This is a genomic window from Citrobacter sp. wls706 (assembly GCF_005281305.1).
GTDB classification, from domain to species: domain Bacteria; phylum Pseudomonadota; class Gammaproteobacteria; order Enterobacterales; family Enterobacteriaceae; genus Citrobacter; species Citrobacter werkmanii.
In genome coordinates this window covers 94,189-209,531 of the sequence record NZ_SZXG01000037.1, presented here as the reverse complement: position 1 = coordinate 209,531, position 115,343 = coordinate 94,189, and the positions used below count along the sequence as shown (strand labels likewise).

Annotated in this window: 97 protein-coding genes and 1 pseudogene (2 of these 98 only partly in view); 47 read left to right on the top strand and 51 right to left on the bottom strand. The window is 51.5% G+C overall.

Annotated elements, in window-relative coordinates; all coding sequences use genetic code 11:
• The 5 genes from adrA to FDW92_RS17535 form a co-directional block, all read right to left on the bottom strand.
• Positions 1–817, bottom strand: the 5' portion of a protein-coding gene (gene adrA / locus FDW92_RS17555) for a diguanylate cyclase AdrA (protein WP_052511195.1). 299 nt of this gene lie to the left of the window's left edge; 817 of the gene's 1,116 nt are visible here — the first part of the coding sequence; it begins with the start codon at positions 815–817; its stop codon lies off the left edge, out of view.
• A gap of 91 nt (positions 818–908) precedes the next feature.
• Complete coding sequence (gene psiF, locus FDW92_RS17550) at positions 909–1,229, bottom strand: phosphate starvation-inducible protein PsiF (RefSeq protein ID WP_038638114.1); 321 nt, start codon at positions 1,227–1,229, stop codon at positions 909–911.
• 97 nt (positions 1,230–1,326) lie between these two features.
• Positions 1,327–2,742, bottom strand: coding sequence for an alkaline phosphatase (gene phoA / locus FDW92_RS17545; protein ID WP_042310198.1), 1,416 nt, complete (start codon positions 2,740–2,742; stop codon positions 1,327–1,329).
• Between the two features lie 102 nt (positions 2,743–2,844).
• Positions 2,845–3,087 (bottom strand): sigma-S stabilization anti-adapter protein IraP, encoded by a 243-nt coding sequence (locus tag FDW92_RS17540; RefSeq protein ID WP_042310200.1) that lies wholly within the window; start codon positions 3,085–3,087, stop codon positions 2,845–2,847.
• Between the two features lie 249 nt (positions 3,088–3,336).
• Entirely contained in the window at positions 3,337–4,533 is a 1,197-nt protein-coding gene (locus FDW92_RS17535; RefSeq protein ID WP_042310202.1) for a multidrug efflux MFS transporter, read from the bottom strand.
• Between the two features lie 301 nt (positions 4,534–4,834).
• On the opposite strand from FDW92_RS17535, the gene ddlA reads away from it, so the two are divergent.
• Positions 4,835–5,929 (top strand): D-alanine--D-alanine ligase, encoded by a 1,095-nt coding sequence (gene ddlA / locus FDW92_RS17530; RefSeq protein WP_042310511.1) that lies wholly within the window; start codon positions 4,835–4,837, stop codon positions 5,927–5,929.
• 21 nt (positions 5,930–5,950) lie between these two features.
• Here the strand turns inward: ddlA and FDW92_RS17525 are convergent, their stop codons facing one another.
• Entirely contained in the window at positions 5,951–6,175 is a 225-nt protein-coding gene (locus tag FDW92_RS17525) for a DUF2754 domain-containing protein (protein WP_038638102.1), read from the bottom strand.
• Between the two features lie 262 nt (positions 6,176–6,437).
• On the opposite strand from FDW92_RS17525, the gene FDW92_RS17520 reads away from it, so the two are divergent.
• Positions 6,438–6,761: a YaiY family protein gene (locus FDW92_RS17520; RefSeq protein WP_042310204.1), complete on the top strand. Its 324-nt coding sequence runs from the start codon at positions 6,438–6,440 to the stop codon at positions 6,759–6,761.
• On the opposite strand, the gene FDW92_RS17515 is transcribed toward FDW92_RS17520, so the two are convergent.
• Positions 6,746–7,849 carry a DUF1615 domain-containing protein gene (locus tag FDW92_RS17515; protein ID WP_042310206.1) on the bottom strand — a complete coding sequence of 368 codons (1,104 nt, stop codon included), beginning with the start codon at positions 7,847–7,849 and terminating at the stop codon, positions 6,746–6,748. The genes FDW92_RS17520 and FDW92_RS17515 overlap by 16 nt on opposite strands.
• A 14-nt stretch (positions 7,850–7,863) precedes the next feature.
• The gene (gene sbmA, locus FDW92_RS17510) at positions 7,864–9,084 is read right to left on the bottom strand and encodes a peptide antibiotic transporter SbmA (protein ID WP_042310208.1); all 1,221 of its coding nucleotides are present in this window, start codon (positions 9,082–9,084) and stop codon (positions 7,864–7,866) included.
• A 384-nt stretch (positions 9,085–9,468) separates the two neighbouring features.
• Between sbmA and ampH the strand changes: the two genes are divergently transcribed.
• Entirely contained in the window at positions 9,469–10,626 is a 1,158-nt protein-coding gene (gene ampH, locus FDW92_RS17505; RefSeq protein ID WP_042310210.1) for a D-alanyl-D-alanine-carboxypeptidase/endopeptidase AmpH, read from the top strand.
• Between the two features lies 1 nt (position 10,627).
• Here the strand turns inward: ampH and iprA are convergent, their stop codons facing one another.
• Positions 10,628–11,251 (bottom strand): hydrogen peroxide resistance inhibitor IprA, encoded by a 624-nt coding sequence (iprA, locus tag FDW92_RS17500; RefSeq protein ID WP_042310211.1) that lies wholly within the window; start codon positions 11,249–11,251, stop codon positions 10,628–10,630.
• An 87-nt stretch (positions 11,252–11,338) separates the two neighbouring features.
• Positions 11,339–14,260: pseudogene (gene ehaB / locus FDW92_RS17495) on the bottom strand (autotransporter adhesin EhaB).
• A gap of 505 nt (positions 14,261–14,765) precedes the next feature.
• Here ehaB and hemB point away from each other — a divergent pair.
• A complete protein-coding gene (hemB, locus tag FDW92_RS17490; RefSeq protein ID WP_042310217.1) occupies positions 14,766–15,740 on the top strand; it encodes a porphobilinogen synthase in 975 nt (324 codons plus the stop codon).
• A 79-nt stretch (positions 15,741–15,819) separates the two neighbouring features.
• Here the strand turns inward: hemB and tauD are convergent, their stop codons facing one another.
• The 4 genes from tauD to tauA are packed head-to-tail and all read right to left on the bottom strand — an operon-like array spanning position 15,820 to position 19,236.
• Entirely contained in the window at positions 15,820–16,671 is an 852-nt protein-coding gene (gene tauD / locus FDW92_RS17485) for a taurine dioxygenase (protein WP_042310219.1), read from the bottom strand.
• A complete protein-coding gene (tauC, locus tag FDW92_RS17480) occupies positions 16,668–17,498 on the bottom strand; it encodes a taurine ABC transporter permease TauC (RefSeq protein ID WP_042310221.1) in 831 nt (276 codons plus the stop codon). Before tauC ends, tauD begins: the two co-directional genes overlap by 4 nt.
• Entirely contained in the window at positions 17,495–18,262 is a 768-nt protein-coding gene (tauB, locus tag FDW92_RS17475) for a taurine ABC transporter ATP-binding subunit (RefSeq protein ID WP_042310223.1), read from the bottom strand. The genes tauC and tauB overlap by 4 nt, the downstream gene beginning before the upstream one ends.
• Before the next feature lie 11 nt (positions 18,263–18,273).
• Positions 18,274–19,236, bottom strand: coding sequence for a taurine ABC transporter substrate-binding protein (tauA, locus tag FDW92_RS17470; RefSeq protein WP_042310224.1), 963 nt, complete (start codon positions 19,234–19,236; stop codon positions 18,274–18,276).
• Positions 19,237–19,580: 344 nt separating this feature from the next.
• Here tauA and FDW92_RS17465 point away from each other — a divergent pair, with 344 nt between their 5' ends.
• The 6 genes from FDW92_RS17465 to fbpC all read left to right on the top strand — a co-directional run bounded on the left by FDW92_RS17465 (position 19,581) and on the right by fbpC (position 27,364).
• The gene (locus FDW92_RS17465; protein WP_042310514.1) at positions 19,581–20,210 is read left to right on the top strand and encodes a response regulator transcription factor; all 630 of its coding nucleotides are present in this window, start codon (positions 19,581–19,583) and stop codon (positions 20,208–20,210) included.
• Positions 20,210–21,751, top strand: a complete 1,542-nt coding sequence (locus FDW92_RS17460; protein WP_042310225.1) for an MASE1 domain-containing protein — start codon at positions 20,210–20,212, stop codon at positions 21,749–21,751. The genes FDW92_RS17465 and FDW92_RS17460 overlap by 1 nt, the downstream gene beginning before the upstream one ends.
• 85 nt (positions 21,752–21,836) lie before the next feature.
• Positions 21,837–23,132, top strand: a complete 1,296-nt coding sequence (gene uhpC, locus FDW92_RS17455) for an MFS transporter family glucose-6-phosphate receptor UhpC (protein ID WP_042310226.1) — start codon at positions 21,837–21,839, stop codon at positions 23,130–23,132.
• On the top strand, positions 23,129–24,160 hold the full coding sequence (locus FDW92_RS17450) for an ABC transporter substrate-binding protein (RefSeq protein ID WP_042310227.1): 1,032 nt from the start codon (positions 23,129–23,131) through the stop codon (positions 24,158–24,160). Before uhpC ends, FDW92_RS17450 begins: the two co-directional genes overlap by 4 nt.
• 67 nt (positions 24,161–24,227) lie before the next feature.
• Positions 24,228–26,306, top strand: coding sequence for an iron ABC transporter permease (locus FDW92_RS17445; protein WP_042310228.1), 2,079 nt, complete (start codon positions 24,228–24,230; stop codon positions 26,304–26,306).
• An 11-nt stretch (positions 26,307–26,317) separates the two neighbouring features.
• Complete coding sequence (gene fbpC / locus FDW92_RS17440; RefSeq protein ID WP_042310230.1) at positions 26,318–27,364, top strand: ferric ABC transporter ATP-binding protein; 1,047 nt, start codon at positions 26,318–26,320, stop codon at positions 27,362–27,364.
• 108 nt (positions 27,365–27,472) lie between these two features.
• Here the strand turns inward: fbpC and mmuM are convergent, their stop codons facing one another.
• The 8 genes from mmuM to FDW92_RS17400 form a co-directional block, all read right to left on the bottom strand.
• Positions 27,473–28,405 carry a homocysteine S-methyltransferase gene (gene mmuM / locus FDW92_RS17435; protein ID WP_042310232.1) on the bottom strand — a complete coding sequence of 311 codons (933 nt, stop codon included), beginning with the start codon at positions 28,403–28,405 and terminating at the stop codon, positions 27,473–27,475.
• 152 nt (positions 28,406–28,557) lie between these two features.
• Positions 28,558–29,769, bottom strand: coding sequence for a 3-(3-hydroxy-phenyl)propionate transporter MhpT (gene mhpT, locus FDW92_RS17430; RefSeq protein WP_042310515.1), 1,212 nt, complete (start codon positions 29,767–29,769; stop codon positions 28,558–28,560).
• Between the two features lie 68 nt (positions 29,770–29,837).
• Positions 29,838–30,851 (bottom strand): 4-hydroxy-2-oxovalerate aldolase, encoded by a 1,014-nt coding sequence (gene mhpE / locus FDW92_RS17425; protein WP_042310234.1) that lies wholly within the window; start codon positions 30,849–30,851, stop codon positions 29,838–29,840.
• Positions 30,848–31,798 (bottom strand): acetaldehyde dehydrogenase, encoded by a 951-nt coding sequence (gene mhpF / locus FDW92_RS17420; protein WP_042310236.1) that lies wholly within the window; start codon positions 31,796–31,798, stop codon positions 30,848–30,850. The genes mhpE and mhpF overlap by 4 nt, the downstream gene beginning before the upstream one ends.
• Positions 31,795–32,604, bottom strand: coding sequence for a 2-keto-4-pentenoate hydratase (gene mhpD, locus FDW92_RS17415; protein WP_042310238.1), 810 nt, complete (start codon positions 32,602–32,604; stop codon positions 31,795–31,797). The genes mhpF and mhpD overlap by 4 nt, the downstream gene beginning before the upstream one ends.
• Positions 32,605–32,613: 9 nt before the next feature.
• Positions 32,614–33,480, bottom strand: coding sequence for a 2-hydroxy-6-oxonona-2,4-dienedioate hydrolase (mhpC, locus tag FDW92_RS17410; protein WP_042310240.1), 867 nt, complete (start codon positions 33,478–33,480; stop codon positions 32,614–32,616).
• A gap of 28 nt (positions 33,481–33,508) precedes the next feature.
• Positions 33,509–34,453, bottom strand: a complete 945-nt coding sequence (gene mhpB / locus FDW92_RS17405) for a 2,3-dihydroxyphenylpropionate/2,3-dihydroxicinnamic acid 1,2-dioxygenase (RefSeq protein WP_042310243.1) — start codon at positions 34,451–34,453, stop codon at positions 33,509–33,511.
• 1 nt (position 34,454) lies between these two features.
• Complete coding sequence (locus tag FDW92_RS17400; protein ID WP_042310246.1) at positions 34,455–36,119, bottom strand: bifunctional 3-(3-hydroxy-phenyl)propionate/3-hydroxycinnamic acid hydroxylase; 1,665 nt, start codon at positions 36,117–36,119, stop codon at positions 34,455–34,457.
• A gap of 190 nt (positions 36,120–36,309) precedes the next feature.
• Here FDW92_RS17400 and FDW92_RS17395 point away from each other — a divergent pair, with 190 nt between their 5' ends.
• Positions 36,310–37,122: a DNA-binding transcriptional regulator gene (locus tag FDW92_RS17395; protein ID WP_042310517.1), complete on the top strand. Its 813-nt coding sequence runs from the start codon at positions 36,310–36,312 to the stop codon at positions 37,120–37,122.
• A 166-nt stretch (positions 37,123–37,288) separates the two neighbouring features.
• On the opposite strand, the gene FDW92_RS17390 is transcribed toward FDW92_RS17395, so the two are convergent.
• Positions 37,289–38,305 (bottom strand): hypothetical protein, encoded by a 1,017-nt coding sequence (locus FDW92_RS17390; RefSeq protein WP_042310248.1) that lies wholly within the window; start codon positions 38,303–38,305, stop codon positions 37,289–37,291.
• Positions 38,306–38,426: 121 nt separating this feature from the next.
• Positions 38,427–39,149 (bottom strand): hypothetical protein, encoded by a 723-nt coding sequence (locus FDW92_RS17385; RefSeq protein ID WP_042310251.1) that lies wholly within the window; start codon positions 39,147–39,149, stop codon positions 38,427–38,429.
• A gap of 527 nt (positions 39,150–39,676) precedes the next feature.
• On the opposite strand from FDW92_RS17385, the gene FDW92_RS17380 reads away from it, so the two are divergent.
• A complete protein-coding gene (locus FDW92_RS17380) occupies positions 39,677–40,534 on the top strand; it encodes an alpha/beta fold hydrolase (RefSeq protein ID WP_042310253.1) in 858 nt (285 codons plus the stop codon).
• Positions 40,535–40,645: 111 nt separating this feature from the next.
• On the opposite strand, the gene FDW92_RS17375 is transcribed toward FDW92_RS17380, so the two are convergent.
• From FDW92_RS17375 to FDW92_RS17365, 3 genes are all read right to left on the bottom strand, one after another.
• A complete protein-coding gene (locus FDW92_RS17375; RefSeq protein WP_042310255.1) occupies positions 40,646–41,362 on the bottom strand; it encodes a YebC/PmpR family DNA-binding transcriptional regulator in 717 nt (238 codons plus the stop codon).
• A gap of 382 nt (positions 41,363–41,744) precedes the next feature.
• Complete coding sequence (locus FDW92_RS17370; protein WP_042310257.1) at positions 41,745–42,221, bottom strand: cold shock domain-containing protein; 477 nt, start codon at positions 42,219–42,221, stop codon at positions 41,745–41,747.
• 86 nt (positions 42,222–42,307) lie between these two features.
• Positions 42,308–42,553 (bottom strand): YmjA family protein, encoded by a 246-nt coding sequence (locus FDW92_RS17365; protein WP_042310259.1) that lies wholly within the window; start codon positions 42,551–42,553, stop codon positions 42,308–42,310.
• Between the two features lie 495 nt (positions 42,554–43,048).
• Between FDW92_RS17365 and FDW92_RS17360 the strand changes: the two genes are divergently transcribed.
• Complete coding sequence (locus FDW92_RS17360) at positions 43,049–43,825, top strand: MBL fold metallo-hydrolase (protein WP_042310261.1); 777 nt, start codon at positions 43,049–43,051, stop codon at positions 43,823–43,825.
• A gap of 18 nt (positions 43,826–43,843) precedes the next feature.
• Positions 43,844–44,794: a helix-turn-helix domain-containing protein gene (locus tag FDW92_RS17355; protein WP_042310263.1), complete on the top strand. Its 951-nt coding sequence runs from the start codon at positions 43,844–43,846 to the stop codon at positions 44,792–44,794.
• On the opposite strand, the gene FDW92_RS17350 is transcribed toward FDW92_RS17355, so the two are convergent.
• Positions 44,791–45,396, bottom strand: coding sequence for a class I SAM-dependent methyltransferase (locus FDW92_RS17350; protein ID WP_042310519.1), 606 nt, complete (start codon positions 45,394–45,396; stop codon positions 44,791–44,793). The genes FDW92_RS17355 and FDW92_RS17350 overlap by 4 nt on opposite strands.
• A gap of 155 nt (positions 45,397–45,551) precedes the next feature.
• Here FDW92_RS17350 and FDW92_RS17345 point away from each other — a divergent pair, with 155 nt between their 5' ends.
• From FDW92_RS17345 to FDW92_RS17335, 3 genes are all read left to right on the top strand, one after another.
• A complete protein-coding gene (locus FDW92_RS17345; RefSeq protein ID WP_137400682.1) occupies positions 45,552–46,643 on the top strand; it encodes a LacI family DNA-binding transcriptional regulator in 1,092 nt (363 codons plus the stop codon).
• A gap of 121 nt (positions 46,644–46,764) precedes the next feature.
• Complete coding sequence (locus FDW92_RS17340; RefSeq protein WP_042310266.1) at positions 46,765–49,854, top strand: beta-galactosidase; 3,090 nt, start codon at positions 46,765–46,767, stop codon at positions 49,852–49,854.
• 231 nt (positions 49,855–50,085) lie between these two features.
• Positions 50,086–50,358: a YceK/YidQ family lipoprotein gene (locus FDW92_RS17335; protein ID WP_042310268.1), complete on the top strand. Its 273-nt coding sequence runs from the start codon at positions 50,086–50,088 to the stop codon at positions 50,356–50,358.
• Between the two features lie 46 nt (positions 50,359–50,404).
• Here the strand turns inward: FDW92_RS17335 and prpE are convergent, their stop codons facing one another.
• The 4 genes from prpE to prpB form a co-directional block, all read right to left on the bottom strand.
• Positions 50,405–52,291, bottom strand: a complete 1,887-nt coding sequence (prpE, locus tag FDW92_RS17330) for a propionate--CoA ligase (RefSeq protein ID WP_042310270.1) — start codon at positions 52,289–52,291, stop codon at positions 50,405–50,407.
• Positions 52,292–52,331: 40 nt separating this feature from the next.
• Complete coding sequence (locus FDW92_RS17325) at positions 52,332–53,783, bottom strand: bifunctional 2-methylcitrate dehydratase/aconitate hydratase (protein WP_042310272.1); 1,452 nt, start codon at positions 53,781–53,783, stop codon at positions 52,332–52,334.
• 37 nt (positions 53,784–53,820) lie between these two features.
• A complete protein-coding gene (gene prpC, locus FDW92_RS17320) occupies positions 53,821–54,990 on the bottom strand; it encodes a 2-methylcitrate synthase (RefSeq protein ID WP_042310274.1) in 1,170 nt (389 codons plus the stop codon).
• 124 nt (positions 54,991–55,114) lie between these two features.
• Positions 55,115–55,996: a methylisocitrate lyase gene (gene prpB / locus FDW92_RS17315; protein ID WP_038637980.1), complete on the bottom strand. Its 882-nt coding sequence runs from the start codon at positions 55,994–55,996 to the stop codon at positions 55,115–55,117.
• A gap of 252 nt (positions 55,997–56,248) precedes the next feature.
• Between prpB and prpR the strand changes: the two genes are divergently transcribed.
• A complete protein-coding gene (gene prpR / locus FDW92_RS17310) occupies positions 56,249–57,859 on the top strand; it encodes a propionate catabolism operon regulatory protein PrpR (protein ID WP_042310276.1) in 1,611 nt (536 codons plus the stop codon).
• A 134-nt stretch (positions 57,860–57,993) separates the two neighbouring features.
• Here the strand turns inward: prpR and yahO are convergent, their stop codons facing one another.
• Positions 57,994–58,269 (bottom strand): DUF1471 family periplasmic protein YahO, encoded by a 276-nt coding sequence (gene yahO, locus FDW92_RS17305; protein WP_042310520.1) that lies wholly within the window; start codon positions 58,267–58,269, stop codon positions 57,994–57,996.
• Between the two features lie 338 nt (positions 58,270–58,607).
• Here yahO and FDW92_RS17300 point away from each other — a divergent pair, with 338 nt between their 5' ends.
• The 4 genes from FDW92_RS17300 (at position 58,608) to FDW92_RS17285 (ending at position 62,705) form a co-directional block, all read left to right on the top strand.
• Entirely contained in the window at positions 58,608–59,240 is a 633-nt protein-coding gene (locus FDW92_RS17300; protein ID WP_042310278.1) for a LysE family transporter, read from the top strand.
• A gap of 80 nt (positions 59,241–59,320) precedes the next feature.
• Complete coding sequence (locus FDW92_RS17295) at positions 59,321–60,709, top strand: diguanylate cyclase (RefSeq protein WP_038637972.1); 1,389 nt, start codon at positions 59,321–59,323, stop codon at positions 60,707–60,709.
• A 220-nt stretch (positions 60,710–60,929) separates the two neighbouring features.
• Positions 60,930–62,024, top strand: coding sequence for a 4Fe-4S binding protein (locus FDW92_RS17290; RefSeq protein ID WP_042310280.1), 1,095 nt, complete (start codon positions 60,930–60,932; stop codon positions 62,022–62,024).
• A 171-nt stretch (positions 62,025–62,195) separates the two neighbouring features.
• On the top strand, positions 62,196–62,705 hold the full coding sequence (locus FDW92_RS17285; protein ID WP_042310281.1) for a hypothetical protein: 510 nt from the start codon (positions 62,196–62,198) through the stop codon (positions 62,703–62,705).
• Positions 62,706–62,799: 94 nt separating this feature from the next.
• On the opposite strand, the gene foxA is transcribed toward FDW92_RS17285, so the two are convergent.
• The 7 genes from foxA to pepT all read right to left on the bottom strand — a co-directional run bounded on the left by foxA (position 62,800) and on the right by pepT (position 71,890).
• The gene (foxA, locus tag FDW92_RS17280) at positions 62,800–64,908 is read right to left on the bottom strand and encodes a ferrioxamine B receptor FoxA (RefSeq protein ID WP_137400667.1); all 2,109 of its coding nucleotides are present in this window, start codon (positions 64,906–64,908) and stop codon (positions 62,800–62,802) included.
• A 121-nt stretch (positions 64,909–65,029) separates the two neighbouring features.
• Entirely contained in the window at positions 65,030–66,010 is a 981-nt protein-coding gene (locus FDW92_RS17275) for an AraC family transcriptional regulator (RefSeq protein ID WP_042310285.1), read from the bottom strand.
• 172 nt (positions 66,011–66,182) lie between these two features.
• Positions 66,183–67,766 carry a methyl-accepting chemotaxis protein gene (locus FDW92_RS17270; RefSeq protein WP_042310287.1) on the bottom strand — a complete coding sequence of 528 codons (1,584 nt, stop codon included), beginning with the start codon at positions 67,764–67,766 and terminating at the stop codon, positions 66,183–66,185.
• Positions 67,767–68,082: 316 nt separating this feature from the next.
• Positions 68,083–68,331, bottom strand: coding sequence for a hypothetical protein (locus FDW92_RS17265; protein WP_072014777.1), 249 nt, complete (start codon positions 68,329–68,331; stop codon positions 68,083–68,085).
• A gap of 15 nt (positions 68,332–68,346) precedes the next feature.
• Entirely contained in the window at positions 68,347–68,955 is a 609-nt protein-coding gene (locus FDW92_RS17260) for a DUF2913 family protein (RefSeq protein WP_283205082.1), read from the bottom strand.
• Positions 68,956–69,275: 320 nt separating this feature from the next.
• Positions 69,276–70,637 (bottom strand): C4-dicarboxylate transporter DcuC, encoded by a 1,362-nt coding sequence (dcuC, locus tag FDW92_RS17255; RefSeq protein WP_042310292.1) that lies wholly within the window; start codon positions 70,635–70,637, stop codon positions 69,276–69,278.
• On the bottom strand, positions 70,634–71,890 hold the full coding sequence (pepT, locus tag FDW92_RS17250; RefSeq protein ID WP_042310294.1) for a peptidase T: 1,257 nt from the start codon (positions 71,888–71,890) through the stop codon (positions 70,634–70,636). Before pepT ends, dcuC begins: the two co-directional genes overlap by 4 nt.
• A gap of 1,268 nt (positions 71,891–73,158) precedes the next feature.
• Here pepT and FDW92_RS17245 point away from each other — a divergent pair.
• Together FDW92_RS17245 and FDW92_RS17240 are read left to right on the top strand one after the other, a co-directional pair.
• Entirely contained in the window at positions 73,159–73,416 is a 258-nt protein-coding gene (locus FDW92_RS17245) for a YjhX family toxin (RefSeq protein WP_042310296.1), read from the top strand.
• A gap of 10 nt (positions 73,417–73,426) precedes the next feature.
• Positions 73,427–74,173 carry a class I SAM-dependent methyltransferase gene (locus FDW92_RS17240; RefSeq protein ID WP_042310298.1) on the top strand — a complete coding sequence of 249 codons (747 nt, stop codon included), beginning with the start codon at positions 73,427–73,429 and terminating at the stop codon, positions 74,171–74,173.
• A 43-nt stretch (positions 74,174–74,216) separates the two neighbouring features.
• Here the strand turns inward: FDW92_RS17240 and FDW92_RS17235 are convergent, their stop codons facing one another.
• Positions 74,217–74,792, bottom strand: a complete 576-nt coding sequence (locus tag FDW92_RS17235) for a DJ-1/PfpI family protein (RefSeq protein WP_042310300.1) — start codon at positions 74,790–74,792, stop codon at positions 74,217–74,219.
• A gap of 618 nt (positions 74,793–75,410) precedes the next feature.
• Here FDW92_RS17235 and FDW92_RS17230 point away from each other — a divergent pair.
• Genes FDW92_RS17230 through FDW92_RS17210 form a run of 4 tightly spaced genes read left to right on the top strand, consistent with a single transcriptional unit; the run spans position 75,411 to position 82,999 of the window.
• Complete coding sequence (locus FDW92_RS17230) at positions 75,411–77,102, top strand: dynamin family protein (RefSeq protein WP_042310301.1); 1,692 nt, start codon at positions 75,411–75,413, stop codon at positions 77,100–77,102.
• A gap of 21 nt (positions 77,103–77,123) precedes the next feature.
• Positions 77,124–79,298, top strand: coding sequence for a dynamin family protein (locus FDW92_RS17220; protein WP_042310304.1), 2,175 nt, complete (start codon positions 77,124–77,126; stop codon positions 79,296–79,298).
• 1 nt (position 79,299) lies between these two features.
• Complete coding sequence (locus FDW92_RS17215; protein ID WP_042310305.1) at positions 79,300–80,517, top strand: dynamin family protein; 1,218 nt, start codon at positions 79,300–79,302, stop codon at positions 80,515–80,517.
• Positions 80,510–82,999 carry a CFI-box-CTERM domain-containing protein gene (locus tag FDW92_RS17210; protein ID WP_042310307.1) on the top strand — a complete coding sequence of 830 codons (2,490 nt, stop codon included), beginning with the start codon at positions 80,510–80,512 and terminating at the stop codon, positions 82,997–82,999. Before FDW92_RS17215 ends, FDW92_RS17210 begins: the two co-directional genes overlap by 8 nt.
• Positions 83,000–83,118: 119 nt before the next feature.
• Here FDW92_RS17210 and FDW92_RS17205 read toward each other — a convergent pair whose 3' ends face one another.
• The gene (locus tag FDW92_RS17205; RefSeq protein WP_137400666.1) at positions 83,119–84,507 is read right to left on the bottom strand and encodes an APC family permease; all 1,389 of its coding nucleotides are present in this window, start codon (positions 84,505–84,507) and stop codon (positions 83,119–83,121) included.
• Between the two features lie 343 nt (positions 84,508–84,850).
• A complete protein-coding gene (locus FDW92_RS17200) occupies positions 84,851–86,269 on the bottom strand; it encodes a glutamine synthetase family protein (protein ID WP_042310310.1) in 1,419 nt (472 codons plus the stop codon).
• A 211-nt stretch (positions 86,270–86,480) separates the two neighbouring features.
• Between FDW92_RS17200 and puuD the strand changes: the two genes are divergently transcribed.
• From puuD to cbdX, 13 genes are all read left to right on the top strand, one after another.
• Positions 86,481–87,245: a gamma-glutamyl-gamma-aminobutyrate hydrolase gene (puuD, locus tag FDW92_RS17195; RefSeq protein WP_003838709.1), complete on the top strand. Its 765-nt coding sequence runs from the start codon at positions 86,481–86,483 to the stop codon at positions 87,243–87,245.
• Positions 87,246–87,270: 25 nt separating this feature from the next.
• Positions 87,271–87,828 carry an HTH-type transcriptional regulator PuuR gene (gene puuR, locus FDW92_RS17190; RefSeq protein ID WP_042310314.1) on the top strand — a complete coding sequence of 186 codons (558 nt, stop codon included), beginning with the start codon at positions 87,271–87,273 and terminating at the stop codon, positions 87,826–87,828.
• 138 nt (positions 87,829–87,966) lie between these two features.
• The gene (gene puuC / locus FDW92_RS17185) at positions 87,967–89,454 is read left to right on the top strand and encodes an aldehyde dehydrogenase PuuC (protein ID WP_061383031.1); all 1,488 of its coding nucleotides are present in this window, start codon (positions 87,967–87,969) and stop codon (positions 89,452–89,454) included.
• A gap of 2 nt (positions 89,455–89,456) precedes the next feature.
• Positions 89,457–90,737 carry an FAD-binding oxidoreductase gene (locus FDW92_RS17180; protein WP_038637921.1) on the top strand — a complete coding sequence of 427 codons (1,281 nt, stop codon included), beginning with the start codon at positions 89,457–89,459 and terminating at the stop codon, positions 90,735–90,737.
• A gap of 208 nt (positions 90,738–90,945) precedes the next feature.
• Positions 90,946–92,073, top strand: coding sequence for a hydrogenase 1 small subunit (gene hyaA / locus FDW92_RS17175; protein ID WP_072014778.1), 1,128 nt, complete (start codon positions 90,946–90,948; stop codon positions 92,071–92,073).
• A complete protein-coding gene (gene hyaB, locus FDW92_RS17170; protein ID WP_042310320.1) occupies positions 92,070–93,863 on the top strand; it encodes a Ni/Fe-hydrogenase large subunit in 1,794 nt (597 codons plus the stop codon). Before hyaA ends, hyaB begins: the two co-directional genes overlap by 4 nt.
• A 19-nt stretch (positions 93,864–93,882) precedes the next feature.
• Positions 93,883–94,617: a Ni/Fe-hydrogenase b-type cytochrome subunit gene (gene hyaC, locus FDW92_RS17165; protein WP_042310323.1), complete on the top strand. Its 735-nt coding sequence runs from the start codon at positions 93,883–93,885 to the stop codon at positions 94,615–94,617.
• Positions 94,614–95,195 (top strand): hydrogenase 1 maturation protease, encoded by a 582-nt coding sequence (hyaD, locus tag FDW92_RS17160; RefSeq protein WP_042310325.1) that lies wholly within the window; start codon positions 94,614–94,616, stop codon positions 95,193–95,195. The genes hyaC and hyaD overlap by 4 nt, the downstream gene beginning before the upstream one ends.
• A gap of 5 nt (positions 95,196–95,200) precedes the next feature.
• A complete protein-coding gene (gene hyaE / locus FDW92_RS17155; RefSeq protein ID WP_042310328.1) occupies positions 95,201–95,602 on the top strand; it encodes a hydrogenase-1 operon protein HyaE in 402 nt (133 codons plus the stop codon).
• The gene (locus FDW92_RS17150) at positions 95,602–96,459 is read left to right on the top strand and encodes a hydrogenase expression/formation protein (protein WP_042310522.1); all 858 of its coding nucleotides are present in this window, start codon (positions 95,602–95,604) and stop codon (positions 96,457–96,459) included. The genes hyaE and FDW92_RS17150 overlap by 1 nt, the downstream gene beginning before the upstream one ends.
• Positions 96,460–96,548: 89 nt before the next feature.
• A complete protein-coding gene (appC, locus tag FDW92_RS17145) occupies positions 96,549–98,093 on the top strand; it encodes a cytochrome bd-II oxidase subunit 1 (protein WP_042310330.1) in 1,545 nt (514 codons plus the stop codon).
• Between the two features lie 11 nt (positions 98,094–98,104).
• On the top strand, positions 98,105–99,253 hold the full coding sequence (appB, locus tag FDW92_RS17140; RefSeq protein WP_137400665.1) for a cytochrome d ubiquinol oxidase subunit II: 1,149 nt from the start codon (positions 98,105–98,107) through the stop codon (positions 99,251–99,253).
• Position 99,254: 1 nt separating this feature from the next.
• A complete protein-coding gene (gene cbdX / locus FDW92_RS17135) occupies positions 99,255–99,344 on the top strand; it encodes a cytochrome bd-II oxidase subunit CbdX (RefSeq protein WP_072014779.1) in 90 nt (29 codons plus the stop codon).
• Between the two features lie 52 nt (positions 99,345–99,396).
• Here the strand turns inward: cbdX and FDW92_RS17130 are convergent, their stop codons facing one another.
• Both FDW92_RS17130 and FDW92_RS17125 read right to left on the bottom strand, forming a co-directional pair.
• Entirely contained in the window at positions 99,397–100,110 is a 714-nt protein-coding gene (locus FDW92_RS17130; protein ID WP_042310334.1) for a GNAT family protein, read from the bottom strand.
• 188 nt (positions 100,111–100,298) lie between these two features.
• Positions 100,299–101,768: a PLP-dependent aminotransferase family protein gene (locus tag FDW92_RS17125; protein WP_042310336.1), complete on the bottom strand. Its 1,470-nt coding sequence runs from the start codon at positions 101,766–101,768 to the stop codon at positions 100,299–100,301.
• 124 nt (positions 101,769–101,892) lie between these two features.
• Here FDW92_RS17125 and FDW92_RS17120 point away from each other — a divergent pair, with 124 nt between their 5' ends.
• The 6 genes from FDW92_RS17120 (at position 101,893) to FDW92_RS17095 (ending at position 108,004) form a co-directional block, all read left to right on the top strand.
• Complete coding sequence (locus FDW92_RS17120; RefSeq protein WP_042310338.1) at positions 101,893–102,342, top strand: GNAT family N-acetyltransferase; 450 nt, start codon at positions 101,893–101,895, stop codon at positions 102,340–102,342.
• A 118-nt stretch (positions 102,343–102,460) separates the two neighbouring features.
• Entirely contained in the window at positions 102,461–103,267 is an 807-nt protein-coding gene (locus FDW92_RS17115) for an AraC family transcriptional regulator (RefSeq protein WP_042310339.1), read from the top strand.
• 236 nt (positions 103,268–103,503) lie between these two features.
• Complete coding sequence (locus FDW92_RS17110) at positions 103,504–104,115, top strand: LysE family translocator (RefSeq protein WP_042310341.1); 612 nt, start codon at positions 103,504–103,506, stop codon at positions 104,113–104,115.
• A gap of 101 nt (positions 104,116–104,216) precedes the next feature.
• A complete protein-coding gene (locus FDW92_RS17105; RefSeq protein ID WP_042310343.1) occupies positions 104,217–105,227 on the top strand; it encodes a LacI family DNA-binding transcriptional regulator in 1,011 nt (336 codons plus the stop codon).
• Between the two features lie 140 nt (positions 105,228–105,367).
• Positions 105,368–106,819, top strand: a complete 1,452-nt coding sequence (gene nhaC / locus FDW92_RS17100) for a Na+/H+ antiporter NhaC (RefSeq protein WP_042310346.1) — start codon at positions 105,368–105,370, stop codon at positions 106,817–106,819.
• A gap of 12 nt (positions 106,820–106,831) precedes the next feature.
• Positions 106,832–108,004 (top strand): MalY/PatB family protein, encoded by a 1,173-nt coding sequence (locus FDW92_RS17095; protein ID WP_042310347.1) that lies wholly within the window; start codon positions 106,832–106,834, stop codon positions 108,002–108,004.
• Between the two features lie 104 nt (positions 108,005–108,108).
• Here FDW92_RS17095 and FDW92_RS17090 read toward each other — a convergent pair whose 3' ends face one another.
• From FDW92_RS17090 to FDW92_RS17065, 6 genes are all read right to left on the bottom strand, one after another.
• Positions 108,109–109,059 (bottom strand): aminoimidazole riboside kinase, encoded by a 951-nt coding sequence (locus FDW92_RS17090; protein WP_042310349.1) that lies wholly within the window; start codon positions 109,057–109,059, stop codon positions 108,109–108,111.
• Between the two features lie 45 nt (positions 109,060–109,104).
• On the bottom strand, positions 109,105–110,118 hold the full coding sequence (locus FDW92_RS17085) for an OmpG porin family protein (RefSeq protein WP_042310351.1): 1,014 nt from the start codon (positions 110,116–110,118) through the stop codon (positions 109,105–109,107).
• Between the two features lie 12 nt (positions 110,119–110,130).
• Positions 110,131–111,624 (bottom strand): glycoside hydrolase family 32 protein, encoded by a 1,494-nt coding sequence (locus FDW92_RS17080; RefSeq protein WP_042310353.1) that lies wholly within the window; start codon positions 111,622–111,624, stop codon positions 110,131–110,133.
• 14 nt (positions 111,625–111,638) lie between these two features.
• Positions 111,639–112,928 carry an OmpG porin family protein gene (locus FDW92_RS17075; protein ID WP_042310355.1) on the bottom strand — a complete coding sequence of 430 codons (1,290 nt, stop codon included), beginning with the start codon at positions 112,926–112,928 and terminating at the stop codon, positions 111,639–111,641.
• 98 nt (positions 112,929–113,026) lie between these two features.
• The gene (locus FDW92_RS17070; RefSeq protein ID WP_042310357.1) at positions 113,027–114,460 is read right to left on the bottom strand and encodes a glycoside hydrolase family 32 protein; all 1,434 of its coding nucleotides are present in this window, start codon (positions 114,458–114,460) and stop codon (positions 113,027–113,029) included.
• 19 nt (positions 114,461–114,479) lie between these two features.
• On the bottom strand, positions 114,480–115,343 hold the 3' portion of the coding sequence (locus FDW92_RS17065; RefSeq protein WP_042310359.1) for an MFS transporter. It continues 375 nt past the right edge of the window; 864 of the gene's 1,239 nt are visible here — the last part of the coding sequence; the start codon falls outside the window, past its right edge; it ends in the stop codon at positions 114,480–114,482.

Below are 115,343 nucleotides of genomic sequence, written 5' to 3'. Positions count from 1 at the left end.
GGGTCAGCGCGACAATGGCCTGATCCCCGACGTCATGACCCCAGGTATCATTGATGCTCTTAAAATGGTCGATATCAATAATAAGCAACGTGGCGTCACGCTGGTAGCGGCGGCAATTATCAAATTCATTACGTAGCAACAGCTCCCAGTGACGTCGGTTATAAACGCCGGTCATCCCATCTCTCGTACTCATCACCTGTAAGCGGCGTTTATGTTCCGCCAGCTTGATGACCGTCTGATAGCTGACCCAGGCAAACAGCAGCGGATACATCACCAGTACCGGCAGTGATAACACCACGCTCAGTTGACCGCTGCTAACAGCGACGGGAATATCGGTTAACTGTAACGTCACCAGACATGACACCGCCATCAACACGACGCCCGCGAGGAATACTCGCATTCCCCCAGCGCCCATCAGGTTGATGCAAGTAATCATGAGCAGCGCCGTGGACGGCAACAGGTTTGCCCCCATAATTCCCAGCCACATCCCGGCGAGGATGGCATCGGCTTTTAAATTGGTAAATTCACTATGCAGAGGATCGTCTGCTTTACTTGCCAACTGCCAGGCCAGATGTGGCCAGACGAATGCCCATCCCACCAGCAACAGCCACCAGCCTCCGGTAATGGGCTGGGAAACTAATACCGACGCGATAGGGAAAAACATTCCCCCCAATCCCACCGCTCGCGGCAGCCTGATCCGTCGGGCAAATCGCAGACCGGAACGTTGGTGGTCGTTTTGATGAAGTGATATAAACGCTTCATCCGCGACGCCCTTCTTTTGGAAAAAGTTTTCATCATTCATCGTATTTGGGAACATTCTGAAACAAATTTCCCAAATTATAGGTAGGGGTCTGCTGGCGGGAGTATGAAATTTCGGGTGAGCGTTTTTACCTGCTCACCCGTAAGTGCTACGCAGCTTTTTTCAGGCAAGCGCTCATAAACTTGTTACGATCATCGCCTTTCAGTGACTGCTCCGTCGCCTTGACGTTGCATTCACGCATCTTCTGCTGCTGTGGGGTTAAACTCTTTTCCTCAGGCGCAGATTTGCTGTTTTTCAGGCAATCACTCATATACGTCTTACGCGCATCCCCTTTTAAGGCCTGCGCCGTTGCCTGCTGATTGCAGGTGGTCATACGCTGTTGTTGCGGGGTTAACGTCTTCTCGGCAGCACCGACGGTAGTTAAAAAAACCAGTCCAAAGAGCAGCGTCATTAATAATGTAATTTTCATAGCACCATCCTTTTCTGAACGACGACACACAGGTAAGTTTGGCTGCTAACAATAAAAATACCACCCGGCGGCAAAACTATTGTCACCGGGGGCAGGGTTACTTCAGACCTAACGCCGCTTTCATAGTGTAAAACAGGTCAGTTTGATCGGTCAGGCCGACTACATTCGCCGCATGCGGGCCATAAGCGGCGATGCGCAACTGGCTACCGGTGTGCTCCTGAGATTCCTCTTCAGAATTGCCGTAGCTGATGACCATCACCGCGCCATCTTTGGTGTTCAACGCCTGAGTCAGACCAGGTGCTTTGGTATCAGGTGCGACAATCTGGCTGGCATGTGCGTGGTCAGCGGTTACCACCACCAGGGTGTTGCCATCTTGCTTCGCAAAGGCAAGCGCACGCTGCACCGCTTCGTCCAGATCAACCGTTTCGCCAATCTGTCCACACGGGTTGGCGGCGTGATCCTGTTTATCGATGGATGCTCCTTCCACTTGCAGGAAGAAACCTTTCTCATTTTTGCTTAATAGCTCAATCGCTTTATCCGTCATCTGCGCCAGCGTCGGCACGGTGTCATCACGCTTTGGATTTGGCGTACAGGTCACCACCGGTTTATCCAGATTGCCATGATAGGACGCTTTCGGACCTTCCCAGCGCACCGGCATATTGCCGTCGGAGAACAGGCCCAGCAACGGCTTATCCTGGTTAGCTTCGGTAATCGCTGCCAGCGTCTCGGCATCACTTACTATCTGATAACCGCGCGCCTGGGCTTGTTCACGCAACGTTTTACCCTGCCACTCCCCTGCCGCAGCGGTTTCAGCAAACGTTTTTGCCCCACCGCCCAACGTGACGTCAGGCCGGGCATTCAGCAACTGTTCTGTAATTGACCCTTTGCCGCCTTTTTCCAGCGCATTGGTTGGGCATTTTTCACGGGTCACGCCTGGACCATAGCACTTACGCGAAGTGACATGAGCAACCAGCGCTGCTGGGGTAGCATCCTGCAATTCAGCGGTAGAAACGTTGCCCGTCGCCAGACCTGCCGCTTTTGCCATTTCCAAAATTGTTGCATGATCTTTTTCATGGATATCAACGCCCAGGGCGCCGTTATAGGTTTTAACCCCGGTGGTCCATGCCGTCGCTGAGGCCGCAGAGTCCGTCACATAATCCGGTTTGCCCGTTTTCTTATCTAACGCATAGTGCGTGTATTGCCCGGTCAACGGTAAAGCATCAATACCTTTAAAAAAACCGCCCGCGCCTTCGGCATAATTTCGTGCGGCCGTTATTTCTGAATCACCCATGCCATCGCCAATCAATAAAATTATATTTTTAGCAGGCTTATCGTTCAGAGATTCACGCAGCGCTGCCGTTTGATCGGCTGACAATCGGCGGGCACCGCCTGGCGTGGTGATATCACCCTGAGCGGCACGATTATCCATAACCGCTACGGTAGATGTTTCTGCATTAATAATCGGGGTAAACAGCAAAGGTAACAGGGCAATCGCGAGTGCGCTTTGTTTCACTTTATTTTCTCCATGTATAAATACGGTAAAATTAAAACAAAGCGACTATAAGTATTTGATGTGACACTTTTATGATAATTTGTGGGCGCACCCTCGGATTACTCAAAACGCTTTTGGCACGCTCTCGCCAGCGTTATGGAGGGTCGTCATAAACGTTGGCACACGGTTTACGCCTGCCAGAGCACCTTCAATTTGACGCAGCACTATTTGCCGATCGCTCCACGCCATATTGCACAGCATTTCGGTGATTACCTGCTCTAACGTTTCGACCTGCGCCGCCAGGTTTTGTGACTCTTCTTCTTTTTGGGCGAGCTTAAGCAACAACTCAGTGACGAGATTTTTCATTTGCGTATTCCCTTAACAAAATATAAGCCACGTTAACATTAAGGCTCACTACTGCCTAGGTGATAAAAGTTTTATTTTTAGAAGAAATTAAACTATTTGCGAAAACAATCACATCACAAAATAAGGGAGAGATGAGCCTTAAAACAAAATCCTTCAATATAAAAAGGTAAAATGATGAATAATCACATAGAGATATAATGCAAAATTATAGATAAACAACGCCGACGGGCAGCGTTGTTTATCAGGAAGTCAGCGCGCGTGACGCCGACGTCGCAATGCGATGGCCAACTGCCAGATGTTAATCAGTACAATACTCGCCGTAGCGATGAAGACCCAGCGGAACCCCGCCATGGCTGATACCGTTGCTCCCATTAATGGCCCGGCGACGTTGCCAAGGTACATAAATGATTGGTTATAACCAAAGATACGCCCGGTTATCTGATCGCTGGAGTATTTCACCAGCAGCGTCTGTACCGCCGGCAACATCGCGCCGTCGGCAAAGCCGAGCAGGAAACGTAATATCCCCAACTGCAATGGCGTGGTGACCCACGACATAGCGAAAAACAGCACGACGGCAAAGATTAACGTCGCCATTAAAATCCGCTCAGTACCAATACGGTCACCTAATTTGCCAAGCCGCGGCGCGGAAATCAGGGCCGAGATGCCAGGTACTGAGGCAATCAACCCGCTGAGAAAGGCAATATTGCTGCTGTCTGGCACCATTGATTTGATAAATAACGCCAGAATAGGACCGATAGAGCCGTTACACAGTTGAATTACCATCGTCGTAAAAAACAGGCTGATCACCAGCGCCGGATAAGGCAAGGAGGCAAAGACGGCCTTCCCGCTCAGTCGTTCGCTTTTTTTGGTCGTCGGGCGCACGCCCTCTTTGATCAAAAACAGCGTGACAAGGAAACTAACCACCAACAAAGCCGCGGTAATACAGAATACCGCCCGTAACCCAATATGGTCGGCAATAAAGCCTCCCATTAACGGTCCGCCAATAACGCCACTAATTTGCGCCGTAGAAAGCGTGCTCAATGCCCATCCGCTGCGTTCACGCGGAACCTGTGACGCTACCAACGCCATTGCGTTCGGAATATAGCCTGAGGTTAACCCCATCACCCCGCGCAGCAGAAAAAGCTGCCAGACGTTAGTGGCAAATGCCTGCAGTAAAATCGCAATCGCCATCCCCAGCGAGGCTCGTAACAGCATCAGTTTGCGTCCTTTACGATCGGCTAAACTGCCCCACATCGGAGAAACAATAGCTGAAATAAGGAAGGTGACGCTGAACGTTAATCCGGACCACATTGAGAGAGCTTCATGCGAGGTGACGCCCAATTGGGAGATGTAGAGCGGTAAAAAAGGCAGGATTTGGCTAATCGCCAGCCCGGTAAAAAAGCATCCGAACCAGACGGAAATAAGGTTTACTCTCCAGGATTCCATAGGGACTCATAACGATAAGTAGCTGAAAACTGCGAGCAGCTTAACAAATTACTTAGCCAAATAAGGGTCAACAGGTGCGATGTATCACAGTTTAGAGTTTTATCTTCCCGCTCATCATATTTGTGATACGCCTCACACCAAACCCACAATACAAGCAGGGAATTATGCTTGATGCGAGATCTGCGCGTTTGCGCTTATCTATTCCCCTGTTGCCCAGCAAAACAATCTGCCAGAAGCCGAGGAAACCTGCGTTTTGTCGTGGTAATGTATGTGCTTTGCATTCAAGGAATGGGTTTTTAAGATGGCAAAGTTGCGGGTAGGAATCGTATTTGGTGGTAAATCAGCGGAACATGAAGTGTCATTGCAATCGGCAAAAAATATTGTCGATGCCATCGACAAGACTCGCTTTGACGTTGTGCTGTTAGGTATTGATAAACAAGGGCAATGGCACGTTAGCGATGCCAGTAACTATCTGCTCAATTCAGACGATCCGGCGCACATTGCGCTGCGTCCTTCCACAACCAGCCTGGCTCAGGTTCCGGGTAAACAAGAGCACCAGTTGATCGATGCGCAAAACGGTCAGCCGCTGCCAACGGTCGATGTTATTTTTCCGATCGTACACGGTACGCTGGGTGAAGATGGCTCTTTGCAGGGTATGCTGCGCGTGGCGAATCTGCCGTTCGTCGGTTCTGATGTCCTGGGATCTGCGGCCTGTATGGATAAAGACGTGACCAAACGTCTGTTGCGCGATGCCGGATTAAATATCGCGCCATTTATTACACTTACTCGCGCCAATCGTAACAACATTAGCTTTGCTGAGGTGGAATCCCGCCTGGGCCTGCCGCTGTTTGTAAAACCCGCCAACCAGGGGTCGTCCGTTGGCGTTAGCAAAGTGACCAGTGAAGCGCAATACAACCAGGCCGTCGCGCTGGCATTTGAATTCGATCATAAAGTCGTGGTGGAGCAAGGGATCAAAGGTCGCGAGATCGAATGTGCAGTACTGGGCAACGATCATCCGCAGGCCAGTACCTGTGGTGAGATCGTTTTGAACAGTGATTTTTACGCTTACGACACCAAATACATTGACGATAACGGTGCCAAAGTAGTTGTTCCGGCAGCGATCGCACCAGAAATTAACGACAAGATCCGCGAGATCGCCATTCAAGCGTACCAGACGTTAGGATGTGCTGGCATGGCGCGCGTAGATGTATTCCTAACCGCAGAAAACGACGTTGTGATCAATGAGATCAACACGCTGCCGGGCTTCACTAACATCAGTATGTATCCAAAACTGTGGCAGGCGAGCGGCTTAGGCTACACCGATTTGATCACTCGCCTGATCGAACTGGCGTTGGAACGCCACGCTGCGGATAGCGCGCTGAAAACCAGTATGTAAACCCGCAAGGATGCCTGATAACTATTGGGCATCCTTCGCTTCATCATCTTCATTTTCCACGCGGCGACGGATAATTAATCCGGCCAGCCAAAAGCTAATTATCCAGGTAACCAGCCCCACCGCATAGGTTTGCCATCCCTGCGCTTCAAAACCTAATAACCCCACCACGCCATTCAGAATAAAGATAAGCCCAATAGCGAAGGCATAGTAGTGCCAGTCTCGGCGGATTTTTACAGGCAGGTTCATAACGGCTCCGGTGGATATACAACATGAAAAAGCATCCTCGCACATTTCCCCGTGGTCGTCTGTGGCATATGCGGAATTTCTGAAATGTAACTTAATTTCACTTAAGGTTAAATAATTGTGACGCACCACAAATAACCGAAATCCAGGAATAATCTCCACCTGAAATTACCAACATTCTGATATTGACAATCCTAATCACCTGTCAGACTCACAGTCAGTTACAGGCATTACGCCAAAAAGCAGGTTATTTCCGGAGGTCTTTATGGCTGATTTTACGCTCTCAAAATCCCTGTTTAAGGGCAAGCATCGGGATACCTCCTCCCTGCCCGGCAACATTGCGTATGCCGTATTTGTGCTGTTTTGCTTTTGGGCAGGCGCGCAGATTTTAAATCTGCTGGCCCACGCACCCGGCATCTATGAGCAGTTGATGCAGTTGCAAATGCAAGAGACAGGGCGCCCACGGGTTGAAATTGGTTTAGGCGTCGGTACCCTGTTTGGGCTGATCCCCTTCCTGGTCGGGAGCCTGATTCTTGGCGCCGTCGCGATAATTATCCGCTGGCGCAGCCGTCATCATAACGATGACTGAGCCATACACTTCGCCCGACGATCGTCCACGCGTTTAGCAAACCACGCGGTCGTCAGATTACGCGTGATCTTCGGGCTTTCCAACTGAATACCAGGCAGCATTTCACGCGGTAGTGATTTACCGCTCTTCGCTTCCGCCAGCTTATAGACCTTCTCGTACAGCGCAGTCTCTTCAAAGGCCAGGCTATCGCCCTTTTGCAGTTGCCGGTGGATCTCACTCTCGCTCATCTCCAGCTTCCCGGCCAGCTTGCGTACCGCCAGCTCCGTTTTGCCCGGCTCGCTGCTGCCGTAGAGAATCAAATCCCCGTCCAGCGCCAGCTTCACTCCGCTGGCTTTACTGACTGCATTCTGAAAAGCCGCATTGCGGCTGGCGTACCAGCCGGCATTAAAATCTGCAAAGCGGAAAATTGGCGCACTGTAATTCGCCGGATAATTGAGCAGATGATAAGTGCCAAACCACAGTCCGCCGCGTCGGCTGAACACTTCCTGACGGACCGTCCCTGCCATTTTCCATGGATAGCCGCTGGCGTGCTGCTCGGCAAACGCAATGCTGACCTGCATCGGTCCGCCGGTATGCACCGGATTCAGTGAACCAAACAGCGTCTGCCCCATCGGTACCATATTGATGAAATCATCAAAGATGGCACTAAGCTGTTTTTCCGTCTTCACCGTATCCAGACGCTCACTGTAGCTTTTCCCCGTTGGGGAGTTAATCTTCAGCGCAGTGTGCACCACAAACAGCGGAATATGCATGCGCTCGGCGCGACGGTCGATCTCTTTCCAGGCGATTTTACTTAAGCCAGGAACCGCCGGATCGGCCTGGTAGTTTGACTCCTGTTGCGCGACCGCCAGCACCGAACAGATGTTTTCAACCGTCGGCGCCAGCTTCTGACTTTCAAACGTCTTCGCCAGATCCTGCGCCCACGCATCCCGGTCTTTCACGCTGGCGGGCATTTTCTGGCGCACCACGCTCGCCACATCGACGGCTTTCTCCCCTTTTTTTAACGGCTGCGCGGGTGGGCTACTACATCCCACCAACACCAATGCGGCCAGCCCAGACAAGGGGTAAAGACGGGAAACCGTCGACATAACATCTCCTTTTGTTAACTAAGAGTATGGGTCACTTGCTGAATATCCTGGCCATCAAGCTCGCGTTCAAAGCTGCGCAGACGCTTATAAATAGACATCAGTTCAACTAACGTTGTCCAGGAGTTAATCAGATACTGGAACGAGCCGCGCACCTGGCCAAATACGTTGGTAATTTGCGTCATCAAACCGAGCGTTATCGTACCGGCAACAATCGACGGAAACAGCAGGAACAAACCGAAAACGTTATCAACCTGCAGGTACAGAATACGGGCGATGTTAAAATACATATAGTGGAAATAGAGACGGAAATAGTTTTGCCGTACTGCATGGAACAGTTCACGCACCGTCGGCGGCGTCGCACGACTGGCATCATCTTCACCGTATACCAGTTCCTTACGGTAAGCCGCCTCCACGCGCTGGTTTTTAAATTCCAGGCCCGGAAGTTTGATCCCGACTACCGCCAGCAAGCCGGTTCCCATCAGCGACCAGACAATCGCGGCAATCACCAGCCCATAAGGGACATGTCCGATAATCGGCAGATCAGGAACATGCGCCGACAGCGTAACCAGCACCGGTAAGAAGGCAATCAGCGTCATAATCGCGTTGATAAAGCTAACGCCCATATTCTCCAGCGTGGAGGCAAAACGCATGGTGTCTTCCTGCACACGCTGTGCTGCGCCTTCGATATGTCGCAGATGCTGCCAGTGCGCCATATAGTGTTCGTTCATCGCTGTGCGCCAGCGAAACACATAGTGGCTGACGAAGAAATTGTTCATCACGCCAATGACCACGGCAATCAGCGCAATACCGAGAAAGATACCCACTTCATTATAGAACTGCTCAATTTTCACCTTATGCGGTGCGCTGAGCGCGGTTTGAATGAGATCGTAGAATGGCGCATACCAGGCGTTGACGGCAACGCCAACCTCAACCAGAAACCAGGTTACAAAAATTATCAGTGAGGTACCCAGAATGGACCAATACTGCCAACGGTGCGGGCTGTAGAGAAACCAGAATAGCGCGAACATCCCGACACAAAGAATGTAGTAAGCATAAAAAATCAGGTAATCCAGCGACCAGAAACGCGCTGCGCTAATCGGTACATCCCCCGACGCGCCGGTAATGCGTGCAACCCAGGCTCCCCCACCTGCTTGCCAGAATACAACAGCGACCAGTGCCCAAATAAATGCCGAAATAAAGAATGGTCCCGGCTTTGGGAAAAAAGACTTAAACATAATGCTCTCCTGCTAACTTCTTATCGTTATGACGACTGCTGTGCATTTGCCTCCGTGAAGTGCGGTGGCGAGACGGCTTACGCCCAAAAACACAAGCTGAAACCGACAATTGTGACCAGAACCGCGGCACATAGTTCGCCCCCCGGTGATGAAGAATTGTTTCTGTGGTTTTCACACTCGATAACGTTCCAGCATGTGCAGATTATCACAGCGTGAGATCACAAAAGCGAACATCCACAATCCGGGAAACGCTCACGTTTACTCATCGTTACGTTTTTCACACTATCATTGGCTGATAAGCGCTTTGCAATACGCCGTTGAGTAGTATAAATACGCATACGCACGACATCCTTTTTCATTTTTTCTAACTCATGGACACCACCGTTGAAACGTAGTCTGCTTTTTTCTGCCGCGCTGTGTGCGGCGTCATTGACATCTGTCCAGGCGGCACAGCCTATAACCGATCCGGTCTTCGCCTCTGATATCGTCGATCGTTATGCCGACCATATATTTTACGGCAGTGGTGCTACGGGGATGGCGCTCGTGGTGATTGATGGTAATCAACGCGTATTTCGAAGCTTCGGCGAAACGCGCCCCGGCAATAATGTTCATCCACAACTGGATTCCGTGATTCGCATTGCCTCTATCACCAAATTAATGACCAGCGAAGTGCTGGTGAAATTACTCGATCAGGGCACAGTTAAACTCAACGATCCATTGAGTAAATATGCACCACCTGGCGCACGCGTGCCGACTTATCAGGGAACGCCAATCACGCTGGTGAATCTGGCGACGCATACCAGCGCGCTGCCGCGCGAACAGCCTGGCGGCGCGGCAAAGCGCCCGGTGTTTGTCTGGCCAACCCGCGAGCAGCGCTGGAACTATCTCTCAACCGCTACGCTTAAAGCAGCTCCAGGATCGCAAGCTTCTTATTCAAATCTGGCATTCGACCTGCTGGCCGATGCGCTGGGAGCTGCTGCCGGTAAGCCTTATCCGCAACTCTTTGAAGAAAAAATTACCCGACCGCTGGGGATGAAAGACACCACCTTTACCCCATCCCCCGATCAGTGCAGACGCCTGATGGTCGCGGAAAAAGGCGCCAGCCCTTGTAACAATACCCTGGCGGCGATGGGCAGCGGCGGCGTCTATTCAACGCCTGGCGATATGATGCGCTGGATGCAGCAGTATCTCTCTTCTGATTTTTATCATCGTAGCCAGCAAGCCGACCGTATGCAGACGCTGATTTATCAGCGTACACAGTTAACCAAAGTGATAGGGATGGACGTTCCGGGCAAAGCCGATGCGCTTGGTTTGGGCTGGGTGTATATGGCACCGAAGAATGGTCGTCCGGGAATTATTCAAAAAACCGGTGGTGGTGGCGGTTTCATTACCTATATGGCGATGATCCCGCAGCAAAATGTCGGGGCGTTTGTCGTGGTGACCCGTTCTCCGCTGACCCGCTTTACCAATATGAGCGACGGTATCAACGATTTGGTCGCAGAGTTGAGCGGGAACAAACCGCAGGTTATTCCCGCATCCTGATTCAATACTCAAAAGGCAAACGGTTAATGCTCACCAGTTTGCCTTTATTCATTTCAATGTAACCACCTTTACGCAATGCCGCGAGGACCTCAGCGACTACTGAGCGTGAAATTCGTGTGCGCTGGTGAATATAGTTCATCACACCGACACGCGAGCGCAGGACGTCGTCCCATTTCGTCATGGATATCAACGTCGCGCGAATCTGATCATAGGAGTTATTGCCGATCAACTGGAGATCGCGCATTTCAAGCATGCAGTTCTGCCAAGCCAACCAGCAAAAAGCTTCGCGCCAAAGTTGGCATTGTTCAATTAAATTAATCGTTTGTGAGGCAGGAAGATGATATCCCGTACAATTACTTTCGGTTATTAATCTGTATTGTACATCGGTTTTCATCACACCATCTGAAAGCCCCATAATAAATGGTGCCTGCGCGATGCCGACCAGTACATTCTCCCCGCGTCTCAGGGAAACTATACCGCTTAAAATAATAAAGGTGTCATCGCTATTTATATCACTGGAATATATAATTTCTTTATCTTTATCACATTCAAAGTGTTTACCATATTTTGATAAACATTTATCCAGCTTACTAAATTCAGGAAGAGGTTTATTAGTAGATAACATTGCGCGTTCCTTGCAATAAATGCCCGTCAAATCCGTGACGGGCATTTTCCAGATTAAATTACCTTTACTTTCTTTGCGAGAAAATTATTACCAGGTATATTTAACACCCACGTTTGCAGACCAGTCTTGATCGACATCACCACCACCGAGATAATTAGCATCGGTGTACGCGCTGAAGTTTTTGGTAAAGCTGAACTGAGTACCCAGTCCAACACGTACCGCAGAACCTTCTACGCCATTGTCGATAGAATCGCCGTTTACGTTAGAATCGTTGTTAGAGTCATCGTAAACGTAGGCCAGTTTGAAGTAAGGAGTCAGAGCCTGGTCATCGCTGTACGCGAAGGTATAACCTGCATCTACACCCAGTTCATAACGCATGCTGTCATAAGACTGACCGTCAACTTTCATGTCGTTGCTCAGCTTATAGTCATCACCAGACTGGAACAGACCGGATACGCTGCCGTAAGGCGTTACGTAACCTGCGTCACCCAGCTTCAGGTCATAACCCAGTTTCAAGCCAAAGCCCCAGGCATCAGAAGAGGTGCTACCATCAACATACTGACCGTTGCTCATGTTGGCAGACAGATCGTTGTTGAAGTGAGAGTAGCTTAAGTTGCCGTCAACAAAGATGTTGTTGGCAAAGTGAGCAGAAGAGTAGATGTAGGCAGTCTGGCTGTCTTGATCCACCTGACCGGTACGGTCGCTCATATCGCCTTTCGCGAAGCCTGCTGCGGCACCGACAATCCACTTAGCGTTGTTACCATCAATTTTGGAATCAACACCGACCATAATGCCGTTAACATCCTGATCATAGTTAATAGTGCCGTTATCCGCATCGAAGCTACCACCGAAGTAGCTTACCCATGCACCACCGTTATCAACCAGACCATGACGTGCGTTAGTCAGACGAGTACCAACGGTATCTTGTTCCAGGTTCCAGATATTGGTGTTAGCAGACGGGATGCTCAGCGCCATGTTCGCGTAGTCAGTCAGCTCCATCTGCTGCAGAACAACAGTGTTACCCTGCTGCTGCGCCTGATAGGTGTATGCGCCGAGGTCCGCTTTGTTAGCTGCAGAGAAGGTCGCATTGCTGTTGGTATCGTTAACGTAGATCAGCTCGTTGCCTTTGTAATCAGCAACAGAACCTGCGCCAGTGGCGTTATCAATACGAACTTTATAGTTACCGGTTGCAGCAGCTACATGGTCGCCATAGTTGTCAACTTCAGACTGATCGCCGGAGGTGTCAGCATCGCCATTACCGTTGATAGTCAGGTGACCATCAGAGTTCATTGCGATTACGCCATAACCGTAGTTAGCCTGGGTTTTGTCGTTAGTGCGGTCGTTAGTCAGGTCAGCATTCAGCACATAGTTGCTGCTGTTGATGTCGAAAACGCCTGCATTAACATTGTTGTATGCATCGGTGTAGCTGGTCAGATTCAGGGTATCAACCTGCAGCGCATTACCGGTACTGTTGCCAACATCCAGAACACCGTTGTTAGTAACGTTAATGGTGTTTGCATACAGCGCAGCATCCAGCACATTCCAACCAGCAGATACGTCGTCAGCAATCGTTACAGTACTGTTGTCGATAGACAGAGTATCAGTTGCAACATGACCATCTTCGTTGATGTTCAGTGCAGAAGCACCGGTCAGAGAGATAGAGTCAGCAACCAGCTCAGAATCACCCACGTTGACGACGGAACCGCTGTTGATGCTCAGGGTATCAATCAGAGACGTTTTAGTGGTATCCCACTGTGACGCGCCGTTCAGCGTGACGTTGAACAGACCGCTCTGATAGACCGCATTACCCACTACGTGGCCATTTTCGTCATAAGAGGTCGTGTCGCTATCGATGCCGTAGGTTGAATCAGGCCACAGGCTGTTAGCGGCGATATCGATCAGCGTTGCGGTGGCTTCAGTGCCCGCAGCGTAGCTGTCGTAAACACCGTCACCATCGGTGTCAACCTGATGCACAGACATTGCCGCACCAACCCACTTACTACCATTGTTCAGGGTCAGATCCAGACGGTCAGTACCGTCCCAACCGTTGGTATCCAGATCGGCATCGGTATCACGATAAGAGTCAGCACCGTTCGGGAAGAAGTTCTCATCGAAGTTGCTGGAGAACAGCACGTCACCCATCAGCGTGGAATTGTTAAACGTTGCGGTGGTCTGCATCGCGTTATCTGCATTTGGATTTGCAATAGCTGCTAATGCAATATCGTCTGCAGTGTAAGTGCCGCTGTAGTCGCTTGCATTGCTGGTGTTACCAAACCAGCCGGTAGTGCCTTCGTCAGTCCATGAACCAGAGGTCAGAGTAGAGTCAGTAACAGCGATGGTGTTGTTAAATACTTCACTGCTGTTTACGCCGGTGCTGACGGTATTATCGTCAATATCTGCCCACTCGTAACCCTGCGTCAGGGTAATGCCAGCGACGTGAGAGTTGGCGGAGATAGACAGATCAACTTATTGATCCAGAGTGATAGCAGTGCCCAGGTTATAAACGTCTACAACGTGCGTATCGGCTGCGTCATTATAGGTACCGTTGTAGGTATAATGCTCGTAGTTGTCATCGATAGTTGAATTAATAACGTTCATCGCCAGGCGATCGTAGTAATAGTCTGTACCCGTACGGTTAGTACAATCCGTTGTCATGCACTCGGATGTCACCATACCATGAATGGTACTGTTTTTGATCGTCAGGCTGTTGTTATTGGTGTTAGTAGAGAGTCCATCGTCCAGATAATAAGTTGAAATCACGCCGTTGACAGTGGCGTTATTAATTACCGGATAAATATCACCGTTATAAATACTATCAGTGTCGTAGTTGTTCCAACCCACATATCCATCGTAGTAAACGCCATCAGAATAGGAGGCGTCATTATAATGGGTAAAAGTGGTATAGGTGGTCCCAGAGATATCAGTTGAAGCATTCGCCTGAGAAGTGATTGCCAAAGTGCAGGCTAATGCTAATTGTGATACTACAAGTTTCTTTTTCCAAGTGTGCATTTGTCATCCCTCCTCAGGGACGTAATATAGTTGATCCATCAATTATCAATGCATAGAAAACATTTTATGTTTCGCAGGGAGGATTATGCGATGTCATAGCCGAAAGGTTCAATTATTCTTTGTCTTAAGTCCGAATCCGGACGGGCAATAAAAACTTCGAAACAAAAACGCCAGTAATTTATAAAATCACTTTATTTTTTAATCAATTAACATTAATAAAACCGCATAATAAATACGTTCTAATTATAAATAAAAACAAAACAGATACGAGAGAAATAAATAGCTAACCAATACCTTTTAGTTAAAATAAAATTAAATAAAACTAAATCCACGTTGAAATTTATCAATATAAAAAATAATTACAATCACAAAAATGCAAATAATAGATAGGTTAAGAGGTAGCAAAGAGAGCCCACCATCCCCACATAACGCCAACTTTCGTAAACCACCCGCCATCAGGTTCGGGTATACTACGGCCTTCGATTCCACAAACATCAGGCATACCATGACAGACCTAATCCAACGCCCTCGCCGCCTGCGCAAATCTCCTGCGCTACGCGCTATGTTTGAAGAGACAACACTCAGCTTAAATGACCTGGTGTTGCCGATCTTTGTTGAAGAAGAACTCGACGATTACAAAGCTATCGACGCCATGCCAGGCGTGATGCGCATTCCAGAGAAACACCTGGCCCGCGAGATTGAACGCATTGCCAATGCAGGTATCCGTTCGGTCATGACCTTCGGTATTTCCCACCACACCGACGACACCGGCAGCGACGCATGGAAAGAAGATGGTCTGGTGGCGCGCATGTCGCGTATCTGTAAGCAGACCGTACCGGAAATGATCGTCATGTCCGACACTTGCTTCTGTGAATACACCTCGCATGGTCACTGCGGTGTGTTGTGCGATCATGGCGTTGATAATGATTTAACCCTTGCCAACCTCGGCAAACAGGCAGTCGTTGCTGCCGCTGCGGGTGCAGATTTTATCGCGCCTTCCGCCGCAATGGACGGTCAGGTGCAGGCGATTCGCCAGGCGCTGGATGCTGCGGGCTTCACCGATACCGCGATCATGTCCTACTCCACTAAGTTTGCCTCTTCTTTCTATGGCCCGTTCCGTGAAGCAGCAGGTACGGCGCTGAAGGGCGATCGTAAAACCTATCAGATGAACCCGATGAACCGCCGCGAGGCGATTCGCGAATCACTGCTGGATGAAGCCCAGGGCGCAGACTGCCTGATGGTGAAACCGGCCGGCGCGTACCTCGATATTCTGCGCGATATCCGCGAACGCACCGAACTGCCAATTGGCGCTTATCAGGTCAGCGGTGAATACGCGATGATCAAGTTCGCAGCGATGGCGGGTGCTATCGATGAAGAGAAAGTGGTGCTGGAAAGCTTAGGGTCGATCAAACGCGCGGGCGCGGATCTGATCTTCAGCTACTTTGCGCTGGATCTGGCTGAGAAAAAAATTCTGCGTTAATTTACCTTGTGCCGGATGGCGGCTTCGCCTTATCGGGCCTGCTCTACTGTAGGTCCGGTCAGCGAAGCGCCAGCGCCATTTATCCCGCCCGATAAAAAGGTTTGTCCCCCAGAATCGTCGCCCGGTGCATAATGCGCCTCTGCGGCAGATAATCCGCATTGGCGTAGTGCTGCGTCACGCGATTATCCCAAATCGCCACATCGTTAGGCTGCCAGCGCCAGCGCACCTGGAACTCCGGTTTGGTGATGTGTGCAAACAGGAATCCCAGCAGCGCCTCGCTCTCTTTTTCCGTTACATCGACAATTCGTGTGGTAAATCCTTCATTCACAAACAGCGCCTGCTTACCCGTTACCGGATGGGTACGCACCACCGGGTGCAGCAACGGCGGATGTTTGGCGACCGCCTCCAGCCAGCGCTGATGCTCCTCTGGCGTCTGGCGATATTTATATTCCTGAAACGATTTACGAAAATCATGCTCTGCCCGCAGGCCGCTCAGCAGCTGGCGAAACGGCTGTGAGAGAGCATCATAAGCAGCAATCCCGCTGGTCCACAGCGTATCTCCCCCGGTCGATGGCAACTCTTTTGCCGCCAGAATCGCGCCCGCTGGCGGCGTGTCGATAAACGTCACATCAGTGTGCCAGTTGTCGTTATCGGGCGGATTATCGTTGTGGGTATCCAGCACGATTATTTCGTCCACCCCTTCGGCGTGTGGGTAGACCGGATGAATATGCAGGTCGCCAAAACGTAGCGCCAGCGCGCGCTGCTGCTGTGGCGTAATAATCTGCTCACGCAGGAACACCACCTGGTGGCGCAATACAGCATGATAAAGCTGTTCAAACTGGTTATCACTTAATGGACGCGTTAAATCCGCGCCGGTAATTTGTGCACCAATGTACGGCCCCAGCGGGGTAATGCTCAAACGTTCACTCATTGTACTTCTCCATGCCAGGGCGTCAGACGGCGCTGAAGCGCGCGCAGACCCAGCTCTAAAATAAACGCGATAACGGCAATCACCGCGATCCCTGCCAGCACCACATCCGTTGCCAGAAACTCACCGGCTGATTGCACCATGAATCCTAAACCTCGCGTCGCGGCAATCAGCTCCGCCGCCACCAGGGTCGACCACCCCACGCCCAGTCCAATGCGCAGTCCGGTCAAAATCTCCGGCAAGGCACCTGGTAAAATCACAAACCACAGCACCTGCGCACGGCTGGCCCCCAGCGACTGCGCGGCCCGGATTCTCACCTGCTGCGCACTTTTTACGCCCGCCAGCGCCGACATCGCCACAGGGGCGAAAATCGCCAGGTAAATCAGCAGGATCTTGGAGGTTTCACCAATACCAAACCAGATAACCATCAGCGGCAAATAGGCCAATGGCGGAACCGGACGATACAATTCAATGATTGGATCGAGAATGCCGCGAATCGTCGGACTCAGCCCCATGGCGATACCGACCGGAATCCCCAACAGCACCGCCGCCAGCAGCGCGATAACAATACGCGTCAAACTGGCCGCCAGATGCTGCCACAGCGTGGCATCCATAAACCCCTGCGGCCCGGCAATACTGATGAGTTTTTGCAAAACCTGGCCCGGCGGCGGCAGAAACAACGGGCTGATTAACTGCAGCGCCGCCACCGTCCACCACAGCGCCAAAATGGCGGCCAGCGTACCGAGGCTTAAAGTCATCTGGCGCGAGAACGGCCAGCGCCAGTTCAGCGCCCGCGGGCGGCGAGGTTTGTCATTAATCACCACGCTCATGAGAAGGCCTCCCGTTGTTCAAAGACACGACTTAACACATACTCGCGCATGGCGATAAACTGCGGATCGGACTTAATGCTGCGACTCGCCTCTCCGGCCACAAAACGCCGGGCGAAATTAAGCGGCAGTCGTTCCAGCACCCGGCCAGGGCCTGGCGACAGCAATACCAGTTCCGTGGCCATAAACACCGCTTCTTCGATATCATGGGTAATCAACAGCACCTGTTTCCCCGTTTCATGCCAAAGTTTCAGCAGCAGGGTTTGCATCTGCTCGCGGGTAAAGGCGTCGAGCGCGCCAAACGGCTCATCGAGTAGCAACAACTGCGGGTTGGCCGCCAGCGCCCGGGCAATGCCGACGCGCTGACGCTGCCCACCGGAAAGCTGCCAGATAAAGCGTTTTTCCGCGCCCTCCAGCCCCACTTTCTGCAACATTTCCTGAGCAATACGCTGACGCTGCGGCTTCTCCATGCCCGTCAGTTGCAGACCGAAGGTGACGTTGTCCTGCACGTTGCGCCAGGGCAACAGACCTTCATTCTGAAACACCACTCCACGTTCTGCGCCAGGTCCTTCGACCTTACTGCCCGTCAGCATAATGCTGCCGTGTTGATACGGTACAAATCCGGCAATCAGATTTAACAATGTGGTTTTCCCACAACCGGAAGGTCCCAGCACCACCAGCAGTTCACCGCTATCGAGCGTCAGGTTGATATCCTCAAGCACCGGTTTGCCGCCGTAACTGGCATTAAGATGAGAGATTTGCAGCATCAGCGTCCCCTTTATTGCACGAAACGATCGGTCACGTACTGGCTATAATCCGTCGCTACGGCGGGCACTTTGCCCTGCTCTTTAAGGAACTGCGCGGTGTCGATAATCGCTTTGTTCACCGGCCCGGTTAACTCGGCGGTTTGCTGCTGCGGAGTCAGATAGGTGTTACCTTTCACCAGCCCCGGCACATCCGCCTCTGGCACACCGCTTAAGCGCGCCAGCTTGCTGATATTCTCCGGTTGTTTGAGCCAGGCATCCGGGTTGGCGATATAGGGCTGCTGCGCATCGATGGCGCTTTTCGCAAATGCTTTCACTACCTCAGGGTATTTCTCGGCAAAATCTTTGCGTACCACCCACACGTCCAGCGTTGGCGCCCCCCATTCACCGACTTTTTCCGAGTCAGTCAGTACCTTGCCGTCTTTTTCCAGCGCATTGACTGCAGGCGCCCAGACGTACGCGCCGTCAATATCTCCGCGCTGCCAGGCGGCAATAATCGCCGGCGGCTGAAGGTTCACAATCTCTACCTGGCCGGGTTTAATCCCCCAATGTTTCAGCGCTGCCAGCAGGCTGTAATGGGTGGTGGAAATAAACGGCACGGCAATGCGCTTACCAATCAAATCTTCCGGTTTACTGATGTTTTTCTTCACCACCAGCGCTTCAGAATTGCCAAGCTTTGACGCCAGCAGGAAAACCTCAATCGGCACCTGCTGGCTGGCCGCTACCGCCAGCGGACTGGAGCCGAGGTTACCTATTTGTACGTCGCCGGATGCCAACGCGCGGACGATGCTCGCGCCGCTGTCGAACTTGCGCCAGTCAACGGTGGCTCCACTCTCTTTAGCAAAGGTGTTATCCGCCTGCGCCACTTTGGCGGGTTCGGCGGAAGTTTGATACGCGACGGTGACGTTCACCGCCTGCGCCTGAAATGCGATGAATGCCAGTGCGGCAAGAAGTGTGTTACGCGATGAATTAGCCATGATTGTCTGCTCCCCAGTCTTGTTATAGGAGGCAGTATTTCGTTGCGGCACACTTTGATAAAGGAATTAAAAATTCTGGCTAAGAACAAAGCGTTTTTAGAAAAAAACCGGCAATGCTTATACACAAAATCATTCAAGATGCGTCGAGGCGGCAAGGGAAGAAATCCCCAGGAGCATAGATAACTATGTGACTGGGGTTTCTGAGTGCAGCCAACAAAGAGGCAGCTTGAAGGATGAAGTGTATTGCGATTTTGTTACATTCGTTACATAACTGCGCCTGGATGATTGCCAGCGCTGCGCTGGCAGGCATCATAGACGCTATTGTCAGGCAAGAGAGCAATATCATGATTCATGTTGTGCTGGTGGATGACCATGTGGTGGTGCGTTCCGGCTTTGCGCAATTACTCAGTCTCGAAGATGATCTCAACGTCATCGGCCAGTTCAGCAGCGCGGCCCAGGCCTGGCCTGCATTACTGCATGACGACGTCAGCGTTGCGGTGATGGACATCGCCATGCCGGATGAAAATGGCCTGAGCCTGCTAAAACGACTGCGGGCGCAGAAGCCCGGTTTTCGCGCCATTATTCTTAGCATTTATGACTCGCCAACGTTTGTACAAAGCGCACTGGATGCTGGCGCCAGCGGCTATCTGACCAAGCGCTGCGGACCGGAAGAACTGGTGCAGGCGGTACGTTCGGTAGGTATGGGCGGGCATTATCTGTGCGCCGATGCGCTGCGAGCCTTACGCGGCGGCGAACAGCCCGCGCAGGTCCTGGAGGTACTGACCCCGCGCGAGCGCGAAGTGTTTGATCTATTGGTCAAAGGCGACAGCGTGAAAGAAATTGCCTTTAAGCTCGACCTTAGCCACAAAACAGTACACGTCCACCGCGCGAACGTGCTGGGCAAACTGCAATGCCACAGCACTATCGAGCTGGTGCATTTTGCCCTCGACCACCAGCTACTGACGGGGCATTAATGTCGCGTAACCTTCGTCATTGGGTAATCTCCCTGTTTATTCTGCTGGCCTGGGGATCGGGCTGGTTGATGCTGTGGACGCTGGGATTTTACCTGACCCACAACGGTCAACAGGCGGCATTATTCCTGCCACACGGGGTCTATCTTGCACTGTTGATTCTGCTTTCTCGCCGCTACTGGCCCGCGTTGGTGCTGCCGCCGGTACTGATGCTGTTCTGGCTGCACAGCGAGCAATTATTGAATGGCTATATTTTGCTGGTAGCCCCATTCATAAGCCTTCTTCCAGCGAGCATCGGTCAGTCATACTGGCACCGCTTCCCACTGTACTGGCAACGCTTGACGCTGTTGCTGACCGCCGTCACCGTCACGTCATTGCTTAATACCGCCCTGCTGTCACCGTTTATCGCAAGCCCGGCAACGTTAATTGGCCTAGCGTCGTTTACCGGCGGCGTGCTGCTGACGCCATTTGTCTATCTGATCTATGAATTTCTGCGCCAGCAGCACCGTTATCATTTGCTCGGGTTGGATACTACCAATCCCCCACTGCGCACCTCGCTTATCATCTGGTGCAGCCTGTTTTTTATTATTGGCATTGGCACACAGATGGTGCTGTCGCCGGATATCGAGCGCCTGCTGCTGATCGTGGTGTTTTTACCAAACGTGGTGATGGCATGGAAATTTGGCTGGCAGGGCGGCGTGTTGTCCGGATTGCTCGGCAGTATGATGATCACCATCGCCCGGCAGATAGGCGTGGGGTTCAGCAATCTGCTTGAACTGGAGATTTTCCTCGCCACCCAGGCGCTACTGGGTATAGGGCTGGGGATCGCCATCAGCCGCCAGCAGCATCTGGCGCAAAACTTGCACCATTATCGCCAGCGTCTGGAAGCCGAACTGACGGCACGCCGTGCGCTGACCGAACAACTGATTCGTACCGAGGAAGACACGCGAAAAAGTTTAGCGCGCGAACTACATGACGAAATAGGCCAGAACATCACCGCCATCCAGATTCAGACGCAACTGGTCAAACGTGCGCCAGGTCGCGAGCAAACGCTTGAGGCGGCGAATCAGATCAACGATCTTGCCCGGCGCATTCACCACTCCACCCGTCAGCTTCTGCGCCAGCTGCGCCCGCCCGCGCTCGATGAACTGTCTTTCAAAGATGCGCTGCATCATCTGGTGAATGAATTTGCCTTTGCCGAACGGGGAATCCGCTGCCGATTTAATTACCATCTGGAAAATACGCCAGAAAATGAAACGGTGCGCTTCACGCTGTACCGCCTGATGCAGGAACTGCTCAATAACATCTGTAAGCATGCCGATGCCAGCGAGGTATCGATTACGCTACGCCAGCGGGAACACCGCCTGTCTCTGGAGGTCGATGACAACGGCGTGGGTATCCTCCCGGAAAAAATCCCCGGTTTCGGTATCCAGGGGATGCGTGAGCGGGTAAGCGCCCTCGGTGGCGAACTCACGCTGGAATCGAACCACGGCACGCGGGTAATTGTTAACCTGCCCACAAATTTGCAACAAACCAGCCGCTAACCAGGAAAAAGTCTTAGTCACTGCGGACTTTCTCTCATCCCCTTTTGCTTTCACTTTCCTATAGTCAGCACAAACGGAGACCGCCATGCACGCACGCGAAACAGACCAACAATACCGGACGCTACGTCCCCGCCTGCTGATGTGTATGGTGATTGGCTACGCCGCGTTTTATCTGACGCGCAAAAGCGTCAACTATGTACTCCCGGCGCTGCAAACAGATCTGGGGCTGGATAAAGGCGATATCGGTCTGCTGGGATCGCTGTTTTATCTGACCTACGGCCTGTCGAAATTCGCCGCCGGATTGTGGCACGACAGCCATGGGCAGCGTGCATTCATGGGGATCGGCCTGTTTGCCACTGGTGTTTTGAACGTGGTGTTCGCCTTTGGTGAATCGCTGACGCTGCTGCTGGCGGTCTGGACGCTGAACGGATTTTTTCAGGGCTGGGGCTGGCCGCCCTGCGCCCGCCTGCTGACCCACTGGTACTCGCGCAACGAACGCGGCTTCTGGTGGGGCTGCTGGAATATGTCGATCAACATCGGCGGGGCCATCATCCCGCTGATTAGCGCCTTTGCCGCCCTCTGGTGGGGCTGGCAGGCAGCGATGCTGGCACCAGGGATAATCAGCATGGCGTTAGGCATCTGGCTCACCCTGCAACTGAAAGGCACGCCCCAGGAAGAGGGATTACCGACGGTTGGAGAGTGGCGGCACGATCCGCTGGAGCTACGTCAGGAGCAGCAAAGCCCGCCGATGGGGCTGTGGCAAATGTTACGCACCACCATGCTGAAGAACCCGATGATCTGGCTGCTTGGCGTGTCGTATGTACTGGTCTATTTGATCCGCATTGCGCTCAATGACTGGGGCAACATCTGGCTGACGGAAAGCCACGGCGTGAATCTGCTCAGCGCCAATGCCACAGTGATGTTGTTTGAAGTCGGCGGCTTGCTCGGCGCGCTGTTTGCCGGATGGGGCTCGGATCTGCTGTTCAGCGGTCAGCGCGCGCCAATGATACTGCTGTTCACGCTGGGGCTGATGGTTTCCGTCGCCGCGCTGTGGCTGGCCCCGGTGCACCACTATGCGCTGCTGGCAGTCTGTTTCTTTACCGTGGGCTTTTTTGTGTTTGGCCCGCAGATGTTGATTGGTCTGGCTGCTGTCGAATGCGGACACAAAGCTGCGGCAGGTTCAATCACCGGTTTTCTCGGGCTGTTCGCCTATCTGGGGGCCGCGCTGGCGGGTTGGCCGCTGTCGCTGGTCATAGAACACTACGGCTGGTCGGGAATGTTCAGTTTGCTCTCGGTTGCCGCTGTTTTTATGGGTTTATTGCTGATGCCATTGCTCATTGCGGGCATTACCCCTTCTCTCAGTCAAAGGATAAAACAATGAAACTGACGCTTACCTCTACCCTGATTGCCTCTGCTCTGACGCTGGCGGCCTTCAGCAATGCGGCACAAGCCCAGGGTCGTCTGGTGGTGTATTGCAGCGCCACCAACGAGATGTGCGAAACCGAAACCAAAGCCTTCGGCGACAAATATGATGTGAAAACCTCATTTATTCGTAACGGCTCCGGCAGCACGCTGGCGAAGGTCGATGCCGAGAAGAAAAACCCGCAGGCGGATGTGTGGTACGGCGGTACGCTGGATCCACAATCCCAGGCCGGTGAAATGGGCCTGCTGCAGCCGTACAAATCGCCTAACCTCGCGCAGATCATGGAGAAGTTCCGCGATCCGGCGAAAGTAAAAGGTAACCTCTCCTCGGCGGTGTATGTCGGTATTCTGGGCTTTGGCGTTAATACTCAGCGCCTGAAAGAGAAAAACCTGCCAGTGCCGAAATGCTGGAAGGATCTGACCAAACCAGAATACAAAGGGGAAATCCAGATTGCTGACCCACAGAGTTCAGGCACCGCCTACACTGCGCTGGCGACCTTCGCCCAGCTGTGGGGTGAGGATCAGGCTTTTGATTACCTGAAACATCTCAACGCCAACGTCTCCCAGTACACCAAATCCGGCATTGCTCCGGCGCGTAATGCCGCCCGTGGCGAAACGGCGATCGGCATTGGCTTCCTGCACGACTATTCGCTGGAAAAAGAACAGGGCGCACCGCTGGAGCTGATCTCCCCGTGCGAAGGCACCGGCTATGAGATCGGCGGCGTCAGCATCCTGAAAGGCGCGCGTAACCTCGACAACGCCAAACTGTTCGTTGACTGGGTGCTGTCGAAAGACGCCCAGGAGCTGGCATGGAAGAAAGGTAAATCCTATCAGATCCTGACCAACACCACCGCCGAGACCTCGCCGAACTCGCTGAAGCTCGACGACCTGAAGCTTATCAATTACGACATGGATAAGTACGGCTCGACCGACGTACGTAAAGCCCTGATCAATAAGTGGGTTAGCGAAGTTAAGATGGGTAAATAAGCCCACGTTGCGTTCATTTGCCGGGCGCGGCGTAAGCGCCCGCCCGGCCTGAAATACCGGAACCGCTATGTCACACACACTTGCACTCCATCCCGTGAAAAAACGGGATGCGATATTTCTTTGGGTTTTGCTCGGCTGGCTGGCGTTTGCCCTGCTGCCAAGCTGGAGCCTGGACTACGGTCTGCTGGAGTCGACGGGCGAGGAAATACTCGCCGCCTACGGCTGGTCACAATTCAATATCAGTTGGTTATGGTATCTGCTACCGAGCCTGCTGCTGGTGCGCCCGTTCCATGAAGCCAGACGCGAACAGCGCGGCCGCCATTATCTTGACGCAGGCTGGGCATTCTTCTGCATGGCCTTTATCGTCGCCAGCGCCACGCTTGAAGGTCGCGGCTTAGGCTATGCCACCATCGTGCTTTTTGTGGCGCTGGGCGCAATTATGACCCTGGCGCTTACCCGTCTGGAATGGCTGGGCGGCGACCGTTTCGTCATCGGCTCGCTGACCGCAATTGTCGCGCTGATCGGTATTTTTATCGTCTGGCCGAGCATCGCCATTTTCATTCCGATGTTCACCAACGATGCCGGGGAATTTGCTCCGCTGGCGTTTATGAATGTGCTGTCACAGGCGCATATCATTCAGGTGATCCTCAACTCGATTATGCTGTCGATTGCCGTCGGCGTCGGCTGTACCTTCTTCGGCCTGGTACTGGCTATCTACACGACCCGTATCGCCAGACGTAGCGCCATCATCGGACGTATCTTCTCGATTCTGCCGATCGTCACCCCGCCGTTTGTCGTCGGTTTAGGCGTTACGCTGATGATGGGTCGCTCCGGTTACATCACCGAATTTATGGTCGACTGGTTCGGCTTAACCAACACCAACTGGCTGTACGGTTTTACCGGCATCTGGCTGGCGCAGGTGCTGGCCTTTACGCCGATGGCGTTTATGATCCTCGACGGGGCGATCAAGACCATTCATCCATCTTTGGAAGAAGCGTCATACACCCTGCGCGCCAGCCGCTGGCAGACCTTTAACGGCGTGTTTGTCCCGCTACTGAAACCGGCGCTGGCGAACGCCTTTTTGATTGTGGTGGTACAGTCGCTGGCCGACTTCAGTAACCCGCTGGTGCTAGGCGGTAACTTCGACGTGCTGGCAACGCAAATTTACTTCTACATCACCGGCTCGCAGCTCGATTATCAGGCCGCCAGCACGCTGGGCGCGTTCCTGCTGTTGTTCTCGCTACTGGTATTCTGTGTGCAGTACATGTGGATCGGCAAGCGCTCCTACGTGACTGTCTCCGGTAAATCCTACCGGGGCGACGTCCAGCCGCTGCCAGTGACGCTGGTGTGGAGCGTGGTTGCGCTGCTGGCGGTGTGGATTGCCTTTAACGCCCTGCTCTACGGCAGCATTTTCTACGGCAGTTTCACCGTTAACTGGGGCGTGGACTACACCCTGACGCTGGCGAACTTTATCAAACTGTTCGGTCAGGGGATGAGCGACGGCGCGTGGCCTTCACTGCTCGACACTCTGCTCTACGCCGGGATTGCCGCGCCGATCACCGCCATCTTTGGTCTGCTGATCGCGTGGATTGTGGTGCGCCAGCAGTTTAAAGGTAAAAAAACCATCGAGTTCACCACCATGCTGTGCTTTGCCGTTCCTGGCACCGTGGCGGGCGTGTCGTACATTCTGGCCTTTAACAGCGCCCCGGTGTACCTCACCGGCACCGCCGCCATCGTCATTATCTCAATGGTGATGCGTAACGTGCCGGTCGGAATTCGGGCGGGCATCGCGGGCTTAGGCCAAATCGATAAATCGCTGGATGAAGCCTCGCTTAGCCTGCGTGCCGGTTCCCTGCGGACCATTACGCATATCCTGCTACCGCTGCTGCGCCCGGCGATCCTCTCGGCGCTGATCTATAGCTTTGTGCGCGCCATTACCACCGTCAGCGCCATTGTGTTCCTTGTGACGCCGGATACCCGCGTGGCGACGGCCTACATCCTCAACCGCGTGGAAGACGGTGAGTACGGGGTGGCGATTGCCTACGGTTCGATTCTGATCGTGGTGATGCTGGCGATTATTTTCATCTTTGACTGGCTGATCGGCGAATCACGTACCTCCCGTTCAAAAGCTAAAAACCAGGCGTAATGGAGCGCACTATGACTCAGAAAAATTTCGTTGAACTGCGCAACGTCACTAAACGATTTGGCAGCAACACAGTTATCGACAACATCAACCTCACCATTCCGCAGGGGCAAATGGTGACGCTGCTCGGCCCCTCCGGCTGTGGCAAAACCACCATTTTGCGCCTGGTCGCCGGGCTGGAAAAACCGAGTGAAGGCCAGATTTTTATTGATGGCGAAGACGTCACCCATCGTTCCATTCAGCAGCGCGATATCTGCATGGTGTTTCAGTCGTATGCTCTGTTTCCGCACATGTCGCTGGGGGAGAACGTCGGCTATGGCCTGAAGATGCTCGGCGTGTCGCGCAGCGAAGTGAAGGCACGGGTGAAAGAAGCGCTGGCGATGGTGGATCTGGAGGGTTTCGAAGATCGCTATGTCGATCAGATCTCCGGCGGTCAGCAGCAGCGCGTGGCGCTGGCCCGCGCGTTAATCCTCAAACCGAAGGTGCTGCTGTTTGATGAGCCGCTGAGCAACCTGGATGCCAACCTGCGTCGCAGCATGCGCGACAAGATCCGCGAGCTACAAAAGCAGTTTGATATCACCTCGCTGTACGTTACCCACGATCAGAGCGAAGCCTTTGCGGTTTCCGATACCGTCCTGGTGATGAATAAAGGACACATCATGCAGATCGGTACGCCGCAGGATCTTTATCGTCAGCCGGCCTCACGTTTTATGGCGAGCTTTATGGGCGATGCCAACTTGTTCCCAGCCACCTTCAGCGCAGGATACGTTGATATCTACGGCTATCGTTTGCCGCGCCCGCCGCACTTTAACGATCATGGGGAAGGGATGGTCGGCGTACGTCCCGAAGCGATCACGCTCAGCGATCGCGGCGAGGAGAGCCAGCGCTGCGCGATCCGCCACGTCGCCTATATGGGGCCGCAGTATGAGGTCACGGTGGAGTGGCACGGGCAGGAGATTTTATTGCAGGTCAACGCCACCCGCCTGCAGCCAGACATCGGCGAGCAATATTACCTTGAAATCCACCCGTACGGCATGTTTGTGCTGGCGGATGCGGCATAACGTTTTGTTGCTTTGTAGGCCGGATAAGGCGCTTGTACCGCCATCCGGCAATGCCTGATGCGCTGAGCTTATCAGGCCTACAGTGAACGATGTAGGCCCGATAAACTCTCAGCGCTGCGCGTTCAGCTCAGCAATATCCTTCGGCGTGGTGCGACAGCACCCGCCGATCAACCGTGCGCCAGCGGCCTGCCACTGCGGCAAATAATCCGCCAACTGCGCACAATGTTCACCGTGATGATGCCAGGTTTTGCTTGCCGCATCATAATGCTCGCCTGAGTTTGGATACACCGCCAGCGGCAGCGCCGTTAAGCCGTGCAGATGCTGCAATGCGGCAGTGGTCTTTTCCAGCGCAATACAGTTAATGCCTAACGCCACCACCTGCGGATAACCCGCCAGCAACGCCACCACGTCGCGCAGCGGGGTACCGTCGCTCAGGTGCTCGCTGTCGCGCAGGGTAAATGAGAACCACGCCCGGGCACGCGGATACGCGGTCAACAGCTCAGCCAGCGCACCAATCTCGGTAAAATTCGGCAGGGTTTCACAGGCCAGCAGATCGGCCCCGGCATCCAGCAACGCTTCCACGCGCGGACGGTGAAATGCCTGAAATTCCTCAACGCTACGTTGGTAATCGCCACGATACTCTGATCCATCCGCCAGATACGCGCCATAAGGCCCGACGGATCCTGCCACCAGCAGCGTACCCGCCTGCGGGTTCTCAGCCAGCCAGGCTTCACGCGCTTTACGTGCCAACTCCACGCTTTTGCCAATCAGCGCTTTCGACTGCGCTTCATCCAGGCCGCGCGCGGCAAAACCTGCTGGCGTGGCCTGATAGCTGGCGGTGATCGCGCATTGCGCCCCCGCCCGGTAATAATCAAGATGTACTTCGCGGATAAGCTGCGGGTTTTCGACCAGCACTTTGGCTGACCACAGGCTGTCAGCTAAATCACAACCGCGCGCTTCCAGCTCCGTCGCCATCGCACCATCCAGTAACAGGAAATCCTGTTTGTCGAGGATGGCGCTTAACGGATTATTCTGCGACATGTTCTGTTCTGGCTCCTGTTTTGACGGAAATAAGCCCTCACACTATCACAGACATACCCGCAAGGCTCCGCGCTCACCCGCAATTATGGCGATGTGTCTACCCTGCTCCAGACGCAGATGCCCGCGTCGGGCACTCCACTCCGGACGATCGCTTAAGCACCGTTAGCCGGGATCGGCATCTGCGATTTACGGCTCATCAGAATAAATACCGCCAGGCCCGCCAGCAAAATCCCCGGCGCAGACGCCGCCATCACGCCCACCGTTCCGGTGCCCAGCGCTAACATTTTCCCGGCCAGCAGCGGGCCGCTCATCGCTCCCAAACGTCCGACGGCGACGGCGGTGCCCACGCCGGTGGCGCGGATCTGCGTGTTGTAAAATAACGGCGCCAGCGCATACAGCACGCTTTGCCCACCGGTGGCAAACATCCCCGCGACAAATCCCGCCATCAGCATGCCGCTGAATGTCGACACCGTCCCCAGCGCCAGTAGCGAAGCCAACATCCCGGTGTAGATCAGCAGCGACATCACCACCGGACGCAGTTTGTCCATCAACGCCCCGAGAATTAACGTCCCGCTGGCCGCGCCGATTTGCAGAGCAAACATCACGCCTGCTGCCTGCGAGGGCTGAAATCCCTGCTCCACCAGCAGCATCGGTAGCCAGTTGATCAGCATATACACCACCAGCAGGGTGAAGAAATAGCACAGCCAAAGCAGCAGCGTAGCGCTCGCCGTCGCTGGCGCAAACAGGGCGCGCAACGGCGCGGCAGCCACCTGCGTTTGTTGGGTATAAACCTGCGATTCCGGCAGCCAGCGCATCAACAACGGAACCAGCAGCAGCGGGATCACCCCGCCAACCCAGAACACCGTTTGCCAGGCGGAGGCGAGCCCGCTAAACCCAAGCGCCGCCGCCAGCGCCGCGCCAATCGGTACGCCGCAATACATCAGACTCACCGCCGTGCCGCGAAAACGTGGACCCGCCGCTTCGGAGGTCAGCGCGATCAGATTCGGCAATGCCGCGCCCAGCCCCACGCCGGTCATCAGACGGGCAACGACCAGCGACGAGAAATCCCAGGAAATCGCCGTCGCCAGCGAGAACAGGCCGAACAGCGCCACGGAGGCAATGAGAATACGCTTGCGGCCATAGCGATCGGCCAGCATACCGCCGACCAACGCGCCGGGCAGCAGGCCGAGAATGCCCGCGCTGAAGATCCAGCCCATCTGCATTTTATCCAGCGCAAACGCATGAGCGATACCGACGGCAGCGATCCCGGCGGCCTGGAGATCCAGCCCTTCCATCAGGGCGACTAAAAAACACAGCCCGACGGTCAACGTCAGGCGCCAGGATGCGGGGGTACGGGTAGTCATAAGATGTACCTCTGAGGTCACGATGCAGGTGAATCGCGGCTGATACATTGCCAGCCGCGTAATCATTTTTATTTGCTGTTACGCAGATCCAGCGCCACGTCGACGATCATATCTTCCTGGCCGCCCACCATTCGGCGCTTGCCCAGTTCAACCAGAATATCGACCGCGCTCAGGCCATAACGCGCCGCCGCCACTTCGCAATGACGCAGGAAGCTGGAGTACACCCCGGCATAGCCCAGCGCCAGCGTTTCGCGATCCACTCGCACCGGGCGGTCCTGCAGCGGACGCACCAGATCGTCGGCAGCATCCATCAGCGCATACAGATCGGTGCCGTGCTGCCAACCGAGCTTATCCGCAGCAGCGATAAACACTTCCAGCGGCGCATTACCCGCGCCTGCGCCCATCCCCGCCAGGCTGGCGTCGATACGGTCGCAGCCCTCTTCCACCGCAGCAATCGAGTTCGCCACACCGAGACTGAGGTTGTGGTGCGCATGCATTCCGGTTTCCGTCTCCGGATTCAGTACCGCTTTCAGGGTGCGGAAGCGGGCGCGAATATCGCTCATGTTCATCGCCCCGCCGGAATCGACCACGTAGATACAAGTCGCGCCGTAGTTTTCCATCAGCTTCGCCTGCTGCGCCAGATTTTCCGGCGTGGTCATGTGGCTCATCATCAGAAAGCCGACGGTATCCATACCCAGTTCGCGTGCATATTGAATATGCTGGGCCGACACGTCCGCTTCGGTGCAGTGGGTCGCCACGCGTACCACCCGCGCCCCGGCCTGATACGCATTTTTCAGGTCGTGAATAGTACCGATCCCCGGCAGTAACAGCGTGGCGATCTTAGCGTGCTGCACCACGTCCGCCGCCGCTTCAATCCACTCGAGATCGCTGTGCGCGCCAAAGCCGTAGTTAAAGCTGGAACCTTGTAAACCATCACCATGCGCCACTTCAATAGAATCGACCCGCGCATCATCCAGCGCTTTCGCAATCTGGCGCACGTTTTCCAGCGAATACTGGTGACGAATGGCGTGCATACCGTCACGCAGGGTCACGTCAGAGATATAGAGTTTTTTACCGTTCATGCTGCTTCTCCTGCCTGACGGGTGAGTGACTGCGCCATCTTCTCAGCGGTCGCCAGCGCGCTGGAGGTCATAATGTCGAGGTTGCCCGCATAAGCTGGCAGGTAGTGCGCCGCACCTTCGACTTCCAGATACACTGCGGTTTTCAGCCCGGAGAACTGGCCGATACCCGGCAGATTCACCGGTTTATCCTGTGGAATGACTTCAAACTGTACGCGCTGTTTCAGGCGATAACCCGGCACATAGGCCTGTACCGCCGCCGCCATCTCGTTGATAGACGCTTCAACTTCAATCTCGGAGGCCGCTTCGCTTAGCACATACACTGTGTCACGCATCATCAGCGGCGGTTCGGCCGGGTTGAGCACAATGATGGCTTTACCTTTTTCGGCGCCGCCGACCACTTCAATCGCCTTTGAGGTGGTTTCGGTGAACTCATCAATATTGGCGCGAGTGCCCGGCCCCGCAGATTTACTGGCGATCGAGGCAATAATTTCGGCGTAATGGACTTTTGCCACGCGAGAGACTGCCGCCACCATCGGGATGGTCGCCTGCCCGCCGCAGGTCACCATATTGACGTTCTGCTGGTCAACGTTGGCTGCCAGATTCACCACCGGCACGCAGTATGGACCGATCGCCGCGGGCGTCAGGTCGATCAGGCGGATCCCCGGTTTAACGGCGCGAAGCAGGGCGTCGTTCTTCACATGTGCGCCCGCGCTGGTGGCGTCAAACACTATGTCGATATCGGCAAATTCCGGCATGGCGATAAGCCCGGTCACCCCTTCATGGGTGGTGGCAACGCCCATACGTCTGGCGCGCGCCAGACCATCGGATTGCGGGTCAATCCCCACCATCACCGCCATCTCCAGATGCACGCCGTGGCGCAGAATTTTAATCATCAAATCGGTGCCGATATTACCGGAGCCGATAATGGCGACTTTACGCTTACTCATGACTGACTTCCTTTTGTAACCGCCGCTGAAAAAGTGGCGGCAACTGAACCAATACCGTCGATATGGGCTTCAAAACGATCGCCCGCATTCACTGATACCATCGGGCCTAACGCCCCGGTGAGAATGATGTCCCCCGCACGCAGCGGCTCGCCGAGGCTGGCCATTTTGCGCGCCAGCCATACGGCGGCGTTGATCGGATGCCCCAGACATTCGCTGCCGCGCCCGCTGGAGACCTCTTCGTGATTGCGCGTCATTTTCATCGCGCAGTTTTTCAGATCTAACCCTGCCGGACGCTGCGCTGGGCCGCCGACCACATACACGCCGCAGGAGGCGTTATCCGCCACGGTATCGACAAACTTTATTGACCAGTCGCGGATACGGCTGCCAACCACTTCCAGCGCGGGCAGCACCCACTCGATGGCGTTATACAGCTCATCAAAAGTGGTGTCGGCATTGGGCAGATCGCGGTTCAGCACCAGCGCAATTTCCGCTTCAATACGCGGTTGCAGTACACGCGAAAACGGAATGGTGTCGTTATCGCCGTAGCACATGTCGGCAAACAGCGTGCCGAAGTCTGGCTGATCGACACCCAATTGCTGTTGCACTTTCGGGTGCGTAAGCCCCACTTTTCGCCCAACCACGCGCCGCCCGCGCGCCACGCTGTCCTGCACGTTGATGCGCTGAATGGCATAGGCCGCGTCGGCATTGTCCACGCCAATCAATTCGCGCAGCGGGGCGATAGCTTCCCCTTTTTCCTCTGCCTGGCGTAAATCAGCAGCTAACTGCTCAAGATTAAGATTCGTCATGTCCGTTCCTTAAGAGCGTGCGAGGAAGTTCAGCACCAGTTGGTTAAATGCATCCGCATGTTCCCATTGCGCCCAGTGCCCGCAGTCGCGGTAGATGTGCAGTTCAGAACCGGCAATCCCGGAGAGCAGGCGCAGACCGGCGTCCATCGGCACGAACCGGTCGTTGCGGCCCCAGACAATCAGGGTCTGCGCCTTGATTTCACCCAGCCGCGGACTGAAATCCGGGAACTGTTTCGGATTGGCTTCCAGGCTCTGGACAAAGTTTTCCAGGTGATCGCGGCGCGACAGCATGTTATTCAGACGCGCCTCAAACAGCGCTTCAGTCAGGTCACTGGTGTCGAAGACAAAGATCTCCATCATCAGCTTCAGGTTTTCGATGGTCGGCTCACGATACAGCTGATTCAGACGCTTGATGCCTTCGGTCGGCATCGGGGTAAACAGGCTCATGCCGCCCGTTCCACCGCCCATCAGCACCAACTTGCCCACGCGCTCCGGCCAGCTCAAAGTAAACGCCACTGCACTGTGGCCACCCATTGAGTTGCCCAGCAAGTGGATTTTCTGAATATCCAACTGATCGACTACGCTTTTCAGAATGCGGGCGTTGAGATCGGATCGCGAACCGCGGTTAACGATCCCATCGCTTTTCCCCCAGCCAGGGCAATCCAGCAGGATCACCCGGTATCCGGCCTCAACCAGCGGATCGATGTTGCGGCTGAAGTTCGCCCAGCCCGTCGCGCCAGGACCTGAGCCGTGCAGTAGCACCACGGTCTCTTCGCCCTGCCCACAGTCATTGAAATGTACGCGCAGGGTTTCGCCTGCCTCCTGCACCTCCAGAAAACGGCTGGTGGCGGCTTCGGTTTGCGGTTGGTAAGTCATGATTTTCTCCTGCATATTCAGTTCTGTTTCAGTTCTGTGTGGTGGCGCTCAGGGAGCCGAATCCGGCGATCCACTCCGGGATCGGGCGATAGTAACGACCTTCGCTGCGCCAGTTGCCAAAGACAGAAATGGCAGCGAAGGCGGCAACCCAGGTTTTCACTTCGTGCGTTGATTTGCCCGCCATCGCGGATAGCTCTTCATTGCTGACCGTGTCCAGTTCCTGCAAACGTCCCTGCTCAAGCAGGGTCATAAAGCGGTTATCCCAGACGGGGTTAAGCGGATGCAGTGTGTGCTGGTCTTGCACAAATTTTTCGGCGGCGCTGATCACTCGCTGCTGGCGCAATTCACGCTCGTTCTCGGGTAACTGTTTGCCGCTGCCAAGCAGACGGTCGCGCATATGGGCATCGGCCTTCGCCAGCTCCGGCACCGGTGGCTGATGCGACAGTCCACCAGAACCTAAAAACAGCACGCGTTTATTCAGCGAACTGGCGAAACGACCAATGGCTTCACCGAGCATGCGGGTACGCTGAAAGCCCGGCAGCGGCGTGGCGACGCCGTTAATAAACACCGGTAACACCGGGACCTTATCCAGGCCACCGAGCAAAAACTCCAGCGGCTGCGCAAAGCCGTGATCGACCTGCATGTTGTAGGACACGGCAAGATCGATACCGCTTTTCATCACCGCATGGGCGCAGGCTTCAGCGAGATCGGTCGGCACCGGCAGTTCCCCAGCAGCGCTGCCGAAATCGCCGATTGCGGTAGCTCCTACGCCTAAACAGAACGGCGGCATCACATCGTAGAAAAAACCGTTGTAGTGATCGGGGGCAAACAGCACCACCAGCTCAGGGTCGAACGCCGCAATACGTGCGCGGGCGCTGGCGATCACGCCGTTAACTTCATCAAGCACGGCCTGCGTCGGGTCGACATAGCCCACCAGCGGCGAGTGGGAAAGACAGTGAAGATAAGCGTGCATATCAGGCTACCTTTTCAACATGAAGATCGGTATTTACGCGGGTAAGCGTCATCACCGACGCCAGTTTATTCAGGGTATTGCCCAAGGTTTGCGGAATAGCGATGGCGGCCACGAAGCGGTCCGGGCGCATCACCACCAGCGCGGCATTGTGTTGGGCAAACCACGCGCGCAGACGGTTTTGCGTATCGCCAATGCGGATAACGCCGTCATGGTTATCCTGATCGGTATGTATCTGCGTATCCGGCACCACCTGGATAAACCGCGTCCCCAGCGCCTGCCACTGTTGGATCTGCACTTCACTCATGCCCCACAGCGGATTACAGCCCCAGCCAATCACCGCGAAATTCGGGCCGATGACGTTGTCGAGCAACGTCACTTCGCCGGTTTCCAGCGTGACCTTCGGCTGGATAAACATCTTGCCGACTGGCGAGGTTTTCGCGTCACCTCCACGCACCAACGCCCCGATGTGATACTGCGGCATCGGCTTAAAGCGCATTTCAAGGAAGTAACGTTTTACCGGTGGGATGTAGTTCAGCAGCCAGGAAACTCCGTCGCGTACCGCGCCGTGCCAGCGTTTTGGCGGCGCCAGCACGTTGCCTGCGGTAACCGACAAATCAATCATCGCTTTGGCGTGATCGCGGCGCTCCTGCTGGTAGGTATCCAGCAGCGCATCACCGGCTTTGCCATTAATCACCAGCGCCAGTTTCCACGCCAGATTGAAGGCATCGCGCATACCGCTGTTGTACCCCTGCCCCTGCCAGACCGGCATAATGTGCGCCGCGTCGCCCGCCAGCAACACACGGTCAATACGAAAGCGTTCGGCCAGCCGGGCGTTATGGGTGTACACGCGCTGGCGGATCAGCTCGACGTTATCCGGGTTCGGCAGCACTTTGCTCAAGAGTTGGCGCATATTCTGCGGCTCGCTAAGCTGGGCTTCGGTTTCTCCCGGCATCACCATAAATTCAAAGCGGCGCACCGCATGCGGCAGCGCGGCAGAAACATACGGGCGCACCGGATCGCAACACAGGTACACATGCGGCGTACTCAGCGGATCGTTGGCGATATCCACTACAATCCACTGATTCGGTGCGGTTTTACCTTCAAATGGCACATTCAGCGAGCGCCTGACGTTGCTGGCGCCACCGTCGCAGGCCACCAGCCACTGGGCCTTCACCGTTTCCCGCTGACCGTCCGGCGCTTTCAGGTTCAGCGTCACTTCGCCATTTTGCTGGCTGAAGGCTTCCAGTTCGCGAGAAAACAGGCAACGCACGTTGGGGAAACGTGACAGCCCTTCAAGCATCACCGCATCTACCTGCGGCTGAATGAACGCATTGCGGCGCGACCAGCCAAATTCGTCGGTCATCGGCTGGATATCGGCAAAGCAGCGGCCTTTCGGGGTAAGAAAGCGCATCGCGTGCCACGGCGTGGTGTGTGGCAAAACGTTCTCGACCAGACCAACGGACTGCATGGTGCGCAGCGCTTCATCGTCAATACCGATGGCGCGGGGATAGTCGATCAGCGTGTCGAGCTTCTCTACCACCAGCACCTCAATACCCATCTGACCAAGATAATTCGCCATCATCAGCCCTACCGGGCCGGCTCCAGCAATCGCTACCTGCACGGTGTGCTGCACTGCGGGTTGGATATCAGGATTTATAGTTGTCATTTCAGAACCTCACTACTCGGACAAAACGCAATTGCAGGCCCTGGTGAGGCGCAATTTGTTTTGTTAAAAATATGTGAATAATTTTTATTGTGCGGTCAGTATAGAAGTGAGTTTTTGCGCTACAATCAAAACATGCCTGGATGTGCACTAAGTGCACAACGTTGTTTTATCTGTAGATTTGTCAATGAATATGAAAAGTGACGACGGTACTGAATACAAAACCGTGCGCGGATTAACGCGCGGGTTAATGTTATTAAATATGTTAAATCGGCTTGACGGTGGGGCCAGCGTTGCCCTGCTTGCCGAGCTAAGCGGCCTGCACCGCACCACGGTCAGACGTCTGCTGGAAACGTTGCAGGATGAGGGGTACGTCCGGCGCAGCCTGTCCGATGACAGCTTTCGCTTAACCATTAAAGTCCGTCAGCTCAGCGAGGGATTTCGTGACGAGCAGTGGATTTCTGCGCTCGCCGCCCCGCTGTTGGGGGATTTGCTGCGCGAAGTCATCTGGCCGACCGACGTGTCCACACTGGACGTTGACGCGATGGTAGTACGTGAAACCACCCACCGCTTCAGCCGTCTGTCATTTCACCGGGCGATGGTCGGACGTCGATTACCGCTGCTGAAAACCGCCTCCGGCCTGACCTGGCTGGCATTTTGCCCAGAGAATGAACGTCAGCAACTGATTGAAATGCTGGCCTCAAGACCGGGAGAAGAGTTCCAGTTAGCCCGCGAACCGCTGAAACTCGACGCTATTCTGGCCCGCGCACGTAAAGACGGCTTTGGACAGAACTATCGCGGGTGGGATCAGGAAGAAAAAATCGCCTCCATCGCCGTTCCCATCCGCAGCGAACAGCGGGTTATCGGTTGTCTGAACCTGGTGTATATAGCCAGCGCCATGACCATTGAACAGGCAGCGGAAAAGCATCTTCCGGCCTTACAAAAAGTGGCGAAACAGATAGAGGACGGCGTTGAGTCACAGGAGATTTTGGTTGCCGGGAGGTGAAGTAGATCACATTTGTTAGGTATCGGAGCGTCAGGCTTGAGGATGGCAGGGGCAAATAGCGACTTCATGTCATTTAGGTTAGTTTACACTATATTGTCGCACATAAATGGCAATCATCGATTAAGCAATCGACAATTGCCAACAAGATTGAAATTAAAATGGCATATTACACTGGCTGATTAAACTCAACATAAACAGTATAGTTCTCATCTTGCTCTCGATTGAGATCCACGCTTGCGCCTACTGAACCTGTGAACGCATTCATGCCAAATCCTAAGCGTCCCTCTTTAGTCGATGAGAATACGCTCTTCTTTTTTAATTCCAGTTCTGCACTAAGGCAACCACCCTTTTCCCTTGCAAATACAATGCTTTCCCATGATGGTTCATACGGTAACCAACTAAATGCTGACCTATCAAGTTCCCTACCTTTTTTCCATTCACAACCAGCTAAAGTAATAACTCGTTTAGCGCTGCCGATATCCGTGGTCGCTGAATTTAATTTCATGCTAGTCTCAGCTGAACTAACAGGTAATGCAGCATCAATTTCTACTTTGGCATCACTTAATAAATTCGATTTATTTTCTTTGCGAAATTCTATTTTCGTCGCCCCCAAACTTACAAATACTCTTATCATCTCAGCCTCTCGTTCCTGAAGCAGGATATCATCTAAGCTGTCACTGAGAATATAAAGATCCTTTTTAGAGTCATTTTCCTCTGACAGAGGGTGTCTGATGTAAGCTTGATTTATCTGAGGATGACCAGGTTGAAAACGGTAATTTTCCTTTGAGGTCATATCGACAGTCATACTTATACGCTTTAAATATTTATCAAAAGAACTTGCAGATTGCTTCAAGCTGGCAACAGAAACATCTTCTTCATTTTTCTTTGAAAACAATTGATATAAAGAATAAGCGGCAGGTGCTGCGTTCACAAGAACTGCGACAGGTAATGGTAACAATCTCGCAGCCATTTCAAGCGCAATATTGGCCACTAAAGGATTTATCATTTTACGATCACTATTTTCTGTCTCGCAGTTTCCTTTAGAAGAGGCAAATGGCTTTCCTTTTTTTACTGTATTTTCGAGAGGTATTTCTTCGCCATCAGAAATTAGCGTCGTGATTATTTCTTCGGTCGAGGGTTCATCTTGAAGATCTTCATCTACAATAAATATTAAATTTTTCATCTTACCTCCAGGCTTGAAAATTTCCTATTTTTTGATGTCACTTTAATACATACATATAATATACAGAGACCAGAAGTTCAGAGTAACAACCACCAAACCCTTCTCACAAAAAAACAAAAAATCAATTATTAATATATTTTTTACATTCTTCCGTTTTTGCAAAGACGTCATCATCTCGGCAAGCGATTTTTACTGCATCGATAAAATTGCTATTGCTTATTGGAGTCCAGAAATTATTAACAATTAAATATTTTTGACGTTTAACACCATCTCTAAGCTTTAGTTTTATTAACGCAGATTCAAGTTTTGCCATGTATTTATTATTTGACTTCGTTCTATATTCAGCAAATACTACAACATACTCCGGCTCTACATAATTCCTCGCAACCAAAGGTGGAACAAAGAAATTCACATCAGACTTCGCTGCCAATACATAGCCATTCATCTCTTTATACTCATACGCAGGCATAGAAGATATATTTCCACCAGGAATTGACACACCATCCTTAGTAAAAACACCGGTGATATCTTTTGTTATTTTATATATTACCTTTTGTTCAAAATCAGGAACTATTCTGAAAGTCTCAATAATCTGGTCGGTAGAACTTTTATTCGTCAAGTTAAATTCATAACTTCTTCCAGAAGATTTAACGTACCTGACCTCTACATCTCCAGTCAAAAAATCGAAAACATAGGTAACAGCAAATGTAAGTCCACCAGTAGCGGAGAGCCATAAAATAAAACTACTAAATTTTTTGAGAAAAGGTTTAGGCACATTCTTATCCTTTGGCTTTTTTTTTGACGGATTAGATTGCGGAGCCTTTCGTTTATTATTTCTACCCATTTTTTATTTATTCATCCCGGCATTATAGTTTTGATGGATGAATGCTTGTATTTTTCCACTGCAGAGTAACAGACATGATCATCCTCTTTGATTAGTCATATGTTACTTTACTATTATTTTTTTACAACAGTTTGTTGTATTCAAGTGGATATGGATGGCTACTAAATATGGTTAATATTTGGAGTTATTTGGAATCATTTGGCGATTAACGAAACGCATTTACATAATATAACTACATATTCTGTAAAATTAACAGGATTATCCTGATTATTAGATTTTAGATAGATCACCAATAGCTCAGGAACCTGGTTTATCGACATCTCGGAGATATCGTTGAATGAGACGAATGTGCAGAAAGCGGTTGAGGTCTATGAAGCTCTGAGAGGAAAGCTAAAATAGCCTTACACTATTCACGGTCTCCTTTAACGAGGCCGGGATACAGAACAAAAAAAATCGCTAAATTTGGTAGTTAAAGCTACATTGAATTCAGAACTAACTGGTATGACCACAAAGATAAGGCTCTACGAATGAATTCAATATTAATACCCGTCAATGAAGGCGGATTTCTGTCTGCCACGATCTGGGAAAGAAGCGATGCCAAAGCGATCGTTATTCTCCACCCAGCCACGGCGGTGGTACAGGCGTTTTATAAGGGATTCGCAGAGTACCTTTTTAATCAGGGATTCAGTGTCATCACTTACGACTACCGTGGAACGGGCCGCTCAAAATCCGGGAAGCTCCGTAGCTACAGCATCTCAATGTCAGACTGGATCGAGCAGGACGTGGGCTGCATTACTGCCTGGGCTAAAACGCGTTTCCCCGGACTTAACCTGCTGGCGGTAGGACACAGTGTCGGCGGACATGCTGTTCTGCTTTCCACGGCCACCTCCGCCCTGCACGCGGCCGTCATTGTGGCCTCCCATGCCGGGGTGACGAGCACAATAAAACAGACGGCAGAGAAGGTGCGGGTCTGGTGCTTGCTGCGTGTTCTGGCCCCGGTTCTTTGCCGTATCTTCGGGTATATGCCTGCCAGGCACCTTGGACTGGGCGAAGATTTGCCTGCTCCCGTGATGCTTCAGTGGGGACGCTGGAGCGCAATGCCGGGTTATTTCTACGACGATCCAGACTGGGATGCACGCCAACGGGCAAGTAAGATAACCTTACCTTTACTGGTGATGGGTTTTGATGACGATCCGTGGGCTAACCCTGAAGCCATTGCATCCCTGATGGAGCCAGTGCAAAACGCAAAAATCGAACATCGCGAAATTCGGCACGCAGATTTTGGTCTTTCTTCCGTGGGACACATGGGCTTTTTTCGGACGCGAAGTGCGGAGAAATTATGGCCTATCGTCGGTCAGTGGCTGGCGAGACAGAGCCAAAATTGAGCCAGCAGATATTTACTTTTTTCTGCCGTACTGTCTGGCCAGATATACTTTTTATAACAAATCTATTCGTTAAAAAAATCTGCCACAATGACAGATTTCTTTAATTTAGAATTAGAGATTTGCAACGTTATGATATACTTTTTGAACATCATCGTCATCTTCAAGGGCATCAACAAGCCCTGCAAAGATTTCTAAATCTTCTGCCGACAGTTCAATTTCTGATTGAGCAATCATTTCTAATTCTGTTGTTGAGAACTCTGTAATTCCCGCTGCTTTTAACGCTGCAATGCCTTTATGAAGGTCGGTAGACTCAGTATAAATAATGATATTGCCTTCATCTTCGGTGACATCACGAACATCGACTTCAGCTTCAAGCAAAGTTTCAAAAATGTGGTCAGGATCAGTGCCTTTAAATACGATCACACCAGTATTGTCAAACATGTAGCTGACAGAACCTGCCGCCCCGATATTCCCGCCTTTTTTATTGAAGATTGAACGAATATTAGCAATTGTGCGGTTAACGTTTGAAGTCAGGGTTTCAGCGATAATCATGGAACCACTTGGACCAAAGCCTTCATAACGCCCTTGCATGAACGTTTCGTCGCTGCCACCTTTGGCTTTATCAATCGCTTTATCAATAACGTGCTTGGGAACCTGGGCTTGTTTCGCACGTTCAATAACGAATTTTAAAGCAGTGTTTAATTCTGGGTCTGGATCACCTTGTTTAGCAGCAGCATAGATTTCCACACCGAATTTTGAATATACTTTAGACGTTGCACCGTCTTTAGCCGTTTTTTTACCAACAATATTGGCCCATTTACGTCCCACTGGAATGCACTCCCCGAAAATTTATTTACATTACGCGCAGATTAATAAACCGCGAGTTTTCTCCACCATATTATATCATGATGTGTAAATTCTCGTCTATGAGAAATAAAAATACCCCAACTTCATGAGATGCTACTTTTATTTAATCAATAATTAACATTATGAATAGATTATTACCAGACTCCGTCATGCTTCTTTTGTTTTTATCCTAACTAATTGGACCTCAACAATAATAAGGACGCGGAGCCAGCAACGGCTTCAGCAATTGAATAACGTTTTCTGCTCTGAGCGAGCGGTTTCTAACATCCTCAGCGCTCAGAGCAACAACATCCGCATGGGGCAATGGATAGCAGAGTTGCGGCACTTATCAGTCTGAAGAGCTTCAGACCTTAAGCAGTTTCACTGTCGCCTCGATGTCGATTTCATCTTCGGAGAAAATCAGCGTCGTGCCCTGGAAAGTGGTGATAGCCAGTTTTTTCAGCTTACGCATTTCACCTGGCTTCACCTCTGATTTCGGCCGGATACTGTTCATCAGCACGCCGACAGACAGCACCGCATTTTCTTTATCAATACGGGTCTCGACAGGGACTTCTTCGCTGTATACCAGGTACGACTTGATCGCCGTGAGCTTCAGACGTTCGCCAGCGATATAGATGTATTTACTGTCTGGTATGACCTTCACCGCATAGGCAGACAGACCTTTGTTGTTGGTGGTCGGTTCAAAGGTTACCGCCGCGTCTTTCTTGATCAGCTCAGGATTAGCAACCTTAATCACATGAAAATAGCGGTTTTCGCCATTTTCATCTTTGATAAATCCAAAGCCTTTATCTTTAAACCACGTTGTGATTGTTCCGTTCATTGCTGTTTCCACCTGATTAAATCTAATACTCGCAGAGTATATCTACTGAATTTGCGCGCAGTGTAAAACACAGACCACGTCTTTGGCTACTCGTTACCCCAGCGATTGAGGAACTCTGCGATATCGTCGATACGCTGCGCGTCGACACCGGCCACGGTTGCCATCTCCTGCTGCGCTTCTTCGCTAATTTCTTCATTGTTCATTAAACGGGTGATCAGTTGCTGAAAGTAGTGCGCCAGCGCGTCGCGTTCGGCATCGCTTACCGGCTTTGCGGCTTCGGTCGCGTACTCGTCGGCGATATCATAATATTTTAGCGGAATGTCGTTGTTCATGATGTGCTCCGGGGTGAATGCCTGTGCCAGCAGTTGTCTGCCGCGTCTGATGTGAATGATAGCATTCTTATTTCATAGTTCGCGATCTGTTTTATTGGCTGCAATATATTGCATTTAACCAATATACTTTTTGAAGCCGCTTCGCATTTAATTAATCTTTATTTATATACCCTAAATAATTCGAGTTGCAGGAAGGCGGCGACGCAGAGAATCCCCAGGAGCTTACTCAAGTAAGTGACTGGGGTGAGCGAGGAAAGCCAACGAGCATGCAACTTGAAGTATGACGGGTATATATTTGTATTTTATTCAGGTCGGTACAATAGCAACGAATTAACCCGAGAGCTATAAAGTAAATATTCAATTACGTTAAATCTAATTACATTATCGGCCTCTGTAATTGGCCCGATCCCATCGCTACTCGCCCATTTGCCCACATTCAACTTATGCACAACACTCTACGATGACACCACTGACCCAACACGTGGAGCAATCACCATGAACATCACGCAAATCCGCAACGCCACGCAGTGCATCACCTTTGGTGGCAAAACCTTTCTAATCGATCCAATGCTGGCGGCAAAAGGTGCTTATCCGGGCTTTGCCGGAACGGCACGTGCGGAGATCCGCAATCCGACCGTCGATCTGCCTGTTAATATTGATAATCTGCTTAACGTCGATGCGCTGATCGTGACGCATCTGCATGAAGATCACTGGGATGAGGTTGCAGCACGGGTCGTGCCGAAAGACAAACCGATTTACGTGCAAAATGAGCAGGATGCGCAGGTGCTGCGAGATCAGGGTTTCACCCAACTTAATGTACTGACACACAATACCACGCTGGGCGACATCACCCTGCGTAAAACCGGCGGCCAGCATGGCTCAGATCGCGCTTACGCCATCCCGCAAATGGCGGAACGTTTAGGCGATGCCTGCGGGGTTATCTTTCAGCATCCGGCGGAAAAAACGCTGTATCTGGTTGGGGACACTATCTGGCGTGACGAAGTGGAAGCCAACATGCTGACTTTCCAGCCGGATGTGGTGATTTTGAACGCAGGTTTTGCCCACGTCATCGGTTTTGGCCCAATTATTATGGGCGCAGAAGATGTACTAAAAACCCACTTCACGCTTCCCAATGCACAAATTGTGGCCACGCATATGGAGGCGATAAACCACTGTTTGTTGACCCGCGCCGCGCTGAAAGCATACGCCAGCGACAACCAGATTGCGCAATGCGTCAACGTGCCGGAAGATGGTGAAACCCTGACGTTTTAATATCCGCAGAGGAATCGTATGCAGCCACTTACCGTCGCTATTGTCGCCGTGGAAGATTTCAGCCCGTTTCACTTCTCGGTGCCGTGCATCATTTTCAGTGACAAAGTGGCGGCGAAAAAGCGCTTCGACGTGCAATTGTGCGCCGAACAGCCCGGTATCGTTTCCTCGCAGGACGGTTTCTCGATTAACGCAGCTTATGGCTATGAAGCGGTGGAGGCAGCCGACATCGTGGTGATCCCATACTGGGGCACGACCGCACATCGCCCGCCGCAGGGGTTGCTTGATACGCTCAACCGTGCGCGGCAAAACGGCGCGCAAATGGTCGGGCTGTGTCTGGGCGCATTTGTCCTCGGCTATGCCGGTCTGCTGGATGGCAAACGGGCGGCCACGCACTGGGAGTTCGAGCAGGATTTCCAGGCCCGCTTCCCGGCGGCGCGTCTGGATATCAACGCTCTGTATGTGGATGACGACGGTATTATTACCTCCGCAGGCACTGCCGCCGCGCTGGATTGCTGTTTGTACGTGATCCGCCAACGTTTTGGCAGCACGGTAGCGAATCAGATTGCGCGGCGGATGATTGTGCCGCCGCATCGCGAAGGTGGTCAGGCCCAATTTATCGAACAGCCGGTGGCGAAAAACACCCAGGATCAGCGTATTAATGCGCTGCTTGATTATTTACGCCTGCATATCCACGAGCAGCATAGTCTCGATGCGCTGGCGCAGCGGGTGATGATGAGCCGTCGCACGTTAACCCGTCACTTTATGAAAGCCACCGGGTCGAGCGTGGCAGAGTGGTTGATTGTCGAGCGTCTTCGCCGCAGCCAGGCGCTACTGGAGTCCAGTCAGTTGCCTGTTGAACGCATCGCCGAACAGGTCGGTTTTCAGTCGCCTGTAACCTGGCGTCAGCATTTTAAATCTCATTTCGGCGTCAGCCCCGCCGAATGGCGCAAAACCTTTCGCGGCGTTTAGCTTTTTTTCGCCAGCCACACCGTGTGCCCTGCGCATTCCGGATCTTCCATCACCATTTCAATCACCGTAAAGCCGTGCGCTGAGAGCAATGCGCGATACTCATCAGGTGCAAGGCTGGCGTGAAATAGCGGCTCGCCTTCAAATTGCCCCATAGCAATGCCATTCCCGGTACCGCTGGTAAACATCAGCGCGCTGCCGGGATGGCTAAGCCGGTCAAAAATCGGGAACATCTTTCGTTGGTCTTGCTGGGTTAAATGGAAAAAACTGTCCCACGCAATCAGGCCGGCAAAGGTTTCGTCGAGTGCCAGTTCACGCATATCCTGCTCCAGCCAGCGCTGCGCGGGAAAGGATTGCCGGGCCCGCGCCAGCATCGCTGCGGAACCATCAATCCCTGTGAGCTGAAAACCTTGCTGGATAAAATACCCGGCAATCGGCTGACCATTCCCGCAGCCAATATCCACAATGCTGCCCTGCCCGCCCATAACTGAGATGAACTTGTCCAGCCAGCTTTTTTCAAACAGTGCACGAGAGCGCTGGCTGGCAAAGGCATCCGCATGACGCCTGTAGATGGACAGAATGTTATTTGCCGCAACGTCGCTCACCATGTCCTCACTTTTTTATTCTGTTAATAATCACGACGATAAATCCTCCGGCGCCAGAGACGCCCCCCTGGAATGTGCCTCGCAGAACCAATGCGCAAATCCCCCAAAACCGTCCCGCTGTGGCATCATAGCGCGTAGAAAACATCATGACAGGGGTGATAAACGTGAAACCGGTAACGCTATACGATGTGGCAGACCATGCAGGAGTCTCTTACCAGACCGTCTCGCGCGTCGTAAATCAGGCCAGCCACGTTTCTGCAAAAACCCGACAGAAAGTTGAGGCCGCGATGGCGGAACTCAACTACATCCCTAACCGCGTCGCACAGCAGCTGGCAGGTAAACAGACGTCGCTGATTGGCGTCGTGACGGCCAATCTTGCCCTGCACGCCCCTTCACAAATCGTTGCCGCCATAAAATCCCGCGCCGACCAGTCCGGTGCCAGCGTGGTGATCGCCATGGTCGAGCGCAGCGGCGTTGAAGCATGCAAAGCCGCGGTCCACAACCTGCTTTCCCAACGCGTTACCGGGCTGATCATTAACTATCCGCTGGATGAAGAAGACGCCATTGCCGTGGCTGCCGCCTGCGGTACGGTGCCGGTGCTGTTTCTCGATGTCTCTGACCAGACGCCAATTAACAGCGTGATTTTCTCCCATGACGACGGCGCACGCCTCGGCGTTGAACATCTGGTACAGCACAGACATCAGCGTATCGCCCTGCTGAGCGGGCCGCGCACTTCGGTTTCGGCAAGGCTTCGCCATGCGGGGTGGCATAAATATCTGGCGCACTACCAGTTGCAACCCGTCGCGGAGCTGGAAGGCGACTGGAGCGCCATGTCCGGTTTTCAACAAACACTGCATATGCTCAATAGCGGTAATCTCCCCACCGCTATGCTGGTTGCTAACGATCAAATGGCGCTGGGCGCGATGCGGGCAATCAGCGAGTTCGGCCTGCGGGTGGCGATTGATATCTCGGTGATCGGCTACGATGACACCGAAGACAGCGCCTGCTATATTCCACCGCTGACTACCATCAGGCAGGATTTTCCGTTATTAGGTGAAACCAGCGTCGACAGGCTGCTGCAACTTCCCCATGGCAAATCAACCGTAGGCAACCAACTGCTGCCCGTAACTCTAGTTAAGCGCAAAACGGTTCTGCCTCCCGATACGCAAACCACCTCTCCCCAGGCGCTGGCGGATTCACTCATCCAGCTGGCACGGCAAGTTTCTCAGCTCACACCAAAATTGTGAACGCATAACAATTGTGTGAGTCAGTTCACTCATTGAACGCCCTATCCTTTACAGTTGGGAACGCTTATCCGTATTTTGATTGAAATTGTGAGCGAATAACAAATTCAAACAGGATACCGTTATGAACCTGAACCCAGATTCACTCTCCGCTGTTCTGAAACGTCGCGACTGGGAAAATCCCGGTGTCACGCAGCTCAACCGCCTGGAGGCGCACCCACCTTTCTGTAGCTGGCGCTCAGCAGACGATGCGCGAACTAATCAGCGCTCAGCCCAGTTACGTTCGCTGAATGGCCAGTGGCAATTCGCGTGGTTTCCCGCGCCGGAGGCTGTGCCGGAGGCTGTGCCGGAAAGCTGGCTGACAAGCGATCTGCCACAGGCTGACACTATCAACGTCCCCTCTAACTGGCAGATGGACGGTTACGACGCGCCAATTTATACCAACGTCACCTACCCGATTCCGGTTAATCCGCCGTACGTTCCGGCACAGAATCCAACGGGATGTTACTCGCTCACATTTAATATCGAAGACGCGTGGTTAGATGAAGGTCAGACGCGCATTATTTTTGACGGCGTCAATTCCGCCTTTCATCTGTGGTGCAACGGTCGCTGGGTCGGCTACGGTCAGGACAGCCGCCTGCCATCGGAGTTCAATCTTAGCGATTATCTGTTACGCGGCGAAAACCGTCTGGCCGTGATGGTGCTGCGCTGGAGCGACGGCAGTTATCTGGAAGACCAGGACATGTGGCGCATGAGCGGGATCTTTCGCGACGTATCTTTGCTGCATAAGCCCACCACGCAAATCAGCGACCTGCGCATTAACACCCGTTTTAACGATGACTTCAGCCGCGCCGTGCTGGAAGCGGAAGTCAAAGTGGCAGGCAACGCGAGCGAAGATTTACGCGTTTCCCTGCAATTGTGGGGAGGTGAAACGCTCACTGACGAAACGACCTCCCCACTCGGCAGCGAGATTATTGATGAGCGCGGCGCTTATCATGACCGGGTTACCCTGCGGCTGAACGTCGAAAAGCCAGCGCTATGGAGTGCCGAAACGCCCAATCTGTACCGTGCCGTTGTGCAGTTACATACCGCGGATGGAGTGCTGATTGAAGCAGAAGCCTGTGACGTCGGCTTTCGTCAGATTGATATCAAAAACGGCCTGCTACTGTTAAACGGTAAACCGCTGTTGATTCGCGGCACCAACCGTCATGAGCACCATCCGGTCAACGGTCAGGTGATGGATGAGGCGACGATGGTGCAGGATATTCTGCTGATGAAGCAGAACAACTTTAACGCCGTGCGTTGCTCCCATTACCCGAACCATCCGTTGTGGTACACCTTGTGCGATCGCTACGGCCTGTACGTGGTCGACGAAGCCAATATCGAAACCCACGGCATGGTGCCAATGAATCGCCTGAGCGACGATCCCACATGGTTGCCTGCCATGAGCCAGCGCGTGACGCGCATGGTGCTGCGCGATCGCAACCATCCGAGCATTATCATCTGGTCGCTGGGCAATGAATCCGGTCATGGCGTCAATCACGACGCGCTGTATCGCTGGATAAAATCAGAAGACCCGTCACGCCCGGTACAGTACGAAGGCGGCGGCGCGAATACCGCGGCGACCGACATTATTTGCCCGATGTACGCCCGCGTCGATCAGGATCAGCCCTTCCCGGCGGTACCTAAATGGTCGATTAAAAAGTGGCTGTCGATGCCCGGTGAGCAGCGTCCACTCATTCTCTGTGAATATGCCCATGCGATGGGCAATAGTTTCGGCGGCTTCGCCAAATACTGGCAGGCATTTCGTCAGTATCCGCGCCTGCAGGGCGGGTTTGTCTGGGACTGGGTGGATCAGTCGCTGATTAAATATGATGAGAACGGTAAGGCATGGTCAGCCTACGGTGGCGACTTTGGCGACACGCCTAACGATCGTCAGTTCTGCATGAACGGACTGGTGTTCGCCGATCGCACCCCGCATCCGGCGTTATACGAGGCCAAACATGAACAGCAGTTTTTCCAGTTTACGTTACTGCCGGGCGCTGAACGCCAGATTGAAGTGACCAGCGAATATCTGTTCCGCCGCAGCGATAACGAAGTTCTGCACTGGTCGATTGCCCAGGACGGCAACCTGCTGGCCGCCGGACAAATCGTTCTGGATATTGCCCCGCAGGGCCGCCAGGTGATTACCCTGCCAAATTGCCCGATGCCGGAAACCGCAGGCCAACTGTGGCTGACGGTGCGCGTGGAACAGCCTCGTGCCACCGCCTGGTCAGACGCCGGACATATCAGCGCCTGGCAGCAGTGGAAGCTGGAAGAGAAACTCAGCCTGGTGCGGCAGCCAACTGTCCGCAACGCACCACAGCTCAACGTTAGCGAAAACAGCTTTACTGCTGAGAACGACAACAAGCGTTGGCAATTCGACCGTCGGTCTGGCCTGCTGACACAATACTGGCTTGATGATACCGCCCAGTTGTTATCCCCACTGACCGACCAGTTCACCCGCGCGCCGCTGGACAACGATATCGGCGTCAGCGAGTCATCCCGCATCGATCCTAATGCCTGGGTTGAACGTTGGAAGGCCGCAGGCCATTACCGCGTAGAGCCGCTGCTGTTGTTATGCGAAGCCGAAACGCTGGCAAACAGTGTGCTGATCACCACCGCGCATGCCTGGCAGTATCAGGATGAAACACTGTTTATCAGCCGTAAATCGTATCGTATCAACGGTCATGGCGAGATGCAGATAACGGTGGATGTCGACGTCGCCAGCGGCACGCCGCATCCGGCGCGTATTGGCCTGAGCTGCCAGCTGTCGCAGGTCGCCGAGCGAGTGAATTGGTTAGGTCTCGGTCCACATGAGAACTACCCGGATCGCCTGAGCGCCGCCTGTTTTGACCGTTGGGATCTGTCACTCGATGAGATGTACACCCCGTATGTTTTCCCGAGCGAAAACGGTCTGCGCTGCGGCACGCGCGAACTGCACTACGGCACGCATCAATGGCGTGGCGACTTCCTGTTCAGCATCAGCCGCTTTAGCCAACAGCAACTGATGGAAACCAGCCACCGTCACCTGCTGCAACCGGAGGCGGGTACCTGGCTCAATATTGATGGCTTCCATATGGGTGTCGGCGGCGATGATTCATGGAGTCCTTCCGTGTCGCCGGAGTTTTTGCTGAGTGCCGGACGTTATCACTACCAGGTTATCTGGGGTTAAACATAATAATAATGGGCAGGTTATGACCTGCCCTTATTTTTCCTGCTGCGTCGTCGCGAAAGCGTCGCGCTGTAAAAGCCTCTTTGCCGGATGCACCACTCACGTGGTTTATCCGGCCTACAACGTGCAATCCTCACTCTATGAGTCCTGACCTGGGGGTTTAAGTTCTGCGGACAAAAAGCCGCTTTTAACCTGCTATGGTAAACGAGACGGTAAAACCCAGGTCACAGGATGAGCAGAAAGACGGTTGCGGTAGTGACGTTGTTGGTCAGCGCATTACTTTCAGGATGTGGCAGCATTAATGCACGCACGGAAGGCGAGGATTCGAATACCTATTATGTGGGTACGCACCACGACATTGATAAACTAAAAAATCCAGGCGCTTATGATTATAACTATTTCGATTTAGCGCTGTTATTTATCGATGTACCACTGTCTTTTGTGGCAGATACGGTCTATGCGCCGTTTGATTACTATCATGGACCGTATAAGAAAGTCGATTAAAATTCAGGCCCGGTAAGCATCGCGCCACCGGGCCAATTAATAACGGCTACTCCTCGATCGCCTGGCGAATTTGCTGCAGCGACGCCGGATCGTCAATGGTCGTCAGATCGCCGGGATCGCGGCCTTCACAGATTGCCTGAATCGTCCGCCTGAGCATTTTACCGGAGCGCGTTTTCGGCAACTGTGACACAAACCAGACGTGTGCCGGACGGCCAAAGTTACCAATCTGACTGTCCACCAGCGCCATAATCGCCTTCTCTTCCGAATGCGCGATGTCGCGATCTTCAAGGCTGTCGCTCTGTTTCGGAATAACAAATGCAACCGCCACCTGCCCTTTCAAAGCATCTTTCACGCCGACCACCGCCACTTCTGCGACGTTTGGATAGCTGGAAATACTCTCCTCTATCTCACGCGTACCCAGTCGGTGTCCGGCGACGTTAATGACGTCATCCGTCCGACCGAGGATGAAGTAATAGCCGTCGGCATCGCGAATGCCCCAGTCAAAAGTGGCGTATACCTGACGAGAAAACAGCGACCAGTAGGTATTTACGAACCGTGTGTCATCGCCCCAGATGGTCTGAATACACCCTGGCGGCAGTGGCCCTTCAATGACCAGCATACCCTTCTCATTCGCTGCGCAGGGTTCGCCGGTGACCTCATTGAGCAACTGCACGTTATAGCCATACATCGGCACGCCAGGGCTGCCCAACCGCGAAGGCCTGTCGTCCAGCCCACGCGCGATCGCCATAATTGGCCAGCCGGATTCGGTCTGCCAGTAGTTGTCGATAACCGGGACGCCCAGCGTTTCCGTTACCCAACTGGCGGTCGGTTCGTCCAGCGGTTCCCCGGCCAGATACAGCACCTCCAGCGAGGAGAGATCGTGATTGCGGATCTGCGCGGTCGGGAATTTCTTCAGTACGCGTATCGCCGTTGGCGCGGAGAACATCCGGCTAACCTGATACTTCTCAACAATCTTCCACCACACGCCGCAGTCCGGGTACGTTGGCAGCCCTTCGTACACCACCGTCGCCATCCCCGCCAGCAGTGGGGCATACACGATATACGAATGCCCAACCACCCAGCCGATGTCCGACGCGCAGAAGAACACGCCGCCCGCTTTACCGCCGAAAATGGTGTCCATCGTGGTTGCCAGCGCGACCGCATAGCCGCCAACGTCGCGCTGGACGCCCTTCGGTTTACCGGTTGTCCCGGAGGTATAGAGAATGCAGGAGGTTTCATTCGATTCCAGCCACGTCACCGGCACCCGCGCGCCAAGATGCTGTTGGCGCAGCGCGGCAAAGTCGAGGTCGCGCCCCTCTACCCGCGCCATTTTCGCCAAACCACGATCGACCAATACCACATGACGCGGCTGGTGCTGCGCCTGACTGATTGCATCATCGAGCAGCTTTTTATACGGCAGGATCTTGCCCCCGCGCGCGCCGGCATCCGCCGAAACGATAATCACCGGTTGGGCGTCGTCGATGCGTGCCGCCACGCTGTGCGAGGCAAAGCCACCGAACACCACCGAATGGATCGCCCCAATGCGCGCGCAGGCCAGCAGCGTAATGTGCGCCTCGGCGATCATCGGCATATAAACCAATACCCTGTCGCCGCGCTGTACGCCCAGAGACAGCAACATTGCCGCCGCCACATTCACTTCGTCGTACAGCTGACGAAAGGTAAAGGTACGCTCTTCTTCGGTTTCCGATGACACCGCAATCAGCGCCAGCGCCTCAGGCTGTTTCTCCACCCAGCGGTCGATGGCGTTATGACACAAATTGGTCTTGCCGCCGCAAAACCAGCGGGCAAACGGCGGGTTGCTGTGATCCAGCACCTGCGTATACGGCTGCTGCCAGTCAATACGCTGGGCCTGCTCGGCCCAGAATGACTCCGGTTGCGTAATCGAACGTTGATAAAACTCGCTATAAGACATAATGCTCTCCTGTTGAACTTACGCCTTGCCGCACGCAGGTTTAGATTACATAAAGGTCCATATACTCATTGACCGGCATCTGCTCCAGGCGGGCTCTGTCCAGGGAGACATCCAGAATGCGCTGCTGCTGACGGGTCGGGAACTGACGCGCCAGGTTGATTTTGAACTTCTCGACCAGCTTCGGCATACCGTCGTGACGACGGCGCGCATGACCGATTGGGTACTCCACCACCACTTCTTCAAAACGTGAACCATCGGTGAACTCGAGAGTGATGGCGTTAGCAATGGCACGTTTTTCCGGGTCGTGATAATCGGCAGTAAAGGCCGGATCTTCGAAGCAGGTGATCTTCTCGCGCAGGGCATCAATACGTTTGTCCTGCGCCACGCCGTCTTCGTAATCTGCCGCGGTTAAACGCCCAAACAGCAGCGGAATGGCGACCATATACTGGATGCAGTGATCGCGATCCGCCGGGTTATCCAACGGGCCTTTTTTATCGATGATGCGGATACAGGCTTCGTGGGTGCGAATGGTCACTTTTTCGATATCAGCCGCCGTTTTACCCGCGGCCTGCAGTTGTTCATACAGCGTCATTGCCGCTTCTACCGCGGTCTGCGAGTGGAACTCGGCCGGGAAGGAGATTTTAAACAGCACGTTTTCCATCACGTAAGAGCCGTACGGACGCTGGAAGCGGAACGATTCCCCTTTGAAGGAGACGTCATAAAAGCCCCAGGTTTTCGCCGTCAGCGCAGACGGATATCCCATCTCGCCCGTTTTTGCCATCAACGCCAGACGTACCGCGCGGGAGGTCGCATCGCCTGCCGCCCAGGATTTACGCGTGCCGGTATTTGGCGCATGACGATAGGTACGCAGCGACTGGCCGTCGACCCACGCCAGCGAAACGGCGTTGAGGATTTCATCCCGGCTCAGCCCAAGCATCTCCGCGACCACCGCCGTGGAGGCGACTTTTACCAACAGAACGTGATCCAAACCAACGCGGTTAAAGGAGTTTTCCAGCGCGATACAGCCCTGAATTTCATGGGCTTTGATCATCCCGGTCAGCACTTTTTTCATGGTCAACGGCGCTTTCCCCGCCGCCACCGCGTTGCGTGACAGCCAGTCAGCCGTCGCCAAAATACCGCCGAGGTTATCGGAAGGATGGCCCCATTCCGCGGCCAGCCAGGTGTCGTTGAAGTCCAGCCAGCGGATCATCGCGCCGATGTTAAACGCCGCCTGCACCGGGTCAAGCTGGAACTGGGTGCCCGGTACGCGAACGCCGTTCGGCACTACGGTCCCCGGCACCACCGGTCCTAACAGTTTTTTACAGGCCGGATATTCCAGCGCTTCCAGACCACAGCCAAGGGTGTCGAGCAGGCAATAATGCGCGGTGTCGTACGCCACCTTTGAGGTGATCTCGTAATTCATAACGTAATCAACGATATCAACGATTTCACGGTCAAAGTCTGGGCGAACGTTCGAAATATGTGCGGACATAGGGTACAACTCCTGTTTTTATATTTAGAGGTTTTAATTAGCAACGCTTTTCGATCGGCACAAATACGCGATCTTCCGGGCCGGTGTAGTTGGCAGAAGGACGGATAATTTTGTTGTCCTGGCGCTGTTCGATGATGTGCGCCGCCCAGCCGGTAACGCGGGCGATAACAAACAGCGGAGTGAACATTTCGGTCGGGACGCCCATCATGTTGTAGGAGACCGCCGAGAACCAGTCGAGGTTGGGGAACATCTTTTTCGTTTCCCACATCACCTCTTCCAGACGGTCGGCGATGTTGTACATTTTCAGCGAACCGCCTTCCTGAGAAAGCTGCTTCGCCACGCGTTTAATCACCTGATGACGCGGGTCGGCAATGGTGTAAACCGGGTGACCAAAGCCAATCACCACTTCTTTGTTTTCCACGCGTTTGCGGATATCCGCTTCGGCTTCATCCGGCGTTTCATAACGCTGCTGGATCTCCAGCGACACTTCATTCGCCCCGCCGTGTTTCGGCCCTCGCAGCGCGCCAATCGCGCCGATAATCGCGGAATACATATCGGAGCCGGTTCCCGCAATCACACGACTGGTGAAAGTGGATGCGTTGAATTCGTGCTCGGCATACAGCACCAGCGAAATATGCATCGCCTTTTCCCAGCTTTGCGACGGTTTTTCGCCATGCAGCAGATGTAGGAAGTGACCGCCAATGGAATCATCGTCCGTTTCCGGCTGAATGCGCTCGCCGTTATGGCTGTAGTGATACCAGTACAAAAGGATCGAACTGAGGGACGCCAGCAGCTTGTCTGCAATATCGCGCGCGCCGGAAACGGTGTGCCCCTCTTTTTCCGGCAATGTACACCCCAGCGCGGAGACGCCGGTGCGCATCACATCCATCGGGTGGGATGCGGCAGGCAGCGCTTCCAGCACGGTACGCACGTTTGCGGGTAAGCCGCGCAGCGCTTTGAGTTTGCTTTTATAGGCGGTGAGTTCGTCGCGGGTAGGTAATTTCCCGTGGATCAGCAGGTGCGCGACTTCTTCAAATTCGCACTGCTGCGCCAGGTCGAGAATATCGTAGCCGCGATAATGCAGGTCGTTACCGCTTTTACCCACGGTGCATAACGCGGTATTTCCGGCGGCGATGCCTGACAGCGCAACCGATTTTTTAGGTTTAATGACATGCGTGTTGTTTTGCAGGATTGTTGTGTCGCTCATGTTGTCCTCGTCATTTTTATAATATGTAGGGTGCTGAGGGTGTGCGAGTAGCTACGCAGGCCGGATAAACGTAGTGCCATCCGGCATTGCCTGATGGCGGCTTCGCCTTATCAGGCCTACATGGCTACTTTTTTGTGTACAGCGCGTCGAGTTTCTCTTCGAACTGGTAGTAATTGATGCTTTCGTACAGTTCGTTGCGCGTCTGCATAATGTCGATCACGCTCTTTTGCGTACCTTCCTGGCGCAGCACGTTGTAGACCCGTTCAGCCGCACGGTTCATGGCGCGGAAGGCAGACAGCGGATACAGGGCCATGGCGACGTTCGCGCTACGCAGTTCATCGGTAGTAAACAGCGGCGTGGCGCCAAATTCGGTAATGTTAGCGAGGATCGGTACCTGCACCGCATCGGCAAACTGGCGGTACATCGCCAGCTCGGTAATGGCTTCCGGGAACAGCATGTCGGCCCCCGCTTCAACGTATGCCTGGGCACGATCGATGGCCGCTTCTAACCCCTCCACCGCCAACGCATCGGTGCGCGCCATAATCACAAAGTTGGGATCGGTACGCGCATCCACGGCGGCGCGGATCCTGTCGACCATCTCTTCTTTTGAGACGATCGCCTTGTTCGGACGATGCCCGCAACGCTTGGCGCCGATCTGATCTTCAATATGCAGCGCGGCGGCACCGGCTTTAATCATCGACTTCACGGTACGCGCCACGTTGAACGCCGACGATCCAAAACCAATATCCGCATCCACCAGCAATGGCAGCGGGCAAACATCAGTGATACGACGAATATCGGTCAGTACATCATCAAGGGTAGAAATACCGAGATCCGGCAGACCCAACGACCCCGCCGCAACGCCGCCGCCAGAGAGATAAATCGCCTGATACCCGGCACGCTGAGCCAGCAGAGCGTGATTGGCGTTGATGGTGCCGACGATTTGTAATGGGTTTTCTTTGCTGAGCGCGGCGCGAAACGCCAGCCCTGGAGAGTGTAGAGACATATCCCGTCCTCTTGTTATCAACTTGTTATCATTCGTTGATTTACCTAAAGCAAGGGGTATGCCAAAGACCAAAACTTTTATTCAAATTCCATTTTTACTTTTTAAAACAGATGATTATATTTAGAACCTGTATTTTTATTGCACAAAAGCGTGTCAGCTATCGTTTCATGAAACCGACTTGAACGTTTCATTGCAACATTTATGAAACACAACTAAACCCTTATACTCGGTTCCTTACTTTTTGGGTTACTTATGGCTGATACGCATCTTCCGCCGCGGGTGAACGACGACAAACCAGTTATCTGGACGGTTTCGGTCACGCGCCTGTTCGAACTGTTTCGCGACATCAGTCTGGAGTTCGACCACCTGGCGACCATCACCCCTATTCAGCTGGGTTTCGAAAAAGCGGTGGCTTATATCCGTAAGAAGCTGGCCACTGAGCGTTGCGATGCCATCATTGCGGCAGGCTCCAACGGCGCGTATCTGAAAAGCCGTTTATCGATCCCAGTGATCCTGATTAAACCCAGCGGGTTTGACGTACTACAGGCGCTGGCGAAAGCGGGAAAACTGACATCATCGATTGGCGTCATTACCTATCAGGAAACCATCCCCGCGCTAATCGCCTTTCAAAAGACCTTCAATTTGCAGCTTGAACAGCACAGCTATATCACCGAAGAAGATGCCCGTGGACAAATCAACGAGCTGAAGGCCAACGGTACCCAGGCGGTGGTCGGCGCGGGGTTGATTACCGACCTGGCGGAAGAAGCGGGTATGACCGGCATTTTTATCTATTCGGCGGCCACCGTGCGCCAGGCGTTTGTCGACGCACTGGATATGACCCGTCTGACGCTGCGCAGAAACGGGCAATACGCCTCCGGCGACACGCTGCGCACCCGCTATGCGCTGGGGGATATACGCGGTCATTCTGCGCAAATGGAGCAGGTGCGGCACACCATTATGCTCTACGCCCGTTCGCGTGCGCCGGTGCTGATTCAAGGGGAAACCGGCACAGGTAAAGAGCTGGCGGCGCAGGCTATTCATCGTGAGTATTTTACGCGTCAGGAGAATCGGCGCGGAAAACCTTCGCCACCGTTTGTTGCCGTCAACTGCGGAGCCATCACCGAATCATTGCTGGAAGCGGAGCTGTTCGGCTATGAAGATGGCGCGTTTACCGGCTCCCGCCGGGGAGGACGCGCGGGCCTGTTCGAAATTGCCCACGGCGGGACGCTGTTTCTTGATGAGATAGGCGAAATGCCGCTACCGTTACAAACCCGGTTATTGCGCGTGCTGGAAGAAAAAGAGGTCACCCGGGTCGGGGGACATCAGCCGATTCCTGTCGATGTACGGGTGATTAGCGCCACGCACTGCAACCTGGAACAAGAGATGAAACAGGGAGAATTTCGTACCGATCTGTTTTACCGCCTGAGCATTCTGCGCCTCAAACTGCCGCCGCTACGCGAGCGGTTGCCCGATATTCTGCCGCTGGCGGAAGGCTTTTTAAAACAGTCGCTGGCGGAACTGGACGCGCCGTTTTCTGACGCGGTGCGTAAGGGATTAGCCCTGAGCCAGCATACGTTGCTCAATTATGGCTGGCCGGGAAATATCCGCGAGTTGCGCAATATGATGGAGCGTCTGGCGCTGTTTTTAAGCGTCGAACCACAGCCGGAGCTGAACGAACAATTTCTACAGCAGCTGTTACCTGAACTGGCCGCGGTTGCTGCCCCGCCGCAGGTCACTTCATCACTGACGCCGCAGCAGGTGCTGGCGCAATTCAATGGCGATAAAACCGCGGCGGCGCAATATCTCGGTATCAGCAGAACTACATTCTGGCGTAGGCTAAAAGAAAACCCGCCAGTGCAATGACTGGCGGGTATGTTATCTTTCAGTACTGCGCATTATTTTTTCTTGTAAATATTGGCTGTACCGTGGATTTTATTGTCCGAAGAAACCCCGCCAGTGCAATGACTGGCGGGTATGTTATCTTTCAGTACTGCGCATTATTTTTTCTTGTAAATATTGGCTGTACCGTGGATTTTATTGTCCGTTTGGCCGGAGGTTAATACCACCACATCGGCACCTTTCTCTTCGGCTTTCTTCAGCAGTTCTTCTTTAGCGTCTGCAACAGAAACTTCGTTACTCGTTGAAATATCACCGATTTTTGTGTACTGCGACTCAACCTTTTCAAACTCAAGTTTTGTCATAAATTCCGCGGCATACGCGTTGGACACAACAAAAGCTAACGCACCAATAAGTACTTTAATTCCAGTTTTCATATAAAAGCTCCAGGTTTTGTTATATATGCCATCATCGCCCCCTGAACATTCGCCATGCGAGTCAAGGATGATTAATAAGTAGTTCAGGCCGCTAAAAAGATCCAGAGCTGGCGGAAATATAAAGATATTTTGCGCATCGTGTATAACAGAAGATCCCACGCCGCAGCATTATCCGGCGCAGCTGGGTTGCAGAAACCAGGCGTAGACGCTATTTGCAAATTTGAGCTCATTTCACAATACAGTGTGAGTAAATACGCAGAATGACGAGCGCGCTAAAATTATAGTGTTAGCAGTCTAAGCATGCCCCTGGCCCGCTCTCACTAATGGAATCGTTGTCTATGGAACCTTTACACGCCGTCGTACTCACCATCAGCCTGTTTGTTTTAACCTTTTTTAATCCTGGCGCGAACCTGTTCGTGGTGGTGCAAACCAGTCTGGCGTCAGGACGACGCGCAGGGGTGATGACCGGTCTGGGTGTGGCCTTAGGCGATGCGTTCTACTCCGGCCTCGGGCTCTTTGGCATGGCGACGCTCATTACCCAATGTGAAGAGATATTTTCACTGATTAAAATTGTCGGCGGCGCCTATTTGCTGTGGTTTGCCTGGAACAGTGTTCGCCATCAGGCTACACCGCAAATGCCAACGTTACAGCAGCCGATTTCCGCCCCCTGGTATGTATTTTTCCGCCGCGGGTTATTAACAGATTTGTCTAATCCGCAAACCGTTCTGTTTTTTATTAGTATCTTCTCCGTCACCCTCAGCGCAGAAACGCCTACGTGGGCGAGGCTCATGGCCTGGGCAGGTATTGTGTTGTCTTCCGTTATCTGGCGGATTTTTCTCAGTCAGGCGTTTTCTTTGCCCGCTGTGCGCCGTGCGTATGGTCGAATCCAGAGGGTTGCCAGCCGGGTGATAGGCGCCATTATCGGCGTCTTCGCGCTCAGGCTGATTTATGAAGGTGTCAGCCATCGTTAAGCGAGTTTAACTTGACCATTGTGACGTAATTGTCCGTAATACCGCCTGAATTTTTAAATCGCATTTTGAGTGGCAGTGAGATGGAACAGGTTGCTCCGGTAAACGACACATTACTCCTTACAGAATGGCAGGCGTTGTTACGTCAAACATCCCCTGAAGTTCATACGATCCTGACATCATTAAGCGACGAAGAGATCCGCCATTTAGTGAGCGTTTTTTATGACTATATGCTCTCCCATGCGGAGAGCGCATTGTTCCTCAATACAGAACAGGTCAGCACCCGCCTCAGCGGCAGTATGTTTGACTGGCTACGCAGCGTACTTGGTAGCGCGAACGAAGATCTCTCACAACTGCTGGCAAAACAGCGCAAAATTGGCGTGGTGCATGCCCGCATCGGGCTGCCTATCGATCTGGTTAATCGCGGCGCACGCAAGCTGAAAGATGAATTGTATCGGGTCCTGAAAAAGAAAGCGGAATACTCGCCCGCCCTGCTGAGCGATGCCATCTGTTTCAGCAGTCTGGCAATGGATACCGCCCTGGAGGCCATGACCGTCTCCTATTCCCCCAGCTATCAAAACTCACTGCATACCCAGGAACAGTATCGCCTGCAGACCATTTACGATGACGTTAACGTCGAACGCGAGCGGCAAATACGCTCATTTACCGACTGGGAAAATCAGTTTATCTATAACATCGCCACCGGAATGCCTTTCGGTGAGCTGGTCCTTTTGGCGAATTCTGATTTTGGTATGTGGTTCGCACACAAGGGAAAATACATTCTGGGCAACAGCAATCTGCTGAAAGAAATGGAGTCGCTGATTGCGGAAATCGACAACCGCCTGACAACCACGCTGTCGCATCAGCATCAGGCGACAGAACCTGAACGGATGAGCTTGTTGCAGGATGTACGCCAGCTCTCGGCAAAAATCCATTTCCTGCTCGCCTCAATGTTCGACGCGCTGGTGAAGCAGGAAAATGGTAAAGACTCATTGACTCAATTGCTTAACCGACGCTTTATCCCGACCATTATGCGCCGTGAGATCTCGCTGGCGTTACATACCCGGAAGCCCTTTACCCTGGCGATGCTGGATATCGACTACTTTAAGCAAATTAACGACAACTATGGGCATAACACCGGTGATATGACGCTCAAAAACGTCGCGGCGGTTATTTATGATCATATTCGCAGCAGCGATTACGTTTTCCGCTACGGCGGTGAAGAATTTATGATTCTGCTTGTCGAGTCAGATCAGTCTCAGGCCAGTATTATCCTCGAAACGCTACGCATGAAAATTGCCGAGATGCGTATGGCGGCCTCAGCAACAGAAGTGTTTTCTGTCACCGTCAGTATTGGCATCGCCGAATATGACTACCATCCTGACTACAAGCAGTTGGTTGATAAAGCCGATCGGGCACTGTACCTGGCGAAAAGTAATGGCCGTGACCGCGTAGAGATATTTCAGGAATAACCTATTTTCCCACGGAGAAATAAATACCCCGTTAAGGGTATTTATCTGACCTGCGATAAGTATCGGGCTGTTATTTTTATTCAGGCATATACGTGCCATAAAAATAACAGCCGCTTAATAAGATGCAAATCAAATACACCAAATCTGAATAGCGCTAGCATATCCCGGTGATGACGCCTTCTGAATGCAGGAGGGGAAATATGAGGGATAGTGTAAAACCATGAACGGGAAAAAGAGAACACGCTGGCAGCGCCGCCCAGGCACGACCGGAGGCAAACTGCCGTGGAATGACTGGCGTAACGCCAGCACCTGGCGAAAAGCCACCCAGTTTCTCCTGCTGGCCAGCAATATCTATATTGGCGTGACGTTTTATTATTGGGTCCGCTATTTTGAAACTGCCGGTACCAGCGTTTATATTCCAAGACCCGGCGGTATTGAGGGGTGGCTGCCGATCGCGGGTTTGATGAATATCCGCTACACGCTGGAGACCGGTTTTCTCCCGCCCATCCATGCCGCCTCCATGCTGCTGTTAGTTGCGTTTATCCTGATTAGCTTGTTGTTAAAAAAAGCCTTCTGTTCGTGGCTATGCCCGGTTGGCACGCTTTCCGAACTGCTTGGTACTCTGGGAAAAAAAGTATTGGGTCGCAATTTCACGCTGCCGCGCTGGCTGGACATCCCACTGCTCAGTCTGAAGTATCTGCTGTTGGGTTTCTTCCTGTATATCGCTCTGTCGATGCCCGCCCAGGGAATCCAGTACTTTCTGATGTCGGCCTACGGCATGATCATTGACGTGAAGATGCTCGATTTTTTTCGTCATATCGGCTCCGCCACGCTTATTTTCGTGGTAGTTATCAGCGTTCTGAGCCTGTTTATTCGCAATGCCTGGTGCCGTTATCTGTGCCCTTATGGCGCACTGCTTGGCCTGTTTTCACTGCTCTCGCCGTTTAAAATCCGGCGTAATCCGGACAGTTGCATTGACTGCGGGAAATGTGCGAAAAACTGCCCGTCTACTATCCCGGTTGATCGACTGATTCAGGTGCGTACCGTGGAATGTACTGGCTGTATGACCTGCGTTGAATCCTGCCCGGTGGCCTCTACGCTGAGCTTTTCACTGCACACCCCTGTGGGGGAACAAGGAAACGGCAAATCGTTATGGCGGCAAACGGCATTGTCAGGCGTTGTCATGACTATCCTGGTGCTGGGTATCCTTTTTGCCACCATTGGCTATGCGGTTTATGCCAATGTCTGGGATACGCCGGTGCCCGATCACATGTATTTCCAGCTGATTCCGAAGGCTAAAATGATCGGCCATTAATTTTTAATAACCCTGCCAATTCTGGCAGGGTTTCCCGCCTGTTCCGCCATTTTAAGACTATTGAACTTGTGCCTTCGCGCCCCGGTTTATACAACCTTAACTATCACCTGTGATCATTCATTTTTTATTATGTTATGGGCGACTGCATCCAATAATAAACGGGACAGCATTATGACTAAAATAAAACTGGCACTGCTATTACCTCTGTTTCTGGCGGGTTGTACGATGAGCGACGGGGAATTAAGAAACGCTTACGCTCAGCATTATCAGCAACCCGCCGCCTATGTCGAGACTTATAAACAGAAGATAGCCAGCATGAATATTAATACCCTGGCCCAATATGCCGCCGCAGAAGATAAGAAAAAAATGCGTGGGCAACCGAGACTGAAAATCGACGAATTCATTACCATTGAGAACGTGCAGGCGAAAGGAAATCGGGTGGTCTACGATTACTCGCTGTCAGAGAAATGGCTGGCGCTGTCTGCGGACAAACAGCGCGAGAAGCAGATCAATATGAATAAGGATCTGATCTACCGTACCTGCTCGTTGGAAACGGTACGTCTGGCGCAGGCGAAAGGGCTGGAAGAAGAGCATAACTATTACAGCCAGTACCCAGACAAAGTCGCCTTCACTCTGAGAACCAGCGCGCAGATTTGTATGCAAAACGGTTTTACGCAATAGCCGCAATCCACTATGCCTGATGCGCTTATCAGGCATACAATTTGCACTCTGTTGTAGGCCGGATAAGGCGTCAACGCCGCATCCGGCTAAAGCATCAGAATTTCCAGGATACGCTGCCGACAATGCTGCGCTCAGCGCCGAAGTAGCAGTATGAGAGCGAATTACAGGCCGCAACGTAGCGTTTATCGGTCAGGTTGTTGACGTTCAACTGGGCACTCAGTCCTTTAATACCGATATTCGTTAAATCGTAGCCAATTGCCATATCCACCAACGTATAGGATGGCAGGGTATGCGTATTCAGACGATCGCTGGTGATCCCATTGACATATCGCACGCCCGAGCCGAGCGTCAGACCATCCAGCAGGCCGCTTTTCACATCGTAGCTCAACCAGGTGCTGGCCTGATTCCGTGGTGCATACACGGCACGCTTGCCCTGCTCCTCCGGACTGCTTTTCTTGTAGCGGATGTCGGTGTAGGTATATGCCGCCTGCAGACGGAAGCTGTCCGTCAGTTGACTAACCGCCTCCAGCTCCACCCCTTCAGATTCAATTTCCCCAATCGAGCGGTACGGATCGGTCGGCTCTTCTTTGGTGGCGATATTGGTTTGATTAATGCGGAACACCGACGCGCTGAACTGACTGTTAAGTCCTTCCGGCTCATATTTCAGCCCCGCTTCCCACTGCTTGCCTTTCATCGGATCCAGCAGATTGCCGTTCTCATCGGCAAAGCTGGTTGGCGTAAAGGCGGTGGAATAGCTCACGTACGGCGCAAAGCCATTATCGAACAAGTAGAGCAATGCGGCGCGAGTACTAAAGTTGTTTTTATCCAGATCGCTGCGGGTATCGTTGATCTTATCAATATTAGACACGCTGACCTGATCGTAGCGACCGCCGAGCGTAATACGCCAACGATCCCATGACATCTGATCCTGCAAATAGTAGCCCGTCTGGCGCAGCTTGTGCTTCTCACGCGCATACATGTCGATATAATCCGGCTTCGCGCCATACACCGGGTTAAAAGCGTCGATCGGCGGGAATGCGCCGTAGTAGCCGGTGGTATTGTTGCTGCGATCCTGATAATCAATGCCCACCAGCAGACGATGGTTGACCTGCCAGGTATCAAAGCTGCCGTCGAGCTGGTTATCCAGCGTAATCGCCGACATTTTTTCATCAGAGCCGGAATAGCCGCGATTAAGCTCGGTTTCGTTCAACCAGCCCGCCGCATACACCTGGTTCAGTTCAACGTCGGTATGCAGATAGCGCAGCTTTTGCCGCACCGACCAGCCGCTATCAAACATGTGCTCAATATTGTAGCCCACCATGTTTTCACGGCGATCGTATTTGTCGTAATCATCCTCACCTTCGTAAAAGGTGTTGGAGATCTTTTGCCCGTAATGCGGAACAACGGTGCCGTCATAAGGCAGACCGGAGTGGCTACCGCCTTCCGGGTCGCGATGCAGATAGGCCATCAGATCCAGACGCGTCTGGTCGGTGATCCGCCAGGTCAGACTGGGCATCAGCGCGTAACGCTCTTCTTTCAATGGGCCAAACTGTGAGTCCGCGTAACGCGTCATCCCGCTCAGACGCGCCGCCACACGATCGTTATCATCCAGTGCCCCGGTGACGTCAAACGCCGCCCCGCGCTGGTTATTGTTGCCGGCAAACAGCTTCACTTCTCCACCCGCGTCAAATGACGGCTTGCGCGACGTCAACGCGACGATCCCCCCCGGAGAAGAACGCCCGTACAGCACGGAAGCCGGGCCGCGCACCACTTCGATATCTTCAAGGAACCACGGATCGACCACCAGCGAGCTATGTGAGTTGGTGTCGCCCATCATCTTCAGACCATCGAGATAGACGTTGTCCAGGCTGCCATCGGAGAAGCCGCGCAGCACAATGTAGTCAAAGCGGTTGGAGGCGCCAATCTGGTTGCTGTATACCCCCGGCGTATAGCTAACGGCCTGACGCACGCTGGTTGCACCCTGCTCTTCAAACTGTTCGCGGGTAATGATGGATACCGATTGCGGGGTTTCAATATCCGGCGTGGCAAGCTTAGTAGCCCCGCTCTGCATTTGCGAGGTGACAACGACCGTATCGTTTTTTGTTGTTTCCTGCGCCAGCAGAGGAAAAGCCACGCTGCCGGTCACCCATCCTACCAGCAGCGCTAACCGAGTCTTCGCGAACATGAGTATCTCCAAAGGCATTTCTAATTGTAAGTGAGAATTATTACCTTTTTGCTGACGGAGATAGCTATGCCGGATGCCAGATTACCTATGCGCAGTGCCAAATTGTCTGCCAGCAACGTGCGCAAAACGCAAAAATGGATTAGCAAAGCTTGAGCATATCGCCTGGCGAAAAACCGTAACGACGACGAAAGGCGGTAGAGAAGTTGGTGGCGTGCTGGTATCCCGACATCCAGGCTGCCTGCTGTACGCTGTATCCTTCCAGTAAATAACCGCGAGCGCGTTCCAGGCGGCAATCGCGCAAGTAATCAAAGACCGAACAGCCATAGGCTGCGCGAAACTTGCTACGCAGACTACTGGGACTCATTGCCGCGCGTTGCGCCAGTTCATTGAGCGTGTGGTCATTCTCAGGATTCTGTTCCAACAGGCGACGAACGACTTCCAGCCGCTGCTGTTCACCGCTGGCGGCGAGGCGTTTGCCGCTCTCGACCTGGCACACGCTGAGGCCATGGCCGAACAGTTGCAATATCAGCCCTTCCAGCATCAACTGGCGAGATACATTGCTGAGCGTGATCTGCTGCGCATACTCCAGGCCACTGAGTAAAAATCCCGGCACCTGCCAGATAAGCGTCGGCGTCTGGCATCTTTCCCACTCACGCATCAACGATTCGAGCAGCCCCGTGCGCCACGCGCCGTCGGGATACAGACCGAGAGATAAGGTTCGCAGTTTGCAGTCGGCATGATGGCGGGCGCGCATCGTCTGGTGCTCGCTCAGGCGTGAGCTAAACGCCATTCCGGAACGCACCACGTGTTCCTGACCGTTAAGCGAGAGGACCACGCAGCCTTCCAGTACCACCAACATATACAGGGGACTGCTGTGGCGGGAGGTGGTTTCGTAGGGTTGCAATACCTGTACATCAGAGTGCGTCACGCACATCCCGCAGGGGAGCGTCATCTCCTCAATTTCACCTTGCAGCACAGGGCTAGCAGACGGCAAGTCCGGCTTTTGTGCCAGTTGGGGAAAGCGATAGTCGATCCCGTAACGTTCACCAAAATCCATAAACTCGCTGACGGAAAAAGTACGGGCTACGCGTCTGGACGCATTCAGAGTGGTGTTGTTCATGCTGTCTTCTGCACAGAAAATGGGATTAACAGTTTATGGCCAGGAGCAACATTACCATTCCCTGCGCAACACAACAATAATAATGAGAATTATTATCAATATGATTAAGGCGCTTTTCCTGACAGCCAGCCATCTCATCAGACTGAATTTACAGCTGATGAGATGGCATGTTCTACTGCTTGTCCTGCGTACCCTCCTGCGGCTTTTCATCAACCTGAAACACAGCCACGGCCTGGGAAAGCATTGCCGACTGCTCTTCCACACTGCCTGTCGTGGCGGCGATTTCCTCAACCAGAGACGCATTTTGTTGAGTGACTTGCTCCATTTGCGTGACAGCAACGCGGATCTGCTCGATGCCGCTACTCTGTTCCCCCGATGCGCCGGATATATCTTCCATGAGTATATTGATATTGCGTATTGCCTTAGCAATGTCCGCCATCATAGCCCCACTGCTTTCAGCTATCTCCACCCCTTCCTTGACGCTGATTGCCGCTTTGGCAACCAGTTCGCTAATTTCTTTCGCTGAGGAGGCGCTACGTTGGGCAAGGGTTCTGACTTCACTCGCCACAACGGCAAATCCACGCCCGGATTCGCCAGCGCGCGCTGCTTCTACCGCGGCGTTTAAAGCGAGAATGTTAGTCTGGAAAGCAATACTATCAATCACATGGGAGATTTCATTCACGCTTTGCGCGTTGCGGCTGATCAGGTGAATTTTCTCAACCATGTCGCTCATTAAGCGCTCGCCACGCAATGCCATTTCCGTGCTTTCACTCGTCATGGCAGAAGCCTGATGTGATTTATCGGTGTTATTTTTGGTTGTTACGGAAATCTGTTCCATACTGGCCGCCGTTTCAACCACTGCCGCAGCCTGTTGCTCCGTTCGGGTTGATAAGTCTGAATTACCCGAAGCAATTTCCTGCATTCCGATATTAATAGACTCAACGCCATCGCGAATTGTACTGACAGTCTCCCGCAGGCCGTTTTGCATGTGTTGTAAATTTAAACACAGTAAGCCAATTTCATTGTTACCCGGCACCTTAACGGGATGACTCAGATCGCCTTTACCAATCCGTGAAAAATGCTCAGACACGATATTTAATGGCCGAATGATTGTTCGGTTTATCCAGATATTGCAGAGAATAAAGATAAGAACCGTAACGGCCAGCAGCAAGGATATTTTAAGTATTGAGGCATTAAACTGAACGTGTGTCTGCTCTACGATATTTTTACCGACCAACATGGTTGATTTGTAGTAGTTCTCGATCTCCTTATCAAAATTTTTTCGCAAAGCCAGCAACTCAGTGTTGGCGTTTGCTTGTGTACCGACAAGACTACCGTTAGAAATAGCCTCATTTAATTTATCAACATACTTTTGTTCAGCATTCATTTGTTGCTCAAAAGCAGTTCTGACGATTTTACCAATCTGGGGATCATCCGCCGTCAGTCCAGGTATATCCCAAAAAATAGCGAACTGCTTTCTGGCATAAGCGATCTCATCCTGCACCTGTCGCAATGTCTGTTGGGTAGCAGCCATATCTTGCAATTGAATATTATCAAGAACGCTTCTTACTTTATAAACAGCCCCAACGACGTTATGCAGCGAATCCTGTTCCTTTACTATATTATGCAGTAGAAGAGTACTTTTTTGATTTCCTTTGAGATCGACCAACTCAAACCCATTAGAAAGGAACTGCATAAACGTAAATACCAAAAGCAATAATAACAGACTGGTTTTAACCCTCATATTCTTTAACATTTAAACATCTCCATAACAATTAGACAATCATCTCTGACTAAATTGTTATCGACACGCCACGTAATACCTTAACCTAAAAATGGTTAATTATGAGAAAGTTTCCCGGCTCAACATAGCATAATAAATTACGTACACCGTCGTACACATGGCGGCAAATCGCCGTTTTATTACCGGGAACAATCACACTATAAAAAAACCAACATTAATATTATTTATGGATGAAAAAAAACAGCTATATTAAACATCATGCGCCACTGAGAATGGGCACGATAGCCGTATCTGACCGGCATAAAACGAACAAAGCAGCAGCCAAACGTCAGAGAATATAGACGGTAACTTTTTCCTGAAGATCTGCCGGCACCCTTACCCATGACATTGAATCAACTGCAATTGTCGCCATTTCATTTTCTAACCGAAGTAGCGGCGTGCTGTCATCTGGCGCAGAAGAACTTTCGCCAATCTCGAGAATACCCCGAAAAGTTATAGATAAATTGTCAGCAGCATCAGACAACCTAATCCATTCGGTCGCGATCTCTAAATTTTGCTTTAACAATGCTCTGTTCATAACTTGTGCTAATCATTACTTATCAGTAAGAAACTGGAAGTGATGAAATTCATTTGAAATATCCATCACAAACTCTACCGGCAGGTTGTGTTTGATGAAGGTTAATTTTGCGAACTCAACATCACCATACACCCGGATACAGAAAGGTTTGACTATCTCGCCCTGAGCACCAAAACACTCCTGGAGTCTGGTATCATCCATAAAAATAAAGTTACCCTTTCTCACTTTAATCTTATCATGCAGGTCACGCCACTTCTCTGGTGTGAGTAGAAAGTTCTGCCATCCATTATTTCTCAACATTTCAATCGTGTGGGTGAATTTAAAATAATCATTTTGCATTGTCACATCACCACTTGAGGTGGCGTACAAGTATTCAATTTTAAATTTTAGTTGTGCATTAATGCTTTTTTTCTTGCCTTCATCAATTAACCATTGAAGCTCATTGGCAACACTTCGTGAGAAGAGTTTTCTTTTTTTTGCGATAGCCAACCAATGCATAATAAAAATATGCTCTGACATTTTAGAGTGGATCTTGTGATCCTGCATTGCGATACCAATTGCCACTAACGCGCTCCAGGTAAACGCTTCGAGCTCATCCTGATAATGATGCCTCGATTTACTCACTTTTCCTAAATTTTTTACCACTTAAAACCCACCCAGAAAAAATCATTATTGTATTTAATTTGTTACTGCTCAATTTAAAAACCTACTACAACTAAAATCAGCATAATATGATCCAGATTAATTTATCTCAATGTAAAAAAAGTGCCGTAAAACACATTATTTTTATTAATCATTTATAGCTGCAAGGTTGGCCGCAAATAATAAGAATAGCTCGATAAAGATGAAAACTAATAATTATCACCAGCAATCAATACACCAACGTATCAAACCAGAAAACCTCCAGATTCAATGAACCGGAGGTTTGTCTGTAACTGCAATTGTTAGTAGAAAATACCGATGATTAGCGTATGGGTAACAAAGCCGACAATCAACGGTACGGCGGTACGTTTAACCACATCGAAAGGGGTTATTTTTGCCCCGCTGGAAACGGCGATCACCACGCCAGATACCGGAGAAATGGCCCGTCCCATATGCGATGCCTGCTGCATCGGCAGAATCATGGCAACGGCGTTAGCCCCCATACTGGCAGCGATTTGCGGGATAAGCTCAACGAATGCCAGAAATGGCGCGTTACCCGATCCCATAATGATCGCCGCCGCAAGCGTCACCAGCGCAAACACCACCGCCATGGCGAATGGCGGTAATCCCACGTGTTCGGCCATCAGGATTAATTGATCAATCGCACCAATGACTTTAATACCATGAGCAAAAACACCCGCCGCTACCAGCAGTCCTACCACACCGGTAAAGGCAGTGCCCATTCCTTTCAGAAAATGGCTAAATCCTTCGCACACCGCCTTTAAATCTCGCACCCGTAGCCATTCAATCAACATACAAATAGCCATTGAAATAAGCACAATGGTAATGATATTCAGGTTAATACCACTGACGAACATTTCGGAGGATCCCACTGCCATCAGTATCGGAAGCATGGGAAGAAGCGCATAAAAAGCAGGCGCTTTCCCTGAGTCAGTCACTTCAGCGCTACCGATTTCCCGTGGTAAGGTCCCCGCTTTACGGTCGCAATAGCGCTGCCAGAAAAAATGGCAGACTCCCACGACCAAAACGGTAGCCAGAGCTGCCGGTCCCTGGTGGTAGACAACGTATTCCACCACATCCATATTGACCGCTTTCGATCCCCTGATAGCATCGATTGCCGTTGGGGTGTACGCCACACCAAGCGAGGTGGCAATTACCCCGGCAGCAGAGGCAGCGGAAAGCCCTAATCCCAGCATAATGGGGAACATTGTTCCCATCAACAGTACGGCGAGTCCAGTGGCGGAAGGAATAGCTAACTGCAGGAGACTGGCGAGCAGGTACGAGAAAAAAAGCAGAATATAGGGCGAACGCAGCGCACGCAGGGGTTTTGTGACGACACGCACCACCGCCTCATTTGCACCGATATGATCCATGTAGTGCGCAAATCCCATCAGCGCCATGATCATCAGGCCAAGATCGGCAGCTCGCGTGCTGAAAAGATCGCGCATAACCTCGAACGGATCGAGAAAGGAAATCCCCGTGCCAGCAACGCCTTTCGGTAGTACGGAACCCCACCCGGTGAGTGCGGTGCAAATCATCAGCACCAAACCCGCAATAAATAGCACGGGCTCGGCACGATAACCTTTCAGGATCAGACGCGCGACTACCACGATAACCAGCAGGGCAATTAACACCTGAATCATGACTGAGCTCTCCGCTGCGTGAACTCAGCAAAGGTTTCCTCAATGACCGCAACCACGACATCGCTGGCGGCCCGCAGTGAACGCACCGGCAGATATTCATAGATTGAGTGAAAATTATGAGCACCGGTAAAAATATTCGGGCATGGCAATCCTTTCTGCGATAAAACCGCACCATCATATCCGCCGCGCATGGCGACAGGAGCCGGGGTAATCCCACATTTCTGATAGGCGCGTAATGCAATATCAATCGGGTAGTGAGCATCACCCTGCAAACTATTGAACACGTTCGCATAGCGATCGGCTAAATGACAGACCACGCTATTTTCGCCCCATAGAGCGCAGGTACTGACGGCAAGCTGACGGATAAATGCCATACGCGCCTTATAGCCTTCTTCACTAAAGTCGCGGATATCCAGCTTAAGCACCGTGCGGGCGCTGTTACCCTGCAACTGCTTAACCCAGTAATAACCTTCGCGCCCTTCCGTATATTCAGGCGCTTCTCCGCCAGGCAGCATCGCAATAAACTTATGCGCCATCAGCAGCGAGTTCTTCAGCTTACCTTTGGCTGACATGGGGTGCGCAGACTGGCCGGTAAAGATGATTTCCGCATCGCCCGCATTCCAGTTCTCATAAACAAACTCCCCGATACCGCAACAATCCAGGGTGTAACCAAAATCAGCGCCGAAGCTCGCAACATCAAACGCTTTTGCGCCACGTAATCCTTGCTCTTCATCAGGCACAAAACCCACCTTCACCGGCCCATGTTTGATTTCCGGATGTGCCACCAGATACTGTAATGCGTTCATAATTGCGGCGATGGCTGCTTTATCATCAGCCCCTAACAGACTGGTTCCGTCAGTGACGAGCAGATCATCACCGATATAATTTTTCAGTTCCGGGAATTCGCTTTCGCGCAGAAAAATATTCAGCTCTTTGTTCAGACACAAATCCCCACCGCTATAGTGAAGACGTTGTGCATTTGTGTCCGCAGTCTGTTCCGCGCTGGTATCCAGATGTCCAAAGAATGAAACGACAGGAACCGTGTCATCAGTATTCCCGGGAAGTGTTGCCGTTACGATAGCGGTATCCCTGACCTCAATGTTTTCCATTCCTAATGCTTCAAGTTCTGCTGCAAGCAGTTTTGCCAGTACCATTTGACCAGCAGAAGAAGGCATTATCCCATTGGCGCCGTTTTCTCTTGAAGTCGTGGTATTAATTTTGGTGTAGTTGATAAAACGTTCAACAATATCCATTCCAGGAGGTCCTTTAATATTTTATTGACGAAATACTGTGAGAGGAGGCTCGCGTACAGCGCGAGTGATATAAAACAGGGAACTGGATAAAACCAGCGTTCATCCCGGAACGCTGGTTTTATTAACATTACGACGTTGATTTATATAAATGAATATAAATTATGCCTGTGATAAAACGCCTTACTGATGGGTAAAATCATACTCCCTGTCCGTGTTTACTGCTATTTCCCATGGTGTTTAGCTAACAGAAATCATAAACCGGTACTCGTAAGCCTAAGAGATAATAGAAATCATTTAGACTCCACTCATCCATACCGGCCTAAGATATACCATCGCTATATTTTTTTAATGAACGAATACTGTAACTGCAACATGCAACCGTTTGCACTTCTCTAGAAATAGCCACTTAGCGCACTAAAATCCGTGAGCAAACTCACAATTATATCAATAGCAAAAATTTCTATCATACTGAAAAACCGTGAATTATAAGAAATACTATATAGTCCCTTGGTAAATAGATTCATTATGATACTATTCGACATTACCTTATTATCGATGGATAATACTTCCCTAACCATTAATTTTAAACATTACCCACCATAATATTTGTATATATTGGTGATTAATAAAATCCTGCACCGGCAAAAAAAACCTCTGCCCTGAGAAGAGATTCAGGGCAGAGGTAATACGGGTGTTAAGGACAGATTTATAGTTTTAGTGATAACGGAAGAGCTTCTTGCGGAACCGAGTATACACAACTCGCAACATTAAGAAAATTCTTAAAATTGATTAATCGCAAACTCGGTAGAAAATTATTAAAATAATAAAAAATACCTTATCAAAAAGGCAAATAAAACCTCGCGAATATTAACCCATACTAATCAATTACATGGTACTGAATGCGCTCAATATGCTGAGTTACCATAGATATCACTCTATGCACAGACAGAATATCAAATTAATTTAATGCTTTAATAAATGTCTCACATAACGAAAATTTGCAGTTAATAAAGTCACTAAACGCAATAACTCGTTATAGATCACATTTTATGTACAAGGAGTTTTCTCTGGAGATTCTGGCTGGTATGATTCATCAGGTAAATACCTTTCAACTCAACCCGAGGCTTTGATGCTGGAGAATGTAATCATCAGATAATCAGCTTACCGACCTTTTCAGGCCGGACTGGTTATCAATGCGCCGAAATCGAATGCGGACACCGCAGTGTGTTTGCACGTTTTGCACATGATGATTAAACAGGTTTTCCAGTATGAATTTATCCCGTCAGGAACAACGTACCTTACACGTTCTCGCCAAAGGTGGCCGTATCGTTCACGTCCGCGACGCCTCAGGCCGCGTCACCTCCGTCGAATGCTACAGCCGCGAAGGACTACTGCTCTGCGACTGCACCCTCGCCGTGTTCAAAAAACTCAGAACCAAAAAGCTGATCAAATCTGTCAATGGTCAGCCCTATCGCATCAATACTACCGGGCTGAACAACGTTCGCGCCCAACTGGATAATCGCTAAGGAGAGAGAGATGGATATCCCCAAAATTTTTACTATCAGCGAAAGCGCTCATCGCATCCATAACCCGTTCACCGCGCAGAAATATGCCACGTTAGGCCAGGTGCTGCGCATGGAACCGGGCACCCGCATTCTGGATCTCGGTAGCGGCTCAGGAGAGATGTTGTGCACCTGGGCGCGCGATCATGGTATTTTCGGCATCGGTATCGATATGAGCCAGCTGTTTAGCGAACAAGCAACGCTGCGTGCAGCAGAACTGGGCGTCAGTCAGCAGGTGAGTTTTGTCCACGCCGATGCAACGGGCTATGTCGCTGAAGAAAAATGCGATATTGCCGCCTGCGTGGGCGCAACCTGGATTGCAGGCGGCGTCACCGGAACGGTCAGACAACTGGAGCAGAGTCTTAAGCCTGGTGGAATCATACTCATCGGTGAACCGTACTGGCGCCAGATGCCCGCAACGGAGGAAATCGCCCAGTCCTGCGGCGCGACCGCTGTCGCCGATTTTCTTTCCCTGGCGGAACTCATTTCTTCTTTTGACCCGCTCGGCTATGACGTGGTTGAAATGGTTCTGGCTGACCAGGAAGGTTGGGACAGGTACGAGGCGGCAAAATGGTTGACGATGCGCCGCTGGCTGGAAGCTAATCAAAACGATGAGTTTGCACCGGAAGTCAGGGAGCAACTGAGAAGTTCACCCGGACGCCACGTCACCTTCACCCGAGAATACATTGGTTGGGGCGTGTTCGCACTCATGAAGAGGTAAGCTGTGTGGTCGGTATAACCGGGAGGTTATACCGACTTTCTCATCACTTTGCCGCTGACTGCATTAATACTTCAACAAATTTAGCCAGCCACTGCGGATGCGCGGGCCAGGCTGGCGCAGTCACCAGATTACCGTCGACGTGGGCTTGATCAATGCCGATATCCGCATAATGTCCGCCGCTCAAACGCACTTCAGGCGCGCAGGCCGGATAGGCGCTACAGGTACGATTTTCTAATATTCCTGCTGCCGCCAATAATTGAGGACCATGACAGACGGCGGCGATAGGTTTACCCGCCGAGTTAAAATCCTGTACCAGTTGAATGACATCCGGGTTCAGCCGGAGATATTCCGGAGCACGCCCGCCGGGGATCACCAACGCGTCATAATCGACGGCCCGCGCTTCGGCAAAATTCGCATTCAACGTAAAACGGTGTCCCGGTTTTTCGCTATAGGTTTGCGCCCCATCAAAATCATGAATCGCGGTTTGAACGTAGTCACCCTGGCTCTTATCCGGACAGACTGCATCAACACGATGGCCCAGCATTTGCAACGCCTGGAAAGGAACCATCGTTTCATAATCTTCGACATAATCGCCAACCAACATCAGTATCTTCTTCATTCACGTCCCCCACTCACAGTGATTAATGATGAGAAATAGCGGCCATCTTTACTATAGCCCACGCGTATCCCGACATTAATAAATACAGCAGAACATTCGGTCAGATCACAATCTACTGCAAGTCCGTCAGATGACGACCTTAGCATAAATGGCATGACATAATTCAGCTAGTAAATATATAGCAAAGTAATTTTAACATTAACCTCAATAATATTAAGTGGGTTATTTATTATGTTATTTCGCTTATGTCAGGTAAAGTATGCGAAAGCTATTTCTGTGATGAAAAAATGTACGTTCGTCAGGCTTCATAGGGGGCGGCAAAGACGTACGCCAGTCGCCTTCCCTGTCTGTAAAACAGTATCAATCATTAAAATATCATACATACCACCAGTCCGCGTTTACACTGATAATTTCTGACTTTCAAGGCAACACATAAAATTTTCCAGATAAAATATATTTTTGCTACCTGGGTAGCAGAATTTTCTATAAATTTCGTATCCATTTTTCTGCAGTATCCCGCCGCCACAGACATTATAAAGAAATAATTATAATTAGAAGACAGTGGGTGATTCTCGTTTTAATATGCTTATAGCTTATTGATAAATGGAAAGGTTGAACATGTCTGATGCATTGACAGGACCGTTAACGCGCCTTATCGGCATAAGTAAAGAATTTGAATCTACCGCACCTCAAATTCCCAATGATTTATGCTCACAATTACATCAACTCAAGAATTTTTCCGCCTATGTGCCGCTAATTGGAATCTTTAGCGCGGGAAAATCATCTCTCCTCAATCTCTGGCTGGGGCAGAATATATTACCCGTTGACCAGGCACCGACCACAGCATTAGCAACTGAACTGCGGTATGGCGAACAGCAGTCTTTGATTATTACTTTGGCTGATGGCACTGTCAGAGAAGTACACTATGCACCGCAAAATGCGCAGGAGGTAAATAATGACGCAACTCAGGAGGATCAGTTTGCCTGCTTAACCTTTCCTTCCTCTCGTCTTCGTGATTTGCAAGGGCTTATTCCGGTAGATATGCCGGGAGTCGATTCCGGAATAAAACGTCACGTTGATGCCTTTTATCGCTATGCAGAGCGTGGCGCCGCATTCGTTGTGGTCGTTTCTGCAGAAAGCGGAACGCTGCACGCCAGCCTTGCGGCTGTTCTCCATGAAATTGCTCTCCAGCCTGTTCCTGTAATCCTTGTCTTGACCAAGTGCGATAAGTCAACGCCAGAATCGTTAGAAAACGTAGAAGAAGAAATAGCAGGCAGACTTAGCGACATGGGATGTCCGCCGCAGATCGTCATGCGAGCAAGTCGTAACGATCAAGATACAGCCGAACGTCTGCAGAACGCTTTACTCCAGTTAAATGTTCAGGATCTCAAAATAACCCATTTCGCTGGACAGATTCTGTCGTCAGCATCTCGTCTAAAAGATCATATCGTTATGCTGCGCAAAAGCAGCACGCTGGATCCCAGCGCCCTGGACGCACAAATTTATCAGTACGAGCGAGCTTATCAGGAGTTGAACGACTCTCTGGCTCGCCAGAAACGCCGTCTTTCCGGGACTCTTCGTCAGGAAACGATGGATAAAGTCAGCGGAGATGTACATAACGCATTGGTGAGAAATCTTGACGTATTATATGACTGCCTTGCCCAAGGAGAGGATATTTTCCAGACCCGTACGGCAGCGATTATAAGCGATGTCTATCGCACTTCCCTGAACCAAGCTCTGCGAGTCAATCTCTCAGACATCATCATGAATATGCAAAATGAGACCGGTGGTGACAACATTGATATTGGCAGTATTCTGCAAAATGGTTCGCAGACGGCAGTACTGGTTCTGGAAACCCTGGCAACCGTCAGTAAGGGAAGTCGCTGGTATAAACTTATCTCCACAGCCCTTGCAGTAACCACTTCCGTTATCAACCCTATTGTCGAGTTATTGATCATTTTCTTACCGGATATTATTAAGTTTTTTTCCGATCCGGAAGAACGTAAGCGAGAACTTGTTAAGCAAAACTTATTGGAGAAAGTCTTCCCTGAAATCCGGCACCGGGCACGTGAAGCGCTCGCCGATATATTGCCAGAAATTGAGCTGGAACTGATCGCCAGTCTTGAGGAAGAGTGGCGTACCCGGATAGAAGAGAGCCGCAGGGCGCTTGAGTGTTGCCGTGAAGAAAAGCGCCAGCACGAAGCTGAGTGGCTTGCCCGGCAAGATAGCTGGTCCGCTCAAATTGATGGCGTACGAAATATCATGCGGGAAATAGAACAACTGCAAAACTCACCAACTGTACATTCATAATATCTTCAGGGAAGATGAATCATGAACCAACTCACCCCACGCGAAAATATTCACGCGTTTATGCAAACGCTGGAAAACGTCTACACCCAGTTGTCACTTCACAAAGGCTTTCTGCGTGAAGAGGGGCTTTTTCAGCTAAACCAAATACTCGCGAACATGCGCCGCAGCCTCGCTGCTGAAGACGAAGCCAGTAAACTATTGCGCATCGGTATTGTGGGTTCGGTAAAAGCAGGGAAATCTACATTTCTTAATGCTCTTCTGTTCAATGGACAGAATATTTTACCGAAAGCAGCGACACCGATGACGGCTTCACTTACCCGTCTACGCTATGCCCAGGAACAATGCGCAAAGCTGGTTTTCTACTCCCCAGAGGACTGGCAAGATATTGAAAGCGACGCCGAAACTGCTGAGAGTATGATTGCCAAAAAGTTGGCAGAAGCGCGTGCTCATCACGCCAATAATCTGCGAAACAGCTCCATTCACTTCAACGAAGAAAGAGTTCGCAAAAGTATTATCCACGAGCTTCCCCCCGAATTAGCCACTTGTCGCGAACTCAAAAAAACCGCTGAAAAAGAAGGGCTGGATGTTTACAGCGAACTGGAAAAGGGAGAGCAGATTATCCCTTTTGACAACCTGAGCGAAATCCAGGCAAAACTCAGTGAATACATCGGATCTCATGGGCGTTTAACCCCACTCGTTCGCCATGTTGAGTTAAACCTTAATCATGACGTACTCCGCGATATCGAAATTATCGATACCCCAGGCTTGAACGATCCTGTGGTATCCCGTAGTCGGGAAACGATTAATTTCCTCTGCCAATGTGATTGCGTCATGATTCTCTCTTATGCGGGAGAATTTCTATCCAAGCAGGATATGGATCTTATTAAACATAAGTTAGTCAATGATGGTATTCTTCATCACACCATTATCGCCAGTAAAATGGATTTGGCGATTCAGGATCATCGCGGCCAGAAAACCTTTTTTAAGGATGCCTTTATGGCGACACGACAAAACGTCGTCAGCACCATGAAAGGTCGGTTTGACTCTCAGGAACCGGTCCTGGTTTCGGCTTTGCTGGAAGGTATCGCATGGAAAATGGAACAACAGTTACCTTTAAGCGAGGAAGAGCAACTCACCCGAGATAACCTGGCAAGCTTTACTAACGCCCCACATGAAGCGAAGGATTTTCGCTCCGTCGCGGGATTAAAAAGAGTTCGCCAGGAACTGGAGCAGTGTCGGGAGAAAAAAGATCAGATCAAATACTCACATCAGATTGATTTGATCCGTGGTAAAAAAAGCGAACTTCGCAACTGTCTTAAAAATCTCGAAACCTCTGCCCTGAGCGATAAAGAGACGCTTTCGTCAGTTGATCTGGAAACCCTACAGTCAGGGATGAATGCGCTCAATCAGAGTGTTAAGAAAATTGACGCTGATATTCATGTCCATTTCAGTACAGCCGAGTTGCAGATGCACCGGGAGTTTGAACGTCTTAAATTACGTATTATTGGGCTTATTGATAATTATCGTGAACTGAATGTCAGCAGTAGGAGCCATGATGAAGATCGCTCCACAACCAGCGGTATGTTCTTCTGGAAGAAAACCCATACCCGAATTGTGTCTGTAACTGAGTATCAGGCAGAAATTTCAGATATTATCAATACGTTACGGCGATATACTAACAACGTCGGAGCGGAAATCATTACCGCCTATGAACATTTTACGCCGCTGGATACCTTAAAGGCGCAGTTGAAAAAACATGTACTTGAAGCCTTCCACGAGGCAGATGTCACCTTCAGTAAAGAAACTATTCTTGGGCCATTACAAATAAGCCTTGATAAGCTGCGTATCACTCCTCCCCATTACGAGCCACAAGCCGAGATCGACAGTATTGTGAATAAATTCGGTGCCAGCGTTAAGAATGAAGATATTGCCGAGCTAAAAGTGGCCCTGGAAAAGGCATTAGACAGCATAAGCAAGAAAATCAGACATACGCTTGATGAACAACAGGCTAGTTTTATCAGAACTCTTCATCAGCAAAATGACATGTTTGTTGGCGATATCAGCAAGTCTATCCAAAGTAATCTCGATAAGCTCTCAGCCCAATACAATGATAAGCAAAGTAATATTGCTCACTATGACGAAACGATAACACGACTACGAGAATTACGTGCCGAATTATCACATCTGGAGGTGTGAGGTGGATTTTGATGATTTATTCACAGATGAAATACCTCCAGACATTGCAGGCGATAGCATACTGGAGAAAGATAGCGCATTGGCGCTACTACTACGCCTGTATGCTAACAACACGCAAAATCAGAAGCATTTCGCGCATTTACGACGCAGCCTACAAGAGTATCTGCCAGAAATTATCAGCCGAGATGCGCTGACTGATGAACGTGAACGTAACCTGGTCAATGCATTTCGTACCTTAAGCGTGAAATTCGTCGAACAAGCGCAACTTCCGCAGCTTAAAAACAAGTGTCTGGTCGGCGTGGGAGGACGTTTTAGCGCAGGCAAATCGCAATTTATCAACACGCTGACCGGTCGACGCCACCTTCCAACAGGCCAGCGCCCAACGACGGCGGTAGCAACCTATTTGGTTAGTCAGGAATGCCCATCCATCACGGCTTATACAGCGAATGAAACGCGAGTTCCCCTCGAAGCGGAAGAGTTGGAAAGCATTGCCCATGTTTTTTTTGATAGCTACGGGCTGGGTTTCTCCGATATTCTCAAAAAAATAGTCATTGGGCAGCCAGATTTCCCGTGGCCGAATATCGCGCTGCTTGATACTCCAGGATATAACAATGACGATGAAGAAAACCGGGGAGATCGGTTGTTTGATGAAAAAATTGCCAGGGAGCACCTGAGCAATTGTGACTATGTTATTTGGCTGGCGACAGCCGATAATGGTTCATTAGGTCAGAGTGACATTACTTTTCTTCATTCCCTGCATTTAAGCCATCCTTGCCTGGTAGTATTAAACAAAGCAGATGGGAAAACCACAGACGATCTACACAGCATCATCAATACATTTAAAGACCAACTGGATAATGCCGGAATTGCGTATTGCGGCGTGACGGCCTTTTCATCAACGCTTAACACTGAGTATTTAGGCGCAACCCTGCTGCATGATTTTATTATCCAAGCCAGTAATGACCAACAGGCACGTCAGGAAATGAGGCAAGAATTACTGAGTCTGCAGGCCGAATGGCAGCGGATGAATCGACATAAACGCGATGCACTAAACCAGATCAACGCACCAATCAAGCGCGGTATTGTGAAAAGTGAATCGCCACAATATATCCGATCGTTGGTCGAAGCCTACAGCCTGAACCACTCGCAGATCGCCGATCTCACTCGTCAGAATAAAGCCTTTAACCTTCAGATTGAAAAATTATTAAAATATGAATAAAGCGATGCCACATTTTCTTGATGAGCTGGTCAGCTTGCTACAGGATGATCCGCAACATGATACCTGGTCCACCCCATGGAAGCTGTTAAAAACCGCCTGCGATACACTTATCGAACAGCATTTATTACCCAGTAACTACCCGGAAAAAGCCGCACTTCAGTTAGCGCAACAACAAGCCCTTGATCGTCTCCAGGTCTTGCTGCGCTTTCCCCAGCTAATTAATCATCATGTAATCTGTTACATCGGCTTCAGAGGACATGAACGCGACACATTGCTGCCTGCTTTTACTCAATCCCGACGTTTCCACCGGGCGAATGATACAATTCCGACATTGATGAGCCGCACATACGCGCATGCCTGTCACGGCGGTATCACGCTTTATCAAAAGCGTTGCCCAATGAACGAATCAGCCATCCTTGATGCCTTCGAAAAAACACGACAGCATAAAGGGGAATTACATCATTTTATTTCCGCATTTGCACTCGCAGTACCCGGCGCAGGACCCGCAGTTACGCTGGTCGACATTCCGTACCGGGCTTCGCCGGACTCGCTCTATTTCAATGGATTTTTGGACGTTGCTGACACTATTGTCTTACCGGCCAGATCGCAATATCTGATAAAACGTACGCTGAATATACTTGAACAAACCGGAAGTACGGCGCAAATTCATCTGGTATCGATTGGTGATGGGCAATCCGCTGAACTAAAAAGCATGTTTCCAAAATTAGCCATTCAGGAAACGCTACCGCCTGAACGAACCTCTCTACGTCCTACGGTTAACAGCGGCATTTATCGCGAGCTTGAAGCTATTTTCGACGAACCACTGCTTTGGCTGGAAGGCGAGATAAAACGCAGTAAACAAATTATCGTTAACGCGAATGCTGATCTGGTGCAAAACGACACCGACCCGCAGGTCAGTGATGTTATCGAAACGATGATGCTACAAATGAAAACACAATGTGATGCGCTTGAAGAAGCTGCTCAACGCTATCGCCAGAGTCTGGATCAACTGTTAAGCCAGTGCAGAGAAGTTGAAACGCTTGTAGAACAACAACAAGCCCCAGCCCTGCCCGGAAAAGATGCTCATTCCACTCTGCGAGATCGAAAGTGGAAATATGCACAGCAGCGTTTTATTTCTTTGTGTTACGCGAAGCAAATAAGCAAGGCCACGCGTCTTGCCAGCGATATGCGTCTCGCTGGTTATCCTTATGTGAACATCCTTGAGCTCTTTATTAATGAACTCAACAATATGCCATTGAATAGCGCACATCTGGCAGAGCTGAGTGTGCTGAGTGGCTGCAAAAACGAATTTATTTATCGTGCCTGTCTGCATTTTCGCTCCGCGCTGAAGGTAAGCGATGCTGAAGCAGGTCAGCGCTATGCCGCAAATATTACATGCCGGACAGGTGAAGAATTTTATACGCTTGGCTGCTGGAAACTCACAACCCGCGCCAGCGAAGGCGAAAAAAACCTTCGTCGCGCTTATATGCTGGGCGAGCCCCTTGCCGGCGACCTTTTATTACGCTGCATAGATAAAAAATCCTCCGCCGAAGCTGAAACTACCCTGCGTTATCTGGCTAATGCCCTACATCCCGGCGCTAATTATCGCTTCGGATGCCAATTTATAAAAGATAATCGCCATGATAACGCTCATCTTCATTTACGTATTGCTGCAGCCTTAGGGCATCTGGATGCGCTTAAAATGATCGCCAGGATGGAGTACAACAAATATGCGCCGTCACAGGAAATGACCCCTGCGAGAAAAAATGCGCTCAGTATTTATCATTATCTCTGGCACACTACACGCGGGACTCAAGATAATAATGAGGTATTTCTGGATGACGATGATCGCTATATTTACGGCAGTTTGCTGCACTTACAAAAATCATTTACCGAAGCATATGCGATCCTTGAAAAATGCCATCAGGCCAGAGCCTGGACTTTATTAGGCAGGATGAACCACTATGGCGACGGTAAGCCGGTAAATCTCGATTTGGCGAGAGCCTATTATCAAAAAAGCGTCAGTGCTGGTGATAAAAGTGCAACAAAAATGCTAATGCGCCTGGAAGAGACCGCAAAAGCGAAAGCCCGCAGAGAAAATACCTACAACACGACTTACCAGCGTACGGAACATACTTCTTATTCCAGCTCCTCCAGTGACAGCAGCTGTTTTCTTACCACCGCAACCTGTCGCGTAATGGGTTATGAGGACGATTGCGAAGTTTTGCAATCCTTCCGCCATTTTCGTGACCACGTACTGCTTACGCAGTCTGAGGGCGAAAAATTGGTTGGTGAGTATTATCAAATTGCCCCCAGACTCCTTGAAAAAATTGACGCAAGAGCCAATCCTCAAGCGATCTACCAATCAATGTGGGATGACTATATCAAACCGGGCTATGACCTCTTGCAGGCTGGGCGTCACCAGGAAGCAAAAGAACTTTATATAAAACTCGTTACAACATTAATGAAAACCTACCTTTAGTTAAGGTTAAGACTATGTAAACCCTGTGTTTAGAGCCTCGTTAACAGCTGTCAACGTTCAGAACGGGGGCGCATTCTGATGATGCGCCCCCGTTGGTACTACTTAAAACGACATTACCATTACTCCCAGGCCCGTTCGGTTTTCGCCGCATCAAACTGCGGCGGCGGCTTACGAAAACGTCCGGTCAGCCAGGCGAGATACACCAACCCTAACCCGGCCCATACCAGTCCCAGCGTCAGCGATGTCACCTCCAGATTGACCCACAGTACGGCAACCGTGGCGGCGCCAACCATTGGCAATACCAGAAAGTGTAATTTCTCCTGCCAGGTATGTTTACGCCCTTCACGACGCCAGAAGTGGTTAAACACCGACAAATTGACGAACGTAAAGGCCACCAGCGCACCAAAGTTAATCAACGCCGTGGCGGTCACCAGGTCAAAAAACAGGGCCGACAGCGCCACAATGCCGACCATAATGACGTTTAGCGCAGGGGTGCGCCATTTCGGATGGACATAACCGAAGTACTTCTCCGGGAAGACGTTATCGCGGCCCATCACGTACAGCAAACGGGATACACTGGCATGTGACGCCAGGCCTGACGCCAGCGTATTCACAAAAGTCATACACAGGAAAATGGACTGGAACAGTTTGCCGCCGACATATAGCGCAATCTCCGGCAGCGCCGCATCCGGGTCTTTAAAGCGGCTAATATCCGGGAAAAACAGCTGCATAAAGAACGAAGCGGCAATGAAGATCAACCCACCGTACAGGGCGGTGAGGAAAATAGCTTTCGGGATGGTACGCGCCGCATCCGGCGTTTCTTCAGAGAGCGTCGTCACCGCATCAAAGCCGAGGAACGAGAAGCAGACGATGGTCGCCCCGGTGATAATCGGGATCAAATGCGCATTCTGGCTAATAAACGGTTGCAGCGACCAGACGGTGCCGACCCCCTCGCCTTTATGCAGCCCTTGTACCACGAGGAAGATAAACACGGCGATTATCGCCACCTGCACCAGTACAAACAGCGCATTGAAGTTCGCCACCAGATTAACGCTTTTCAAATTGGCCGCGGTGAGGATCGCCACGAACATCACCACCCAAATCCATGGCGCAACCTCCGGGAACAGCGCGGAGAGGTAAATTTTCGCCAGCAGGACGTTAATCATCGGCAGGAAAAGGTAGTCAAGCAGCGACGACCAGCCAACCATAAACCCCACATGCGGATTGATGGCTTTTTGCGCGTAGGTGTAGGCCGAACCAGCCTGCGGAAACTGGCGTACCAGCTTACCGTAACTGATGGCGGTGAACAGCACGCCCGCCAGGGCCAGCAGATAGGAGGCCGGAACATGGCCATTGCTGACGCCCGAAACAATCCCAAAGGTGTCAAACACCGTCATCGGCGTGAGATAGGCCAACCCCATCACCACCACCTGCCACAGCTTCAGGGATTTTCGCAGCTGTGTTTTGCCCGGCTGGGCTGCAACGTCCACAGGAGAATTAGTCGACATAGCGATCCTCCCCGCAACGAGTCCAGGTCTGTGTTCGAAATGTTGGTAGCGCAAACCTGAGTCGTGTCGGGGTGGATCTCCAAAAGTAAGGCGTCAATGTCGTACGGCAAAGGTGTGGTCCGTACTTACTGCGGGAGCCATGGATGCTCACGCGGGACTGGTTTTTAAACACTGGCATCATCACATTTCCTCGTCACAAACTCTGTCGGTTATCTGAAGACCCGTTGTCGCCCGCGCTCCATTACGCGACATCCGGGAAATGGCAGGTATTCCTGCAATTTTTACGGGCTGGCTCCGCTCAGCCCGCATGATGCGACTTCTTTTTAAACGACCTGTACGACGGTCAGGCGTTTTTCAACATCCACTCAATTTCAGTGTCGGTAATCAGGCGTTCAAACTGGATTAATTCATCGTTTTTACAGGCGTGATACACGTGACTAAAACGCTCACCCAATAATTCACGCAGACTGTCGTTTTGCATAAACTCCCACAGCGCATCGCTCTGACGGATCGGGAACGGCAAACCCTCCTGCTCCAGTCCGTTGCCTTCCACCTCTTCCTGTAACGGCAGCTCGTTATCCAGACCATGGAGGATCCCGGCCAGAATGGTCGACATCACCAGATAAGGGTTGGCATCAGCCCCCGCCACACGATATTCAACCCGATGATTATCACGATCGCCGCAGGGAATGCGCAGTGCCACCGTACGGTTGTTATGCCCCCAGGAAGCCTGAGTCGGGACGTACATCCCAGGTTGGAAGCGACGATAAGAGTTCACATTTGGCGCCAGCAGCGCCATCGACGCAGGCATCAGATCAATCATCCCGGCAAGCGCCCGCTTAAGCAACGCGGAGTCATCGCCATTCACATCGGCCAGCACGTTCTCGCCTTTGTTATTCATAATGCTGATGTGGATATGCATCCCGCTACCGGCATGCTCCTCATAAGGCTTTGCCATAAACGTGGCGTGCATCTTATGTTTTTCCGCCACCAACCGCACCAGCCGCTTCAGCGCCAGCGCATCGTCACAGGCGTCGAGTACGTTATCGGTATGGATAAGATTGATTTCAAACTGACCAGGCGATGCTTCGGCCACCGCACCGTCGGCCGGGATCAGCTGCAGACGGGCCAGTTCGTCGATATCGTTCAGCACATCAGCAAAATGGTTCAGATTATCAACAGAGTAAACCTGACTTTGGGTATTACGATCGTCCGTTCCCGGCGCGCATGGCGGCTGCAGATAACCTTCCGGATCGCGCTTGCGATCGAGTAAATAGAACTCCAGCTCTACCGCTACGACGGGGAACAAACCGCGCTGGCGAAGTTTCTGCCAGAGTCGGTTGAGAACGTTCCGCGGCTCAACGTCAAAGGGAGCGCCATCTTCATCCAGCATTGTCAGCATCATCTGCCCAATAAATTCCGGATCGGCGGCCGAAGGGGTTAACGTTCCGAGCACCGGCACACAGGTCCTGTCAGGCTCGCCAAGTTCTTGTCCTAACCCCGCCTCTTCCACCACATTGCCCAGAATGTCCATCGCAAACACGGATGCCGGAAAATAACAGCCCTTCTCTAACTTAGACAATCCCGACACGGGAATGCGTTTACCGCGAAAACAGCCGTTCAGGTCGGTTAACAGCACATCGACAAACTGCGTGTTGGGATAGCGTTCCAGATATTGCTTCACTTCGCGCGCAAACGCGCTACTTCGCCTCTCTTCAGAATGCTGCACAAAATTCTCAACTTCTACGATATTGGTTTCCATGATTCACCGCCGTTGGCCTGGTAAGCTTTCTGTGATTTGACTGTTAAATATAATGTCCACTCTTCGACTCTGGATGCAAACAATTTGTTTGTCAAATGTTAAATTAAGTTTGCTAGAAGGTTATTGCGCTGCTAGATTGAGAAAATAATGAACGGAATGGCACAACAAGGAACCGTTTGGCAATAATTTATTCCAAAACGTGAGGTCGATCATGGGCAATATATTTGACAAGCCAGTTATTGGTGTAGTGATGTGTAGGAACAGGCTTAAGGGTCACGAGACCCAGACTCTGCAAGAAAAGTACCTGAATGCGGTTTTGAATGCCGGTGGATTACCGATAGCGTTACCTCATGCGCTCGCGGAGCCAGAATTACTGAACGCGCTGTTACCAAAACTGGATGGTATCTTCCTGCCTGGAAGCCCAAGCAATGTGCAGCCGCACCTCTATGGTGAAAATGGCGATGAGTCTGACGCCGATCCGGGGCGTGATCTTCTGAGCATGGCGCTAATTACCGCCGGGCTCGAAAGGCGCATTCCCATTTTCGCCATCTGCCGGGGCTTACAGGAATTAGTTGTCGCCACTGGCGGGACTCTGTATCGTCGCCTGTGCGATCACTCGCAGTTCCTGGAGCATCGTGAAGATGCGGAACTCCCGGTGGAGCAGCAGTACGCCCCATCTCATGAAGTCCAGGTTCAACAGGGAGGATTGCTGTCGCAATTAATACCAGGTTGCAGCACGTTTTGGGTTAACTCCTTACATGGTCAGGGTGCAAAAACCCTTGGCCCGCAGCTGCGCGTGGAAGCACGCTCGCAGGATGGATTAGTGGAAGCTGCCAGCGTTCACGACCATCCTTTCGCGCTCGGCGTGCAGTGGCACCCGGAATGGAACAGTAGCGAATACGCCCTGTCGCGTTTGTTACTTGAAGGTTTTATCACCGCTTGTCAGAACCACCTCGCTGAAAAACAGCGACTCTGACCACTACTGTTAAGGAAATGCAATTATGAGCGATGACGGCCTGGCGCCGGGTAAACGTTTGTCAGAGATCCGCCAGCAATTGGGTCTTTCGCAGCGTCGTGCCGCCGAACTGTCTGGGTTGACGCATAGCGCCATCAGCACCATAGAGCAGGATAAAGTCAGTCCTGCCATCAGTACGCTGCAAAAGCTATTGAAAGTATATGGGCTGTCGCTCTCCGAGTTCTTCGCGGAACCGGAAAAGCCTGACGAACCGCAGGTGGTTATCAATCAGGATGATTTGATTGAGATCGGGAGTCAGGGAGTATCCATGAAGTTAGTTCACAACGGAAATCCGAATCGTACGCTGGCAATGATGTTTGAAACCTATCAGCCAGGCACGACAACCGGGGAGAGAATTAAACACCAGGGTGAAGAGATTGGCACAATACTGGAAGGTGAAGTGGTTTTGACCATCAACGGTCAAACGTATCATCTTGTTGAAGGGCAAAGTTATGCCATTAACACCGGCATTCCACACAGCTTCAGCAACACCTCGGCAGGGATCTGCCGCATTATCAGTGCCCACACTCCCACCACATTCTAATAAGTAGCGGCCTGAGTTTCTCAGGCCTTCTTAAATAACGCGCATTAACAGGGTAAATCCCTGAGGCATCGTGCAGCCTGATTTTGCCTGAAAAAGATCAGCAACGAACTTTATCTTATTGATATAAAAGGAGTAGCTATGAACTTTCAGAACCTTAAATATTGGCGTGAGAAAGCCAGCCATTATTCGCCGGAAACCCGTTTATTTATTAACGGCGAATATTGCGCCGCCGCCGATAACGAAACCTTTATTACTCAGGATCCGGCCGGACAGCGCCCACTCGCCAAAGTCGCCCGCGGCAAAAAAGCGGATGTGGATCGTGCGGTCACCGCCGCCCGCGCCGTCTTTGAACGCGGTGACTGGTCGCAGGCATCACCCGCTGAGCGCAAGGCGGTTCTGCACAAGCTTGCAGATTTAATGGAGCAGCATCACGAGGAGCTGGCGCTACTGGAAACGCTCGACACCGGTAAACCGATTCGCCATAGCCTGCGTGATGATATTCCAGGTGCGGCGCGCGCCATCCGGTGGTACGCCGAAGCTATTGATAAAGTCTATGGCGAAGTTGCCACCACCTCGGTAAACGATCTGGCGCTGATTGTGCGCGAACCAGTGGGCGTGATCGCGGCTATCGTTCCGTGGAACTTTCCCCTGCTACTGGCCTGTTGGAAACTTGGCCCCGCGCTGGCCGCCGGTAACAGCGTGATCCTCAAACCCTCGGAGAAATCCCCGCTGACCGCCATTCGCCTTGCGGCGCTGGCTAAAAAAGCGGGTTTGCCCGATGGCGTTCTCAGCGTGGTTAGCGGGTATGGCCACGAAGCAGGCCAGGCGTTGTCGCAGCATCCGGATGTCGATGTGATCACTTTTACTGGCTCAACCCGCACCGGCAAGCAACTGCTAAAAGATGCTGGCGACAGCAACATGAAACGCGTTTGGCTGGAAGCTGGCGGTAAAAGCGCCAACATCGTGTTTGCCGACTGCCCGGATCTACCAAAAGCCGCCGCCACTGCCGCGGCAGGCATTTTCTACAACCAGGGTCAGGTCTGTATCGCCGGTACGCGTCTGCTGCTGGAAGAGAGTATTGCCGACGAATTTATCGCGCTGTTGAAAGAGCAGGCGAAAAACTGGCAGCCGGGCAACCCGCTGGATCCTGAAACCACGATGGGCACGCTTATCGACAATGCGCATGCTGACACCGTGGACACCTTTATTCGCGACGGTGAAACGCAAGGCACGCTGGCGCTAGATGGCCGCAGCCATGTCCATCCGGCGGCTATCGGCCCGACGATTTTTGTCGATACCCCGCCGCAAGCCCACGTCAGCCGCGATGAGATCTTCGGCCCGGTACTGGTCATCACCCGTTTTAGCAGCGAAGCCGAAGCCCTGGCGCTGGCCAACGACAGCGACTACGGCCTGGGTGCCGCGGTCTGGACCCGCGATTTGTCGCGCGCCCATCGCATGAGTCGTCGCCTGAAGGCCGGTTCGGTCTTCGTGAATAACTACAACGACGGTGATATGACCGTGCCGTTCGGCGGTTATAAGCAAAGCGGCAACGGGCGCGATAAGTCCTTGCATGCCCTGGAAAAATTTAGCGAACTGAAAACCATTTGGATCTCCCTGGAGCCTTAATCATGACTGAACATACCAGCAGTTATTACGCCGCAAGCGCCAATCAGTACGAACCGTTTCCCACCCTTAGCGAATCGGTTAGCTGTGATGTCTGTGTCGTGGGCGGTGGCTATACCGGACTCTCCTCCGCCCTGCATTTAGCGGAAATGGGTTATGACGTGGTGCTACTGGAATCCGCGCGTATTGGTTTTGGGGCCAGCGGACGCAACGGCGGCCAGTTGGTTAACTCTTACAGTCGCGATATTGATGTTATCGAACGCAGCTACGGCCCGGATGCCGCCAAAATGCTCGGCAGCATGATGTTTGAAGGCGGCGATATCATTCGCGAACGCATCAAGCGTTATCAGATTGACTGTGACTATCGCCCCGGCGGGCTGTTTGTGGCGCTGAACCATAAGCAGATGGAAACGCTGGAAGAGCAGAAGTCGAACTGGGAACGCTACGGCAACACGCAGCTTGAACTGTTAGACAGCAGCGAAATTCGCCGCGAAGTCAGTAGCGATCGTTATGTCGGCGCGCTGCTCGACCATAGCGGTGGTCATATTCATCCGCTCAATCTGGCTATCGGCGAAGCTAACGCTATTCGTCTGAACGGCGGACGCATCTTCGAACAATCGCCGGTCACCCGCATTCAGCACACCAGCCCGGCGGTGGTCAGCACGGAAAAAGGTCAGGTTACCGCCCGCTTTGTGATCGTGGCGGGCAACGCTTACCTCGGCGACAAACTGGAACCTGCGCTGGCAAAAAGCAGCATGCCGTGCGGCACGCAGGTGTTAACCACCGAACCATTGTCAGCTGAAATGGCGCGTTCGCTGATCCCGAAAAACTACTGTGTGGAAGATTGCAACTACCTGCTGGATTACTACCGTCTGACCGGCGATAACCGCCTGCTGTACGGCGGCGGGGTGGTCTACGGCGCACGCGATCCGAACGATATTGAGCGCCTGGTGATGCCGAATCTGCTGAAGACCTTCCCGCAATTGCGGGGGGTAAAAATTGATTACCGCTGGACCGGTAATTTCCTGTTGACGTTATCACGCATGCCGCAGTTCGGCCGCCTTGATACCAATATTTACTATATGCAGGGCTACAGCGGTCACGGCGTGACCTGTACCCATCTGGCTGGACGCCTGATTTCCGAACTGCTGCGCGGGGATGCCGAGCGCTTTGACGCATTCGCCAACCTGCCACACTACCCGTTCCCGGGAGGCCGCAGCCTGCGCATTCCGTTTACCGCCATGGGGGCGGCCTATTACAGCTTACGCGATCGCCTTGGGGTTTAAGTTCTTCCGCGATAAACCCGACGCACAGGGCGGTCTCCCCTGTGCGTTTTTTTATTCCCGGTCGGTGAAAAACAGATAACAGTCACGAATATATCGCTATAGGACATAACCACACTCTTCGCATTGTTTCTCTCCTCTAATCGGATACGCTTTTTTAGATATCGCTGGCGGCGTGCGCCAGAACTCAACGGGGGAAGAAACGCGTGTTATGAATACGAATAATGAGGAGACCTTTTATCAGGCGATGCGCCGGAAGGGAGTAAGCCGACGCAGTTTTCTTAAATATTGTAGCCTCGCCGCAACATCGCTGGGATTAGGGGCTGGAATGACGCCCCGAATAGCCTGGGCGTTGGAGAACAAACCCCGGATCCCGGTAGTCTGGATCCACGGGCTGGAATGTACCTGCTGTACCGAATCGTTTATTCGCTCCTCGCACCCACTCGCCAAAGACGTCATCCTCTCTCTGATTTCCCTCGATTACGACGACACGCTGATGGCCGCCGCCGGAACGCAGGCCGAAGAGGTCTTTGAAGACATTCTGCGCCAGTACCACGGCCGCTACATTCTGGCCGTCGAAGGTAATCCTCCGCTAGGTGAACAAGGGATGTTCTGCATTAGCGGCGGAAGACCCTTTGTGGAAAAACTCAAACGCGCCGCCGCCGGAGCCAGCGCGATTATCGCCTGGGGCACCTGTGCCTCCTGGGGCTGCGTGCAGGCTGCCCGGCCTAACCCCACCCAGGCAACCCCGATCGATAAAGTCATCACCGACAAGCCGATCGTGAAAGTCCCCGGCTGCCCGCCGATTCCTGATGTTATGAGCGCCATCATTACCTACATGGTCACCTTTGATCGTCTGCCGGAACTCGACCGTCTGGGGCGTCCACTGATGTTCTACGGCCAGCGTATTCACGACAAATGCTACCGCCGCGCCCACTTTGACGCCGGGGAGTTCGTGGAAAGCTGGGACGATGACGCCGCCCGCAAAGGCTATTGCCTGTACAAAATGGGCTGTAAAGGGCCAACCACCTACAACGCCTGCTCCACCACCCGCTGGAATGGCGGCGTTTCCTTCCCCATCCAGTCCGGCCACGGTTGTCTGGGATGTTCGGAAAACGGCTTCTGGGATCGCGGTTCGTTCTATAGCCGCGTGGTCGATATTCCACAGATCGGGACACATTCAACCGCCGATACCGTCGGCCTCACCGCGCTTGGCGTCGTGGCTGCCGGCGTCGGCGTCCACGCAGTCGCCAGCGCCGTCAACCAACACAACCGCCACAAACAGCAATTAGCCGACGCCAGACAGCAGTCGTCAGACAATGAGGATAAACAGGCATGAGCCATTCGTATCAAACCCAGGGATATACCTTAAACAATGCCGGTCGCCGTCTGGTTGTGGATCCCATTACGCGCATTGAAGGTCATATGCGTTGTGAAGTGAACATTGATGAGCAAAACATCATCACCAACGCGGTTTCTTGCGGCACCATGTTCCGCGGACTGGAGATCATTCTTCAGGGTCGCGACCCGCGCGACGCCTGGGCATTTGTCGAACGGATTTGCGGGGTGTGCACCGGCGTACATGCCCTTGCCTCTGTCTACGCCATTGAAGATGCCATTGGCATTAAGGTGCCCGACAACGCCAACATCATTCGCAACATTATGCTGGCCACGCTGTGGTGCCACGACCATCTGGTGCACTTTTATCAGTTAGCCGGAATGGACTGGATTGACGTGTTGAATGCTCTGAAAGCAGATCCGCGCGCCACATCGCAACTGGCGCAGAGCCTTTCTGCCTGGCCGATGTCCTCACCAGGCTACTTCTTTGACGTCCAAAATCGGCTGAAGAAATTTGTCGAAGGCGGTCAGTTGGGGATTTTCCGCAACGGTTATTGGGGCCATCCGCAGTACAAGCTATCGCCAGAGGCTAATCTGATGGGCTTTGCCCACTATTTGGAAGCGCTCGACTTTCAACGCGAGATTATCAAAATCCATACGGTGTTTGGCGGTAAAAACCCCCATCCTAACTGGATTGTCGGGGGTATGCCGTGCGCTATCAATATCGATCAGAGTGGCGCAGTAGGCGCGGTCGATATGGAACGCCTGAACCTGGTGCAGTCGATCATCACCCGCACCGCTGACTTTATTAACAACGTCATGGTGCCTGACGCGCTGGCTATTGGCCAGTTCAATAAACCCTGGAGCCAGATTGGTACCGGGCTTTCTGATAAATGCGTTTTGAGCTACGGCGCGTTCCCGGACATCGCCAATGACTTCAGCGACAAAAGCCTGTTGATGCCAGGCGGCGCGGTGATTAACGGTGATTTTAACAACGTATTGCCTGTGGACCTCGCCGATCAGCAGCAAATTCAGGAGTTTGTCGATCACGCCTGGTACCGTTACCCGGATGATCAGTTGGGCCGCCACCCCTTCGAAGGCATTACCGAACCCTGGTATAACCCCGGCGATGTGAAAGGCAGCGATATTAATATCCAGCAGCTCAACGAGCAGGAACGTTACTCGTGGATCAAAGCCCCGCGCTGGCGGGGACACGCCATGGAGGTTGGGCCGTTGGCGCGCACGCTGATTGCCTATCACAAAGGGGATGCCGCGACGATTGAATCCGTGGATCGCATGATGTCGGCCCTCAAGCTGCCGCTGTCGGGCATGCAGTCGACGCTGGGCCGTATTCTGTGCCGGGCGCACGAAGCGCAGTGGGCCGTGAGCAAGCTGCAATACTTCTTCGACAAGCTGATGACCAACCTGAAAAACGGCAACCTGGCGACGGCGAATACCGAAAAATGGGAGCCAGCAAGCTGGCCGCAGCACTGCCGCGGGATCGGTTTTACCGAGGCGCCGCGCGGAGCATTAGGCCACTGGGCATCGATTCGCGACCAGAAAATCGATCTGTATCAGTGCGTAGTGCCAACCACCTGGAACGCCAGCCCGCGCGATCCAAAAGGACAAATTGGCGCTTACGAGGCGGCGCTGATGGGTACCCAAATGGCGATACCGGATCAACCACTGGAGATCCTGCGCACCTTGCACAGCTTCGACCCCTGCCTGGCCTGTTCAACCCACGTGCTTGGCGACGACGGCAGCGAACTGATCGCAGTCCAGATTCGCTAAGCGTTGAGGAAAAGGAACGATGACTGGAAAGATATCCCCACGCGTCGGGGAGGCGCGTGATACCGCCGTCAGCCACTATGTGTTTGAAGCGCCTGTTCGCTTGTGGCACTGGCTGACTGTAGGCTGCATGTTGGTTTTGATGGTGACCGGATACTTTATTGGCCGACCGCTGCCATCGGTCAGCGGCGAGGCCACCTATCTGTTCTATATGGGCGACATCCGGCTGGCGCATTTCGCCGCCGCCATGGTGTTCACGGTGATCCTGCTGATGCGCATTTACTGGGCCTTTGTCGGTAACCGTTATTCACGCGAGTTGTTTATTGTGCCGGTCTGGCGTCGCAGGTGGTGGCAGGGGGCGTTTTCGGTGGTGCGCTGGTATCTGTTTCTGGAAAAGAAACCAGGAGAGGATATCGGACATAACCCCGTTGCGCAGGCAGCGATGTTTGGCTATTTCCTGCTCTCCGTTTTTATGATCCTGACCGGTTTTGCCTTATACAGCGAGCATAGCCAGTACGCCATTTTCACTCCCTTCCGCTATGTGACGGAGTTTTTCTACTGGACCGGCGGCAACTCTCTCGATATTCACAGCTGGCACCGGCTAGGAATGTGGTTCATCGCCGCCTTCATCATAGGTCATGTGTACATGGCTATCCGCGAGGACATCATGTCCGACGATACCGTCATCTCGACCATGGTCAACGGCTATCGTAGCCACAAATTTGCCAAACGTCAGCGCAACAAGGAGGCGTCATGAGCGAACCTCACGTCATCGTGATGGGCTTAGGCAACCTGCTGTGGGCAGACGAAGGGTTTGGCATTCGCCTCGCGGAGCGCCTGTACGCCCACTATCACTGGCCAGAATGGGTAGAGATTGTCGATGGCGGCACCCAGGGGCTGAATCTGCTGGGCTACGTTGAACAGGCCAGCCATTTGCTGCTGCTGGACGCCATCGACTACGGACTCGCGCCGGGCACCCTGCAAACTTACGCCGGAGACAAAGTCCCGAGTTACCTCAGCGCCAAAAAAATGAGTCTGCATCAGAACAGCTTCTCTGAAGTGCTGGCTCTGGCGGATATTCGCGGCCATCTCCCCGCGCACATCGCTCTGGTGGGACTACAGCCGGTACAGCTGGACGACTATGGCGGCAGCCTGACCGACATCGCGCGCGCTCAGCTCCCGGCGGCAGAACAGGCCGCGCTTACGCAACTGGCCGCGTGGGGCATTACGCCACAGATAAGCGATGAAACGCGTTGCCTGAACTATGACTGCCTGTCGATGGAAAACTATGAAGGCGTGCGTATTCGCCAGTATCGCGTAACGCTGGAGGAATAAACAATATGTTAAATGACACCCCATTTTCTGCGTTATGGCAACGTATGCTGGCGCGTGGCTGGCAACCGCTGAGCGCGTCTGAACTGGATGGCTGGGTAACCCGCGTGCGTGATGGCGTGGTCCTGCTCAGCAGCGATCCCCGCCGTACACCTGAAGTCAGCGATAACCCGGTCATGATTGCCGAGTTGCTCCGCGAGTTTCCCCAGTTTGACTGGCACATCGCTATGGCGGATCTTGAACACAGCGAGGAGATCGGCGATCGCTTTGGCGTGTTCCGTTTTCCGGCTACCCTGGTGTTTACCCAAGGTGAGCTGCGCGGCATTCTCAGCGGCATCCACCCCTGGGCCGACTTGCTCAACCTGATGCGTCCCCTCGTTGAAGAACGTATACCGCCGGAGTCTGCATGATGAGCGATTCCTTTTTTCATCTGCTGGGGCCAGGAACGCAGCCGGGTGATGACAGCTTCAGCATGAACCCCTTGCCCCTCACCTGCCAGGTCAACAGCGACCCCAGCATGGCAACACTGGAAAACTGTCCGCACAGCCCGGCGGTGATGGCATTGTTAGCCGATGTGCGCCACCAGCTCACCCAGAGAATTCCCGCCAAACAGGATGTGCTGGGATGGGATTTATCCACGCTCAATGCAGACGATCTCACGTTTTTAAATACGCTACTCGGCGAAGGCGAAGTTTCCGTGCGCATTCAGCATGCTGACGGCAGGGCGAGCGAGATTCAGGAGTCGATTTTCTGCGGTATCTGGCGGGTGCGTTGTCAGAATGACAAGGGGCAATGGCAGGAACATCTGGAAGCAGGTAGCGCGCCACGGGCGCTGTGGCAGGCGGCAACAATCAATACGCTGCCGGACGATAGCCTGCTGCCTCCGCCTATAAATGGGTTGATGAATGGCCTGACGCTGGCCCAGGAACTGCTGGCGCACGTGCGCGATCCGGCCACGCTTCCCCATAGCATTAACCTCACCCAACTGCCTGTTAGCGATGCGGATCGCCGATTCCTCGCCAATCTGTGCGGCGAAGGGCACATTCAGATCCGCACCATCGGCTACGGCGAGAGCCAAATCGACGCCACGGCGCTGCGCCATGTCTGGCATGTGCGCTGTCTGGATACCCTGAAAGGGCTTTTGCTAGAGAGTTATGAGATCTGCCCATTACCGGAACTGGTACTGGCTGCGCCGGAAGATCTGCTCGACTCGCTCGAGCGCCTGGATGAAGTCTGCGCCTGGCTGGCATCCGGCCCGCCTGCCTGACTCCCTCTTTAAGACCCGCGTACTTTTCTGCTGCGGGTCTAACGTTTTCTTCTTTATCTATTCACTCTCTAATGCCTGATGGAGTTCGCATGTGGGACGTCATTGACTTATCGCGCTGGCAGTTTGCGCTGACCGCGCTGTACCATTTTCTGTTTGTTCCCCTGACGCTGGGGCTGATATTTTTGCTGGCCATCATGGAAACCCTGTTCGTGGTGACCGGCAAAACCATCTACCGCGACATGACGCGTTTCTGGGGAAAATTATTCGGTATTAACTTTGCGCTCGGCGTGGCTACCGGCCTGACCATGGAGTTTCAGTTCGGCACTAACTGGTCGCTCTATTCCAACTATGTGGGCGATATTTTCGGCGCCCCGCTGGCGATGGAAGCCCTGATGGCTTTCTTTCTTGAATCCACCTTCGTCGGGCTGTTCTTCTTCGGCTGGCAGCGTTTAAACAAGTACCAGCACTTACTGGTGACCTGGCTGGTCGCGTTTGGATCCAATATCTCGGCGCTGTGGATCCTCAATGCTAACGGCTGGATGCAATACCCGACCGGTGCTCACTTTAATATCGATACCCTGCGTATGGAGATGAGCAGTTTTAGCGAACTGGTCTTTAACCCTGTCAGCCAGGTGAAATTTGTCCATACCGTGATGTCCGGTTATGTCACGGGCGCCATGTTTGTGATGTCCATCAGCGCCTGGTATCTGCTGCGTGGTCGCAATCGCGAGTTTGCCCTGCGCTCCTTCGCGGTGGGTTCCGTTTTCGGCACGCTGGCTATCCTCGGCACCCTGCAACTGGGTGACAGTTCAGCCTATGAGGTCGCCCAGCTCCAGCCGGTAAAACTGGCGGCAATGGAGGGCGAATGGCAAACCGAACCGGCGCCTGCGCCCTTTCATGTGATAGCCTGGCCGCAGCAGGAACAAGAGCGTAACGCCTTTTCTGTGAAGATACCGGCCCTGCTGGGCATCCTGGCAACCCACTCGTTGGATACCCCGGTTCCGGGACTAAAAAATCTGATGGCGGACGCACTTCCCCGCCTGCAACGAGGCCGGGAAGCGTGGTTATTGTTGCAGGAAATCGCCAACGGTAACCGCACGCCTCAGGTGTTGAAGGCTTTCCACGCCGTAGAAAATGATCTGGGTTACGGCATCCTGTTGGCAAACTACGCGCCTGATATGAACCACGTTACGCCCGCGCAATATCAGGCCGCACAACGCGGCGCTATCCCGCAGGTGGCCCCCGTGTTCTGGAGTTTTCGCGTCATGATTGCATGCGGTTCTCTGCTGCTGCTGGTGATGGCGATTGCGCTGATACAGACCTTACGCTGGCGTATCGACCAGCATCGCTGGGTATTGCGTATGACGCTGTGGAGCCTGCCGCTACCGTGGATTGCCATCGAAGCGGGCTGGTTTATGACGGAGTTTGGCCGTCAGCCATGGGCGATTCAAGATATTTTGCCGACATGGTACGCCCACTCCGCGCTGAGCGTGGGCCAACTGGCCTTCTCAATGGGGCTAATCCTCACGCTTTACACCCTGTTTTTAATTGCCGAAGTCTACCTGATGCAAAAATACGCGCGTCTTGGTCCCGATGCGATGCAACGTCAACACCCAGCACAACAACAGGGATAAAGGAGATAATCATGTTGGATTATGCAACGCTGCGGCTCATTTGGTGGCTGCTAATTGGCATCATTCTGGTGGCCTTTATGGTCACTGACGGATTTGATATGGGGGTCGGCTGCCTGTTGCCGTTAATCGCGCGCAACGATGATGAACGTCGGGTGTTAATCAATAGCGTCGGGGCGCACTGGGAAGGTAATCAGGTGTGGCTCATTCTGGCGGGCGGCGCATTATTCGCCGCCTGGCCGCGGGTCTATGCCACCGCATTTTCGGGGTTTTATGTGGCGATGATTCTGGTGCTATGCGCCCTTTTCTTTCGCCCGTTAGCTTTTGACTATCGCGGTAAAATAGCCAACGCGCACTGGCGCAGAATATGGGACACCGGGTTGGTTATCGGCAGTTTGGTTCCGCCTGTTATTTTCGGCATTGCGTTCGGCAACCTGTTTTTGGGTGTGCCTTTTATCTTCACACCACAGCTTCACGTGCAATACCTGGGCACCTTCTGGCAGTTACTCTCTCCCTTTGCCCTGTTGTGCGGCGCATTAAGCCTGATGCTGGTTATTCTGCAGGGGAGCGTTTGGCTCCAGTTAACAACCGAGGGCATCGTTCGCCAACGCGCGCTGTCCGCTACCCGCCGCAGCGCAATGCTGGTAGTACTCTGCTTCCTGTTAGCCGGTTACTGGTTGTGGACAGGAATTGATGGCTTTGTGCTGCTTAACCAGGATCCTAATGGTCCTTCCAACCCGCTATTAAAAGCGGTAACAACCTCACCAGGCGCGTGGATGACGCACTTTTATCAGTCACCACTGCTGTTGATTATTCCGCTAGCTGGCATGATTTTCCCAATGCTCGCGATCTATGCCTGCGGGCAACGTCGGGCCGTATGGGGATTTTTGTGCGCTTCCCTGACCCAGGCCTGCGTGATCTTCACCGCCGGAATCACCCTGTTTCCGTTTGTGATGCCTTCAAGCGTGCAACCCCTCTCCAGCCTGACGGTATGGGACAGTACCTCCAGCCAGATGACGCTCAGTATCATGCTGGTTATTGTGCTGATTTTTCTACCGATAGTGCTGCTTTATACCGCCTGGAGTTATTACAAGATGCTGGGGCGAATCAACCTAGAAACGATCCGCCGCCACAACCACGAAATTTACCCGGGAGGACTATAAGATGTGGTATCTGTTTTGGTTTGTCAGCATTCTGCTGATGTGTGCGCTCTCTACGCTGGCGCTGGTCTGGCTTGAGTCGCGGCAGAAATAATACTGCGCGTGCGCTACGCTTTCTGGCTCCTTGGTTTACTCGGGGAGCTTTTTTATCCCCTTTCCATCAGCTCGCCAAGACGCTGAATCTGCCGTCCCTGGTTGTCAAAATTATGCTCATCGAGCCACATATCGTAGGCCGGTCGGAGTGTCGGGTACTCACCGTCAATGATTGAGTACCATGCAGTATCTCGATTCCGCCCCCGCGTGACGACAGCCTGACGAAATATGCCTTCAAAACTGAAGCCAAAGCGCTCCGCCGCCCCACGGGAAGGCGCATTAAGCGCATCGCATTTCCATTCAAAACGGCGATAGCCCAGATCCGCAAAAACGTACTTTAAAAGCAATGAGATGACTTCCGTTGAGATTCGTGTGCGTTTCATGCGTACGGAGTAAGAAATATGCCCCACCTCAATCACACCATTTGAGGGATCGATACGCATAAGAGCAAACGTACCAACAGGTTGCATAGTGACTAAATCAATCACGGCAAAATGCATCGGATCTGTCTGTTCTTCCATGTTTTTTACATAGTTCAGGAAGGAGTCAAAAGTTTCAAAAGGCCCTGCCGCCAGATATGTCCAGTCACGAAAATCACTCGCTTCGCAGTACGCTTCATACAACTCTTTGGCATGGCGTTCGGCATTAATACGTTCAAGCTTACAATAGCGACCTGTAATTTGCTGAGCCTGTGGAAAGGGTGCGCCTTTCCAGTCCGACAAAGACATACCTACGGGTTGATGGAATTGATTAAAGATGCCCGACATATCCGTACCTCTGACAAAACAGGACTAAACCCGCGCAGAGTATGATCAAACTAACCAGACCAAAAGAACCACAATGCGTGTTTTTTACGGATCCACAGCATTTCATTGTACAAAAAAGGCATAATATCTTAGACGGAACCAAACAAGCGTATTGCAGCATTAATGATAAGAGCTGAATAAAATATTCTTTAAATAACCTGAGCCAGACGGCGTATCCCATCAACAATTGCCTCAGCAGGATGATTTGCAAAACCAATCAAAATCCCCTGTCGGGTGATATCTCCCTGGTAATAACGGCCCAGTGATAATATTCCCATCCCAAGTACCCTGGCTTTTTCCTCGACTTCATTTCCGGTCAATCCGTTTTGTAGCCAGCACACAATATGAACGCCAGAGTCAGAAGGCTGAACAATCATTTTATCAGCAAGGTATTCTTGAATAGCATTGACCAGCGCAGCTCTTCTTTCATAACACGCTTTGCGAACTCGGCGTACATGACTGGCATAGTGCCCATCCTCAATAAAATTCGCCATCACGGCCTGCTCAAGATAACTGGTACCGAGATCTGTAAAATATTTCGTCACCATAATCTGTTCTTGTAAACCGGGCGGGACAACTAAAAAACCTAAACGAAATTCTGGATACATCATTTTCGAAAATGTACCAGCATAAATAACACGATGATTGTGATCTAATCCCTGCAATGCCTGTAAAGAACGGTCGGCATAGCGGAACTCGCTATTATAGTCATCTTCAAATATCCATGCCTGATTCGACTTCGCCCATTCCAGCAGCTCAAAACGCCGGCATAAACTCAACGTTCCACTTAATGGATATTGATCCGACGGGACAACATAGGCCAGCTTAGCGTCAGGGAAATGCTCAATACCATAGTGGACGTTCATTCCTTCGCTGTCTACCGGTACCGGCCTTACCATCGCGCCAACAGACAAGAAGGCTCCGCGGGCACCTTTGTAACCCGGCTCGTCCAGCCAAACGTCACTTCCTGGCGACAGCAACGCTCGTGCGGTAATGTTCAATGCCTGTTGAATACCATTTACGATGATTATCTGATCTTCGTTACAGTTCACTCCACGCGTTGTTTTAATGTAGCGACAAACCGCTTTTCTCAAAGGAAAGTATCCACCAGGGTGAGTGTGGGCCCCCAATTGGTGCCGGGATTGTCTCCAGACCCGTTGCAGTAATTTGCCCCATAGTGCGTGCGGGAAGAGATCCGTACAGCCAACGCCAACCGCAAATAGACGATTCATGCCGCGCCCTTCATACTCATTCGACCATAAATCGCGCACAGGATTATTTTGGCTGTTTAGCTGTTCATCAGGCGTGACGACTTTCTCCGGCGCCATTATTGGATAGCAATTGCTGATACTTCGATCCGGAATATGATGCGCAACATAGGTTCCAGACCCTTTCCGGGTCAGAATATACCCTTCATCTAATAACCGGTCATAACCGGCAATCACTGAATTTCGTGAAATTGACATCATCTCGGACAACGCCCGGGTTGACGGCATTTTTGTTCCTGGCGGCAATCGCCCTTCGAGGATGTGATCGCGGAGGATGTGGTAGACCTGCTCCTTAACCGCACCTTTTCCTAATACAAATCCTTGAAATAAAGGCGCATTGTTTTTCTTCATTGTATTAACCTTTATACTAAAAGTGGATCCTATCAATATATCGAAAGTGTCTCTTTACGAGAATTTATAAAATTCTTAGTATCATCATACTAACACACTATTCGTATAAAATATCAGGATATATATGATTAACATGAATGACGTTGCTATTGAAAGTGCAGAACAAAAAGATTACGCCAGCTGGCTTCCTTTATGGAAAAACTACCAGACATTTTATCGCACTAAAATTTCAGATGAAGTAACAAAATTAACGTGGGAGCGTTTTCTGACGCCTGGCGAACCTGTTTATTGTGCAGTTGCCAAATATGATGGAAAAATAGTGGGACTGGTGCATTATCTCTTTCACCGTTCGACCTGGGCAGAATCAAATTATTGCTATCTCGAAGATCTATTTGTTAGCGAAGATGTACGCGGTCAACATATCGGTAAACAGCTTATCGAGTATGTACAACAACAAGCCCAAAAAAACCACGCGTCAAGATTATACTGGCACACGCATGAAACCAATCTGCGTGGACAACGACTGTATGACTGGGTGGCCAAAAAGAGCGGGATGATTGAATATCGTATGTGAGCGAAATAACACTTCGAACAGACGTTAATCATTCAGTTTTAAAAAAAATCAAAGATTAGCCTCTGAGTAGATATACTCAGAGGATGTACTGATAACTCATTACCCCGATCTTAATTCGATGAAGAAAGAACGTTTCGCAACCCTTCGATGTGGGATGGCAGGTATCCATGCGGTATCTGCCGATACGTCCTTCCGGTTTGGGCGTCATACTCATGATCAGTTCGGTATTGGCTTAATCGATCGCGGAGCTCAGGTTTCGATGAGCGGGCGCGGTAGGGTTGAAGCTGTAGTGGGAAATGTGATCACCGTTAATCCTGGTGAAGTCCATGATGGCTCACCTTTGGGAACAGAAAGCAGGTCGTGGCGCATGCTCTATTTCGACCCCACCGTTTTGTCCGGCGCCATGCAAATTCTGACAGAAAGTCGCTCTGGCTGCGTTGAGCTATCCAGCCCAGTATTTCGCAATCGTGAGCCTGCAGTCCATTTCTCGACACTCTTTCGAATTCTGACGGATTCCCGCGGTGGGCACAGCGAAATTGAACAGGAAGAAACCCTGCTCTTTTTACTGGCAGGCTTACTCGCAAGCCCGCGTATTGAGAAAAAGGGTGTGCCAAAGTCAATTACTCTGGCAAAGGAGCGTATTGATGATGACCCCTCATTACCGTTATCACTCCATGAGCTTTCAGCTCTGGGAGGCGTGAGTCAGTTTCAGCTACTACGTGTTTTTTCTACAGTCACAGGGCTTACTCCACATGCTTATCTTATACAGCGGAGACTGCAAAAAGCGAGGCAGCTCATCGCTGGAGGAATGTCTCTAACTGATGCGTCCTATACCGCCGGTTTTGCAGATCAAAGTCATATGACGAGACTTTTTGTTCGTACTTATGGCATAACGCCCGGCGCCTATGCTGCAGCGATAAAGTAAGCTGCAATTTTGTTCAATACACCAATCGTGACACTCGGCATGCTGCTGGAAACATTCCGGAAGAGAGATTTGCCAATGTCACTATTCTACCCTCCCATCATTCGTAATCATGTTGAACGACTCTACACTGGAATAATTCATGCAGATGGCATTATTTCCCGTACCAACCTCACTGCGCAGACTCAGTCGCCCTGTTACATCGAGTCCGAAGTACAAGTCTGTGGGGGAAATTCATTATGACGCTTGAGTTTCTACTTACCACTCTCATTATCGTGGCGTCTCCAGGGACTGGCGTACTCTATACTGTCGCCACGGGCATTTCAGATGGTGCACGCGTAAGTATAATTGCTGCATTGGGTTGCACACTGGGTATTGTTCCGCACATATTAACAGTTATTACAGGACTTGCTGCAATACTGCATACCAGTGAAATTTCCCTTGAGATAATTAAATATCTGGGAGTAGCATATCTGCTTTATATGGCATGGAAAACGCTTAATGAAAATAAAAATCTGAATATGGCCAGTAAAACTAAAAAACAGAGTTTAAGGCAAGTTATAACCTCGGCGATACTTATCAATCTACTCAACCCCAAACTCTCCATGTTTTTCCTGGCATTCTTACCACAGTTCGTTATTAAAGGTGAGATCTCACCTGTTTCTCAGATGCTGGAGATGAGCCTGATATTTATGGTTATGACTTTCTTTGTATTTACCGTATATGGAATTAGTGCAGCCAGCATACGCCAGCATGTGGTTGCTAATGCTGCAGTGCAACGTTGGGTATTGCGTTTCTTTGCTGTTGCGTTTGCCGGGCTTGCCGTTAAACTGGCACTGATGCAAATCTAGACATCAGATGAACTCATGATAAATAAAAGCCAATAGTTAATTTTCCAAATAAAATCCAGTAATAAGCAAATTCTCAAGCATCAAAAAGGTAAAGAGCCGGTATGGCAACGATAAAGGATGTTGCAGAGTTAGCAAGAGTATCAACCGCAACCGTTTCACGCGTTATTAATCAAACTGCATGGGTTGAACCCGTGACGCGTGAGCGTGTTGAAAAAGCCATGCGCGAGCTGAACTATCATCGCAATGCCGCCGCTATTGCATTAGCGAAACGCAGCGGGGACATGCTCGGGTTATTGACCGGCAATCTTGCCGATCCTTTTTTTGCCAGGCTTGCCCGAGGCGTGGAAGAAGTATCACGCCAGCAGCAATTTCGGCTGATGGTATGCAGCGGTGGCCACGATGAAGGAATGGAAAAATCAGGGCTCGATTTCCTGATCAACCAGGGCTGTGAAGCTATTGTGGTCCATGCCAGTAGGCTCTCCGAAAAAGAACTGTTGCGATATGCCGCTCATTTCCCGGCCATGGTCGTCGTGAATCGCTATATTGCCGGGATGGCCAATCGCTGCGTATGGCTGGAAAATAGTCAAGCAGCCAAAACAGCCACGCTACATCTACTGGAACAAGGACACCGTTGTATTGCCTGCGTGACAAGTGATTTACCGATTATTGATCGTCGTGAGCGGCTGGAAGGCTATCAGCTGGCGCTGGCCGAATATGGCATTACGCCAGACAAAAACTGGGTTATTAGCGTCCCCTTCAATGAAGAGGGGGGCGAACGCGCAGCGCATCAGTTGCTAAATTGCGGCATGCCTTTCACTGCAGCGGTGACGTTTAATGATGTGATGGCCGCCGGGATTATGCGCATCCTTCATCAACAAGGAATTACACTTCCACAGCAGCTTTCAATTGTTGGGTTCGATGATGTGGTGATGGCGCGCTATCTCTATCCCGCGCTGACAACAATGCATTACCCCGTTGAACGGATGGCGCGCTGTGCTTCGCAGCTGGCGATACAGCTTTTTAAGGGCGCCCCCCAGCGTCCCAGTGTGAATAGCTTTACTGCGGATCTGGTGATCCGCGATTCTGTTCTTCCCCCCGTAATCAATGCGTAAATCGTCAAGCCTCTGAATTGTGATCGACTTCAAGTTTAACGCTCTCATGTAATCGCTTACATGAGGGCCAATGAACGATCACAGTCAGACAAAAGGGTGTTCTCTACTCTTGAGCGACCTTACAGACTGGAGATTCATGAATGAATGCCTCTCAAAATCAGAAAAAAACACTCTCATTTGGACTGGCAGTGATCCCTATTTTAGCCATGCTACTGCTGTTAATTATTGGCTACGGCATCATGGGGCTACGTATTGAGCCTTTGTTGCTATGTTCTGCTGCAGTCGCCGCGGGTATGGCCTGGTGGCAAGGGTATTGCTGGGAAGACATCATTAATTCGGTGGTCGATAAACTCGCCAAAGCAATGCCGGTTATTATGATTCTTATCTGCGTTGGCGGCCTGATTGGAACATGGATGTTTAGCGGCACCATCCCTTATATGGTGTACTGGGGACTGAAACTCATCAGCCCCGAATACATTCTCATCGCCGCGTTCTTTTTGACCAGCGTCGTATCGGTGTGTACCGGAACCTCCTGGGGTTCCGCCGGAACGGTTGGCGTAGCATTGATGGGCGTTGCCGCCGGACTGGATGTCTCGATGGCAGCGGCTGCGGGAGCCGTTGTTTCTGGTGCTTACTTCGGCGACAAGATATCGCCGTTGTCAGACTCAACTAACTTTGCGGCCATTGTCGCAGACACTACCCTTTTCGAGCATATTCAACACTTATTGTGGACCACCATTCCCAGCTTTCTGCTTGCAGCCGTCGTTTATCTTATTGCGGGCCACAGCAATATGCTGGGCGAGGTCGCCACGCCACAACGGGTTACCGATATTGTCAACGCACTGGAGTCGCTGTACCACTTCAATATCATTCTGATTTTGCCGCCAGTAATCGTTTTATGGGGGGCGATTCGTAAAAAACCGGTCATTCCTTTAATGCTGAGCGCGTGCGTATTAGCCCTGATTCTGGGCGTTGCCATGCAGGGACTTAGCATCAAGCAGGGACTAGATGCCTTTATAGATGGCTTTAATATTACGATGTTCCCGCAAGGGAGCGAGGGCATTATTGCGGATGTACCACGCCTGCTTAACCGTGGCGGAATGTTCTCAATGATGAGCACTATCCTTCTGGTATTTTGCGCATTCTCTTTTGCTGGTGCTTTAACGTTAACGGGGGCGCTCAACATTATTATTAACCGTCTGTTGACAGTCATTCACAGTGTCGGTCAGTTAATTGCGGCAACCATTGGCACAACTCTTCTGGTGACCGGTGCGACAAGCGACGGCAAACTCGCGCTTCTGGTCCCTGCTGAATTATTTAAAGACGCATACCGTCGTATGGGACTGGATACCAAAAATCTATCCCGCACCATTGAAGACGCAGGCACCGTCATTGAACCGCTGTTACCGTGGACCGCTGCCGGTGTCTATATGGCAACGACATTAGGCGTGAGTACGCTTGATTTACTGCCATGGGCGATTCAGTGCTATGCAGCAATCTTCTTCGCCTTGATTTATGGTTTTACAGGAATCGGTATCGCAAAAGCGCCATCGGCGGCAGGAACAGATAAAAATATTACGGCAACAGAATAGGGAGAGCATGCAATGGATTTTAATAAGGTTATCGATCGCCACAATACCGGTTCGCTGAAATGGGACTTTATGACGCGATATTTCGGCGAAGATACACATGAACTGTTGCCAATGTGGGTTTCTGACTTTGACTTTACTTGCCCCCCTGCCGTTCAGGAGGCTTTAACACTCCGCGTTGGGCACGGCATTTTTGGTTACAGCGAACGCCCACAAAGTTACTTTGATTCATTAAACTCATGGTTCTCCACCCGCCATCAACTGGAAATTAAGCAGGAGTGGGTCTGCAGTATTGAAGGCGTCGTTCCGGGGTTATCTCTACTGGTGCAAATGTTGAGTCAACCCGGTGAAGGCGTGGTCGTTCAGGGGCCGTACTACGGCTCATTCGCCAAAATTATCTCTCTGAACGGCAGGCAGCTCCTGGAAAACCCATTATCTGAGGATCCGGTTACGGGTTATCAAATGGATTTTGTGCACCTGGAAATGTTATTCCGGGCTGAACGCCCACCGTTGATGATTTTATGTAATCCGCATAACCCAACTGGCCGTTGTTGGTCTGCGCAGGAGCTGGAACAGCTACTCACCTTATGTGAGACCTATAATGTTACGTTGCTGTCTGATGAAATATGGGCTGATTTATTACTGCCAGGGGAAAAATTTACTTCAGTTCTGCATCTGGGAGCGCGCTGGCATTCGCGCGTTATCTCTGCCACCTCCGCCAGTAAAACGTTTGGTTTGTCGACACTACGCATTGCTAATTTTCTGATACCGGCACCGGCATTGCGTGAACACTTTTTACGCCGTCTGGATGCGCATGGGCTGGATGTGTTCAATGCGCTATCCGTCGAGGCAAGTACGGCTGCATGGCAACATGGCGCGCCCTGGTTAGACGAGTTGCTCGATTATCTGGCTGAAAATCGACGCTGGTTTATTCAACAGATTAATGAATATCTCCCGTGGGCTCGGGTTGTTCCTTCCCAGGGTACGTATCTGCTGTGGATCGATTGCAAAGCGCTTGGACTGGATGATGAGCAACTCAAAGGGGTTATGCTTGATGTTGCCGGTATTGCGCCTTCAATGGGAAATAGCTTTGGTTCGGCTGGCAAAGGTTTTATTCGCCTGAACATGGGATGTCCACGCGCCTACCTCGAAAAAGCGATAGCGGGGTTGAAGCGTATTACAGTTTAATCTTCCTGCAAAAATAAAGTAAAAATCCCCGCCATCCGATGAGGATGCGGGGACATTCACAAAATCACAGAGAGCTAAAATTATTTAGCTCGCCGTTATCATGCTTAAAGGTCTTTTATTTCGTAGTCCGGTAGATGACATTGCGTAATAAAAGCATTCAGCGTTTCGATATCCGGCAGTGCGGTCAGCGCCCCCTTGCGGGTTGTCGCGAGCGCACCGCAGCCACTGGCCCAGGCAATAGCCTGGCGAAGCTGTTCAACACACTCCGGCATCCGGTTGTCTGCCAGCCAGGCCAGCAAACCGGCGACAAAAGCATCCCCCGCCCCAGTCGTATCAATACTGTCGACGGTATAGCCGTTGAAATGGATCACATTATCCTGCCAAAGTACCATCGCGCCCTGCGCTCCGTAGGTTACAACTTTCAGTTGTGCAGGGAGCGCCTTAAGGCCGTCAAGCGCATGGGCAAAATCGTGTGTACCGGTCATCCAGTACCACTCTTCTTCTGAAAGCTTAAGAATGTCAGCCTGTAAAGAATAGTGGCGTACCACTTTGAGCATTTCATCCTTATCGGGCCACATTTGCTCGCGTAAATTTACATCGAAACTCAGTAATCCGCCCCGTTGTTTAACCTGAGCGATGGCAGAAGCCAATGTATCACGGCAACCTTCAGCCACCAGAGCCAGAGAACAGAAGTGCAAAATATCGTCGCTAAAATCTGGAAGCGCGGCGGACGTTAAAAATTGATCCGCGGAGGGATTGGTTAAAAATGTAAATCCACGTTCGCCACCGTTACCCAGCGAGACCAGCACCGTACTGGTTCTGTGCTGATTATCCACCTGAAGGCTTGCAGTTGAGACGCCTGCATCAGACAGCGTCTTTTTTAGAAAGTGGCCAAAGTCGTCATCACCAACCCGACCAATAAAACCACTTTGCCTGTGTAAACGCGCAGTACCAATTGCCACATTGAATGGCGCTCCTCCTGCACAAGCTTGATATTGCATGTCTGAAAGCGGCAAAAGATCAACCACCGCATCGCCAAGCGTCCAGATATTCATGACATTTCCTCAATGGTAATTAACGCATTTATTTAAACGTGACGATTAAAAGTTATAATCCAGCATCAGCTTATAGTCGGTGGTTATGGCATCACCATTAGTGACCCAACTGCCACTCTGGTTTATTAACGAGCCGGTTATTTCCCCGGACACCGTAAAACGAGAGGTTAATGGATAATTCGCTGATAATTTAAGAAAGCGGTTACGGGTATTCTGGAATACCTCTCCATCTTCATCCCGCGCATTATTTTTCTTATAATGCCCATATCCACCGCTAAATGTCGTGGATAATTTCCCCCAGTTGTGCCAGACGCCAAGTGATGTTGTCCAACTTTTTTCATCAATATCCCCCCATTGCGCACGGTCTAAAATGGCAGAAGCGAATTGCTGGCGAAACCAGACTCCAGTGGTATTGTTAATAATGTATTGAACGCCAGGTTCAATCTGAAATGAACGTCTATCCCGGTCATTTTGGGAACCGCCATTACGGCGATGATCAATCTGCTGATACAGATAGTTAAAGAACGAGAAGTTGTCCGTAACACGCAAATCGGTAAAGAACTTGACGCGCCCCTGCCAACGGTCATCAAGTGATGAACTTCCGCCCATCACGTCCCAACCATAACGTAGACGCTTGTAGAAATATTCATGGCCAACAATCAACTGAGTCCACTGATTTTGGCTGAGGTATGTTTGATCCTCCCATGTCCCGTTATAGTTGGTAGTTCGGCCCTCAGAAAATGCCAAATACCAACCGGGTAACGCATCATGACGCATCACCCCTTGTACAAATGTCAGTGAATCATTTCCGTTATGGAAATGGCTGTTACGCCAGTTATTATCCTCGATAGCATATTTCATTTTCAGTTGACCATGAACACGACCGCCAGCAGGATTTGAGGAACGGGTTGAGGTCCACATTACGTCTTCATCCAGATATGACCACGGATCCACAGCAATTACCTTTCCCGATACATCCTTCATGATGCTCATGCTCGCATTCGCCAGCGCCGGAAAAAGAAGAACAAAAATAACAGACAGGGCATGATAGTTTTTCATAGTGATATCTCGTTATATTATTTCTTTTATTTTCAAAGTGGCGTGAAAATTATCATTTTGTGGCAAACTGATACTCCATGGTTTCTCCGGCATGGAATACATGCGGGTACTGAATGCGGCTTTATTATTTATATAAAAAACAGCAATTGAGTTTTGAATCAGCACACGTAACTCAATTTTTTCATCCAGAGGAACATTTACCCATGATTCCGCATTCGCATGGTGAATAGATGCGAGTGGCGCATTAAAAAAGTAGACCTTACCTTTGCTCTTATTGAACACAACGTTAAGCTTGGCATCGCTTACTCTGTCGTCAGTCAGACCAAAACTCATCACCATTCCGGCAGAAGGGATATCTACAGTTGCACTTAACTCACCTCGTTTGGGCAGAGGTGGATACACAACAGACTGTAATGGACCAAACTGTGTGGCTGTTTTTATCATTTTATTGCTTGTTAAGCTGGTCACCGGACCGGGGTTATCATTAATGACCGTCTGAAGTTCCTGTGAAAGGATGCTGCTAAGCTGCCCCTGCTTATCTGCGATGAGCTCCTGAGCAACCAGATTTCCTGCCCAGTCAATATTGCCATTGTCACTGCTTCCTGCTTTGGTTGGGATCCAACCAAAAACAAACAGGCGATCGTTTTTAAGTACAAGTTTTCCTGCGTAAAACCCCGAGCCATCAACCACATAATTGTCCATCTTTCGCCACGGTCCATCCGGATTATCCGCAACCCGGTACTGGGTCAGGCGTAGTGGCCATTGGTCGCTAAAGCTGAGATACCAACGTCCGTTAAAGAAAACCAGCGTTGGGCATTCCAGGTTAGAGTTACTGGTAATCGTGTCATTATCAAAAAATACACCACGGTCTTCCCAGTTCTTTAAATCGGTTGAACTGTACCGGGCTATGACACCGCGCCCCTCGCTACGCGTGGTAATTAACATCCAGTACTCTTTCTTTTCTGCAACCCAAACAACATGAGGATCCCGGAAGTCATTACCGCGATAATTATCACCTGGCAGAATCGTATCCTGCGGGTGTTTTACCCAGTGAAGGCGATCTTTACTGGTCGCGTGCATAATGGACTCAACCGGGAACACATTTTCATTGTGCGCGGTATACCAGGCATGCCAGGTATTGCCGACTTTAATAATCGAGCCGGTTCCCAATAGCAGTTCAGGATCGTCAACGTCGTTAACGTAGGGAATCACTTCAGAATGGTTCTGGTAGTTATATAAATTGGTGCTCGATAATAAATGAATAGCATGTACGCCTAAATCGCTACCGCCGCGCACATCATTGAGATAAAAAATATCAAATTCACCATCGTTATAGACAGGCATTGGGTCACCAATAAATGATCCCTCCACCCGGGGAAAAAAATCATTAATATAGCGAATACTTTTATTGTGTAATGTTTCTTTAGAAGGCTGCGACCAGGCTGGCATATTGATAAACGAAAGTGCCAACAGAGCGGCAGATACCACTAATATTATTTTTTTCATGTTACACCTGAATATCAGAAGTTATAATTCACGCCAACCACGGTAAAGGGATTCCACGAATGGCCGCTAGAAGTCCAGAGCCCGTTTTCTTTCGTGAATTGTGCTTTGAACTCACCATATAATCTAACTTCACCAAAAACTGGATAACTAATTGTGCCACCAATGAATTTATAACGACCGTCATAGAAAACTTCTTTGCCATTGCTGGCGTTATCTATTTTGTCCTGACCGAAACCTAAATACAGGGAGGTTAACAGAGGATACCAGTTTCGCCAGAGTCCAGCCGTCACCTTCCATTCTTCTTCTACAATGTCGCCCCAGCTCTCACGTTCCTGACGGTTATAGTAATAATAAGGCCGCAAATACAGACCGAGATCGGGATTCACACGGTATTGAATGGCGGGTTCAATTTCAAAAATGTACTGCTCAAGATCGCCATTTCCCGGTTCGTTGCCCTGTGGCTGATATTCGCCATAGGCGTAACCGGCCAGGCTCCATTTGTTGGTTAGTCGCAGGTCTTGCCAGATTTTGTACCTGTTTTTCCAACGTTTAGTTGCTGTTTCCGAACCAACCATAACCTCCGTACCGATATTACCGCGCCAGGTTTCAAAAATATGGCCGACAAAAAACTCATTGATCGTATTTGTGCCTTTGTAATCCTGATTACTAAATTGTCCTTTATAGCTATCCTCGCGGGCATTCCAGAAGCCAAAGTACCAGTTTGGTAACTCATCATGTCTTAAAAAAGCCTGAATGGTGGCGAGTTTAAATTTCCCGCTATTTTTCTTATTATCACTCCAACGAACATCATCAATTTCTATCTGAGTGCTGATGTTTCCATGCAGGCCACCAGCCTCCATATTACGACCAATACTGTCCCAGTGAACAGGAGGATCTTCCTGTCTTAAACGCAACACGCTGACATCATCAGACTTATCTAAAGTATTACTCTTTTTCACCTCAGTTGTTTTATTTTCAGTTTCTCGATGCGAGGCTGTCGGCATCGACGAAGTTGCCAGTTTATTTTCTGCCCCTGTAGTAACAGGAGGAGCAGTGACGCGATTGGTCGATTGTTCACCTCCTTTTGTTGGCTGGCCAATATTCTCTTGTGGTGTATCATATTCATCAGAAAAATAGCTTTGATAACTACCGATATAGGTAGCTGGTTGTTCGGTATTATCCTCTGCAATAGCGGGAAATGCCGTAACTGACGTTATCATACAGGCCAGGATTTTTTGTTTTAAAACAAATTTTTTGATGTTTATCGCGGTAACGCGATAGTGAGGTATTAATATTTCATCCATTTCATTATCTCATTATTCCAGGCAATAACATGCCAGCCTAAGACTGGCAGAAATAAAAGCTCACTAGGTAAGAGGTAAGGCGAATCAGGACTAAATTATTACTCCAAAGACCAATATCCGGCTTCCTGTAATGAGGCAACACCATGATTCGCAAACAGCGAAAGATCGCGCTGCGCCGGATGAGGATAAATTCGGCTACTTAAGCATGCCTCACCCTCATTCACAAAAACCTCTACTGATGAGCGGTCGATAAAAATGCGTAATGACAGTACACCGTCTGCTGGCAACGAAATACTGCGAGTTCCTTCCAGCGAATATTCTGGATAACGACGCTCCACTATCAGACGTTGGGCCTGATTATCGACGTAAATTCTCAGCCCATCCCCTAATGACATACCAAACTGTTCCGCTGTAGAGGCGTTTAGATCCCATAGCAGTTGCACCTCGACCGCTTCGGCATCAGCCGTCATAAGGACTTTCTGATTCCGCAGGCAACAAGCAGGCGTTGGATAATAGCTGCCACGCAGCGCAGAGACTTCGTCAGCGGGTTTCATCCTCACCCGATGGTCGTCACCAAGGCTCAGTTCGCGCGGGAGAGACAGCATGCCTGCCCAACCGTCCTGCTGTTCGGGCATCGGTGATTCCCACATATCCAACCAACCAATAACAATGCGGCGATTATCCGGGGTCAGAAAGCTTTGCGGAGCATAAAAGTCGTGCCCATGGTCAAGCTCAATGAATTGTCCGTCATGGGTGAATTGTTGACCGGGCTGCCATTCCCCGAGTAAATAGCCACTCTGAAAAAGGTTGCGATGGTGATAACCTTTCGCCGCGATCCCTTGCGGAGAAAACATCAGGATCCGCTTCCCTCCCAGAGTAAAGAAATCAGGACATTCCCACATATAGCCCTTCCCCTCATCAGCCTCAGCGAATATCCCTTCGTCTTGCCATTTGCGGAGATCGGATGAACTATACAGACGCACTTGCCCCGTATTCTCTACACGGGAACCGACCACCATGTACCAGCATTCCCCTTCACGCCATACCTTCGGGTCACGAAAATGATGCAGTCCAGGGGGCGTATCAATCACCATCCCATGCCGCTCAAAATGGATACCGTCACGACTGGTGGCCAGACACTGCACCTGGTAGAGATTGTCGTCTGTGTCTGGCGAACCGTGAAATTTATGTCCGGTATAAATCAGCGCCAGCATATCGCCATCCACCACGGCGGAGCCGGAGAAACAGCCATCCACATCCGCCGGACCTTCTGGCGCCAGCGCGACTGGCAGATGCTCCCAGTGCACCAAATCTTTGCTGCGGGCATGTCCCCAGTGCATTGGCCCCCATTCAGGAGAATAAGGGTGATGTTGATAAAACGCGTGGTACCAACCGTCAAACCAAACCAGGCCGTTAGGGTCGTTCATCCAGCCTGCGCGAGCAGCGAGGTGATACCGTGGATACCATCGCGGATTAATACTGGATTGTGCTTTTTCAAGCGTCTGTTCGGCTTGTTCTAATAAGGATGTCATCGTCTTTACTCTCAGTACATTACACAGCATTTTGCTGCAGAAAGGATGGCTCAGATGAAGACTTATTTGAGCGCAAAAGGAAAATTGAAATGAACGTGGTGCAGAACACCATAATGCCCATGATTAGATAGGACTGGGCGAAGCCAAATTTCTCATAGCTAAAGCCTGCCAGCGGGGATAATACGGTGCCAATAATGGAACTGGTGCAGGCGAATCCCACCAGATAAATCGTGGAGGACAAACGCTTGTCAAAATTCAGACTGTTGTATTTAAAAATAGCGACTAACAATATTGGTAGTTCGACAGCGTGAAGTAATTTAGTAATGGAAATAAGTAGCGGTCCTTCCACCAGCCCGGAAGCGATCATACGCATCGCCATCACCATTCCGGCAAATATCAGACCATTTTTAGCGCCAATGCGATTAACCAACCAGGGCGCACAAAACATGCCTGCCGCCTCCAGAAAAACCTGGAAAGAGTTTAAATAGCCAAACATCTCGTTCCCTTCTCTTAATGACGGGAACTGTGAAGAGAAATAGACTGGGAATTGCTGATCGTAAACGCCGTAAATGCAGGTACCGACCACGAAGAATATCAACGCCCAGAAACGTGGCAGAGTAAGCAAATTCAGCGCATCTTCCAGAGAGACTTTTTTAGCGCCGATTTCGAGTTTTTCCATGCTTGCCGGAGCCGCGACTTTTAAACGGGCCAACAGACAGAAGAAGATAATCCCGGAGCAAGAGGCCACCAGGAAATTAAGGTCAGGGTTAATGTTAAACAGTAGCCCGGCAAAAAAGGTAGCCACAGCCCAGCCCAGAGACCCCCACATACGTGCCCGACCAAACTCAAAGGTACTCTGACGCGCAACGCGTTCGGTGTAGGA

Excerpts from the sequence above, each read along its gene's own strand:
- yahO (WP_042310520.1), bottom strand. The coding sequence starts at position 58,269 with ATGAAAACTGGAATTAAAGTACTTATTGGTGCGTTAGCTTTTGTTGTG.
- FDW92_RS17075 (WP_042310355.1), bottom strand. The coding sequence starts at position 112,928 with ATGGATGAAATATTAATACCTCACTATCGCGTTACCGCGATAAACATC.
- FDW92_RS17295 (WP_038637972.1), top strand. The coding sequence starts at position 59,321 with ATGGAACAGGTTGCTCCGGTAAACGACACATTACTCCTTACAGAATGG.
- FDW92_RS17460 (WP_042310225.1), top strand. The coding sequence starts at position 20,210 with ATGTCGCGTAACCTTCGTCATTGGGTAATCTCCCTGTTTATTCTGCTG.
- hyaB (WP_042310320.1), top strand. The coding sequence starts at position 92,070 with ATGAGCCATTCGTATCAAACCCAGGGATATACCTTAAACAATGCCGGT.
- FDW92_RS17095 (WP_042310347.1), top strand. The coding sequence starts at position 106,832 with ATGGATTTTAATAAGGTTATCGATCGCCACAATACCGGTTCGCTGAAA.
- FDW92_RS17080 (WP_042310353.1), bottom strand. The coding sequence starts at position 111,624 with ATGAAAAAAATAATATTAGTGGTATCTGCCGCTCTGTTGGCACTTTCG.
- tauD (WP_042310219.1), bottom strand. The coding sequence starts at position 16,671 with ATGAGTGAACGTTTGAGCATTACCCCGCTGGGGCCGTACATTGGTGCA.
- mhpF (WP_042310236.1), bottom strand. The coding sequence starts at position 31,798 with ATGAGTAAGCGTAAAGTCGCCATTATCGGCTCCGGTAATATCGGCACC.
- FDW92_RS17120 (WP_042310338.1), top strand. The coding sequence starts at position 101,893 with ATGATTAACATGAATGACGTTGCTATTGAAAGTGCAGAACAAAAAGAT.
- FDW92_RS17070 (WP_042310357.1), bottom strand. The coding sequence starts at position 114,460 with ATGACATCCTTATTAGAACAAGCCGAACAGACGCTTGAAAAAGCACAA.
- hyaC (WP_042310323.1), top strand. The coding sequence starts at position 93,883 with ATGACTGGAAAGATATCCCCACGCGTCGGGGAGGCGCGTGATACCGCC.
- prpE (WP_042310270.1), bottom strand. The coding sequence starts at position 52,291 with ATGTCTTATAGCGAGTTTTATCAACGTTCGATTACGCAACCGGAGTCA.
- FDW92_RS17385 (WP_042310251.1), bottom strand. The coding sequence starts at position 39,149 with ATGGGTAGAAATAATAAACGAAAGGCTCCGCAATCTAATCCGTCAAAA.
- FDW92_RS17370 (WP_042310257.1), bottom strand. The coding sequence starts at position 42,221 with ATGAACGGAACAATCACAACGTGGTTTAAAGATAAAGGCTTTGGATTT.
- uhpC (WP_042310226.1), top strand. The coding sequence starts at position 21,837 with ATGCACGCACGCGAAACAGACCAACAATACCGGACGCTACGTCCCCGC.
- foxA (WP_137400667.1), bottom strand. The coding sequence starts at position 64,908 with ATGCCTTTGGAGATACTCATGTTCGCGAAGACTCGGTTAGCGCTGCTG.
- FDW92_RS17200 (WP_042310310.1), bottom strand. The coding sequence starts at position 86,269 with ATGGAAACCAATATCGTAGAAGTTGAGAATTTTGTGCAGCATTCTGAA.
- nhaC (WP_042310346.1), top strand. The coding sequence starts at position 105,368 with ATGAATGCCTCTCAAAATCAGAAAAAAACACTCTCATTTGGACTGGCA.
- FDW92_RS17540 (WP_042310200.1), bottom strand. The coding sequence starts at position 3,087 with ATGAAAAATCTCGTCACTGAGTTGTTGCTTAAGCTCGCCCAAAAAGAA.
- prpB (WP_038637980.1), bottom strand. The coding sequence starts at position 55,996 with ATGTCTCTACACTCTCCAGGGCTGGCGTTTCGCGCCGCGCTCAGCAAA.
- FDW92_RS17275 (WP_042310285.1), bottom strand. The coding sequence starts at position 66,010 with ATGAACAACACCACTCTGAATGCGTCCAGACGCGTAGCCCGTACTTTT.
- psiF (WP_038638114.1), bottom strand. The coding sequence starts at position 1,229 with ATGAAAATTACATTATTAATGACGCTGCTCTTTGGACTGGTTTTTTTA.
- sbmA (WP_042310208.1), bottom strand. The coding sequence starts at position 9,084 with ATGTTTAAGTCTTTTTTCCCAAAGCCGGGACCATTCTTTATTTCGGCA.
- FDW92_RS17090 (WP_042310349.1), bottom strand. The coding sequence starts at position 109,059 with ATGAATATCTGGACGCTTGGCGATGCGGTGGTTGATCTTTTGCCGCTT.
- pepT (WP_042310294.1), bottom strand. The coding sequence starts at position 71,890 with ATGGATATTGTTGAACGTTTTATCAACTACACCAAAATTAATACCACG.
- FDW92_RS17365 (WP_042310259.1), bottom strand. The coding sequence starts at position 42,553 with ATGAACAACGACATTCCGCTAAAATATTATGATATCGCCGACGAGTAC.
- FDW92_RS17380 (WP_042310253.1), top strand. The coding sequence starts at position 39,677 with ATGAATTCAATATTAATACCCGTCAATGAAGGCGGATTTCTGTCTGCC.
- FDW92_RS17230 (WP_042310301.1), top strand. The coding sequence starts at position 75,411 with ATGTCTGATGCATTGACAGGACCGTTAACGCGCCTTATCGGCATAAGT.
- FDW92_RS17290 (WP_042310280.1), top strand. The coding sequence starts at position 60,930 with ATGAACGGGAAAAAGAGAACACGCTGGCAGCGCCGCCCAGGCACGACC.
- FDW92_RS17360 (WP_042310261.1), top strand. The coding sequence starts at position 43,049 with ATGAACATCACGCAAATCCGCAACGCCACGCAGTGCATCACCTTTGGT.
- hyaE (WP_042310328.1), top strand. The coding sequence starts at position 95,201 with ATGTTAAATGACACCCCATTTTCTGCGTTATGGCAACGTATGCTGGCG.
- mhpC (WP_042310240.1), bottom strand. The coding sequence starts at position 33,480 with ATGACTTACCAACCGCAAACCGAAGCCGCCACCAGCCGTTTTCTGGAG.
- fbpC (WP_042310230.1), top strand. The coding sequence starts at position 26,318 with ATGACTCAGAAAAATTTCGTTGAACTGCGCAACGTCACTAAACGATTT.
- FDW92_RS17245 (WP_042310296.1), top strand. The coding sequence starts at position 73,159 with ATGAATTTATCCCGTCAGGAACAACGTACCTTACACGTTCTCGCCAAA.
- FDW92_RS17240 (WP_042310298.1), top strand. The coding sequence starts at position 73,427 with ATGGATATCCCCAAAATTTTTACTATCAGCGAAAGCGCTCATCGCATC.
- FDW92_RS17265 (WP_072014777.1), bottom strand. The coding sequence starts at position 68,331 with ATGAACAGAGCATTGTTAAAGCAAAATTTAGAGATCGCGACCGAATGG.
- FDW92_RS17085 (WP_042310351.1), bottom strand. The coding sequence starts at position 110,118 with ATGAAAAACTATCATGCCCTGTCTGTTATTTTTGTTCTTCTTTTTCCG.
- FDW92_RS17355 (WP_042310263.1), top strand. The coding sequence starts at position 43,844 with ATGCAGCCACTTACCGTCGCTATTGTCGCCGTGGAAGATTTCAGCCCG.
- FDW92_RS17150 (WP_042310522.1), top strand. The coding sequence starts at position 95,602 with ATGAGCGATTCCTTTTTTCATCTGCTGGGGCCAGGAACGCAGCCGGGT.
- FDW92_RS17210 (WP_042310307.1), top strand. The coding sequence starts at position 80,510 with ATGAATAAAGCGATGCCACATTTTCTTGATGAGCTGGTCAGCTTGCTA.
- appB (WP_137400665.1), top strand. The coding sequence starts at position 98,105 with ATGTTGGATTATGCAACGCTGCGGCTCATTTGGTGGCTGCTAATTGGC.
- FDW92_RS17235 (WP_042310300.1), bottom strand. The coding sequence starts at position 74,792 with ATGAAGAAGATACTGATGTTGGTTGGCGATTATGTCGAAGATTATGAA.
- FDW92_RS17520 (WP_042310204.1), top strand. The coding sequence starts at position 6,438 with ATGGCTGATTTTACGCTCTCAAAATCCCTGTTTAAGGGCAAGCATCGG.
- FDW92_RS17445 (WP_042310228.1), top strand. The coding sequence starts at position 24,228 with ATGTCACACACACTTGCACTCCATCCCGTGAAAAAACGGGATGCGATA.
- FDW92_RS17390 (WP_042310248.1), bottom strand. The coding sequence starts at position 38,305 with ATGAAAAATTTAATATTTATTGTAGATGAAGATCTTCAAGATGAACCC.
- prpC (WP_042310274.1), bottom strand. The coding sequence starts at position 54,990 with ATGAGCGACACAACAATCCTGCAAAACAACACGCATGTCATTAAACCT.
- puuD (WP_003838709.1), top strand. The coding sequence starts at position 86,481 with ATGGGCAATATATTTGACAAGCCAGTTATTGGTGTAGTGATGTGTAGG.
- prpR (WP_042310276.1), top strand. The coding sequence starts at position 56,249 with ATGGCTGATACGCATCTTCCGCCGCGGGTGAACGACGACAAACCAGTT.
- FDW92_RS17525 (WP_038638102.1), bottom strand. The coding sequence starts at position 6,175 with ATGAACCTGCCTGTAAAAATCCGCCGAGACTGGCACTACTATGCCTTC.
- hyaA (WP_072014778.1), top strand. The coding sequence starts at position 90,946 with ATGAATACGAATAATGAGGAGACCTTTTATCAGGCGATGCGCCGGAAG.
- FDW92_RS17130 (WP_042310334.1), bottom strand. The coding sequence starts at position 100,110 with ATGTCGGGCATCTTTAATCAATTCCATCAACCCGTAGGTATGTCTTTG.
- FDW92_RS17285 (WP_042310281.1), top strand. The coding sequence starts at position 62,196 with ATGACTAAAATAAAACTGGCACTGCTATTACCTCTGTTTCTGGCGGGT.
- mmuM (WP_042310232.1), bottom strand. The coding sequence starts at position 28,405 with ATGTCGCAGAATAATCCGTTAAGCGCCATCCTCGACAAACAGGATTTC.
- tauC (WP_042310221.1), bottom strand. The coding sequence starts at position 17,498 with ATGAGCGTGGTGATTAATGACAAACCTCGCCGCCCGCGGGCGCTGAAC.
- FDW92_RS17340 (WP_042310266.1), top strand. The coding sequence starts at position 46,765 with ATGAACCTGAACCCAGATTCACTCTCCGCTGTTCTGAAACGTCGCGAC.
- FDW92_RS17335 (WP_042310268.1), top strand. The coding sequence starts at position 50,086 with ATGAGCAGAAAGACGGTTGCGGTAGTGACGTTGTTGGTCAGCGCATTA.
- mhpT (WP_042310515.1), bottom strand. The coding sequence starts at position 29,769 with ATGACTACCCGTACCCCCGCATCCTGGCGCCTGACGTTGACCGTCGGG.
- FDW92_RS17115 (WP_042310339.1), top strand. The coding sequence starts at position 102,461 with ATGAAGAAAGAACGTTTCGCAACCCTTCGATGTGGGATGGCAGGTATC.
- FDW92_RS17395 (WP_042310517.1), top strand. The coding sequence starts at position 36,310 with ATGAAAAGTGACGACGGTACTGAATACAAAACCGTGCGCGGATTAACG.
- tauA (WP_042310224.1), bottom strand. The coding sequence starts at position 19,236 with ATGGCTAATTCATCGCGTAACACACTTCTTGCCGCACTGGCATTCATC.
- hyaD (WP_042310325.1), top strand. The coding sequence starts at position 94,614 with ATGAGCGAACCTCACGTCATCGTGATGGGCTTAGGCAACCTGCTGTGG.
- FDW92_RS17110 (WP_042310341.1), top strand. The coding sequence starts at position 103,504 with ATGACGCTTGAGTTTCTACTTACCACTCTCATTATCGTGGCGTCTCCA.
- FDW92_RS17535 (WP_042310202.1), bottom strand. The coding sequence starts at position 4,533 with ATGGAATCCTGGAGAGTAAACCTTATTTCCGTCTGGTTCGGATGCTTT.
- mhpE (WP_042310234.1), bottom strand. The coding sequence starts at position 30,851 with ATGAACGGTAAAAAACTCTATATCTCTGACGTGACCCTGCGTGACGGT.
- FDW92_RS17465 (WP_042310514.1), top strand. The coding sequence starts at position 19,581 with ATGATTCATGTTGTGCTGGTGGATGACCATGTGGTGGTGCGTTCCGGC.
- FDW92_RS17400 (WP_042310246.1), bottom strand. The coding sequence starts at position 36,119 with ATGACAACTATAAATCCTGATATCCAACCCGCAGTGCAGCACACCGTG.
- FDW92_RS17125 (WP_042310336.1), bottom strand. The coding sequence starts at position 101,768 with ATGAAGAAAAACAATGCGCCTTTATTTCAAGGATTTGTATTAGGAAAA.
- FDW92_RS17515 (WP_042310206.1), bottom strand. The coding sequence starts at position 7,849 with ATGTCGACGGTTTCCCGTCTTTACCCCTTGTCTGGGCTGGCCGCATTG.
- FDW92_RS17205 (WP_137400666.1), bottom strand. The coding sequence starts at position 84,507 with ATGTCGACTAATTCTCCTGTGGACGTTGCAGCCCAGCCGGGCAAAACA.
- FDW92_RS17270 (WP_042310287.1), bottom strand. The coding sequence starts at position 67,766 with ATGTTAAAGAATATGAGGGTTAAAACCAGTCTGTTATTATTGCTTTTG.
- mhpB (WP_042310243.1), bottom strand. The coding sequence starts at position 34,453 with ATGCACGCTTATCTTCACTGTCTTTCCCACTCGCCGCTGGTGGGCTAT.
- FDW92_RS17300 (WP_042310278.1), top strand. The coding sequence starts at position 58,608 with ATGGAACCTTTACACGCCGTCGTACTCACCATCAGCCTGTTTGTTTTA.
- puuR (WP_042310314.1), top strand. The coding sequence starts at position 87,271 with ATGAGCGATGACGGCCTGGCGCCGGGTAAACGTTTGTCAGAGATCCGC.
- tauB (WP_042310223.1), bottom strand. The coding sequence starts at position 18,262 with ATGCTGCAAATCTCTCATCTTAATGCCAGTTACGGCGGCAAACCGGTG.
- FDW92_RS17105 (WP_042310343.1), top strand. The coding sequence starts at position 104,217 with ATGGCAACGATAAAGGATGTTGCAGAGTTAGCAAGAGTATCAACCGCA.
- hemB (WP_042310217.1), top strand. The coding sequence starts at position 14,766 with ATGACAGACCTAATCCAACGCCCTCGCCGCCTGCGCAAATCTCCTGCG.
- FDW92_RS17325 (WP_042310272.1), bottom strand. The coding sequence starts at position 53,783 with ATGTCCGCACATATTTCGAACGTTCGCCCAGACTTTGACCGTGAAATC.
- mhpD (WP_042310238.1), bottom strand. The coding sequence starts at position 32,604 with ATGACGAATCTTAATCTTGAGCAGTTAGCTGCTGATTTACGCCAGGCA.
- FDW92_RS17180 (WP_038637921.1), top strand. The coding sequence starts at position 89,457 with ATGACTGAACATACCAGCAGTTATTACGCCGCAAGCGCCAATCAGTAC.
- FDW92_RS17220 (WP_042310304.1), top strand. The coding sequence starts at position 77,124 with ATGAACCAACTCACCCCACGCGAAAATATTCACGCGTTTATGCAAACG.
- ddlA (WP_042310511.1), top strand. The coding sequence starts at position 4,835 with ATGGCAAAGTTGCGGGTAGGAATCGTATTTGGTGGTAAATCAGCGGAA.
- puuC (WP_061383031.1), top strand. The coding sequence starts at position 87,967 with ATGAACTTTCAGAACCTTAAATATTGGCGTGAGAAAGCCAGCCATTAT.
- cbdX (WP_072014779.1), top strand. The coding sequence starts at position 99,255 with ATGTGGTATCTGTTTTGGTTTGTCAGCATTCTGCTGATGTGTGCGCTC.
- appC (WP_042310330.1), top strand. The coding sequence starts at position 96,549 with ATGTGGGACGTCATTGACTTATCGCGCTGGCAGTTTGCGCTGACCGCG.
- FDW92_RS17450 (WP_042310227.1), top strand. The coding sequence starts at position 23,129 with ATGAAACTGACGCTTACCTCTACCCTGATTGCCTCTGCTCTGACGCTG.
- iprA (WP_042310211.1), bottom strand. The coding sequence starts at position 11,251 with ATGTTATCTACTAATAAACCTCTTCCTGAATTTAGTAAGCTGGATAAA.
- dcuC (WP_042310292.1), bottom strand. The coding sequence starts at position 70,637 with ATGATTCAGGTGTTAATTGCCCTGCTGGTTATCGTGGTAGTCGCGCGT.